The sequence below is a fragment of the Rhodococcus sp. 4CII genome (genome assembly GCF_014256275.1).
Classification (GTDB): Bacteria; Actinomycetota; Actinomycetes; order Mycobacteriales; family Mycobacteriaceae; genus Rhodococcus_F; species Rhodococcus_F wratislaviensis_A.
In genome coordinates this window covers 227,724-343,066 of sequence record NZ_JACCFE010000002.1, presented here as the reverse complement: position 1 = coordinate 343,066, position 115,343 = coordinate 227,724, and the positions used below count along the sequence as shown (strand labels likewise).

General features: G+C 69.5%; 95 protein-coding genes (2 of these 95 cut by a window edge). 59 read left to right on the top strand and 36 right to left on the bottom strand.

Annotated features, from left to right (window positions below; translation table 11 throughout):
* The 10 genes from carB to H0B43_RS02375 all read left to right on the top strand — a co-directional run.
* Positions 1 to 1,752 carry the 3' portion of a carbamoyl-phosphate synthase large subunit gene (gene carB / locus H0B43_RS02420; RefSeq protein WP_185729453.1) on the top strand. It extends 1,575 nt beyond the left edge of the window, so only the last 1,752 of its 3,327 coding nucleotides appear in the window; its start codon lies off the left edge, out of view; the stop codon is at positions 1,750 to 1,752.
* 35 nt (positions 1,753 to 1,787) lie between these two features.
* Positions 1,788 to 2,597, top strand: a complete 810-nt coding sequence (gene pyrF / locus H0B43_RS02415; protein ID WP_397517524.1) for an orotidine-5'-phosphate decarboxylase — start codon at positions 1,788 to 1,790, stop codon at positions 2,595 to 2,597.
* A gap of 126 nt (positions 2,598 to 2,723) precedes the next feature.
* On the top strand, positions 2,724 to 3,044 hold the full coding sequence (mihF, locus tag H0B43_RS02410) for an integration host factor, actinobacterial type (RefSeq protein ID WP_005262298.1): 321 nt from the start codon (positions 2,724 to 2,726) through the stop codon (positions 3,042 to 3,044).
* Between the two features lie 65 nt (positions 3,045 to 3,109).
* Entirely contained in the window at positions 3,110 to 3,676 is a 567-nt protein-coding gene (gmk, locus tag H0B43_RS02405; protein ID WP_312033959.1) for a guanylate kinase, read from the top strand.
* Between the two features lie 41 nt (positions 3,677 to 3,717).
* The gene (rpoZ, locus tag H0B43_RS02400) at positions 3,718 to 4,023 is read left to right on the top strand and encodes a DNA-directed RNA polymerase subunit omega (RefSeq protein WP_005241734.1); all 306 of its coding nucleotides are present in this window, start codon (positions 3,718 to 3,720) and stop codon (positions 4,021 to 4,023) included.
* A gap of 50 nt (positions 4,024 to 4,073) precedes the next feature.
* Positions 4,074 to 5,342, top strand: coding sequence for a bifunctional phosphopantothenoylcysteine decarboxylase/phosphopantothenate--cysteine ligase CoaBC (coaBC, locus tag H0B43_RS02395; RefSeq protein WP_185729456.1), 1,269 nt, complete (start codon positions 4,074 to 4,076; stop codon positions 5,340 to 5,342).
* A 133-nt stretch (positions 5,343 to 5,475) separates the two neighbouring features.
* On the top strand, positions 5,476 to 6,690 hold the full coding sequence (metK, locus tag H0B43_RS02390) for a methionine adenosyltransferase (protein ID WP_185729457.1): 1,215 nt from the start codon (positions 5,476 to 5,478) through the stop codon (positions 6,688 to 6,690).
* Between the two features lie 46 nt (positions 6,691 to 6,736).
* A complete protein-coding gene (locus tag H0B43_RS02385) occupies positions 6,737 to 8,755 on the top strand; it encodes a primosomal protein N' (RefSeq protein ID WP_185729458.1) in 2,019 nt (672 codons plus the stop codon).
* An 87-nt stretch (positions 8,756 to 8,842) separates the two neighbouring features.
* Positions 8,843 to 9,499 carry a PadR family transcriptional regulator gene (locus tag H0B43_RS02380; RefSeq protein WP_185730138.1) on the top strand — a complete coding sequence of 219 codons (657 nt, stop codon included), beginning with the start codon at positions 8,843 to 8,845 and terminating at the stop codon, positions 9,497 to 9,499.
* A 97-nt stretch (positions 9,500 to 9,596) separates the two neighbouring features.
* Positions 9,597 to 10,574 carry a triacylglycerol lipase gene (locus H0B43_RS02375; protein WP_185729459.1) on the top strand — a complete coding sequence of 326 codons (978 nt, stop codon included), beginning with the start codon at positions 9,597 to 9,599 and terminating at the stop codon, positions 10,572 to 10,574.
* A gap of 60 nt (positions 10,575 to 10,634) precedes the next feature.
* Here the strand turns inward: H0B43_RS02375 and H0B43_RS02370 are convergent, their stop codons facing one another.
* Positions 10,635 to 10,841 carry a hypothetical protein gene (locus tag H0B43_RS02370; RefSeq protein ID WP_073370512.1) on the bottom strand — a complete coding sequence of 69 codons (207 nt, stop codon included), beginning with the start codon at positions 10,839 to 10,841 and terminating at the stop codon, positions 10,635 to 10,637.
* A gap of 249 nt (positions 10,842 to 11,090) precedes the next feature.
* Between H0B43_RS02370 and fmt the strand changes: the two genes are divergently transcribed.
* The 3 genes from fmt to H0B43_RS02355 all read left to right on the top strand — a co-directional run bounded on the left by fmt (position 11,091) and on the right by H0B43_RS02355 (position 14,408).
* Entirely contained in the window at positions 11,091 to 12,014 is a 924-nt protein-coding gene (gene fmt, locus H0B43_RS02365; protein WP_185729460.1) for a methionyl-tRNA formyltransferase, read from the top strand.
* Complete coding sequence (locus H0B43_RS02360) at positions 12,011 to 13,438, top strand: transcription antitermination factor NusB (RefSeq protein ID WP_185729461.1); 1,428 nt, start codon at positions 12,011 to 12,013, stop codon at positions 13,436 to 13,438. Before fmt ends, H0B43_RS02360 begins: the two co-directional genes overlap by 4 nt.
* A 112-nt stretch (positions 13,439 to 13,550) precedes the next feature.
* A complete protein-coding gene (locus H0B43_RS02355) occupies positions 13,551 to 14,408 on the top strand; it encodes a mycofactocin-coupled SDR family oxidoreductase (RefSeq protein ID WP_185729462.1) in 858 nt (285 codons plus the stop codon).
* Positions 14,409 to 14,468: 60 nt separating this feature from the next.
* On the opposite strand, the gene H0B43_RS02350 is transcribed toward H0B43_RS02355, so the two are convergent.
* Entirely contained in the window at positions 14,469 to 14,807 is a 339-nt protein-coding gene (locus H0B43_RS02350) for an MmcQ/YjbR family DNA-binding protein (RefSeq protein ID WP_185729463.1), read from the bottom strand.
* A 58-nt stretch (positions 14,808 to 14,865) separates the two neighbouring features.
* Here H0B43_RS02350 and rpe point away from each other — a divergent pair, with 58 nt between their 5' ends.
* The 15 genes from rpe (at position 14,866) to ppc (ending at position 31,076) form a co-directional block, all read left to right on the top strand.
* On the top strand, positions 14,866 to 15,549 hold the full coding sequence (rpe, locus tag H0B43_RS02345) for a ribulose-phosphate 3-epimerase (protein ID WP_185729464.1): 684 nt from the start codon (positions 14,866 to 14,868) through the stop codon (positions 15,547 to 15,549).
* A 25-nt stretch (positions 15,550 to 15,574) separates the two neighbouring features.
* The gene (gene ribD / locus H0B43_RS02340) at positions 15,575 to 16,627 is read left to right on the top strand and encodes a bifunctional diaminohydroxyphosphoribosylaminopyrimidine deaminase/5-amino-6-(5-phosphoribosylamino)uracil reductase RibD (RefSeq protein WP_185730139.1); all 1,053 of its coding nucleotides are present in this window, start codon (positions 15,575 to 15,577) and stop codon (positions 16,625 to 16,627) included.
* Between the two features lie 11 nt (positions 16,628 to 16,638).
* Positions 16,639 to 17,247, top strand: a complete 609-nt coding sequence (locus tag H0B43_RS02335; protein ID WP_185729465.1) for a riboflavin synthase — start codon at positions 16,639 to 16,641, stop codon at positions 17,245 to 17,247.
* A gap of 80 nt (positions 17,248 to 17,327) precedes the next feature.
* Entirely contained in the window at positions 17,328 to 18,581 is a 1,254-nt protein-coding gene (locus tag H0B43_RS02330; protein WP_009480441.1) for a bifunctional 3,4-dihydroxy-2-butanone-4-phosphate synthase/GTP cyclohydrolase II, read from the top strand.
* Complete coding sequence (gene ribH, locus H0B43_RS02325; protein WP_185729466.1) at positions 18,578 to 19,069, top strand: 6,7-dimethyl-8-ribityllumazine synthase; 492 nt, start codon at positions 18,578 to 18,580, stop codon at positions 19,067 to 19,069. The genes H0B43_RS02330 and ribH overlap by 4 nt, the downstream gene beginning before the upstream one ends.
* 13 nt (positions 19,070 to 19,082) lie before the next feature.
* On the top strand, positions 19,083 to 19,535 hold the full coding sequence (locus H0B43_RS02320; RefSeq protein WP_185729467.1) for a PH domain-containing protein: 453 nt from the start codon (positions 19,083 to 19,085) through the stop codon (positions 19,533 to 19,535).
* A 67-nt stretch (positions 19,536 to 19,602) separates the two neighbouring features.
* Positions 19,603 to 21,741, top strand: coding sequence for an excinuclease ABC subunit UvrC (gene uvrC, locus H0B43_RS02315; protein WP_185729468.1), 2,139 nt, complete (start codon positions 19,603 to 19,605; stop codon positions 21,739 to 21,741).
* 44 nt (positions 21,742 to 21,785) lie between these two features.
* A complete protein-coding gene (gene rapZ / locus H0B43_RS02310) occupies positions 21,786 to 22,652 on the top strand; it encodes an RNase adapter RapZ (protein ID WP_073371137.1) in 867 nt (288 codons plus the stop codon).
* Positions 22,649 to 23,674, top strand: a complete 1,026-nt coding sequence (gene yvcK, locus H0B43_RS02305; protein ID WP_185729469.1) for a uridine diphosphate-N-acetylglucosamine-binding protein YvcK — start codon at positions 22,649 to 22,651, stop codon at positions 23,672 to 23,674. The genes rapZ and yvcK overlap by 4 nt, the downstream gene beginning before the upstream one ends.
* Complete coding sequence (gene whiA, locus H0B43_RS02300) at positions 23,665 to 24,648, top strand: DNA-binding protein WhiA (protein ID WP_005262275.1); 984 nt, start codon at positions 23,665 to 23,667, stop codon at positions 24,646 to 24,648. Before yvcK ends, whiA begins: the two co-directional genes overlap by 10 nt.
* 228 nt (positions 24,649 to 24,876) lie before the next feature.
* Positions 24,877 to 25,896, top strand: coding sequence for a type I glyceraldehyde-3-phosphate dehydrogenase (gap, locus tag H0B43_RS02295; RefSeq protein WP_185729470.1), 1,020 nt, complete (start codon positions 24,877 to 24,879; stop codon positions 25,894 to 25,896).
* A gap of 17 nt (positions 25,897 to 25,913) precedes the next feature.
* Positions 25,914 to 27,125, top strand: coding sequence for a phosphoglycerate kinase (locus tag H0B43_RS02290; protein ID WP_185729471.1), 1,212 nt, complete (start codon positions 25,914 to 25,916; stop codon positions 27,123 to 27,125).
* Positions 27,126 to 27,128: 3 nt separating this feature from the next.
* Complete coding sequence (gene tpiA, locus H0B43_RS02285) at positions 27,129 to 27,914, top strand: triose-phosphate isomerase (RefSeq protein ID WP_185729472.1); 786 nt, start codon at positions 27,129 to 27,131, stop codon at positions 27,912 to 27,914.
* Positions 27,915 to 28,039: 125 nt separating this feature from the next.
* Complete coding sequence (secG, locus tag H0B43_RS02280; RefSeq protein WP_185729473.1) at positions 28,040 to 28,273, top strand: preprotein translocase subunit SecG; 234 nt, start codon at positions 28,040 to 28,042, stop codon at positions 28,271 to 28,273.
* 46 nt (positions 28,274 to 28,319) lie between these two features.
* A complete protein-coding gene (gene ppc / locus H0B43_RS02275) occupies positions 28,320 to 31,076 on the top strand; it encodes a phosphoenolpyruvate carboxylase (RefSeq protein ID WP_185729474.1) in 2,757 nt (918 codons plus the stop codon).
* Positions 31,077 to 31,377: 301 nt separating this feature from the next.
* Here the strand turns inward: ppc and pgl are convergent, their stop codons facing one another.
* Genes pgl through tkt form a run of 5 tightly spaced genes read right to left on the bottom strand, consistent with a single transcriptional unit; the run spans position 31,378 to position 37,819 of the window.
* Positions 31,378 to 32,127, bottom strand: coding sequence for a 6-phosphogluconolactonase (gene pgl / locus H0B43_RS02270; protein WP_185729475.1), 750 nt, complete (start codon positions 32,125 to 32,127; stop codon positions 31,378 to 31,380).
* Entirely contained in the window at positions 32,120 to 33,031 is a 912-nt protein-coding gene (gene opcA, locus H0B43_RS02265) for a glucose-6-phosphate dehydrogenase assembly protein OpcA (protein ID WP_185729476.1), read from the bottom strand. Before opcA ends, pgl begins: the two co-directional genes overlap by 8 nt.
* Complete coding sequence (gene zwf, locus H0B43_RS02260) at positions 33,032 to 34,576, bottom strand: glucose-6-phosphate dehydrogenase (protein WP_185729477.1); 1,545 nt, start codon at positions 34,574 to 34,576, stop codon at positions 33,032 to 33,034.
* A 3-nt stretch (positions 34,577 to 34,579) separates the two neighbouring features.
* Positions 34,580 to 35,704 carry a transaldolase gene (gene tal / locus H0B43_RS02255; RefSeq protein ID WP_185729478.1) on the bottom strand — a complete coding sequence of 375 codons (1,125 nt, stop codon included), beginning with the start codon at positions 35,702 to 35,704 and terminating at the stop codon, positions 34,580 to 34,582.
* A 6-nt stretch (positions 35,705 to 35,710) separates the two neighbouring features.
* Positions 35,711 to 37,819, bottom strand: coding sequence for a transketolase (gene tkt / locus H0B43_RS02250; RefSeq protein WP_185729479.1), 2,109 nt, complete (start codon positions 37,817 to 37,819; stop codon positions 35,711 to 35,713).
* Between the two features lie 216 nt (positions 37,820 to 38,035).
* On the opposite strand from tkt, the gene H0B43_RS02245 reads away from it, so the two are divergent.
* Positions 38,036 to 39,019 carry a heme o synthase gene (locus H0B43_RS02245; protein ID WP_185729480.1) on the top strand — a complete coding sequence of 328 codons (984 nt, stop codon included), beginning with the start codon at positions 38,036 to 38,038 and terminating at the stop codon, positions 39,017 to 39,019.
* Between the two features lie 10 nt (positions 39,020 to 39,029).
* On the opposite strand, the gene H0B43_RS02240 is transcribed toward H0B43_RS02245, so the two are convergent.
* Positions 39,030 to 39,995 carry a quinone oxidoreductase gene (locus H0B43_RS02240; protein WP_185729481.1) on the bottom strand — a complete coding sequence of 322 codons (966 nt, stop codon included), beginning with the start codon at positions 39,993 to 39,995 and terminating at the stop codon, positions 39,030 to 39,032.
* Between the two features lie 80 nt (positions 39,996 to 40,075).
* Between H0B43_RS02240 and H0B43_RS02235 the strand changes: the two genes are divergently transcribed.
* Positions 40,076 to 40,441, top strand: a complete 366-nt coding sequence (locus tag H0B43_RS02235) for a hypothetical protein (RefSeq protein ID WP_185729482.1) — start codon at positions 40,076 to 40,078, stop codon at positions 40,439 to 40,441.
* Here the strand turns inward: H0B43_RS02235 and H0B43_RS02230 are convergent.
* The 5 genes from H0B43_RS02230 to mptB form a co-directional block, all read right to left on the bottom strand.
* A complete protein-coding gene (locus tag H0B43_RS02230) occupies positions 40,438 to 41,400 on the bottom strand; it encodes a heme A synthase (protein ID WP_185729483.1) in 963 nt (320 codons plus the stop codon). The genes H0B43_RS02235 and H0B43_RS02230 overlap by 4 nt on opposite strands.
* Positions 41,401 to 41,469: 69 nt before the next feature.
* On the bottom strand, positions 41,470 to 42,906 hold the full coding sequence (locus H0B43_RS02225) for a hypothetical protein (RefSeq protein WP_185729484.1): 1,437 nt from the start codon (positions 42,904 to 42,906) through the stop codon (positions 41,470 to 41,472).
* Complete coding sequence (locus H0B43_RS02220) at positions 42,903 to 43,703, bottom strand: ABC transporter permease (RefSeq protein WP_185729485.1); 801 nt, start codon at positions 43,701 to 43,703, stop codon at positions 42,903 to 42,905. The genes H0B43_RS02225 and H0B43_RS02220 overlap by 4 nt, the downstream gene beginning before the upstream one ends.
* Positions 43,700 to 44,644 (bottom strand): ABC transporter ATP-binding protein, encoded by a 945-nt coding sequence (locus H0B43_RS02215; protein ID WP_185729486.1) that lies wholly within the window; start codon positions 44,642 to 44,644, stop codon positions 43,700 to 43,702. Before H0B43_RS02215 ends, H0B43_RS02220 begins: the two co-directional genes overlap by 4 nt.
* 6 nt (positions 44,645 to 44,650) lie before the next feature.
* The gene (gene mptB, locus H0B43_RS02210) at positions 44,651 to 46,435 is read right to left on the bottom strand and encodes a polyprenol phosphomannose-dependent alpha 1,6 mannosyltransferase MptB (protein WP_185729487.1); all 1,785 of its coding nucleotides are present in this window, start codon (positions 46,433 to 46,435) and stop codon (positions 44,651 to 44,653) included.
* A gap of 132 nt (positions 46,436 to 46,567) precedes the next feature.
* Between mptB and H0B43_RS02205 the strand changes: the two genes are divergently transcribed.
* From H0B43_RS02205 to H0B43_RS02175, 7 genes are all read left to right on the top strand, one after another.
* Positions 46,568 to 47,317, top strand: coding sequence for a metalloregulator ArsR/SmtB family transcription factor (locus H0B43_RS02205; protein ID WP_185729488.1), 750 nt, complete (start codon positions 46,568 to 46,570; stop codon positions 47,315 to 47,317).
* 92 nt (positions 47,318 to 47,409) lie between these two features.
* Positions 47,410 to 48,870 (top strand): Fe-S cluster assembly protein SufB, encoded by a 1,461-nt coding sequence (sufB, locus tag H0B43_RS02200; protein WP_185729489.1) that lies wholly within the window; start codon positions 47,410 to 47,412, stop codon positions 48,868 to 48,870.
* Positions 48,870 to 50,099, top strand: coding sequence for a Fe-S cluster assembly protein SufD (gene sufD / locus H0B43_RS02195; protein WP_185729490.1), 1,230 nt, complete (start codon positions 48,870 to 48,872; stop codon positions 50,097 to 50,099). Before sufB ends, sufD begins: the two co-directional genes overlap by 1 nt.
* 45 nt (positions 50,100 to 50,144) lie before the next feature.
* Positions 50,145 to 50,954, top strand: coding sequence for a Fe-S cluster assembly ATPase SufC (sufC, locus tag H0B43_RS02190; protein ID WP_185729491.1), 810 nt, complete (start codon positions 50,145 to 50,147; stop codon positions 50,952 to 50,954).
* Between the two features lie 6 nt (positions 50,955 to 50,960).
* A complete protein-coding gene (locus H0B43_RS02185; protein ID WP_185729492.1) occupies positions 50,961 to 52,220 on the top strand; it encodes a cysteine desulfurase in 1,260 nt (419 codons plus the stop codon).
* The gene (gene sufU, locus H0B43_RS02180) at positions 52,217 to 52,732 is read left to right on the top strand and encodes a Fe-S cluster assembly sulfur transfer protein SufU (RefSeq protein WP_072942076.1); all 516 of its coding nucleotides are present in this window, start codon (positions 52,217 to 52,219) and stop codon (positions 52,730 to 52,732) included. Before H0B43_RS02185 ends, sufU begins: the two co-directional genes overlap by 4 nt.
* Positions 52,729 to 53,145: a metal-sulfur cluster assembly factor gene (locus tag H0B43_RS02175; RefSeq protein WP_185729493.1), complete on the top strand. Its 417-nt coding sequence runs from the start codon at positions 52,729 to 52,731 to the stop codon at positions 53,143 to 53,145. Before sufU ends, H0B43_RS02175 begins: the two co-directional genes overlap by 4 nt.
* 462 nt (positions 53,146 to 53,607) lie before the next feature.
* Here the strand turns inward: H0B43_RS02175 and H0B43_RS02170 are convergent, their stop codons facing one another.
* Positions 53,608 to 53,868, bottom strand: coding sequence for a hypothetical protein (locus tag H0B43_RS02170; RefSeq protein ID WP_185729494.1), 261 nt, complete (start codon positions 53,866 to 53,868; stop codon positions 53,608 to 53,610).
* Positions 53,869 to 53,905: 37 nt separating this feature from the next.
* Positions 53,906 to 54,829: a LysR family transcriptional regulator gene (locus H0B43_RS02165; RefSeq protein ID WP_185729495.1), complete on the bottom strand. Its 924-nt coding sequence runs from the start codon at positions 54,827 to 54,829 to the stop codon at positions 53,906 to 53,908.
* A gap of 186 nt (positions 54,830 to 55,015) precedes the next feature.
* On the opposite strand from H0B43_RS02165, the gene H0B43_RS02160 reads away from it, so the two are divergent.
* The gene (locus H0B43_RS02160; RefSeq protein ID WP_185729496.1) at positions 55,016 to 56,347 is read left to right on the top strand and encodes a glutamate dehydrogenase; all 1,332 of its coding nucleotides are present in this window, start codon (positions 55,016 to 55,018) and stop codon (positions 56,345 to 56,347) included.
* A gap of 66 nt (positions 56,348 to 56,413) precedes the next feature.
* A complete protein-coding gene (locus H0B43_RS02155; protein WP_185729497.1) occupies positions 56,414 to 57,784 on the top strand; it encodes an MFS transporter in 1,371 nt (456 codons plus the stop codon).
* Positions 57,785 to 57,854: 70 nt separating this feature from the next.
* Here H0B43_RS02155 and H0B43_RS02150 read toward each other — a convergent pair whose 3' ends face one another.
* Both H0B43_RS02150 and H0B43_RS02145 read right to left on the bottom strand, forming a co-directional pair.
* A complete protein-coding gene (locus H0B43_RS02150; RefSeq protein WP_185729498.1) occupies positions 57,855 to 58,751 on the bottom strand; it encodes a Ku protein in 897 nt (298 codons plus the stop codon).
* 31 nt (positions 58,752 to 58,782) lie between these two features.
* Entirely contained in the window at positions 58,783 to 59,931 is a 1,149-nt protein-coding gene (locus H0B43_RS02145) for a lycopene cyclase family protein (protein ID WP_185729499.1), read from the bottom strand.
* Between the two features lie 604 nt (positions 59,932 to 60,535).
* Between H0B43_RS02145 and H0B43_RS02140 the strand changes: the two genes are divergently transcribed.
* Complete coding sequence (locus H0B43_RS02140) at positions 60,536 to 62,167, top strand: ABC-F family ATP-binding cassette domain-containing protein (RefSeq protein WP_185729500.1); 1,632 nt, start codon at positions 60,536 to 60,538, stop codon at positions 62,165 to 62,167.
* A 126-nt stretch (positions 62,168 to 62,293) separates the two neighbouring features.
* Positions 62,294 to 62,509, top strand: coding sequence for a helix-turn-helix domain-containing protein (locus tag H0B43_RS02135; protein WP_185729501.1), 216 nt, complete (start codon positions 62,294 to 62,296; stop codon positions 62,507 to 62,509).
* 25 nt (positions 62,510 to 62,534) lie between these two features.
* Here the strand turns inward: H0B43_RS02135 and H0B43_RS02130 are convergent, their stop codons facing one another.
* Entirely contained in the window at positions 62,535 to 63,101 is a 567-nt protein-coding gene (locus H0B43_RS02130; protein ID WP_185729502.1) for a TetR/AcrR family transcriptional regulator, read from the bottom strand.
* 175 nt (positions 63,102 to 63,276) lie between these two features.
* Positions 63,277 to 66,078: an aconitate hydratase AcnA gene (acnA, locus tag H0B43_RS02125; protein ID WP_185729503.1), complete on the bottom strand. Its 2,802-nt coding sequence runs from the start codon at positions 66,076 to 66,078 to the stop codon at positions 63,277 to 63,279.
* A gap of 306 nt (positions 66,079 to 66,384) precedes the next feature.
* Here acnA and H0B43_RS02120 point away from each other — a divergent pair, with 306 nt between their 5' ends.
* From H0B43_RS02120 to H0B43_RS02085, 8 genes are all read left to right on the top strand, one after another.
* Entirely contained in the window at positions 66,385 to 66,993 is a 609-nt protein-coding gene (locus H0B43_RS02120; protein WP_185729504.1) for a DUF6676 family protein, read from the top strand.
* A 359-nt stretch (positions 66,994 to 67,352) separates the two neighbouring features.
* Complete coding sequence (locus H0B43_RS02115) at positions 67,353 to 68,861, top strand: NlpC/P60 family protein (RefSeq protein ID WP_397517495.1); 1,509 nt, start codon at positions 67,353 to 67,355, stop codon at positions 68,859 to 68,861.
* A gap of 129 nt (positions 68,862 to 68,990) precedes the next feature.
* Entirely contained in the window at positions 68,991 to 70,271 is a 1,281-nt protein-coding gene (locus tag H0B43_RS02110; RefSeq protein WP_397517496.1) for an AAA family ATPase, read from the top strand.
* Positions 70,268 to 71,242 carry a DUF58 domain-containing protein gene (locus H0B43_RS02105; RefSeq protein WP_185729505.1) on the top strand — a complete coding sequence of 325 codons (975 nt, stop codon included), beginning with the start codon at positions 70,268 to 70,270 and terminating at the stop codon, positions 71,240 to 71,242. Before H0B43_RS02110 ends, H0B43_RS02105 begins: the two co-directional genes overlap by 4 nt.
* Positions 71,239 to 72,219, top strand: a complete 981-nt coding sequence (locus H0B43_RS02100) for a VWA domain-containing protein (RefSeq protein ID WP_185729506.1) — start codon at positions 71,239 to 71,241, stop codon at positions 72,217 to 72,219. The genes H0B43_RS02105 and H0B43_RS02100 overlap by 4 nt, the downstream gene beginning before the upstream one ends.
* A 63-nt stretch (positions 72,220 to 72,282) precedes the next feature.
* Complete coding sequence (fabG1, locus tag H0B43_RS02095; RefSeq protein ID WP_185729507.1) at positions 72,283 to 73,032, top strand: 3-oxoacyl-ACP reductase FabG1; 750 nt, start codon at positions 72,283 to 72,285, stop codon at positions 73,030 to 73,032.
* Between the two features lie 46 nt (positions 73,033 to 73,078).
* Positions 73,079 to 73,876: an NADH-dependent enoyl-ACP reductase InhA gene (gene inhA, locus H0B43_RS02090; protein ID WP_005241845.1), complete on the top strand. Its 798-nt coding sequence runs from the start codon at positions 73,079 to 73,081 to the stop codon at positions 73,874 to 73,876.
* Positions 73,877 to 73,951: 75 nt separating this feature from the next.
* A complete protein-coding gene (locus H0B43_RS02085) occupies positions 73,952 to 75,061 on the top strand; it encodes a ferrochelatase (RefSeq protein ID WP_185729508.1) in 1,110 nt (369 codons plus the stop codon).
* On the opposite strand, the gene H0B43_RS02080 is transcribed toward H0B43_RS02085, so the two are convergent.
* The gene (locus H0B43_RS02080; protein ID WP_185729509.1) at positions 75,027 to 75,836 is read right to left on the bottom strand and encodes a hypothetical protein; all 810 of its coding nucleotides are present in this window, start codon (positions 75,834 to 75,836) and stop codon (positions 75,027 to 75,029) included. The two genes, H0B43_RS02085 and H0B43_RS02080, sit on opposite strands and share 35 nt — an antisense overlap.
* A gap of 67 nt (positions 75,837 to 75,903) precedes the next feature.
* Here H0B43_RS02080 and H0B43_RS02075 point away from each other — a divergent pair, with 67 nt between their 5' ends.
* From H0B43_RS02075 to H0B43_RS02060, 4 genes are all read left to right on the top strand, one after another.
* The gene (locus H0B43_RS02075; RefSeq protein WP_185729510.1) at positions 75,904 to 76,743 is read left to right on the top strand and encodes a DUF3097 domain-containing protein; all 840 of its coding nucleotides are present in this window, start codon (positions 75,904 to 75,906) and stop codon (positions 76,741 to 76,743) included.
* A gap of 8 nt (positions 76,744 to 76,751) precedes the next feature.
* The gene (locus H0B43_RS02070) at positions 76,752 to 77,183 is read left to right on the top strand and encodes an NfeD family protein (protein WP_185729511.1); all 432 of its coding nucleotides are present in this window, start codon (positions 76,752 to 76,754) and stop codon (positions 77,181 to 77,183) included.
* Positions 77,184 to 78,383, top strand: coding sequence for an SPFH domain-containing protein (locus tag H0B43_RS02065; RefSeq protein ID WP_185729512.1), 1,200 nt, complete (start codon positions 77,184 to 77,186; stop codon positions 78,381 to 78,383).
* Positions 78,384 to 78,521: 138 nt separating this feature from the next.
* Positions 78,522 to 89,135 (top strand): type I polyketide synthase, encoded by a 10,614-nt coding sequence (locus H0B43_RS02060; RefSeq protein WP_185729513.1) that lies wholly within the window; start codon positions 78,522 to 78,524, stop codon positions 89,133 to 89,135.
* A 16-nt stretch (positions 89,136 to 89,151) separates the two neighbouring features.
* On the opposite strand, the gene H0B43_RS02055 is transcribed toward H0B43_RS02060, so the two are convergent.
* Genes H0B43_RS02055 through H0B43_RS02040 form a run of 4 tightly spaced genes read right to left on the bottom strand, consistent with a single transcriptional unit; the run spans position 89,152 to position 91,899 of the window.
* Positions 89,152 to 89,679, bottom strand: a complete 528-nt coding sequence (locus H0B43_RS02055) for a hypothetical protein (RefSeq protein WP_185729514.1) — start codon at positions 89,677 to 89,679, stop codon at positions 89,152 to 89,154.
* Positions 89,676 to 90,257, bottom strand: coding sequence for a hypothetical protein (locus H0B43_RS02050; RefSeq protein WP_185729515.1), 582 nt, complete (start codon positions 90,255 to 90,257; stop codon positions 89,676 to 89,678). Before H0B43_RS02050 ends, H0B43_RS02055 begins: the two co-directional genes overlap by 4 nt.
* Positions 90,258 to 90,316: 59 nt before the next feature.
* The gene (locus H0B43_RS02045; RefSeq protein ID WP_312033969.1) at positions 90,317 to 91,027 is read right to left on the bottom strand and encodes a TVP38/TMEM64 family protein; all 711 of its coding nucleotides are present in this window, start codon (positions 91,025 to 91,027) and stop codon (positions 90,317 to 90,319) included.
* A 50-nt stretch (positions 91,028 to 91,077) separates the two neighbouring features.
* Positions 91,078 to 91,899: a PaaI family thioesterase gene (locus H0B43_RS02040; RefSeq protein WP_185729516.1), complete on the bottom strand. Its 822-nt coding sequence runs from the start codon at positions 91,897 to 91,899 to the stop codon at positions 91,078 to 91,080.
* Positions 91,900 to 92,016: 117 nt separating this feature from the next.
* Between H0B43_RS02040 and H0B43_RS02035 the strand changes: the two genes are divergently transcribed.
* The 3 genes from H0B43_RS02035 to meaB are packed head-to-tail and all read left to right on the top strand — an operon-like array spanning position 92,017 to position 97,200.
* Positions 92,017 to 93,933 (top strand): methylmalonyl-CoA mutase family protein, encoded by a 1,917-nt coding sequence (locus H0B43_RS02035; protein ID WP_185729517.1) that lies wholly within the window; start codon positions 92,017 to 92,019, stop codon positions 93,931 to 93,933.
* Positions 93,930 to 96,194 carry a methylmalonyl-CoA mutase gene (gene scpA / locus H0B43_RS02030; protein WP_185729518.1) on the top strand — a complete coding sequence of 755 codons (2,265 nt, stop codon included), beginning with the start codon at positions 93,930 to 93,932 and terminating at the stop codon, positions 96,192 to 96,194. Before H0B43_RS02035 ends, scpA begins: the two co-directional genes overlap by 4 nt.
* A gap of 1 nt (position 96,195) precedes the next feature.
* A complete protein-coding gene (meaB, locus tag H0B43_RS02025; RefSeq protein WP_185729519.1) occupies positions 96,196 to 97,200 on the top strand; it encodes a methylmalonyl Co-A mutase-associated GTPase MeaB in 1,005 nt (334 codons plus the stop codon).
* Here the strand turns inward: meaB and H0B43_RS02020 are convergent.
* Positions 97,189 to 98,220 (bottom strand): nucleoside hydrolase, encoded by a 1,032-nt coding sequence (locus tag H0B43_RS02020; RefSeq protein ID WP_185729520.1) that lies wholly within the window; start codon positions 98,218 to 98,220, stop codon positions 97,189 to 97,191. The two genes, meaB and H0B43_RS02020, sit on opposite strands and share 12 nt — an antisense overlap.
* Before the next feature lie 155 nt (positions 98,221 to 98,375).
* Here H0B43_RS02020 and H0B43_RS02015 point away from each other — a divergent pair, with 155 nt between their 5' ends.
* Entirely contained in the window at positions 98,376 to 99,005 is a 630-nt protein-coding gene (locus tag H0B43_RS02015) for a maleylpyruvate isomerase family mycothiol-dependent enzyme (protein ID WP_185729521.1), read from the top strand.
* Here H0B43_RS02015 and H0B43_RS02010 read toward each other — a convergent pair.
* Genes H0B43_RS02010 through H0B43_RS01995 form a run of 4 tightly spaced genes read right to left on the bottom strand, consistent with a single transcriptional unit; the run spans position 98,989 to position 103,606 of the window.
* Positions 98,989 to 100,293 (bottom strand): CoA transferase, encoded by a 1,305-nt coding sequence (locus H0B43_RS02010; protein WP_185729522.1) that lies wholly within the window; start codon positions 100,291 to 100,293, stop codon positions 98,989 to 98,991. The two genes, H0B43_RS02015 and H0B43_RS02010, sit on opposite strands and share 17 nt — an antisense overlap.
* Positions 100,290 to 101,150, bottom strand: coding sequence for a 3-methyladenine DNA glycosylase (locus H0B43_RS02005; protein ID WP_185729523.1), 861 nt, complete (start codon positions 101,148 to 101,150; stop codon positions 100,290 to 100,292). Before H0B43_RS02005 ends, H0B43_RS02010 begins: the two co-directional genes overlap by 4 nt.
* Before the next feature lie 4 nt (positions 101,151 to 101,154).
* Positions 101,155 to 102,243 (bottom strand): hemolysin family protein, encoded by a 1,089-nt coding sequence (locus H0B43_RS02000; RefSeq protein ID WP_185729524.1) that lies wholly within the window; start codon positions 102,241 to 102,243, stop codon positions 101,155 to 101,157.
* Positions 102,236 to 103,606 (bottom strand): hemolysin family protein, encoded by a 1,371-nt coding sequence (locus tag H0B43_RS01995; RefSeq protein ID WP_185729525.1) that lies wholly within the window; start codon positions 103,604 to 103,606, stop codon positions 102,236 to 102,238. The genes H0B43_RS02000 and H0B43_RS01995 overlap by 8 nt, the downstream gene beginning before the upstream one ends.
* On the opposite strand from H0B43_RS01995, the gene H0B43_RS01990 reads away from it, so the two are divergent.
* Positions 103,599 to 103,856, top strand: a complete 258-nt coding sequence (locus H0B43_RS01990) for a hypothetical protein (protein WP_252189872.1) — start codon at positions 103,599 to 103,601, stop codon at positions 103,854 to 103,856. The genes H0B43_RS01995 and H0B43_RS01990 overlap by 8 nt on opposite strands.
* Before the next feature lie 60 nt (positions 103,857 to 103,916).
* Here the strand turns inward: H0B43_RS01990 and H0B43_RS01985 are convergent, their stop codons facing one another.
* The 7 genes from H0B43_RS01985 to H0B43_RS01955 form a co-directional block, all read right to left on the bottom strand.
* Complete coding sequence (locus H0B43_RS01985) at positions 103,917 to 105,353, bottom strand: GuaB1 family IMP dehydrogenase-related protein (protein ID WP_185729527.1); 1,437 nt, start codon at positions 105,351 to 105,353, stop codon at positions 103,917 to 103,919.
* Between the two features lie 3 nt (positions 105,354 to 105,356).
* Positions 105,357 to 106,235 (bottom strand): DMT family transporter, encoded by an 879-nt coding sequence (locus H0B43_RS01980; RefSeq protein ID WP_185729528.1) that lies wholly within the window; start codon positions 106,233 to 106,235, stop codon positions 105,357 to 105,359.
* Between the two features lie 5 nt (positions 106,236 to 106,240).
* Positions 106,241 to 107,638: a DEAD/DEAH box helicase gene (locus H0B43_RS01975; RefSeq protein WP_185729529.1), complete on the bottom strand. Its 1,398-nt coding sequence runs from the start codon at positions 107,636 to 107,638 to the stop codon at positions 106,241 to 106,243.
* 95 nt (positions 107,639 to 107,733) lie between these two features.
* Positions 107,734 to 109,185: an NADP-dependent phosphogluconate dehydrogenase gene (gene gndA / locus H0B43_RS01970; protein ID WP_185729530.1), complete on the bottom strand. Its 1,452-nt coding sequence runs from the start codon at positions 109,183 to 109,185 to the stop codon at positions 107,734 to 107,736.
* 131 nt (positions 109,186 to 109,316) lie between these two features.
* Entirely contained in the window at positions 109,317 to 111,197 is a 1,881-nt protein-coding gene (locus H0B43_RS01965; protein ID WP_185729531.1) for a DEAD/DEAH box helicase, read from the bottom strand.
* 226 nt (positions 111,198 to 111,423) lie between these two features.
* Positions 111,424 to 112,377 (bottom strand): M56 family metallopeptidase, encoded by a 954-nt coding sequence (locus H0B43_RS01960; RefSeq protein WP_185729532.1) that lies wholly within the window; start codon positions 112,375 to 112,377, stop codon positions 111,424 to 111,426.
* Positions 112,378 to 112,403: 26 nt separating this feature from the next.
* Positions 112,404 to 112,817: a BlaI/MecI/CopY family transcriptional regulator gene (locus H0B43_RS01955; protein ID WP_073366722.1), complete on the bottom strand. Its 414-nt coding sequence runs from the start codon at positions 112,815 to 112,817 to the stop codon at positions 112,404 to 112,406.
* Between the two features lie 175 nt (positions 112,818 to 112,992).
* Here H0B43_RS01955 and H0B43_RS01950 point away from each other — a divergent pair, with 175 nt between their 5' ends.
* Positions 112,993 to 115,343, top strand: partial view of a bifunctional lysylphosphatidylglycerol flippase/synthetase MprF gene (locus H0B43_RS01950; protein WP_185729533.1) — the 5' portion only. Its footprint extends 226 nt past the window's final position; the window shows 2,351 of its 2,577 coding nt (coding positions 1–2,351); its start codon is at positions 112,993 to 112,995; its stop codon lies off the right edge, out of view.

Sequence of the window (115,343 nt, the reverse complement as noted above, 5' to 3'; positions counted from 1 at the left end):
CACCCCGTGTACAAGACTGTCGACACGTGCGCCGCCGAGTTCGAGGCGAAGACCCCGTACCACTACTCGACGTACGAGCTCGACCCCGAGGCCGAGACCGAGGTGTCCCCGCAGACGGAGCGCCCGAAGGTCCTGATCCTCGGTTCCGGACCGAACCGCATCGGCCAGGGCATCGAGTTCGACTACTCGTGCGTCCACGCCGCGATGACGCTGTCGGAGGCCGGTTACGAGACCGTGATGGTCAACTGCAACCCGGAGACGGTCTCCACCGACTACGACACCGCCGACCGCCTGTACTTCGAGCCGCTCACGTTCGAGGACGTGCTCGAGGTGTATCGCGCGGAATCGATCTCCGGCACCGTGGCCGGGGTCATCGTGCAGCTCGGCGGTCAGACCCCGCTGGGTCTGGCGAAGCGGCTGAAGGCCGCCGGGGTGCCGATTGTGGGCACCAGCCCCGAAGCGATCGACCTCGCGGAGGATCGCGGCGAATTCGGCAAGGTGCTGGTCGAGGCCGGGCTGCCCGCTCCCAAGTTCGGCACCGCCACGACGTTCGCCGGGGCCCGCGACATCGCCGCCGGCATCGGGTACCCGGTGCTGGTGCGGCCGTCGTACGTTCTCGGTGGTCGTGGCATGGAGATCGTGTACGACGAGGCGTCCCTCGAGAGCTACATCTCCCGCGCCACCGAGATCTCCGACGACCGGCCGGTCCTGGTCGACCGGTTCCTGGAGGATGCCATCGAGATCGACGTCGACGCGCTCTGCGACGGCACCGAGGTGTACCTCGGCGGCGTGATGGAACACATCGAGGAGGCCGGTATCCACTCGGGCGACTCGGCGTGCGCGCTCCCGCCGATCACGCTCGGCCGCGCCGACCTCGAGAACGTCCGACGCTCCACCGAGGCCCTGGCCAAGGGCATCGGGGTGAGGGGCCTGCTCAACGTCCAGTACGCCCTCAAGGACGACATCCTGTACGTCCTCGAGGCCAACCCTCGCGCCAGCCGCACCGTGCCGTTCGTGTCGAAGGCGACGGCGGTGCAGCTCGCGAAGGCGTGCGCCCGCGTCATGCTCGGCGAGTCCATCGCCGACCTGCGTGCGAGCGGGGTGCTCCCGGCCACCGGCGACGGCGGCTGGACCCCGGCGGAAGCCCCCGTCGCCGTCAAGGAGGCCGTGCTGCCGTTCAACCGGTTCCGCCGCGCCGACGGCACCGGAGTCGACACCCTGCTGAGCCCGGAGATGAAGTCGACCGGCGAGGTCATGGGCATCGACGCCGACTTCGGTACCGCGTTCGCGAAGAGCCAGACGGCGGCGTACGGCTCACTGCCCACGTCGGGTTCGGTGTTCGTCTCGGTCGCCAACAAGGACAAGCGGTCGCTGATCTTCCCGGTCAAGCGGCTCGCCGACCTGGGTTTCCGGATCCTGGCCACCGAGGGCACCGCGGCCGTGCTGCGTCGCAACGGCATCACCTGCGAGGAGGTGCACAAGCACTCCGGCGAGAAGCTGGAGGAGGGCGAGCGCACCATCGTCGAGATGATCCGCGACGGCGAGGTCGACATGGTGATCAACACGCCGTACGGCAATTCCGGCCCGCGCGTCGACGGCTACGAGATCCGCAGTGCCGCCGTTGCCACGAACATCCCGTGCGTCACGACCGTGCAGGGTGCCTCCGCCGCCGTCCAGGGCATCGAGGCCGCGATCCGCGGCGACATCGGTGTCCAGTCGCTCCAGGCGCTGCACGCGAGGCTGCGGTCGTGAGCGGACACCACCACCACCATCACCACCACTCCTGGGTGCACCGGCTGACCTCGGCGGTCGAGCACCGGGGGCGGTTGTGCGTCGGGATCGACCCGCACCCCGGGTTGCTCGAGGCGTGGGGACTGCCGGCCTCGGCCGAGGGGCTCGAGACCTTCGCGGAGATCTGCGTGGAGGCCTTCGTCGGTGAGGTGGCCGTCGTGAAGCCCCAGGTGGCGTTCTTCGAGGCGTTCGGCTCCGCCGGGTACGCAGTGCTCGAACGCACCATCTCGGTCCTCAGAGAGGCAGGGACGCTCGTCGTCGCCGACGCCAAGCGCGGGGACATCGGGTCGACGATGGCGGCGTACGCGCAGTCCTGGCTGGGCGAGGACGCGCCCCTGTCGTCCGACGCCCTGACGGTGTCGCCGTATCTGGGGTTCGGCGCTCTCGACCCGGCCCTGTCGCTGGCGGCGGAGCGGGGCCGGGGGCTCTTCGTGCTCGCCCGCACGTCCAACCCGGAGGGCGGCGACCTGCAGGCGTCCCGGACCTCCGGGGGAGTCTCGGTGGCCCAATCCGTGGTGGATGCGGCGGCCCGGCACAACGACGCGCACCCCGGTCTGGTGGGGCTGGTGGTGGGTGCGACACGCGGACACGGCCTGGATTTGTCGAAATTTTCCGGACCGATTCTCGCGCCCGGTCTCGGCGCCCAGGGCGCCACTCCCCGTGATCTCGCCGACATTTTTCCCGATTCGCGAAACCTGTTGTTACCGAACAGTTCTCGTGGTGTTCTCAAGGCGGGACCGTCTGTGACGGCCCTGCGTGAGGCGGCCGTGAAGGTGCGCGACGAGATCGAGTCCGCGCTCTCATAGCCCACCCGAATCCGGCTCTGACCTCTGGGGGTGGGTTCGCAATCGGCGCCGGGCGTGAGTACGGTCGCTATCGCTGCTGGTTATCCAGTGGTTTGGACTATTTGCCAACGACGAGACGGAGGAACCGTGGCCCTTCCCCAGTTGACTGATGAGCAGCGCGCTGCTGCTTTGGAGAAGGCAGCTGCTGCCCGCAAGGCCAGGGCTGAGCTCAAGGAGCGCCTGAAGCGTGGTGGCACCGACCTCAAGCAGGTTCTCAAGGACGCCGAGGACGACGAGATCCTGGGCAAGATGAAGGTGTCGGCACTGCTCGAGGCGCTGCCCAAGGTGGGCAAGGTGAAGGCGCAGGAGATCATGACCGAGCTGGAGATCGCTCCGACCCGTCGCCTCCGTGGCCTCGGCGATCGGCAGCGGAAGGCCCTGCTCGCCAGGTTCGACTTCGAGGCCTGAGCACGACAGTGGTAGCTGACGCACAAGTGTCAGAGCGCAAGACCGTAGTGCGGAGGGGTCGGCTGGTGGTACTGGCCGGCCCCTCGGCCGTCGGTAAGTCCAGCGTGGTGCGACTCCTGCGTGAACGGATGCCGGAGCTCGTCTTCAGCGTGTCCGCGACGACGCGCGACCCACGCCCGGGCGAGGTGGACGGCAAGGACTACCGGTTCACCTCTCGCGACGAGTTCCAGCGGATGATCGACTCCGGTGAACTGCTCGAGTGGGCCGAGATCCACGGCGGACTCCAGCTGTCGGGGACCCCGGCCGCCCCGGTCCGCGCGGCGATCGAGCAGGGCAGGCCGGTGCTGGTCGAGGTCGATCTCGCCGGTGCGCGGGCCGTGCGCGCCGCGATGCCGGAGGCGCTTCTCGTCTTCATGGCGCCCCCGAGCTGGGATGTGCTGGTCGAGAGATTGACCGGCCGGGGCACCGAATCCGCCGACGTCGTCGAGCGGCGTCTCGCCACCGCGCGGGTCGAGCTGGAGGCGCAGGACGAGTTCGACGTGGTCGTCGTGAACGAGGATGTCAGCCGAACGTGCGACGAGTTGGTATCCTTGTTGGTTGGACGACCGGAACAGTCCGAGTCGACCCACTAGTTCTCACATCCACTAGCCAGAACTATTTCAGGAGATACCGAGTGAGCAGCACCCCCGCAGTAGCGTCCGCCACACCCAGCCACGGCGCCCTGCCGGCTTACGACACCCCGCTCGGCATCACCAATCCTCCGATCGACGAGCTCCTCGCACGCACGTCGTCGAAGTATGCGCTGGTGATCTACGCGGCCAAGCGTGCGCGTCAGATCAACGATTACTACAACCAGCTCGGTGACGGCATCCTCGAGTACGTCGGCCCCCTCGTGGAGCCGGGACTGCAGGAGAAGCCGCTGTCGATCGCGCTGCGCGAGATCCATTCCGACCTCCTCGAGCACACCGAAGGCGAGTGAGCGGAGGATCTGCGGTGCCGGAGCAGGCAGCGGGCCCGGGGTCCGGACACATGACGGATTCACCGGAATCGACGCTCTCGCGGGCGGCGCGCAAGCGGATCGTCGTCGGAGTCGGCGGCGGCATCGCCGCGTACAAGAGCTGTGCCGTCATCCGTGCCTTCACGGAGGCCGGGCATCACGTGCGCGTCATCCCGACCGAATCCGCGCTCGAGTTCGTCGGCAAGGCGACGTTCGAGGCGCTGTCGGGCAACCCCGTGCACACGGGTGTGTTCACCGACGTTCCGCAGGTCCCGCACGTCCGACTCGGACAGGAAGCGGATCTCGTGGTCATCGCGCCCGCCACCGCCGACCTCATGGCGCGGGCCGTGGCGGGACGCGCGGACGACCTCCTCACCGCGACGCTGCTCACCGCGCGATGTCCCGTGGTGTTCGCGCCCGCGATGCACACGGAGATGTGGGAGCACCCGGCCACCGTCGCCAACGTCGCCACGCTGCGGGCACGCGGGGTGACCGTGATCGAACCCGCCTCCGGGCGCCTCACCGGCAAGGACACCGGCGCGGGCCGGCTGCCCGAACCCGACGAGATCGTCGGACTGGCGTCGCTGCTGCTGGAGCGTCCCGACGCGCTGCCCCGCGACCTGGAGGGCCGGCGGGTCCTCGTGTCCGCGGGCGGCACCCGGGAGCCACTCGACCCGGTACGGTTCCTCGGTAACCGCAGTTCGGGCAAGCAGGGGTACGCGATCGCCCGGCTCGCCGTGCAGCGCGGGGCCGAGGTCACTCTCGTCTCCGGGTACACCGCCGGTCTCGCCGATCCCGCGGCGGTCGACATGGTGCACGTCCGCACGGCGGAAGACATGCGGGTGGCGGTCGCCAAGCACGCGCCCGGATTCGACGCCGTGATCATGGCGGCGGCAGTAGCCGACTTCCGGCCGTCGACGACGGTGGCCAGCAAGATCAAGAAGGGTGCGGGTGAGCCCGACTCGATCGCACTCACCAAGAACGAGGACATTCTCGCCGGCCTGGTCCAGTCGCGACGAGACGGGCAGATCCCGTCGTCGACCGTGATCGTCGGGTTCGCGGCCGAGACCGGAGACGCCGACGGCGACGTCCTCACCTATGCGCGGGCCAAGCTCGCGCGTAAGGGCTGCGACCTTCTCGTCGTCAACGCGGTCGGGGAGGGCAAGGCGTTCGAGGTCGACCACAACGACGGCTGGCTGCTCGGGGCCGACGGTTCCGAGTCCGCGCTCGAGCACGGATCGAAGGCGTTGATGGCGAGTCGGGTGCTCGACGCCGTCGACCAGCTGTTCCGGACACTCTGACGAAACGTTCGGGAGGGTTTCGGTGATTCTAAGGGTGTCACTCCCGCCGGGGTGGCGCTAGGGTCGTTCGCGGTGTGACGCAGCTAAGCTGTTTTCAAGTGCTGTTCAGGGACAACTGTCGAGAGGGAATTCTGTGAGCCAGTCCGGTAGTCGGCTATTCACCAGTGAGTCTGTGACCGAGGGGCACCCGGACAAGATTTGTGATGCGATCAGCGACTCCATCCTCGACGCGCTCCTCACCGACGACCCGCGTGCCCGCGTCGCCGTCGAAACGTTGGTGACCACCGGACAGGTCCACGTCGCCGGCGAGGTGACGACCACCGCATACGCAGACATTCCCAAGATCGTGCGCGACACCGTGCTCGAGATCGGCTACGACTCCTCGGCCAAGGGCTTCGACGGCAACTCCTGCGGCGTGAACGTCGCGATCGGGGCCCAGTCCCCGGAGATCGCCCAGGGCGTCGACCACTCGCACGAGGTCCGCACCGGTGAACTGAGCGACGACGAGATCGACCGTCAGGGCGCCGGCGACCAGGGACTGATGTTCGGATTCGCCACCGTCGACACGCCCGAACTGATGCCCCTGCCGATCGCGCTGGCGCACCGCCTGTCGCGTCGACTCACCGAGGTCCGCAAGTCGGGTGTCCTGCCGTACCTGCGTCCCGACGGCAAGACCCAGGTCACCATCGAGTACGACGGCGACAAAGCGGTCCGCCTCGACACCGTGGTCATCTCGACCCAGCACGCCGCCGACATCGACCTCGACAACCTGCTCACCCCGGACCTGCGGGAAAAGGTTCTCGGTTCGGTGCTCGCCGAGATCGACATGCCCGAACTCGACGTGTCGGACATCCGGCTGCTCGTCAACCCGACCGGCAAGTTCGTGCTCGGCGGCCCGATGGGTGACGCCGGTCTGACGGGCCGCAAGATCATCGTCGACACGTACGGCGGCATGGCCCGCCACGGCGGCGGCGCATTCTCCGGCAAGGACCCCTCGAAGGTCGACCGGTCGGCGGCCTACGCCATGCGCTGGGTGGCCAAGAACGCGGTCGCGGCCGGCCTCGCGGACCGGATCGAGGTCCAGGTGGCGTACGCGATCGGCAAGGCGGCGCCCGTCGGCCTGTTCGTCGAGACGTTCGGTACCGAGAAGACGGATCCGGCCCGCATCCAGCAGGCCATCACCGAAACGTTCGACCTGCGGCCCGGCGCCATCATCCGCGACCTCGACCTGCTGCGCCCGATCTACGCGCAGACCGCGGCCTACGGACACTTCGGTCGCACCGACATCGACCTCCCCTGGGAGAGCATCGACCGGGCGGAGAAGCTGCGGGCAGCCGCAGGCCTCTGATCGGTCGTCTCGGCGCGGCGGGCGCCGCCCCGGTAGGCGGCGGCGCGTGAGCGCGGAAAAGGTTGCGGCAGAAATAGATCCGGTCGCCCGGGTGCTGCCGCTCCTTCCGCTCGCCCACCTCGACCGCGAATTCGACTACCTCGTTCCGAAGGAACTCGACGAACAGGCGCAGCCCGGGGTCCGCGTCCGCATCCGATTCGCGGGGCGCCTCGTCGACGGGTTCGTCGTCTCCCGCAACGCGACGAGCGACCACCAGGGCCGCTTCGGCTGGCTGGAACGGGTGATCTCGCCCGAGCGAGTGCTCACCGAGGAGATGACCCGGGTGGTCGACCTCGTCGCGGGCCGGTATGCCGGAACCCGCGCCGACGTGCTGCGGCTGGCGATCCCGCCGCGGCACGCGCGGGCGGAGTCCGAGGCCGCGTCCGAACCCCCTGAGATATCGGGCACGGCGGTTCCGACCGACGCGTGGGCCCGGTACGTGCACGGCGAGGCGTTCCTCACCGCACTTCGCGCGGGGCGCGCCCCGCGCGCGGTCTGGCAGGCGCTTCCCGGTGAGGACTGGCCTGCGCGTCTCGCGGAACTGTCGGGACTCGTCGCCGCCACCGGGGCAAGCACCGTCGTCGTCGTCCCCGATCAGCGTGATCTCGACCGCGTGGTCGCGGCGGTGGAGGCTGTGCTGGGCAAGGATGCCGTCGTCGGTCTCGCCGCCGGGCTCGGTCCCGCTCTGCGTTACCGGCGCTGGCTGGCCGCGCTGCGGGGGACGGCCAGGGTGGTGGTGGGCACCCGGAGTTCGGTGTTCGCGCCGACTCCTCGGACCGGGCTGATCGTGGTCTGGGACGACGGCGACGACAACCATTCCGAGCCCCGCGCTCCCTATCCGCACGCCCGCGAGGTGGCGCTGCTGCGCGCGTACGCCGGCGGGTGCGCGGTGGTGCTGGCCGGACACGCCCGCACCGCCGAGGCGCAGGCCCTGGTCGACTCGGGCTGGGCGCACGACGTCGTGGCCTCCCGGGATGCGGTGCGGGCGGCCGCACCGAAGATCACCGCACTCGCGGACAGTGATCACGCCCTGGCCCGTGACCCGGGCGCGCGTGCCGCCCGGTTGCCCGCCATCGCCTTCGCGGCAGCCCGGGAGGCGCTGGGCGCCGGCCGGGGCGTGCTGGTCCAGGTTCCCCGGCGCGGGTACGTCCCCAGTCTCGCGTGCGGCAAGTGCCGGGCGCCGGCGCGATGCCGTCGCTGCAACGGACCTCTCGCGCTGCCGTCGGCGGCCGGCCCGGACGGGGCGGGAACACCGGCGTGCCGGTGGTGTGGCGTCGCCGACGCCGCGCACCGCTGCCACGCGTGCGGCGCGCGGGCGCTGCGGGCCGTCGTGGTCGGTGCCGGACGCACCGCCGAGGAACTCGGCCGCGCGTTCCCGGGCGTCGCGGTCAGGATGTCGGGCGGGACGGATGTCGTCGACGAGGTGAAGCAGGGGCCCACCCTGGTCGTGTCGACGGTCGGGGCCGAACCGGTGATGCCGGGCGGCTACGGCGCCGCATTGCTGCTCGACGGCTGGGCGCTGCTCGGCCGGCCCGATCTGCGCGCGGCCGAGGAGACGTTGCGGCGGTGGATGACGGCGTCGTCGCTGGTGCGCCCGTTCGCCGACGGAGGCCAGGTGGTCGTGGTGGCGGATTCGGGCATTCCGACGGTGCAGGCGCTGGTGCGCTGGGATCCGGTCGGGCACGCGCGCGCGCAGTACGAGGAGCGGGCGGAGGTCGGATTTCCGCCCGCCATCCATCTCGCGGCGATCGACGGCAGCGCGAAGGCGATCGCCGACCTCCTGGACCTCGCCCAATTACCGGCGAATGCGGAATTGCTCGGACCGGTCGAATTGCCCGCCGGGGAGCGACTGCCGTTCTCCGGTGACGCACCGGAGCCGGCAGAGGTGGAGCGCATGCTGATCCGGGTGCCCCGTGGCGAGGGGAAACCGCTCGCCAAGGCGCTGGGGGAGGCGCAGTCGGTGCGGAGTGCCCGTAAGGACTCGCAGCCCGCGAGGGTTCAGATCGACCCGATGCGCATCGGGTAGTAGACCACCGTCACAGATATTGGGTCTTGCCCGACTCCCATTGACGATATATCGTTGATGCATCAGCGATATAGAAGGAGGCTGATGATGGAAGACTTCCATTTCGAACACAGGGGTTCCCGACGGGAACGATTCGGACGCGAACGGATGGCACGGCCCGAGGGGCCGCACCGTCACGGACACCGCCGAGGCGGCTTCGGCCCCGAGGGTGGTCCCAGCTTCGGGCCCGGAATGCACTTCGGCCGCGGACGCGGGCGGGGTGGGCGGGGACGGCGCGGCGATGTCCGCTCCGCGATCCTGCTGCTGCTCACCGAGCAGCCGATGCACGGCTACGAGCTGATCCAGCAGATCGTCGGACGCAGCGACGGGGTGTGGAAGCCCAGTCCCGGATCGATCTATCCCGCGCTGTCGCAGCTCGAGGACGAGGGCCTGGTGCTCATCGAAAAGGTGGCGGGCCGCAAGACCGCGCGCCTCACGGATGAGGGCGCGGCCTTCGTCGAAGCGAACAAGACCGAACTCGGCACCCCGTGGGACGACGTGCGGGAGAGCGTCGGCAGGCCTGCCGAGGACCTGCGGGGACTGATCGGGCTGCTGATGGGTGCCGCGGGACAGGTTGCCGCGGTCGGCGACGACGACCAGGTCCGGCGCGCCGGCGAAATTCTCACCGAAGCGCGGCGCGCGTTGTATCGCCTTCTCGCGGAAGACGATCAGAGCGACGCGGGCAAGGATGAGGCCGACTCGTAAGGTGCCCCACCCCGCCGCGGACCCGCCGTCTCGACGCGACATCGCGTGCACCTTCTGGGAGGGTTCACAGAACATCACAGCGAAGTCGGGAGAGATCATGAGGTTTCGGGATACCGGTGCGGTCGTCGCGGGTGTCGTCCTGCTGATGTCCGGCGCAGTGTCCACCGCCCGTGCGGACGACGCCTCACCGCCCGAACCCGTCGTGCCCGCCGCGGCCGGGCTTCCCCAGAGCGATCGTAGTGCCGCCGCCGCGTACGCGCACGACCACCCGGACAGCGCACCCGCGGGATCGAACGACTTCTCGTGCACGCCCTCGCCCGACCGTCCCGACCCGGTGGTTCTGGCGCACGGCACGGACGCCAGCGCCTACGCGGACTGGGCTGCCCTGTCGCCGATGCTCGCCGCGGACGGCTACTGCGTCTTCGCGCTCAACTACGGCGGAGCGCCGGCTGCCGATTCGTTCGGCACCGAGGACATCGTCGCGAGCGCCGAGGAGTTCGGCGGGTTCGTCGACCGGGTGCGCGAGGCGACCGGTGCCGCCGAGGTCGACATCGTCGGATATTCGCAGGGCGCGAACGTCAGCAGGTACTACGTCAACAAACTCGGCGGCGCCCCGTTCGTCGACCGCTGGGTCGGGCTGGCATCGCCCAGCTATGGCGGAGTGATGTACGGACTTGTCCCGATCGTGCAGGCAATTCCCGGAGGACCGGAGTTCGCCCGAGCGGTGACGTCGGTCGCCGTGAGCCAGCAGATGCAGAACTCGCCGTTCATGAACGCCCTCAACGCGGGCGGCGACACCGTCCCGGGCGTCTCCTACACGACGATCGGTTCGCGGTACGACGAAATGATCCAGCCGTACACGAACATGGCGCTCCGCGGCGCCGGGGCGGAGAACATCCTCATCCAGGATCGCTGCCCGCAGGACGGCACCGGACACTTCCGGGCTCCGTACGATCCGTTCGCGCTCGATCTGGTCCGGTCGGCGCTCGATCCTGCCGCGACCCCGCACGCCCGGTGCGAATTCGTTCCGGTCGGCGCGGGCATCCCGGAGGTCGTCGTCGACAGTAACCGGTAGGACCGCACAGCCGGAGCGGGGAGTCGTGCACTGCACGGCTCCCCGCTCCCCGGGTGGCTGCTACTCCGCCAGTTTCGCGACGGCCTGCGCCCACAGGAAGTACTTGTTGGTGCCGAGGTCCTTCACCGTCTTGATGTTGAACGCGGCTGCCAGATGTTCGGCGTCGGAATCGCTCACGCCCTGCAGTGCGGCGACGGGGGCACTGGCCAGTTCTTCGATGGGCTTCGTCTCGTAGGCCTTGTCGAACTTGCTCTCAATTCCTGCCATCGTTACCTCCAGAGGTTCGAAAACGGGACACCGGCCCGACCGTTCGCGCCGGCCTCAGGACAGTCAATACCCGTCCGCCGCCACTGTGTGCGGTTCTGCCGAATCGTCACACCGACTGTTCGCCGAGTGTTATGGCCGCAGTCCGACTCCCTAGACTGGTCGGCACATCGTCCATCGAAGGGGAGCATTCTTCGTGAGTATCGTTTCGGCCCGCGCAGCGGTCCACCGTCCGTCGTGTGGGTCGCCGACGTGCGCATAGTCTTCGCCGGAACCCCCGAACCCGCCGTTCCCTCCCTCGAACGCCTGATCCGCTCCCCGCGGCACGACGTCGTGGCCGTGATCACCCGCCCCGACGCGGTCGCGGGTCGCGGACGCAAGGTGGTTCGCTCGCCGATCGGTGCCCTCGCCGACTCGCACGGCATCGAGGTGCTCACTCCGCAGCGGCCCTCGGAACCGGAATTCCTGGCGCGGCTCACCGACCTGGCGCCCGACTGCGCGCCCGTCGTCGCCTACGGGGCGCTGCTGCCGCAGAAGGTTCTCGACATCCCGGTGCACGGCTGGGTGAACCTGCACTTCTCGCTGCTGCCTGCCTGGCGCGGCGCCGCGCCCGTGCAGGCCGCGATCGGCGCGGGTGAGGACATGACCGGCGCGAGCGCGTTCCGGCTGGAGTCGGGGATGGACACCGGGCCGGTCTACGGCGTGGTCACCGAGCGCATTCGAGACACCGATACCGCCGGTGACCTGCTCGGACGGCTGGCGGACAGCGGTGCCGTGCTCCTGGAGTCGGTTCTCGACGGGATCGAGGACGGCGCGATCGCCGCGATCCCGCAATCGGCCGAGGGGGTCTCGCACGCCCCCAAGGTGACGGTCGAGGCGGCCCGGATCCGGTGGGACAGAACGGCTGCGGTGGTCGACCGGCACGTCCGGTCGGTGACCCCCGCGCCCGGCGCCTGGACCACGATCGGGGATCTGCGCGTCAAGGTCGGCCCGGTCACCCCGACGGACGAACGGCTGGAGCCGGGCGAGATCTCGGTGACCAAGTCCGGATTCCTGATCGGCACGTCCACGACGGCGGTGCGTCTCGACCGCATCCAGCCGCAGGGCAAGAAACAGATGGCCGCCCTCGACTGGGCGCGAGGCGCACGACTCGACGCGGAGGTACGGGCACAGTGAGCGAATCCAGAAGGCCCGCCCGTCGCGGCCAGTCCGGCTCGGGGAGCCGGAACAACCGGCCCCGCCAGGCCCGCCGCCCCGACGCGTCCCAGTCGGGGCTCGACCAGCCGCGGCTCGCCGCGCGGGACGTGCTGCGCGCCGTGCGGGAACGCGACGCCTACGCCAACCTCGTGCTGCCCGGACTTCTGCGCGAGCGCCGCCTGGACGGCCGCGATGCCGCACTCGCCACCGAACTGGCATACGGCGCCGCCCGTGCGAGGGGGCTCCTCGACGCCGTGATCGCCGACTGCGCGGGCAGGCCGATCGAGGAGATCGACGGACCGCTCCTCGACGTCCTCCAGCTGGGCGCCTACCAGCTTCTGCGCACCCGCGTCGCCCCACACGCCGCCGTCGCGACGTCCGTCGACCTCGTGCGCGCGGAGGCCGGTCCGGGGAAGGCCGGCTTCGTCAACGCCGTGCTGCGCCGGGTGTCCGAGCGGTCCGAGGCGGAATGGGTGGAGCGGCTGGCCCCGGCCGATCCGGTGGGGCGGCTGGCGTTCGAGCACGCCCACCCCACGTGGATCGCCCAGGTGTTCGCCGACGCGCTCGGCGCCGATGCCGGTGAGCTCGAGGACGTGCTCGTCGCCGACGACGCCCGTCCGGCGGTGCATCTCGTCGCCCGCCCCGGAGAGATCTCCTCGGAGGAACTCGCGCTGGCCACCGGCGGCGAGGTCGGGCGGTACTCGCCGTACGCGGTCTATCTGGACGGCGGCGATCCCGGCCTGCTCGACGCCGTCCGGGAAGGACTCGCCGGGGTGCAGGACGAGGGCAGTCAGCTCGTCGCCCGCGCGCTGTCGCTGGCGCCGCTGGACGGACCGGACGCGGGCCGCTGGCTCGACCTGTGCGCGGGACCGGGTGGCAAGGCCGCACTGCTCGGCGCTCTCGCCGGAATCGAGGGCGGACGCCTCGACGCCGTGGAGCCGGTGGCGCACCGCGCCGACCTGATCCGCAAGACGACGAAGGAACTTCCGGTGGACGTGCACGTCGCCGACGGGCGCGATTCGGGGCTGGCGGGCGGGTACGACCGCATCCTCGTCGACGCCCCGTGCACCGGGCTGGGTGCGCTGCGCCGGCGGCCGGAGGCGCGGTGGCGCCGGCAGCCGTCGGACGTGGCGGGTCTGGCGAAACTGCAACGGGAACTCCTCGCGTCGGCCGCTCAGCTCGTGCGCCCGGGCGGTGTGATCCTGTACTCGACGTGTTCTCCGCACCTCTCGGAGACGGTGGCGGTGGTCGCGGACGCGGTGCGCCGCCACGGCCTCACCGCGCTCGACACCCGTGAGCTCGTCCCCGGCGTCCCGGATCTGGGGGAGGGGCCGGGGGTCCAGCTCTGGCCGCACCGGCACGGCACCGACGCGATGTTCATGGCCGCGCTGCGTAAGCCGTAGCGCGGTCGGGCCCCCGCCGAGGTTCGGTAGAACCTGTTTCACTTTGCGGTAAAACGTGTTCTAATTCTCCACGCGAAGGGACGTACGTCACGAAGCGAGCGGAGGACTACAGATGAATCGGGTAGCGGGGAAGGTCGTTCTCGTCACGGGAGCGGCGCGGGGTCAGGGTCGTAGTCACGCAGTGCATCTCGCCGACGAAGGCGCCGACATCATCGCCTTCGACCTGTGCGAGGACATCGCGTCCAACGAGTACCCGCTGGCGACCGAGGCCGACCTCGAGGAGACCGGCCGGCTCGTCGAGAAGGCGGGACGCCGGGTCGTCACCGCCAAGGTGGACGTTCGCGACCGCGCCGCGCTGACGCGCGCACTCGACGCCGCGGTCGCGACGCTGGGGCGGCTGGACGTCGTGGTCGCCAACGCGGGGATCGCGCCCCTCGGCAACGACGTGCCGGTCGAGGGATTCGTCGACGCGTTCGACGTCGACTTCGTCGGCGTGGTCAACACGATCCACTCGGCCCTCCCGCACCTGGATGCCGGCGCGTCGATCATCGCGACCGGATCGGTGGCCGGGTTGGTCCCGCAGACCGGGCTGAACGGTCAGCAAGCGCTGCAGGGGCCGGGCGGCGACGGGTACGGGCTGGCCAAGAAGATGCTGTGGACCTACACGAATTCGCTCGCGCTCACCCTCGGCCCGAAATCCATCCGCGTCAACGCGATCCATCCCACCAACTGCAATACCGACATGCTGCAGAGCCCGCCGATGTTCCGCACGTTCCGCCCCGACCTGGAGAACCCGACCGCGGAGGACGCGAAGGTCACGTTCCCGTTCATGCAGGCGATGCCCACCCCGTGGGTCGAGCCGGAGGACATCTCGCATGCCGTGGTGTTCCTGTCGTCCGACGAGTCCCGGTTCGTCACCGGTCAGCAACTCCGGGTCGATGCGGGAGCGGGCCTCAAGCTCGGCGTCTGACGCCGATCCGATGAGGGTCCGGGCCGGTGTGCGGGCGCCGCCCGGGCCCTCGCCTTCTCGTCAGGTCTGGTCGAACCGCTTGCGCAGCTTCGCCGGTGCCGTGATCCGCCACGCATCCTGCAGCAGTTCGGTCAGCTGCGTGACGTCGACGTTCTCGAGGTCGACGAGGATCGAACCGTGCCCGTCGTAGTGCGGTGTGGTGTAGAACGGTGCGCCCTGGGCCAGCAGGGCCGCCTTCTCGTCGAGGTCGCACATCACCACCAGGCCCCCGTCCGACTCGGCCCGCAACCGGGCCAGCAGCCTGCCCGCCACCTTCAGCGCCGGAGTGTGATACGACGTGCTCTCCTGCACCTCCGGCAGGGACGCACCGATCGTCACGACATCCGTCCAGGTCGGCATGCGCCCAGTATGGACCGCGCGAGCGGGCCCGCACCCGCATACGACTAAACTCCGGCGCGTGGCAACCCCGATGATCGCACCGTCCATTCTCTCTGCCGATTTCGCGCGTCTCGCCGAGGAAGCGGCCGCCGTCGCCGGCGCCGACTGGCTGCACGTCGACGTGATGGACGCACATTTCGTGCCCAACCTGACGCTCGGCCTTCCCGTCGTGAAGAGCCTGCTCGCGGCGACGGACATCCCGCTCGACTGCCATCTCATGATCGACGATCCCGGCCGCTGGGCGCCGCCGTACGCGGAGGCGGGCGCCCACAACGTCACGTTCCACGCGGAGGCCACCGACGACCCCCGGGCCGTGGCCCGGGACATCCGCGCCGCCGGGGCGAAGGCCGGTCTCAGTGTCAAGCCCGGCACCCCGATCGAGCCGTACCTGGAGATCTTGAAGGACTTCGACACCCTCCTGGTGATGAGCGTGGAGCCCGGTTTCGGTGGGCAGTCGTTCATCCCTGAGGTCCTGTCGAAGGCGAAGGCCGTGCGCCGGCTCGTCGACTCCGGTGAGCTGACGCTGGTGGTGGAGATCGACGGCGGCATCAACACCGACACCGTCGAGGCCGCCGCCGAGGCCGGGGTCGACTGCTTCGTCGCCGGTTCCGCGGTCTACGGCACCGGCGACCCCGCGGAGGCCGTGCGCGCCCTGCGCGCCAGCGCCGCCAAGGCGTCGCCGCACCTGACCCTGTCGCGGTAGCACCGGCCCCACCGTGAACTCCCACGTGCGACACGAGAATTCGGCCGCGGACCTCGACGCCGCGATGCAGATCGCCATCGGCGCCGCGGAATCGGCGCGCGGGTTCACCAGCCCGAATCCGGCGGTCGGCGCCGTGGTCCTCGATGTCGCCGGACGTATCGCCGGCGTCGGGATGACGCAGCCGCCCGGCGGTCCCCACGCCGAGATAGTCGCGCTGCGGGAGGCGGGTGACGCCGCCCGCGGCGGCACCGCCGTCGTCACGCTGGAACCGTGCAACCACCACGGCCGGACCGGGCCCTGCTCGCAGGCGCTCCTCGATGCGGGCGTGGTCGCGGTGCACTACGCGGTGGGCGATCCCAACCCGGAGGCCGCGGGCGGCGCGGAAACCCTCGTCTCGGCGGGTGTCGAGGTGTCGTCGGGTCTGCGGGCGCAGGACGTCGAACGCGGCCCGCTGCGGGCGTGGCTGCACCGGCAGCGCACCGGACGTCCGCACGTGACCTGGAAGTATGCGGCCACGCTCGACGGCCGCAGCTCGGCCGCGGACGGCACCAGCCAGTGGATCACCGGTCCCGAGGCCCGCGAGCGCGTCCACGCCGAGCGGGCGAAACTGGACGCGATCGTCGTCGGCACGGGAACGGTGCTGGCCGACGACCCCCGGCTCACGGCCCGGATGCCCGACGGTTCGCTCGCCGCGCATCAGCCGGTCCGCGTCGTCGTCGGGCTCGGTGACATCCCGCCGGACGCCCGGGTCCTCGACGACTCGGCGCCCACCCTGCTGCTGCGTACCCACGACGTGGACGAGGTCCTCGCCGCACTCGCCGAGTACACGGACGTGCTGCTCGAGGGCGGACCCCGGCTGGCGGGCGCGTTCCTCGCCGCGGGCCGGGTCGACCGCATCCAGGCGTATCTCGCCCCGCTGGTGCTCGGAGCGGGCGCCGCCGCGGTCTCGGACGCCGGAGTGCAGTCGATCGAGGGCGCGCTGCGGTTCCGTCACGAGTCGGTCGAAACAATCGGCCCCGATCTGTTGTTGAGTCTGGTTCCAGCAGTGTCCGAAAACCCTGACAGCCACCGAACGTAGGAGAAGCCACAGTGTTCACCGGGATCGTCGAAGAATTGGGTGAGGTCGTCGCCAAGGAAGAACTGGCCGACGCCGCACGGTTCACCGTGCGCGGTCCGGTGGTGACTTCCGATGCGTCGCACGGTGATTCGATCGCGGTGAACGGTGTCTGCCTGACCGTCGTGGAGGTGCTCGCCGACGGCTCCTTCACGGCCGACGTGATGCAGGAGACGCTGAACCGGTCGAGCCTGCAGAAGATCGACGTGGGCAGCCGCGTCAACCTGGAGCGGGCCGCCGCCCTGAACAGCCGCCTCGGCGGCCACCTCGTCCAAGGCCACGTCGACGGCACCGGGCACATCATCAGCCGCAGCCCGTCCGAGAACTGGGAGGTCGTGCGCATCGCGCTGCCCGACGCCATCTCCCGGTACGTCGTCGAGAAGGGATCGATCACCGTCGACGGTGTGTCGCTGACCGTGTCGGCGCTGGGCGGGGAACGTGGCGAGGAATTCTTCGAGATCTCACTCATCCCGACCACCCTGCAACTGACCACGCTCGGGGCGGCGACCGTCGGCACACCGGTCAATCTCGAGGTCGACGTGATCGCGAAGTATGTGGAGCGGCTGCAAGCGGCCGGCCGCTGAGTCGTACTGTTGAGGAGCATCCCACGGATGCATCCGTTGTATTCGAAGATGCGTCAGTCAAGACTTTGGAGACCGAGCACGTGACCAGGTTCGACAGTATCGAGCGCGCCGTTGCGGATATCGCCGCAGGCAAGGCTGTCGTCGTCGTCGACGACGAAGACCGCGAGAACGAGGGTGACCTCATCTTCGCCGCGGAGAAGGCCACCCCGGAGTTGGTGGCCTTCATGGTTCGATACACGTCCGGCTATCTCTGTGTGCCGCTCGACGGGGCCGACTGCGACCGCCTCGGCCTGCCCCCGATGTACGCCACCAATCAGGACAAGCACGGCACCGCGTACACCGTGACCGTCGACGCCCGTGAGGGCATCGGCACCGGGATCTCCGCATCCGACCGCGCCGCGACCATGCGGTTGCTGGCCGATCCGTCCAGCGGCGCCCAGGACTTCACCCGCCCCGGTCACGTGGTGCCGTTGCGCGCGAAGGAGGGCGGCGTGCTGCGCCGCCCCGGCCACACCGAGGCCGCGGTGGACCTGGCCCGGATGGCCGATCTGCGGCCGGCCGGCGTGATCTGCGAGATCGTCAGCCAGAAGGACGAGGGCCACATGGCCCAGACCGACGAGCTGCGGGTCTTCGCCGACGACCACAACCTCGCGCTGATCTCGATCGCCGACCTCATCGCGTGGCGCCGCAAGCACGAGAAGCACGTGGAGCGGGTCGCGTCCGCGCGCATCCCCACCCGGCACGGCGAGTTCACGGCGGTCGGGTACCGGAGCATCTACGACGACGTGGAACACGTGGCGCTGGTGCGCGGTGATCTGCCGGGACCGGACGGCGACGGCAGCGACGTGCTGGTGCGGGTGCACTCCGAATGCCTGACCGGCGACGTCTTCGGTTCGCTGCGCTGCGACTGCGGTCCGCAGCTCGACGCGGCCCTGGACATGGTCGCGCAGGAGGGCCGCGGGGTGGTCCTCTACATGCGCGGGCACGAGGGCCGCGGCATCGGGCTGATGCACAAGCTGCAGGCCTACCAGTTGCAGGACGCGGGTTCGGATACCGTCGACGCCAACCTCGAACTCGGTCTGCCCGCCGACGCCCGCGACTACGGCATCGGCGCGCAGATCCTGGTGGATCTGGGCATCTCGTCGATGCGTCTGCTCACCAACAATCCGGCCAAGCGGGTCGGCCTGGACGGCTACGGGCTGCAGATCACCGAGCGGGTGTCGATGCCGCTGCGCGCGAACGCCGAGAACCTGACTTACCTGCGCACGAAGCGGGACCGTATGGGCCACGACCTGATCGGGCTCGACGACTTCGAAGCGGGAGAGATGCTGTGAGCGGTGAGGGACTGCCCGACCTGCAGCTCGGTGAGGCGGGCGACCTCAGGCTCGCCATCGTCGCCGGCAGCTGGCACCCGAAGATCTCCGAGGCGCTGATCGCCGGCGCGCAGCGGGTTGCGGACGAGGCGGACGTGAAGAACGTCACGCTGGTCCGGGTCGCCGGTGCCATCGAGCTTCCGGTGGTGGCGCAGGCGCTGGCCCGCACCCACGACGCCGTCGTCGCGCTCGGTGTCGTGATCCGCGGCGGGACGCCGCACTTCGAGTACGTCTGCGACGCCGTCACGGCCGGTCTGACGCGGGTGTCGCTCGACGAGAGCACCCCGGTCGGGAACGGCGTGCTCACCACGGACACCGAGCAGCAGGCGATCGACCGCAGCGGCCTGCCCGGCTCCGCCGAGGACAAGGGCGGTCAGGCGTGCGCGGCCGCGCTCGACACCGCTGTCACACTGGCGCGACTGCGCCGCGCCGAGGAGTCCTTCGCATGATCCGGATCCGCCCATGACCACCCCCGAATCCGAGTGGACGCTCGTCGCGACACCCCGCAAGTCGCGTCGCTACGCGATCGGGGTGGCCATCTTCCTCGTCGTCGTGCACGTGACGTTTGCCATCCTGCTGCGCGGTGATTCGACGGGCGTGTACTTCCGTCTCGCCGACCAGCTGGCGTTCGCCGGCATCGGGTGCCTCCTCGCGGCGGCCGTGCTGCTGCTGACCCGGCCGCGGCTGCGCGTCGGGCCTCGCGGCATCGCCGTGCGCAACGTGCTCGGGGAACGCATCGTCGACTGGGACCTCTACGAGGGGTTGTCCTTCCCGGACGGTGCCGCGTGGGCGCGGATCGAGCTGCCCGACGACGAGTACCTGGCCGCGATGGCCATCCAGTCGAACGATCGCGAGTACGCCGTCGCGGCGGTCGAGCGGTTCCGTGCACTCGCGTCGGAGTACGCGCGGTCCTGACCGGGGCCCGGCCCGGCGCGGTGTGACGGATGCGGGGTTGGTCGGTGGCGCCGACTAACGTGGAGGGGTGCCCGATCCTTCGACATATCGCCCCGCGACCGGAACCATTCCGGTCGACCCGGGGGTGTACAAGTTCCGCGATCCGCACGGCCGGGTCATCTACGTCGGGAAGGCGAAGAGCCTCCGTTCACGGCTGAATTCCTATTTCGCCGACGTCTCGACGCTGCACCCCCGTACCCGCCAGATGGTGACCACGGCCGGCAGCGTCGAGTGGACCGTGGTCAGCACCGAGGTCGAGGCGCTCCAGCTCGAGTACAACTGGATCAAGGAATTCGATCCGCGCTTCAACGTCCGCTACCGCGACGACAAGACGTACCCGGTTCTCGCCGTCACCCTGAACGAGGAATATCCCCGGCTGTTCGTCTACCGCGGACCCCGGCGCAAGGGGGTCCGCTACTTCGGCCCCTACTCGCACGCATGGGCCATCCGCGAGACCCTCGACCTGCTGCTGCGGGTGTTCCCGGCCCGCACCTGCTCGGCCGGGGTGTTCAAGCGGCACAACCAGATCGGCCGTCCCTGCCTGCTCGGCTACATCGACAAGTGTTCCGCGCCGTGCGTCGGACGGGTGTCGGCGGCGGAGCACCGCCAGATCGTCGAGGACTTCTGCGACTTCCTGTCCGGACGCACCGACAGGCTCGTCCGGGAACTTGAGGCCCGCATGCAGAAGGCGTCCGAGGAACTGGACTTCGAACTGGCGGCGCGCCTGCGCGACGACGTGGGAGCCCTGCGGCGGGCGCTCGAGAAGCAGGCCGTCGTCCTCGGCGACGGCACCGACGCCGACCTCGTCGCGTTCGCGACCGACGAACTGGAGGCCGCGGTCCAGGTGTTCCACGTCCGCGGTGGCCGCGTGCGCGGACAGCGCGGCTGGGTGGTCGAGAAGGCCGGCGACGTCATCGACTGGGCCACCGTCGATTCCGAGGCCGGATCGGACCTTCCGCTGCTCGTCGAGCAATTCCTCACCCAGTTCTACGGTGAGCAGGCGGCGCTGTCGGGTGCGACGGACCAGGAGGCCGGCACCAGCGGTGTGCCGCGGGAGGTGCTGGTGCCCGTGCTGCCGCCGGACCCCGAGCAGGTGCAGGAATGGCTCAGCGGCCTCCGCGGATCCGCGGTCCGCCTGCGGGTGCCGAAGCGCGGCGACAAGAAGGCCCTCGCCGAGACCGTGCAGCGCAACGCGATGGAGGCGCTGCAACAGCACAAGCTGCGCCGCGCCGGCGACTTCACGTCGCGGTCGGCGGCCCTGCAGGGCATTCAGGAGGCCCTCGATCTGGATTCGGCGCCGCTGCGGATCGAGTGCGTCGACATCAGCCACGTGCAGGGCACCGATGTGGTGGCCTCGCTCGTCGTCTTCGAGGACGGTCTGCCCCGCAAGTCCGACTACCGGCACTACGCGATCAAGGAGGCCGCCGGTGACGGCCGGTCCGACGACGTCGCCAGCATCGCCGAGGTCACCCGGCGGCGGTTCCTCCGGCACAACCGCGACGTCGGGGTGCTGCGCGCGGAGGCCGCCGGAGCGGACGCCGAGCCGGGGCCGGGCGGCGACGGCGGAGACCTCGCCCCGGAGGCTGCGATCGATCCGCAGACCGGCCGGCCGCGACGGTTCGCGTACCCGCCGAACCTGTTCGTCGTCGACGGCGGTGCCCCGCAGGTCGCGGCGGCCTCGGCGGTCCTCGACGAACTGGGCATCACCGACGTCGCCGTGATCGGGCTGGCCAAACGGCTCGAGGAGGTGTGGGTGCCGGGGGAGGAGGACCCGGTGATCCTCCCGCGCACCAGCGAGTCGCTGTACCTGCTGCAGCGGGTGCGTGACGAGGCCCACCGCTTCGCGATCACGTTCCACCGCAGCAAACGCTCCCGCCGGATGACGGCGTCCGCGCTCGATTCGGTGCGCGGACTCGGCGATACCCGGCGCAAGGCCCTGGTGACGCATTTCGGGTCCGTCGCGAAACTCAAACAGGCTTCCGTCGAGGAGATCACCGCGGTGCCGGGCATCGGAACGGCCACGGCGAAGGCGGTACTCACCGCCCTCGGCGCGGAGGAACCGTCTGCGGGGGTCGCGGCGGTGGGGGATGATGAACCCGATCGGAACGGACCGGCCGAGCACGACCCGGCAGCACAGAGCGCTTCACAACGGACAGGTGTCGAGTGACCGAGCAGCACGCGCAGAGCGACCGTCCATCCACGGTTCGGCCGATGGACTTCCTTCTCGTCACCGGGCTCTCCGGGGCGGGTCTGCAGACGGCCGCGAAGGTTCTCGAGGACCTCGGGTGGTACGTCGCGGACAACCTGCCCCCGGAACTGATCTCCCGGATGGTCGATCTGAGCCTCGAATCCGACTCCCGGCTCGAGCGGCTCGCCGTCGTCATCGACGTGCGCAGCCGGTTGTTCACCGGCGACCTCGGCTGGGTCCTCACCGAACTGGAGAGCAAACCCGTGCACACGCGGGTGCTGTACCTCGACGCCTCCGACGAGGTCCTGGTCCGGCGGTTCGAACAGGTCCGCCGCAGTCATCCGCTGTCCGGGGGCGGGGCCGAGGGCACCCTGTCCGAGGGCATTGCCGCGGAGCGTGATCAGCTCGCGAAGGTGAAGGCCGCCGCCGACCTGGTGATCGACACGTCCTCCCTCGCCGCACACCAGTTGCGGCAGAAGATCGAGGACGCGTTCGGCGACGCGGAAAACCGCACGATGCAGGTAACAGTCCAGTCGTTCGGTTTCAAGTACGGTCTTCCGATGGACGCCGATCTCGTCTGCGACGTCCGCTTCCTGCCCAACCCGCACTGGATCCCCGAATTGCGTCCGCACACCGGGCAGAGCGCGGACGTGCGGGACTACGTGTTGTCGCAGGACGGTGCCGAGGACTACCTCACCACCTATCACCACCTGCTGGATCTGACGATCGCGGGATATCGTCGGGAGGGGAAGCGCTACATGACCATCGCGGTGGGTTGCACAGGCGGAAAGCATCGGAGTGTCGCGATGTCGGAGGCGTTGGCACGCCGCCTCGGAAAGGATTCCGGGCTGAACGTGCGTGTCGTCCATCGTGATCTGGGGCGCGAATGAGGCCGGTGCACGTGCCTCCTGCGATCGTCGCGCTCGGTGGGGGCCACGGGCTGTTTGCGACGCTCAGCGCCGCACGCCGGCTCAGCCGGGACGTCACGGCCGTCGTCACCGTCGCGGACGACGGCGGATCCTCGGGACGGCTGCGCGCAGAACTCGGTGTCATCCCGCCGGGCGATCTGCGGATGGCGCTCGCGGCGCTCGCCGCCGACGACCCCGAGGTGCAGGACTGGACCGACACCATCCAGCACCGCTTCGGCGGAATCGGCGCCCTCGCCGGACATTCGGTGGGCAACCTCATCCTGGCCGGCCTGACCGAGGTGCTCGGCGATCCGGTTGCCGCCCTGGACGAACTCGCGCGCCTGCTGCGGATCGACGGCCGGGTGCTGCCGATGTCACCGATCGCCCTCGACATCGAGGCGGACGTGCAGGGTCTCGAAGCGGACCCGCGCGTGAGCCGCTGCATCCGCGGGCAGGTCGCGGTCGCGACCACACCGGGCAAGGTGCGCCGGGTGCGGCTGCTGCCGGCCAACCCGCCCGCGTGCCCGGACGCGGTCCGGGCGATCGAGGCCGCCGACATGGTCGTCCTCGGGCCCGGATCGTGGTTCTCGAGCGTCATTCCGCACGTCCTCGTGCCGGAACTGCTCGACACGCTGATCGCCACCGAGGCGCGGAAGGTGCTGGTGCTCAACCTGGCTCCGGAACCGGGCGAGACCGCGGGATTCTCCACCGAGCGTCATCTGCACGTACTGTCCCAACACGCACCCGAACTGGCCGTCGACTTCGTCGTGGTCGACTCGGGTTCGGTGCCGCCGGGTCGCGAGCGTGAACACCTCGCCCGCGCCGCCGGACAGTTCCAGGCACGCGTCGTCTACGCCGACGTGTCGGAGCACGGCACCCACACGCATCATGCAGGCAAGCTTGCGTCCGTTCTCGAACAGCTCTGGAGCGACCCCGATCCGGGGCCTCGGGGGAGCGAAGTGGCCGCGACACCAGAGGAAAGGGAGAGCGCTTCGTGGCAATGACAGCAGAGGTCAAAGACGAACTCAGTCGTCTCGTCGTCACTCACGTGAGTTGCCGGAAGGCCGAGGTCTCGTCGCTGCTGCGGTTCGCAGGGGGATTGCACATCGTCGGTGGCCGGGTAGTGGTCGAGGCGGAGGTGGATCTGGGGTCCACGGCCCGGCGGCTGCGGCGCGAGATCTTCGATCTGTTCACCTACAGCGCCGACGTCCACGTCCTGAGCGCGGGCGGTCTGCGCAAATCGTCCCGGTACATCGTCCGGGTCGCGAAGGAAGGCGAGGCCCTCGCCCGCCAGACCGGTTTGCTCGACCTGCGGGGACGACCCGTGCGCGGGCTCCCCGCCCAGGTGGTCGGGGGCAGCGTCGCCGACGCGGAAGCGGCGTGGCGGGGCGCGTTCCTGGCCCACGGTTCGCTCACCGAGCCGGGACGGTCGTCCGCGCTCGAAGTCAGCTGCCCGGGTCCGGAGGCGGCGCTCGCACTGGTCGGGGCCGCTCGCAGGCTCGGAATCTCCGCGAAGGCCCGCGAGGTCCGCGGCACCGACCGGGTGGTGATCCGCGACGGCGAGGCCATCGGCGCGCTCCTCACCCGGATGGGCGCGCAGGACACCCGCCTCGTGTGGGAGGAACGCCGGATGCGCCGGGAGGTCCGGGCCACCGCGAACCGGCTCGCCAACTTCGACGACGCCAACCTGCGCCGCTCCGCCCGCGCGGCCGTTGCGGCCGCCGCACGAGTCGAGCGGGCGCTCGACATCCTGGGCGACGAGGTTCCCGACCACCTGGCGGCGGCGGGTCATCTCCGCGTGGAGCACCGGCAGGCGTCGCTCGAGGAACTCGGCCAGCTCGCCGACCCGCCGATGACGAAGGACGCGGTCGCCGGCCGCATCCGGCGGCTGCTGTCGATGGCGGACCGCAAGGCGAAGGAGACCGGGATCCCCGACACCGAGTCGGCGGTCACCGCAGACCTTCTCGACGACGCTTGAGCGGACGACCGGGACGCTCGTCGCGTCAGATCGAACGAGCGTCCCCTTCGTTCGACGTCGAAGCAGCCGGTACGGGGTGCCCGGAGGTGACTGCGCGCGCACGTGGCCCGCGCACTAGGCTAAGAGTCGCATCGACCGATGAAACCTCGCGCCGACCACCCGTCGGTGGTGTCGAAGCGGCGCGAGAGCAGAGCTGCACAACCAGAATCATGCGCAAAGGAGCAGATTGTGACTGTCCGGGTAGGCGTAAACGGTTTCGGCCGTATCGGACGTAACTTCTTCAGGGCGGTGGACGCGCAGAAGGCGCTCGGAACCACCGACATCGAGATTGTGGCGGTCAACGACCTCACGGACAACGCTACGCTGGCGCATCTCCTGAAGTACGACTCCATCCTGGGTCGTCTCCCGCACGACGTCTCGCTCGAGGGCGAAGACACCATCGTCGTCGGAAGCCAGAAGATCAAGGCTCTCGCGATCAAGGAAGGCCCCGCGGCGCTTCCGTGGGGTGACCTGGGCGTCGACGTCGTCGTCGAATCCACCGGCATCTTCACCGACGCGGCCAAGGCGAAGGGCCACCTCGACGCCGGCGCCAAGAAGGTCATCATCTCCGCGCCCGCCAAGGGCGAGGACATCACCATCGTGATGGGCGTCAACGACGACAAGTACGACGGCAGCCAGAACATCATCTCCAACGCCTCGTGCACCACCAACTGCCTCGGCCCCATCGCCAAGGTGCTCGACGACGAGTTCGGCATCGTCAAGGGCCTGATGACCACGGTCCACGCCTACACGCAGGACCAGAACCTGCAGGACGGCCCGCACAGCGACCTGCGTCGCGCCCGCGCCGCCGCGCTGAACGTGGTCCCCACCGGCACCGGTGCCGCCAAGGCCATCGGTCTGGTCCTCCCGCAGCTGCTCGGCAAGCTGGACGGCTACGCGCTGCGCGTCCCGATCCCCACGGGCTCGGTCACCGACCTCACCGCGAACCTGAAGAAGTCCGCCAGCGTCGAAGACATCAACGCCGCGATGAAGGCTGCCGCCGAGGGACCGCTCAAGGGAATCCTGAAGTACACGGACGCTCCGATCGTGTCGTCCGACATCGTCACCGACCCGCACAGCTCGATCTTCGACTCCGGCCTCACCAAGGTCATCGACGATCAGGCCAAGATCGTGTCCTGGTACGACAACGAGTGGGGTTACTCCAACCGTCTGGCCGACCTCATCGGTCTCGTCGCCAAGTCTCTCTGAGCGAAGGTCCGGTAACAGTGGCAGTTCAGACTCTCGACGATCTGCTGAACGCTGGGGTGGAGGGGCGTGCCGTGCTGGTGCGCTCCGACCTCAACGTTCCGCTCGACGGTGACCGGATCACCGATCCCGGGCGCATCATCGCTTCCGCACCGACGCTGAAGGCGTTGGCGGAGGCGGGCGCCAAGGTCATCGTCACCGCCCATCTGGGTCGCCCCAAGGGCGAGCCCGACCCACAGTATTCCCTCGCGCCGGTGGCGGTGAAGCTCGCCGAGGTGCTGGGACGCAACGTCCAGCTCGCCGGCGACGTCGTCGGGCAGGATGCGCTGGCACGTTCGGAGGGGCTCACCGACGGAGACGTTCTCCTGCTGGAGAACATCCGCTTCGACCCGCGGGAGACCAGCAAGGACGAGGCCGAGCGGATGAAGCTCGCGAAGGCCCTCGTCGAACTCGTCGGCGACGACGGTGCATTCGTGTCCGACGGATTCGGTGTCGTGCACCGCGCGCAGGCGTCGGTGTACGAGGTGGCGAAGCTGCTGCCGCACTACGCCGGCAAACTCGTCGAGGCCGAGATCAAGGTGCTCGGCAAGCTCACCGAGGAGTCCGAGCGGCCGTACGCGGTCGTGCTGGGCGGCTCCAAGGTGTCGGACAAGCTCGCGGTGATCGAGGCGCTGGCACCGAAGGTCGACACCCTCGTCATCGGTGGCGGCATGTACTACACGTTCCTCGCGGCGCAGGGCGTCTCGGTCGGCAACTCGCTGTGCGAGGAGTCGATGATCGACACGTGCAAGGCGCTGCTCGAGCAGTACGCCGACGTCATCCACATCCCGCAGGACGTGGTCATCGCCGATTCGTTCTCGGCCGACGCCGAGTCCAAGATCGTGTCGGTGCTCGAGATCCCGGACGGCTGGATGGGTCTCGACATCGGACCGCAATCGGTTCGCCGGTTCGCGGCGATCCTGACCAGCGCGAAGACGGTGTTCTGGAACGGGCCGATGGGCGTGTTCGAGTTCGAGAAGTTCGCCGCGGGCACCAAGGGTGTCGCCGAGGCGATCATCGAGGCCACCTCGAAGGGCGCGTACAGCGTCGTCGGTGGCGGTGACTCCGCCGCGGCGGTACGCCAGCTCGGACTGCCCGAGGACGGGTTCTCGCACATCTCCACCGGAGGCGGCGCCTCCCTCGAGTACCTCGAGGGCAAGGAACTCCCCGGCATCGCAGTTCTGGAGGGCTGACGCATGGCACGGAAGCCGCTGATCGCCGGCAACTGGAAGATGAATCTGAACCACCTCGAGGCCATCGCGCTGGTGCAGAAGATCGCCTTCTCGCTCCCGGCGAAGTACTTCGACAAGGTCGACGTGACGGTGATCCCGCCGTTCACCGACATCCGCAGCGTGCAGACCCTCGTCGAGGGCGACAAGCTCCTGCTCACCTACGGTGCGCAGGACGTGTCGGCCCATGATTCGGGCGCGTTCACCGGCGAGATCAGCGGCTCCATGCTGGCCAAGCTGGGCTGCACGTTCGTCGTCGTCGGGCACTCGGAGCGCCGGACCCTGCACTGCGAGGACAACGACACCGTGCTGGCCAAGGCGAAGGCCGCGCTGAAGAACGGCCTCACCCCGATCGTGTGCATCGGTGAGGGACTCGACGTCCGCGAGGCCGGCGAGCACGTCTCCTACAACGTCGAGCAGCTGCGGGGTTCGCTCGCCGGGCTGTCCGCCGAGGACATCGCCAAGGTCGTCATCGCGTACGAGCCGGTGTGGGCCATCGGGACCGGTCGCGTGGCCAGTGCCGCGGACGCGCAGGAAGTCTGCGCGGCGATCCGGGCCACGCTCGGTGAGCTCGCCTCCCCGGCGGTCGCGTCCGGTGTCCGCGTGCTCTACGGCGGCAGCGTCAACGCGAAGAACGTCGGCGAGATCGTCGGTCAGACGGACGTGGACGGTGCCCTCGTGGGCGGCGCCTCGCTGAAGGCCGACGAGTTCGCGACGTTGTCGGCGATCGCCGCGGGCGGACCTCTGCCGTAAGGCGCCTTCGGCGCTCGTGCGCCTTTCTGGTTGCTCCCGCTACCGGAAAGGCGCACGGGCGCACAGCGCCTGTAGGGTGTACGAGGCCGTAGTTGTTCCTACTGGATGGGTGGACGTAGACCGACATGGAACTGTTCCTGGATATCTTGCTGGTGGTCACCAGCTTGCTGCTGATTCTGCTGGTGCTGCTGCACCGCGGTAAGGGCGGCGGTCTGTCCAGCCTGTTCGGCGGCGGCGTCCAGTCGAGCCTGTCCGGTTCCACCGTCGTCGAGAAGAACCTCGACCGGCTCACCGTCTTCACCGGTCTGGTGTGGTTGATCGCGATCATCGGCATCGGCCTAGAGATCAAGTTCGGCTGATCTACTTCATCATGCAGAGCGGCCGTCGCCGGTCGATACTGGATGAATGATCGAAACCCCACGTGAGGCCACTGAACCACTCCGCGAAGACATTCGGCTCCTGGGCGGCATCCTCGGTCAGATAGTGCGGGAACAGGCCGGCGACGACGTCTTCGACCTCGTCGAGAAGGCTCGCGTCGAATCGTTCCGGGTCCGGCGGTCCGAGATCGACCGTGCCGAGCTGGCGGACATGTTCACCCAGGTCTCCACCGGCGACACCATTCCCGTCATCCGGGCCTTCAGCCACTTCGCGCTCCTCGCCAACCTCGCCGAGGACATCCACCGCGAACGCCGGCGCGCCGTCCACGTCGCGGCCGGTGAACCCGCGCCCGACAGCACCCTGACCGCCACGTACGCCAAACTCGACGCCGCGCACCTGGACAGCGCCGTCGTCGCGGACGCGCTGCGCGGGGCGCTCGTGTCGCCCGTCATCACGGCCCACCCCACCGAGACCCGCCGTCGCACGGTGTTCGAGACCCAGACCCGGATCACCGAACTGATGCGCTACCGCGAGCGCACCGCGCTGACCGAGTCCGAGACCGCCGATGTCGACGTCCGGTTGCGGCGCCAGATCCTCACCCTGTGGCAGACTGCGCTGATCCGGCTGTCGCGGTTGCGGATCCAGGACGAGATCGAAGTGGGCCTGCGGTACTACGACGCGGCACTGTTCGAGGTCGTCCCGAAAATCAACGCCGAACTGCGCAACGCACTGCGGTCGCGATGGCCGGACGCGGATCTGGGCCGGGAGCCGATCCTGCGTCCCGGGTCGTGGATCGGCGGAGACCGCGACGGCAACCCCTACGTCACCGACGAGGTGGTCCGGACGGCCACCACCCGCGCCGCGGCCACCGCCCTCGAACATCACCTCGAGGGACTCGAGACCCTCGAACGCGAACTGTCCATGTCGGCACGCCTCGTCGCCGTCACGCCCGCCCTGGACCTCCTGGCTGCGGCGTCCCAGGACGATTCACCGTCTCGCGCCGACGAACCGTACCGGCGTGCGGTGCGGGGGATCCGGGGACGTCTCACGGCCACCGCGCAGCGCATCCTGGGTGGCACACCGGACCACGGTCTCGACCTGGGGCTCGCCCCGTACGACACCCCGCGTCAGATGCTCGACGAACTCGACGTCGTCGACGACTCCTTGCGCCGGGGTGGCGACGGCACGATCGCCGACGACGGGCTCGCGAGCCTGCGGGACTCGGTCGAGGTGTTCGGATTCCACCTCTCCGGGCTCGACATGCGGCAGAACTCGGACGTGCACGAGACCGTCGTCGCCGAGTTGCTGGCATGGGCGGGGGTGCACGACGACTACTCGTCGCTGTCCGAGGACGAGCGGGTGGAACTGCTGTCGGCGGAGCTCACCACCCGGCGTCCGCTGACCACCGCGAATGCGGAGTTCAGTGAGCTGACGGCGAAGGAACTCGCCATTCTGCAGGCGGGCGCGACCGCCGTGCAGACCCTCGGCGCGGGCGCCGTGCCGAACTACATCATCAGCATGTGCACCTCCGTCAGCGACATGCTCGAGGCCGCCGTCCTGCTCAAGGAGGTCGGACTGCTCGACCCCGGCGCGGGGGAGGCGCCGTCCTGCCCGGTGGGCATCGTGCCGCTGTTCGAGACGATCGAGGACCTGCAGCAGGGCGCCGCGACCCTCGAAGCCACGCTGGAGGTCCCGATCTACCGGGCGCTGGTGGCGGCGCGGGGTGACTCCCAGGAAGTGATGCTCGGGTACTCCGATTCGAACAAGGACGGCGGATACCTCGCGGCGAACTGGGCGCTCTACCGCGCGGAGCTGGATCTGGTGGACGCCGCACGCAAGACGGGAATCCGGTTGCGGCTGTTCCACGGTCGCGGCGGCACCGTCGGTCGCGGCGGCGGCCCCAGCTACGAGGCCATCCTGGCGCAGCCGCCCGGCGCGGTCGCCGGATCGCTGCGGATCACCGAACAGGGCGAGGTGATCGCCGCCAAGTACGCGGAACCCCGTCTCGCGCAACGTAATCTGGAAACACTGCTCGCCGCGACACTCGAAGCCACCCTGCTCGACGTCGAGGGTCTCGGAGACGACGCCGAACCGGCCTACCGCATCCTCGACGAACTCGCGGCGCTGGCCCGCCGCGCCTACGGGGAATTGGTGCACGAGACACCGGGATTCGTGCAGTACTTCGAAATGTCGACGCCGGTCGCGGAGATCGGGGCCCTCAATATCGGCAGCCGCCCCGCCTCCCGCAAGCAGACCACCGCCATCTCCGATCTCCGGGCGATCCCGTGGGTGCTGTCCTGGAGCCAGTCCCGGGTCATGCTGCCCGGGTGGTACGGCACGGGTTCGGCGTTCGAGGAGTGGACGCACGGCGACCCGGACAAGGTGGCCACGCTGTCCCGCCTCTACGAGAAGTGGCCGTTCTTCCGGACCGTGTTGTCGAACCTGGCGATGGTGATGTCGAAGTCCGACATGGGTCTCGCGGCACGTTACGCGGAGCTGGTGCCCGACGAGGAGCTGCGGCAGCGGGTGTTCGGCAAGATCACCGAGGAGCACGAGCGGACGATCCGGATGTACAAGGCCGTCACCGGGAACGACACGCTGTTCGCCGACAATCCCGGTCTGGAGCGGTCGGTGCACAACCGGTTCCCCTACCTCGAGCCGCTCAACCACCTGCAGGTGGAGCTGCTGCGCCGGTACCGGGCGGGCGACGACGGCGACCAGACGCGCCGCGGCATCCAGCTCACGATGAATGGGCTCGCCACCGCGCTGCGCAACAGCGGGTAGCGGCGTTCCCGCGCCCGCGAGATTTCTTGCGGGGCACGGGAACCGATCCGTCCCTCGCTGCGTCAAAACGGGAAAGAGCATAAGTTTCCGAGACGAAGTGGGGGCGATCGATGAGGCGCTGTGCGGGCAACCCGGTTCACTGGCGTGGGAGAGTGGGAACACGGGGGACGAGCATGTCGAGCCGCCGCCGGGCCGGTCGGATCGTCACCGAATGCCGGGTCACCCGGACACCGGTCGAGCGGGACCCCCGATCGTCCGCCGGGTTACCGGCGGACGACGAGGACCCCGTCGGTTGAGCGTGTCAGTTCGAGTTCGGCAGGCGGGACGCCGCCGAGGTGTCCAGCAGCCACCGGGTGGTCGAGAGGCCGCGGGCCCCGGATGCCGGGATCTCGACCGGGGGAGCGCCCGCGACCGCGGCGGCCACGGCCTCGGCCTTCGCCTCGCCGGACACCACGAGCCACACCTCGTCGGCGTGCCGGACCGCGGGCAGGGTCAGCGTGATGCGTACCGGCGGCGGCTTCGGGGAGTCCGTCACCGCGACGACGAACCGGTGCTCCTCGCGGACCGCGTCGGTGTCGGGGAACAGCGAGTTGACGTGTCCCTCGCCGCCCATGCCGAGCAGGTGGACGTCGAACACCGGAACCTGCTTCCCGTCGGCGTGCGCCCCGAGCACCTGCGCATACGCGACGGCAGCCGCCTCCGGATCGTTCTCGTAGATCCCGTCCGCGACCGGCATGGTGTGCACCCGCGCGGGGTCGACGTCCACGTGGTCGAGCAGCGCGGCCCGCGCCTGCACGTCGTTGCGTTCCGGATCGCCGGCCGGGAGGAAGCGTTCGTCCCCCCAGAAGATGTCGATCGCGCGCCAGTCGATGGCACCCGGATTCTCCCGGACCTTTTCGAGCAGCCCGATGCCGGTTCCGCCACCGGTGAGGACCACCGACGCCGAACCGCGTTCCTTCTGAGCGGCGACCACGGTGTGGACGAACCGCTCCGCGGCCTTCGTCACCAGCGTCTCGGTGTCGGGGTGGACTTCTACGTAGATGTCACTCATACGTCACCTTCGTCAGCCCGGCGAGCGCGGCCTCGTAGGCCTCGTCGGGGTCGAGTCTGCGTAGTTCTTCGGCCAGGCAGTCCCGGGTCTCCCGCCTGCCCAGGGCCACCAGCGCCTCGGGTTTACCGGTCCGGGACAGTGTCGCGGTCGTGCCGGTCTGCGGACGGCTGATGGTCAGGGAGCCTCCGTCGGCGAAGTTCAGTGTCACGAACAACTTCCCGGCCCGCCGGGTGACGGGCGCATCGAGGCGCCCGGCGAGCCACCCGGCGATCATGTCGACGGCGGGTTCGTCCACGAGCCCGGACACGACCGCCGATTCGATGCGCGAGTGCGGCGGCTGATCGACCGCCGACGTAATGAGCCCCCGCCAGTAGGTGATGCGGCTCCACGCCAGATCCGTGTCACCGGACGTGTAGGACGCGAGGCGGCTCTTGATCTCGGCGGCGGGATCCTCGCGGTCCGTGGCGTCGGTGATGCGCCGGATCGCGAGCTTGCCGACGGGGTCCTTCGCGGGGACGGCGGGCGCGGTCTCCGGCCACCACACGACGACGGGAGTGTCGGGGAGGAGGAACGGCACCACCACGCTGCTCTCGTGGTCGGCGAGTTCGCCGAAGAGCCGGAGCACCACGACCTCCGACGCACCGGCGTCACCGCCGACCCTGATCTGGGCGTCCAGCCGGGGTTCCGCATCGCGGGAACCGCGGGCGACGACGATGACCCGGCAGGGATGCTCCCGGCTCGCTTCGTTGGCGGCATCGATGATGTCCTCGGAATTCTCACTGTCCCGAGTGCACACCACGAGGGTGAGTACTCGTCCGAGCGTCACCGCCCCGCCGGTCTTCCGGAGTTCGACCAGCTTCTTGTTGACCTGGCCGGTGGTGGTCGAGGGGATGTCGATGATCATCTACGGCCTTCTCCATTCGCGACCGGTGCGCTGCATCATTTCGTCCGCGGACGGCGGACCCCACGTGCCGGCCTCGTACGGTTCCGGCTTGCCGTCCGCTGCCCAGGCGTCGAGCACCGGATCGAGGATCTCCCACGACAATTCGACCTCGGCGTTGACGGGAAACAGGGAGGGCTCACCCAGAAGCATGTCGAGGATGAGACGTTCGTACGCCTCGGGGGACGACTCCGTGAACGCCTGACCGTAGCTGAAGTCCATGTTGACATCGCGGACTTCCATGCTCGATCCCGGGACCTTGGACCCGAATCGCATGGTCACACCCTCGTCCGGCTGTACCCGGATGACGAGGGCGTTCTGGCCCAATTCCTCGGTCATCGTCTGATCGAACGGCAGGTGCGGTGCGCGCTTGAAGATCACGGCGATCTCGGTGACCCGACGGCCGAGTCGCTTCCCGGTGCGGAGGTAGAACGGCACACCCGCCCAGCGGCGGGTATCGACCTCGAGGGTGATGGCCGCGAAGGTCTCCGTGGTGGAGTCCTTCGAGAAGCCCTCCTCCTCCAGCAGGCCGACCACGCGGGTCCCGCCCTGCCAGCCGCCCGCGTACTGTCCGCGCGCGGTGGTCTCGTCGAGCGGCTGCGCGAGCTTGGTGGCGGAGAGCACCTTGATCTTCTCCGCCTGCAATTCGGACGGTTCGAAGCTGATCGGCTCCTCCATCGCGGTGAATGCGAGGAGTTGCAGCAGATGGTTCTGGATGACGTCGCGCGCCGCACCGATGCCGTCGTAGTAGCCGGCCCGACCACCGAGACCGATGTCCTCGGCCATGGTGATCTGGACGTGATCCACGTAGTGGGCGTTCCAGATCGGGTCGAACAGCTGGTTGGCGAAGCGCAACGCCAGGATGTTCTGGACCGTTTCCTTGCCGAGGTAGTGGTCGATCCGGAAGACAGTGTCCTCGGGAAAGACCTCGTTCACGACCGCGTTGAGCTCACGTGCGCTCGCGAGGTCGTGGCCGAAGGGCTTCTCGATGACCACCCGGCGCCACTGGTGATCGTTCGACTGCGCGAGGCCCGCCTCGGACAGCTGCTTCAGGACCACCGGGAACGCGTCCGGCGGAATCGCGAGGTAGAACCCGTGATTGCCGCCGGTCCCGCGTTCGCGTTCGAGCGTCTCGAGCGTCGAGGCGAGTTGCTGGAAGGCCGCGGGATCGTCGAAGCTGCCCTGGACGAAACGCAGTCCCTCCGACAGACGTTCCCAGACGTCCTCCCGGAACGGCGTCCGGGAGTGGTCGCGCACCGCATCGTGGACGATCTTGCCGAAGTCCTCGTCGGACCAGTCCCTGCGCGCGAACCCGACGAGAGCGAACCCGGGCGGCAGAAGACCACGATTGGCGAGATCGTAGATGGCGGGCATCAACTTGCGCCGGGCCAGATCGCCGGTGACACCGAAGATCACCAGGGCACACGGCCCGGCGATGCGCGGCAGGCGCTTGTCCCTACTGTCGCGGAGTGGATTGACCCAATCGTCCGACGCTGCGGGCTCGCTCACGTATCAGCTCTTCTGACCTGCTGCGCGGAGCTGCTCCGCGGTGGCCTCCAGGAGCTCGTTCCAGGACACCTCGAACTTGTCGACGCCCTCCTCCTCGAGGACCACGAACACGTCGGGCAGGTCGATGCCGACGGTGGTGAGCTGGTCGAACACCTCCTGCGACGCAACCGCGGTGCCGGACACCGTGTCGCCGTGGATGTCGCCGTGATCAGCGACGGCGTCGAGGGTCTTCTCCGGCATCGTGTTCACCGTGTTGGGTGCGACCAGTTCGGTGACGTACAGGGTGTCGGGGTAGTCGGGGTTCTTGACTCCCGTCGACGCCCACAGTGCGCGCTGCGGGCGCGCACCGTCCTGCAGCAGACCCTGGAACCGCGGCTGTACCTCGAAGATCTGCTGGTAGGCGGCGTACGCGAGGCGGGCGTTGGCGAGGCCCGCCTTGCCGCGCAGCGCGAGAGCGTCCGGGGTGCCGATCCTGTCGAGTCGCTTGTCGATCTCGGTGTCGACGCGGGAGACGAAGAACGACGCCACCGAGTGAATGCGGGACAGGTCGTGACCGGCGGACTTGGCGGCCTCGAGGCCGTCCAGGTACGCCCCCATGACCAGTTCGTAGCGCTCGACGGAGAAGATCAGCGTGACGTTGACGCTGATGCCCTCGCCGAGCACCTTGGCGATGGCCGGGATGCCGGCCTCGGTGGCCGGGATCTTGATGAACAGGTTGGGGCGGTCGACGATCTTCCACAGCTCGACGGCCTGCGCGACGGTCTTGTCGGTGTCGTGCGCGAGGCGCGGATCGACCTCGATGGACACCCGGCCGTCGACGCCGTGGCTCGCCTCGAACTGCGGTGCCAGCACGTCGCAGGCGGCGCGCACGTCGTCGGTGGTCACGGTGCGGATGGTGGCCTCGACGTCGGCGCCGCGCTCGGCGAGCTCACGGACCTGCGCGTCGTAGACGTGGCCCTTGCTGAGCGCCGCCTGGAAGATCGACGGGTTGGTGGTGACACCGACGACGGACTTGGTGGCCACCAGCTCGGCGAGGTTGCCGGACTCGATGCGGTCCCGGGAAAGGTCGTCGAGCCACACCGAGACGCCGGCCTCGGAGAGCTTCTGCAGGTTGGGGTTCTGAGTCATGGCGTTCTATCCCTTCACGCGTGCGAGCGAGCGCTGTGCGGCTGCGGTGACGGCTTCGGCGGTGAAGCCGAACTCGCGGAACAGGGTCTTGTAGTCGGCGGAGGCGCCGAAGTGCTCGATGGAGATGATCTCGCCGGCGTCGCCGACGAAGCGGTACCAGGGCATGGAGACGCCGGCCTCGACGGCGACCCGGGCCTTGACCGTCGGGGGGAGGACGCCGTCGCGGTACGCCTGATCCTGGGCGTCGAACCACTCGACGCAGGGCATGGACACCACGCGGGTGGGGACGCCGTCCGCCTCGAGGGCCTCGCGGGCGGCGACGGCGAGCTGCAGCTCGGAGCCGGTTCCGATGAGCACGACCTCCGGCGCCCCGTTCGAAGCGTCGGCGAGGACGTAGCCGCCGCGGGACACACCCTCGTAGCTGGTGCCCTCGAGAACCGGGAGGTCCTGACGGGTCAGGGCGAGACCCGCGGGGGCCCGGGTGGCCTCGTCGGAGCCCTTCTCCAGGACGGCGCGCCAGGCGTGGGCGGTCTCGTTGGCGTCACCGGGTCGCACGACGTACAGGCCGGGGATGGCGCGCAGGGCGGCGAGGTGCTCGATCGGCTGGTGGGTGGGCCCGTCCTCACCGAGTCCGATGGAATCGTGCGTCCACACGTAGGTGACCGCCGTCTTCATGATCGCGGCCAACCGGACGGCGGGGCGCATGTAGTCGCTGAAGACGAGGAAGGTGCCGCCGTAGGGGCGGGTCGGTCCGTGCAGGGCGATGCCGTTGAGGATGGAGCCCATGGCGTGTTCGCGGACACCGAAGTGCAGGGTGCGCCCGTAGGGCTCGGCGTTCCACATTCTGGTGGAAATGGATGTGGGGCCGAACGAGTCGGCGCCCTTGATGGTGGTGTTGTTGCTCTCGGCGAGGTCGGCGGAGCCGCCCCACAGTTCGGGGAGAACCGGTCCGACGGCGTTGAGGACGGCGGCGGACGCCTTCCTGGTGGCGAGTCCCTTCGCGTCGGGCTCCCAGGTCGGCAGGACGTCGGCCCAGCCGGCGGGCAGGTCGCGTCCGATCAGGCGGTCGAGGAGCTTCTTGCCCTCGGGGGCGCGCTGCGTCCACTCGTCGTACTGGGCCTGCCATTCCTTGTGCGCCTGCGCGCCGCGCTCGACGACCTTGCGGGTGTGCGCGATGACGTCGTCGGCGACCTCGAACGTCTTGTCCGGATCGAAGCCGAGCGCCGTCTTCACCGCGGCGACCTCGTCGGCACCGAGGGCGGCGCCGTGCGCGGCTCCGGTGTTCATCTTGTTCGGTGCCGGGTAGCCGATGATCGTGCGGAGCAGGATCATCGACGGCTTGTCGGTGACCTCGCGGGCCTTGTTCAGGGCCTCCTCGATGGCGACGACGTTCTCGCCGCCCTCGACGACCTGCACGTGCCAGCCGTAGGCCTCGTAGCGGGCGGCGGTGTCCTCGGACAGCGCGATGGTGGTGTCGTCCTCGATGGAGATCTTGTTGTCGTCGTAGATCAGTGTCAGGTTGCCGAGCTGCTGGACGCCGGCGATGGAGGAGGCCTCGGAGGTGACGCCCTCCTCGATGTCGCCGTCGGAGGCGATGACGTAGATGTGGTGATCGAACGGGCTGTCGCCGAGCGCGGGCTCGGGGTCGAAGAGGCCACGCTCACGGCGAGCGGCCATGGCCATGCCGACGGCGGAGGCCAGTCCCTGTCCGAGGGGACCGGTGGTGATCTCGACGCCGCGGGTGTGGCCGTGCTCGGGGTGGCCGGGGGTCTTCGAACCCCACGTGCGCAGCGACTCGAGGTCCTCGAGTTCGAGGCCGTAGCCGGCGAGGTAGAGCTGGATGTACAGGGTGAGGCTGGAGTGTCCGCAGGACAGCACGAAGCGGTCGCGTCCGATCCAGTCGGCGTCGGTGGGGTCGTGGCGCATGACCCGCTGGAACAGGGTGTAGGCGAGAGGGGCGAGGCTCATCGCCGTGCCGGGGTGGCCGTTGCCCACCTTCTGCACCGCGTCGGCGGCGAGCACCCGGATGGTGTCGACGGCCTTGGTGTCCAGTTCGGTCCAGTCGGCGGGGTGAACCGGTTGCGTGAGGACGTGGATGTCGTCTGTGATCGACACGGGCAGAAGTCTCCTGACATGGGTGAACGTGGAGCCTGAGGATGCGTGGGCCTCTTGTGCGACTCCAGCCTAGTGTGCGGTCGTATCCGGGTCGATTCGGTTCGCGCATTACGGCGGTCTACCATCGTTTGTAGTAGACGGCCGGTCGTCACGAAGAACTTCCGAAGCAGGCACCGGCATTCGGATCAGGAATTACGTGTGGTGCGAGGAGAGAACGTGCGGACAGGGCATCAGCCGAGCGGACACGGCTTCGGCAGCCCCAGCCCCGCCCCCCGCGCGACCGACACCAAAACGGTGCTGGGTCGCGTCACGGGCAAGGTCCTGGCCTACATCGCATTGACCAAGCCGCGGGTTATCGAACTGCTCCTGGTCGCGACGATCCCCGCGATGCTGCTGGCGGACCGCGGCAACGTCGACATCCTGCTGATCCTCAGCACGCTGTTCGGCGGCTGGATGGGCGCGGCGAGCGCGAACTCCCTCAACTGTGTCGTCGACGCCGACATCGACAAGGTCATGAAACGCACCGCGCGCCGCCCACTGGCCCGCGACGCGGTGCCCACCTCCCACGCGTTCGTGTTCGGCATGACGCTCGGCATCGCGTCGTTCCTCTGGCTGTGGTGGCGGGCCAACCTGCTGGCCGGGGTCCTGGTCGTCCTCACCATCGCGTTCTACGTCCTGATCTACACGATGGTGCTCAAACGCCGGACCTGGCAGAACGTCGTCTGGGGCGGCGCCGCGGGCTGCATGCCCGTGATGGTCGGCTGGTCGGCGGTGACCGGTTCGCTGAGCTGGCAGCCCATCGTGCTGTTCCTGGTCATCTTCTTCTGGACGCCGCCGCACACGTGGGCCCTGGCGATGCGCTACAAGGAGGACTACAAGGCGGCGGGGGTTCCGATGCTGCCGGTGATCGCCACCGAGGAGCACGTGACCAAGCAGATCCTGCTGTACAGCTGGGCGATGGTGATCACATCGCTCGCGCTCGTTCCGGCCGCCGGAGTGGTGTACGCCGCGGTGACGCTCGTCGCCGGCGCCTGGTTCCTGCTCATGGCCCATCAGCTGTACCGAAGCGTGCGCGGCGGAGCGGCCGTGAAGCCGCTCCGCCTGTTCCTGCAGTCCAACAACTACCTGGCCATCGTGTTCGTCGGCCTCGCCGTCGACTCCGTCCTCGGCTTGCAGACCGTCGGCAGCCTTCTGAGCTGACGTTCCTGCCTCAGGGCACCAGAACGATCGATCCCGTCGTCGCGCGTGCCTCCAGGTCGCGGTGCGCGTCCGCGGCGCGATCCAAGGGGTACTCCGCTCCCACCCGGACCGTCAGGGAGCCGTCGGCCAGGGCGGAGAAGACGTCTCCCGCACGCCACGTCAGTTCCTCACGGGTGCGGATGTGGTGAGCGAGTGTGGGTCGGGTGAGGAACAGCGAGCCCGCCGGATTCAGCCGCTGCGGATCGAACGGCGGTACCGGGCCGCTCGCCGCGCCGAACAGCGCCACCGTTCCACGGATCCGCACGGACGCGAGACTGGCCTCGAATGTGGACGCACCGACGCCGTCGTAGGCGGCGGCGACGCCTTCTCCGTCCGTCAGTTCGCGGACCCGGGCAGCGATGTCGTCGTCGTACCGCAGCACCTCCCGAGCGCCCGCGTCGCGCGACAGCTGTTCCTTGGCGTCGGAGGACACGGTGCTGATCACCTGCGCGCCGAGCGCGGTCGCCATCTGCGTGAGCAGTAGCCCGACTCCGCCCGCTCCGGCGTGCACCAGCACGGTGTCGCCGGGCTGGATCGGGTATGTCGAGTGGGCCAGGTAGTGGGCGGTCATGCCCTGCAGCAGCGCGGACGCGGCCTGCGGAGCGGGCACGGCATCGGGGACGGCGATCGCGGCCGATGCCGGAACGGCCACCTTCTCGGCGTAGCTGCCGGGCGCCGAGCACCAGGCGACCCGGTCGCCGGCGGCGATACCGGTGACCTCGCTGCCGACGGCCTCCACCACCCCGGACCCCTCGTCTCCGGGAACGTAGGGCAGTGGCCGGGGATACAGCCCGCTCCGGAAGTACGTGTCGATGAAGTTGATGCCGATCGCGTCGGTGCGAACGAGAAGGTCCGTCGCCCCGATCTCGGGTTCGGGAACCTCCACCGGTTCGAGGACGTCGGGACCACCGAGACGAAAAACCTGTATGGCGCGCATGGTTTCAGTTCTACACGGCGAGGGTCGCGCTACCGAGCCTGCCGGACACGACGTGTCTACCGCCCAGTATTCTCGGGGCCATGAGTACCGACACCCACGCGGAACAGGCGCCCTCCAGCCCGGCACCCTCGCTGCCGTCGCACACCGTCGACGCGATCAAGAAGTTCGTGGCCGAGCACGGCGGTTCGGCCAGTGCCGTCCTCCAGCCGATCGGACTCGCGGGCGTCCGGATCACGCTCGTCGGGGCCGACGGCATCCTCGGCGACCAGGTCGTCGACGATCTGGCCACCGCGAACGCCGTCGTGGCGTCGTTCGACGACGTCACGGTCTCGGAGTGGGACCGCGCGCTCACCAGCATCGTCACGCCCCGGCAGGGTCACTTCCAGAAGATGGCCGGCTGGGTCGCGCGGCAGACGCGTTTCCCGAAGGCCCGCAACGAGCGCTAGACGCTCGCGGTGTCGGGCTGCGTCACGTACTCGCGAGTGCGTCCCGCAGCCCACACCGCCGCGGTGGCCGCGGTGCACAACCCCGCACCCGCCACATGGAAGGCCACGAGGACCGCGGGCACGTCCGTGAAGAACTGGACCAGCCCGATCAGCGCCTGCGCCACCACCAGCGCCAGCAGGACCTGGATGCGCACCTTCACGGCGCGGGCGGCGCCGACGGCGTACAGGCCGAAGCACAGGCCGACCAACAGGGCCAGGTAGCCGACGAGCAGTTGCGCGTGCAGATGCACGAGCGTGACGATTTCGACCTGGAGCCGGGGAACCACGCGGTCGAGACTCTTGTCTCCCGCGTGCGGCCCGGCGCCCGTCACCAGGGTTCCGGCCGTCAGCACCCCGGCCAGGGCGACAGCCGACAGGGCTGTGAGCCAGCGCAGCGGCGCGGGGATCACGTCGACTGCGGGGGCGTCGTCGGGTTCGCAGATCTTCGCGTACATGACGGTCGCCAGCCACACCATCGCCATCGACGCGAGCAGATGCACCGCGACCGTCCACCACAGCAGCCCGGTGAGCACGGTGATGCCGCCGATGACGGCCTGCACGACGGTACCGAGGGGCATCATCCAGGCGTAGACGAGAACTTCCTTCCGCCGGCGCGCGCGGGTGACCGCGAGGACGATGAGGGCCGCGGCCACGACGACGACGAAGGTGAGCATCCGGTTGCCGAATTCGACCGCCTGATGGACGACGGCGACTTCGCCGTGCCCGACCGGGACGAAGCTGCCGGGGAAGCATTGCGGCCAGGTGGGGCAGCCGAGACCGGATGCCGTCACCCGAACGACGGCTCCGGTGACGGCGATGCCGCCCTGCGTGAGGATCACCGCGAACGCGATGACACGCTGCACGGTCAGCGACGGAAGGGGGAGACGGTCTACCAGGCTCAGAAACCCGCGATACAGCACGACGTCGATGGTAGAGGTCCGTCAACTACAGCGTGTCGTTGGGCCGGTGGCGCCGCGCGCGACTCCGTGCTACTCGCCGCGAATGCGCAGGATACCGGTCACCGTGCCCTGCCAGAAGTCACCGGTATCGGTGACGAGCCCGGACATCTGGAGGGTGTCGTTGACCGCGGTGCCGGGGAGTGGGCTGGTGTGTACGACGGAGCCGTCCGCCGGATCGATCACCGCGAACGAGAAGCCGTCCAGCGGTGTCGTGACTTCGAACCCCGAACGGGTCACGGTGTACAGGAGACCGTCGCCGGTCGAGAGGTGCGGTACCGCCGCGCTGCGGACGTCGTTGCTCCACACCCGGTGGCAGCCGATCGGGTCGATGTCGACACGGGTCATGCCGCCCGTGAACGGGGCGTTCGTCGGAACCGCCGGACCTGCGCCGTCCGGAACGGCGGGGTACGGGTAGCCGTACGTCCCGGCCACATACACCGAGTTGCCGATTCCGATCGGCGAGTTCTCGCTGCCGCCCGGGCTGCCGAGCACCGGGAGGGAGCAGATCTCGGCACCCGAATCGGCGCGGAACACCCGAAGATTCACCTGCGGGTCGGCGTTGTCGACGATCGCGACGAAGTCGCTGCCCGTCGACGGTCCGAAGTAGGTGGGCGTGGAACCGGTGCCGTGGCTGAGTTGCCCCGGCTTCCGGTCGGGACCGCGGTCGTAGTCACGCCGCCAGTCGACGCGGATCTCGTCGTCGCGAAGGGTGAACTGATACAGGGCGTGGGTCGTGGCGACGGCGGTGCCGGATGGTGAGGTGGAGATGCTGTTGTGGATCTCCTCGCCGGCTGCGAGGGGCAGTGCGTGCGCGACTCCTGCCCGGTCCACGGCTCCGACGACGCCGCCGCCGGTGGCGAACCAGACATTGCCCTGCCAGTCGGGGGTCAGTCCCGTCACGTGGTCGCCGGCTGGCACGCTGCCGGACAGGTCGACGTGCGAGTCGACGGTGATCCGCCAGCGCCCGTCGGGGTCCTGCGAGTGTCCGAGGCGCAGCAGCTGACGGTTGCCGTCCACCACGACCAGCCGGTTGTCGTTGTCGAGGAACGCGTACACGCCGCCCAGGAGGCTGCCTTTCGCGAGTGCGAACGTGGTGAGCGAGTGCCCGAACGGGGCCGCCGGCGCCATGGGATCGATCAGGTGCACGGTGGGAACCTGACCCGCCACGGACGTGCACAGTGCCACGACGAGCCGGTCGGATCCCTGCAGCAGCGTCGGGCACGCCGACACCAACGGATACGCGGACAGGGTCGACGGACCGGTGCCGGGGCCGGGCAACGGGGTCACGTCGGTGGACCCGGCATCGCCGTGCATCGTCGACGTGCCCGCGGGTCCGAGGTACGGATTCGGGGACGCCGGCGATCCCCACTGCGGGGCGGCGCCCGCGGGCAGCGATCCGCCACCGAGCACGGCCAGCAGGACGATGAGAACGGTCCCGGCGACGCGGGCGCTGGTGCGGCGGATCACGTAAATCGGAACATCTTCGCTGCCAGGACCCCGGCCACCGCACCCCACACGACGAGGACGACGACGCTGAGCAGGTCCACCGACCCCGACAGCGCCGCGTCCAGCGCATGCGCGAGCGCGCCGGACGGGATCAGCCGCGCACCGGTGTGCAGGAGCCACGGCAGATCGCCGGTGGCGAAAACCACACTGCCCACACCGACCATCACGAACCACAGAATGTTGGCGAGGGCGAGGACGATCTCGGCGCGGAGGGTGCCACCGAGCAGCAGCCCCATCGCCGCGAACGTGACGGTGCCCAGCGCGATGATCACGGCGCCGAGAACGAGTCCCCACGCACTCGGCCGCCAGCCGAGCGCCAGTCCGATCGAACCCAGGAGAACCGATTGCAGTGCGACGACGATCACGACGGCGGCACTCTTCCCGGCGATGATTCCCCACGTCGGGAGGGGAGTGGCGCCGAGTCGTTTGAGTGCGCCGTACCTGCGGTCGAAACCGACGGCGATCGCCTGGCCGGTGAACGCTGTGGACATCACCGCCACCATCATCACGGCGGGGACCACCTTGTCGACCCGCGACGTGCCGAGGTCACCGATCGGGAGCAGACACAGACCGACCAGCAGGGTGATCGGGATGAACATGGTCAGCAGCAGCTGTTCCCCGTTGCGCAGGAGCAGTTTCAGTTCGAGCGCGGTCTGCGCCCGCAACATCACCGACGCACCGCTCGGGCGGGGATCGGGTGCGAACGTGCCCGGGGCGAAACGATTCTCCGTCAGACGGTCACTGGTGCTCATCGTCATCCCCTCAGTTCCCGGCCGGTGAGTTCGAGGAAGACGTCCTCGAGGCTGCGCTGGTCGACGCGGATATCGCTGATCAGGGCGTCCAGATCGGCGCACCACGACGCGACCGAGGCCACCACTTTCGGGTCGATCGGACCCTCGACGAGGTAGGTGCCGGGCCCGGACTCGGCCACCCGGAAGCCGTCGGGAAGTGTTCTCGCGAGGGGTTCGGTGTCGAGACCGGCGGGCGCGGTGAGCCGCAGCTGGCCTTCGGCGCCTCGGCTGGTGACCTCGGCGGGTGTGCCCGACGCGACGATCGAGCCGTGGTCGATGATGACGAGCCGGTCCGCGAGTTCCTCGGCCTCGTCCATCAGGTGCGTCGTGAGCAGGACGCTGACACCGTCGCGGCGCAGCGCGTCGACCAGTTCCCACACCAGCAACCGGGCCTGGGCGTCGAGCCCGGCGGTGGGCTCGTCGAGGAAAACCAGTTCCGGGCGGCCGACGAGCGCGCACGCCAGGGACAGGCGCTGCTGCTGACCACCGGACAGCCGGCGGTACGGGGTGCGACGGGACTCCTCGAGGCCGAGGCTGCGCAGCAACCAGTCGGGGTCGAGGGGATCGGCGGAGTACGCCGCGACGAGGTCGAGCATCTCGCCGGCGCGCGAACCCGGGTAGGCGCCGCCGCCCTGGAGCATCACGCCGATCCGGGCGCGGACGGCCCCGGCATCCTCGACGGGGTCGAGTCCGAGGACGCGGACGGTGCCGCTGTCCGGGCGGACGAATCCCTCACACATCTCGACGGTGGTGGTCTTGCCCGCACCGTTGGGCCCGAGCAACGCCACGACCTGTGCCGGCTCGACGGTGAGGTCGAGTCCGTCGACGGCCCGAACACCGTCGAAGGTTTTCACCACACCTTCCAGGCGTACAGCAGGTTGCGCCGATCCGGGCGTTCGCGAGGTCACGGGGAATCAGCGTAAGCCTTGGCCGGGTGTGACCCGGCCGGTGCCCCGGCTTTCGGTACCGGCGTCGCCCGGCGTCGCATCCCGGGCCTCCGGTGGGGTCGCCGGCTGTCCCGAACCGACCCGCCACGGGAGCCGGTTCCGGGTGATCACGATGAGCGTTCCGGCGGTGAAGATGGTGGCGATGGCCGCCTGCACGATGACGAACGGCTGGTACTCGCCTCCGTTCGGCATCAGGATGACGCTCACGATCGACGAGAAGACGATGGCGGGGACACGGAAGGCGGGCGCGGTCGCCCACGCCGCGAGCGGGAGGACGGCCCACAGCAGATACCAGGGCTGCACGACGGGAAAGAGCAGGACGACCGCGCCGAGGGACAGTCCGAGCGCGCCGACCGCGTGGATGCGTCCGACCAGAGTCGCGACGAGCATCCGCAGTGTGATGAACGCCGCAGCGACTGCCGCGATCGGCCGGGTCAGGCTCAGCACCGCCGTCGTGTGGTCGCCGAGCCCGAGCAGGACACCGGCCAGCCCGGTGCCCAGGCCGAGGAGAGTGGGGATCGACATCCAGCTGCGGACGGCGTTCGCGGTGCCGAGGGTGTGGACCCACCCGATGCCGAGGCCGCTGGACGTGCTGATGACGAGGGTGACGGCCAGGGCCACTCCGCCGAGGAGACCGGCGGCGGACAGGACCGCCCTCGGTGTCGCGCCCCAGCGCCGGGCCAGCGCCATTCCGACGAACCCCAGCGCGAGCAGTGACGGGATCTTGATCGTCGACGAGAGCGCGATGAGTGCCGCCCCCGACAGCAGCAGCAGGAGGGACTGTCCACGGATCGGGTCGGCGCGTTCGATCGCCCGCAGGGCCAGTTCCATGCCGGCCAGCATGAGACCGAGCATGAGGGCCTCGTTGTGGATGCCGGCGACCAGGTGGAACAGCAGCAGGGGATTGGCCGCGCCCAGCCAGAGTGCGCTGACCTCGGCGACGCCGCAGCGCCGCGCCAGGCGGGGGAGCGCCCACACGATCATGGCCACACCGGCGAGGGCGAGCAACCGGTGCAGGAAGATCCCGGCGACGATGTTCTCGCCGGTCAGCCAGCTGATTCCGCGTCCCATCCAGAGGAACAGCGGGCCGTACGGGGCGGGGGTGTCCCGCCAGATGGTCGGCACGGTCCGGGTCAGGACGTGGTCGACTCCGAGGGCGCCCGCGGGGCCGATGGCGTAGGGGTCGAGACCGCGGGCCGCGATCTCACTCTGGGCGAGGTACGAGTAGACGTCCTTGCTGAACATCGGCGGGGCGACGGACAGCGGGATGATCCACAGCAGCAGCGTGCGGTCGAGCTGCGACCGGTTGAGGCGGCGCACCGCCCCCGAATGCAGGCTTCCGATCGCGAACCGTCCGAGGAGGAGCCACGCGAGGACGATCATCACGGTGCCGGTCATGGTCAGGGTCAGGGCGACGCTCGGGATCCGGGCGGGGAGGCCGATCACGCGGAGCCCCTGGACCGGGTTCTGGAGCACGGGCTGGGCGCCGGCGCCCAGCGCACCCACCGCCATGAGGACGGCCCCGGTCGCACCGAATCGGCGGATCCCGCGCAGTTGGGCTGTCTCCTGCGGGTTCAGTCCGGCGGTCTCCGCCTCCTCGCCGTGCAGCGCCGCCGCCACCGAGGTCCGCGGCGACCGTCCGTCGACGCCCAGAGCCCGGCGGACGAGTTCGGCCGGATGTCGGAGAGCGGCGCGAGCCGTGAAGTTCGGCTCCGCGCGGGTCGGCTCCGGGTTCTCGGGGGTCTGCGGCACACAGGCAGCGTAGCGGTGCGGCGGACACGGCCGGTTCCGCCAGTATTCCCGGGCGCGGCCGGAACAAAATCACAGGTGTAAGACAGGGCACCCTTAGTAGACCTTCGATCGGAATTCCGTCACACTGGTGTTGTGAAAACGGATACGGCACCACGTGCAGGCAAGGAAAGCGCAGCTCACGCGCCTTCCTCCGCGGCGCCCGTCGGAACCGCGTCACCCGTTGCCGTCGGACACGAAGGACACACGCGCGCCGCCGTCGTGAAACTCCTCCTCGAAGAGGGACCCATCACGGCATCGGAAATCGGCACCCGGCTCGGTCTGAGCGCCGCCGGTGTCCGGCGACACCTCGACGCACTGCTCGAGTCCGGTGAGGCGCGCGAGGCGTCCTCCGTCGCCGTGCGTCACCGCGGACGGGGACGGCCCGCGAAGCACTTCCAGATCACCGCCAAGGGCCGCGGCAGGCTCGGTCACGCCTACGACGACCTCGCGGGCGCCGCCATGCGTCAACTCCGTGAGGTCGGGGGAGATGCCGCGATCACCGAATTCGCCCGTCGGCGGGTCCAGGCGATCGTCGGAAATGTGACACCCGCCGCCGATCAGAGCGCCGAGGGTCTCGAATCCACCGCGGACGCCATCGCCGACGCCTTCACCAACGCCGGGTTCGCCGCGTCGACGCGGCCCGTCGGCAACGGCGTACAGATCTGCCAGCACCACTGCCCGGTCTCGCACGTGGCAGAGGAGTTCCCGGAACTGTGCGAAGCCGAGAAGGCAGCGTTCGCCCAGTTGCTCGGCACTCACGTCCAACGGCTCGCGACCATCGCGAACGGTGACTGCGCATGCACAACCCACGTTCCACTCGTTCCGCCGTCCGGTCCCCAATAGCACCACTTTCGATAGATCTCTAGTCAGCAACCTGTTTTCCACCGGCGACCAGCCCTCGCCGGTCTCGTAACAAGACTCCGGAAGGAGCTCGCATGACCGTCACATCAGACCAGGTGACACCCACTGCGTCGGCTAACGCCGAGCCGCTCACGCAGGAAGAAACCATCGCGTCACTCGGGCATTACGGGTACGGCTGGTCCGATTCCGACGAGGCCGGTGCCAGTGCACAGCGCGGTCTGTCCGAAGACGTCGTGCGCGACATCTCGGCGAAGAAGAGCGAACCGGACTGGATGCTCGACATCCGGCTGCGCGCGCTGAAGACGTTCGACAAGAAGCCGATGCCGAACTGGGGTTCCAACCTCGAAGGCATCGACTTCGACAACATCAAGTACTTCGTGCGCTCGAGCGAGAAGCAGGCCGAGAGCTGGGAAGACCTGCCCGAGGACATCAAGAACACGTACGACAAGCTGGGCATCCCCGAGGCCGAGAAGCAGCGCCTCGTCGCCGGTGTCGCCGCTCAGTACGAGTCCGAGGTGGTCTACCACTCGATCCGCGAGGACCTCGAGTCGCAGGGCGTCATCTTCCTCGACACCGACACCGGACTGAAGCAGCACCCCGAGCTGTTCCAGGAGTACTTCGGCACCGTCATCCCCGCCGGCGACAACAAGTTCTCCGCACTGAACACCGCCGTGTGGTCGGGTGGTTCCTTCATCTACGTCCCGCCGGGCGTGCACGTCGACATCCCGCTGCAGGCCTACTTCCGGATCAACACGGAGAACATGGGCCAGTTCGAGCGGACCCTGATCATCGTCGACGAGGGCGCCTCGGTGCACTACGTCGAGGGCTGCACGGCGCCGATCTACAAGTCGGACTCCCTGCACTCCGCGGTGGTCGAGATCATCGTGAAGAAGGGCGGCCACTGCCGCTACACGACCATCCAGAACTGGTCGAACAACGTCTACAACCTGGTCACCAAGCGCACCAAGGTCGAGGCCGGCGGATCCATGGAGTGGATCGACGGCAACATCGGTTCCAAGGTCACCATGAAATACCCGGCCGTCTGGATGATGGGCGAGCACGCCCGCGGCGAGGTGCTCTCCGTGGCGTTCGCCGGCGAGGGTCAGCACCAGGACACCGGTGCCAAGATGCTGCATCTCGCGCCGCACACGTCGTCGACGATCATCAGCAAGTCGGTGGCCCGTGGCGGCGGTCGCGCGTCCTACCGCGGACTGGTGCAGGTCAACAAGGGAGCCCACGGTTCCAAGTCGACCGTCAAGTGTGACGCCCTGCTGGTCGATCAGATCAGCCGCTCCGACACGTACCCCTACGTGGACATCCGCGAGGACGACGTGACCATGGGACACGAGGCGACCGTGTCGAAGGTGAGCGACGACCAGCTGTTCTACCTGATGAGCCGCGGGCTCACCGAGGACGAGGCCATGGCCACGGTCGTGCGCGGCTTCGTCGAGCCGATCGCCAAGGAACTCCCGATGGAGTACGCCCTCGAATTGAACCGCCTGATCGAACTGCAGATGGAAGGGGCGGTGGGTTAGTGACCACGCCAGAAACTGGTGTCCAGAATCTCGGAGTGACGGGGGCCGTCGCGGGCGAGAATCCGCGGGTGGCGCGGACCGCCACCGGTTCGCCGATCGTCAACAAGGGTGAGGTCTTCACGTCGTTCGACGTCAAGGCCTTCGAGATCCCCGGGGGCCGGGACGAGGTCTGGCGGTTCACGCCGCTGCGCCGTCTCCGCGGCCTGCACGACGGAACCGCGGTCGCGAACGGTGCGGTCACCGTGGACGTCGCCGGCCCGGACACCGTCCAGGTCGAGACCGTCGGACGCGACGACGACCGCCTCGGCAAGGCCGGTGTTCCCGCCGACCGCGTCGCCGCCCAGGCCTACTCGGGATTCGAGACGGCCACCGTCGTCACCGTCGGCCGTGAGGTCGAGGTCGCCGAGACGATCAACATCACCGTCACGGGACCGGGCGAGGGCAAGGTGGCCTTCGGGCACCTGCAGATCCGCCTGGGGGAGTTCGCGAAGGCGACCGTCGTTCTCGACCAGCGCGGCAGCGGCACGTTCGCGGAGAACGTGGAGTTCGTCCTCGGCGACAGCGCCCACCTCACCGTGGTCGCCGTCCAGGACTGGGCCGACGACACCGTGCACGTCGCGTCCCACCACGCGCGGCTGGGCCGCGACGCGGTCCTGCGGCACAACGCGGTCAGCCTCGGCGGCGACCTCGTCCGTCTGTCGGCGACCGTCAAGTACGACGGCCCCGGTGGCGATGCGGAACTGCTCGGCCTGTACTTCGCCGACGCGGGTCAGCATTTCGAGCAGCGACTGCTGGTGGATCACTCGCAGCCGCACTGCAAGTCCAACGTGGTCTACAAGGGCGCCCTGCAGGGTGATCCGGAGTCCGGCAAACCCGACGCCCACACCGTATGGATCGGCGACGTGCTGATCCGCGCGGCCGCCGAGGGTACCGACACGTTCGAGCTGAACCGCAACCTCGTCCTCACGGATGGCGCACGCGCGGATTCGGTTCCGAACCTGGAGATCGAGACCGGTGAGATCGTGGGTGCCGGCCACGCCAGCGCCACGGGTCGATTCGACGACGAGCAATTGTTCTACCTGCGCGCCCGCGGAATCCCCGAGGATGCGGCGCGGCGACTCGTCGTGCGCGGGTTCTTCCACGAGATCATCAACAAGATCGCCGTCGCCGAGATCCGCGAGCGTCTCGAGGCTGCCGTCGAGGCCGAACTCGCCGCAGTCGGCGTCTGACGCGCGCCGCCGGACCCCTACTTCCCATTTCTTCGAAGGATCACAATGTCTACCCCTGACGCTTCCACCCCCGAAACCTCGGTCCTGGAAATCAAGGACCTGCACGTCGACGTCGCGAACACCGACGAGAACGCTGAACCGATCAACATCCTCAAGGGTGTGAACCTGACGGTCCGTTCCGGCGAGACGCACGCGATCATGGGACCCAACGGGTCCGGCAAGTCGACGCTGTCCTACGCCATCGCCGGACACCCCAAGTACCAGATCACCTCGGGCTCCATCACCCTCAACGGTGAGGACGTTCTCGAGATGACCGTCGACGAGCGCGCCCGCGCGGGACTGTTCCTCGCGATGCAGTACCCCGTCGAGGTCCCCGGCGTCTCCATGTCCAACTTCCTGCGCACCGCGGCCACCGCCGTCCGTGGCGAGGCCCCCAAGCTCCGCCACTGGGTGAAGGAAGTCAAGGAAGCGCTGACCGAGCTGGACATCGACCCGTCGTTCGGTGAGCGCAGCGTCAACGAGGGATTCTCCGGCGGTGAGAAGAAGCGCCACGAGATCCTGCAGCTCGGTCTCCTCAAGCCGAAGATTGCGATCCTCGACGAGACCGACTCCGGCCTGGACGTCGACGCCCTGCGCGTCGTCTCCGAGGGCGTGAACCGTTACAAGGACCGCGAGCACGGCGGAATCCTGCTGATCACGCACTACACGCGGATTCTGCGCTACATCAAGCCGGAATTCGTCCATGTGTTCGTGGGCGGTCGCGTCGTCGAGTCGGGCGGGCCGGAACTGGCCGACGAACTCGAGGCGAACGGCTACGAGCGCTTCACCCAGGCTGCAGCAACGCAAGGAGCATAAACGCAGATGACCACCTCGGTGCGCGTATTCGACGTCACCCGGATCCGGGAGGACTTCCCGATCCTGGCCCGTACGGTCCGCGACGGAAAACCGCTGGTGTACCTCGATTCAGGTGCGACTTCGCAGCGCCCGAACCAGGTACTCGACGCCGAGAGGGAGTTTCTCACCACCTGTAATGCGGCCGTGCACCGAGGCGCTCACCAGCTCGCCGAAGAGGCCACGGACGCGTACGAGAACGCGCGTGCGGCGATCGCCACCTTCGTCGGTGCCGACAGCGACGAACTCGTGTTCACGAAGAACGCGACGGAATCGCTGAACCTCGTGACCCACGTTCTCGGTGACGAACGCTTCGATCGACACCTCGGACCCGGCGACGAGATCGTCATCACCGAGCTCGAGCATCACGCCAATCTCGTTCCGTGGCAAGAGCTCGCGCGCAGTACCGGTGCGACGCTGCGCTGGTACGGCGTCACCGACGACGGACGGATCGACCTGGATTCGCTCGAGCTGACCGACGCCGTGAAGGTCGTCGCGTTCACGCACCAGTCGAACGTGACGGGAGCGGTGGCGCCCGTCGACGAGCTGGTGCGGCGCGCCCGTGCGGTCGGGGCGCTCGTCGTGCTCGACGCGTGCCAGTCCGTCCCGCACATGGCCGTCGACTTCCACGGCCTCGGCGTGGACTATGCGGCGTTCTCGGGCCACAAGATGCTCGGTCCGTCCGGCGTGGGTGTCCTGTACGGCCGCCGGGAGCTGCTGAACGCCATGCCGCCGTTCATCACCGGTGGGTCGATGATCGAGACCGTCACGATGGAGCGCACCACGTACGCACCGCCCCCGCAGCGGTTCGAGGCCGGCGTCCCGATGACGTCGCAGGTGATCGGTCTCGGCGCTGCGGTGCGGTATCTCGACGAGATCGGGATGGATGCCGTTGCGGCGCACGAACACACCCTGGTCGAGGCCGCCTTGGCCGCGCTCGGGGCCATCGACGGCGTGCGCATCATCGGTCCGGCGACTGCCGAGAACCGTGGCGGGGCCGTGTCGTTCGTCGTCGACGGAATTCACGCCCACGATCTCGGTCAGATACTCGACGACGAGGGCGTCGCCATTCGCGTGGGTCATCACTGCGCGTGGCCGCTGCACCGCCGATTCGGGGTCGCGGCGACCGCGAGGGCGTCGTTCGCGCTGTACAACACGCTCGACGAGGTCGACGCTCTCGCGGCCGCGATTCGGCGTGCACAGGAGTTCTTCGGGGAGGTGCCTGCATGAGAATGGAACAGATGTACCAGGAAGTGATCCTGGATCATTACAAGCATCCCCACGGCCGCGGACTGCGCGAACCGTTCGGCGCCGAGGTTCATCACGTCAACCCCACGTGCGGTGACGAAGTGACGCTTCGGGTGCAGCTCGCCGACGACGGCACGGTGGTGGATGTGTCGTACGACGGTCAGGGCTGTTCCATCAGCCAGGCGTCCACCTCGGTGCTCACCGACCAGGTGGTGGGCATGCCCGTCGAGCAGGCGCTGCAGACCGTTGCCGCGTTCAACGAAATGGTCAGCAGCCGCGGTACCGTCGAAGGAGACGAGGACGTCCTCGGGGACGGCATCGCCTTCGTCGGCGTCTCGAAGTACCCGGCCCGCGTCAAATGCGCGCTGCTGGGATGGATGGCATTCAAGGACGCGGTTGTTCAGATAGTGGACGACCGCGTCGTGGACGAACAGGATTCGGCCGTTCCGACAGCAGACGGCGAACCAGCTCGAATCGGAGGACAGGCATCATGAGCGAGACGCAGACGCCGGAGGCGGACGCCACCGCCGTACCGGAGCAGGCGACGGCCGACCAGGGCGAGACCGCCCCTGCCGCGTCGGGCGCGGTGCCCGACCCGGAACGCCTCGAGGTGCTCGAGGAGGCCATGCGCGACGTCGTCGACCCGGAACTGGGCATCAACGTCGTCGACCTCGGCCTCGTGTACGGCATCACCGAGGAAGAGGACGTCGTCACCCTCGACATGACCCTTACGTCCGCGGCCTGCCCGCTGACCGATGTCATCGAGGACCAGTCCCGCGGCGCGCTCGTGCGCAGCGGTCTGTGCAGCGAACTGAAGATCAACTGGGTGTGGCTCCCGCCGTGGGGTCCGGACAAGATCACCGAGGACGGTCGCGAACAGTTGCGCGCCCTCGGTTTCACGGTCTGACGATCCACCACTCCTGAGGACGACGGGCTCGGCGAGAATCATCTCGCCGAGCCCTTCCTTCGGTGCCGATATCGGGCCGTGAGTCATTGCGTGGCATCCGGTGTACGCGCCGGCCCACCCGGCCCTGATCGCATGCGCTGGCCGCTCATTCTGTGGGGCACGGGTCGCAGTGCCGCATAATTGACGGTGCGAGGTGAGACCGTTGCGGCAGACACTCTGGTTGACGACGACGATATTCGTCGGGTCCGTCGTCGTCCTCCTCGCAGTACACACCGGCGGCGGTGCGTCGAGCGAAGCGGAACCGGAAGCGGCGCAGATGCTCGATCCTGCAGGGCCGGTCCTCACTCTCACTCCGTCGCGCGGGCAGCCGGGCGACCGCATCGAGTACAACGCGACGAATCTACCGACCTGCGGCGGACCGTGGGCGGTGGAATTCGGCGATCGAGTCCTGGGCGAAACCCGTCAGGTCGGCAGTGTCGCCGACTTCCGCGCGATGGTGCCGAATCGCGGCAGTCGCGGTTTCCAGGTGGCCGGGCTGCGTTGCCTGCCGACCCCGTCGATGGTGGTGCAGACGACGTTCGAGGTACTCCCCGTGAGACCCTCGTCGGTGCCGACCACCACCTGGACGCTGCCACCAGCACCCGAGCTGCCGACGCGGACGAGACCCACACCGTCGACAACTACGACGCTCGCAGTTCCTCGCTGATCTGTGATCGTGTTCATTCGTCGGAACCTGCTGCTGAACGTGTGTCCTCTTCGGCTACGGGTACGGTGTCCGCGCGGCGAGCCCCTGTGCGGCCGCCGCGGCACGCACGGCGTCGATCACCAGTTGCAGCGGCGGCCGGTGCGCTTCTGTCCCTCGATGGGCGATCGAGATCGTCCGCATGAGCGGTTCGGTCAGAGGGACGACATCCATTCCTGGCGGGCGCAGCGTCAGTCCGAGATCGGAGACCAGGGTGACTCCCAGGCCTGCGGAAACCATCGCGAGCGCCGTCGCCTGCTCGCCGACCTCATGGTTGATCCTGGGTTCGAATCCGCAACGCTGACAGGCCAGGCGCACCGCGCGGCCGAAATGCGAATTGGGTCCCGCAAGGATCCAGGGATGCTCGGCGAGGTCCGCCAGCGTCATGGTTCTGGCGGAAACCGTCCCCGGAGGCAGCGCTGCGTGCAGTCGCTCCACTGCGATCACCACTCTGGTCAACTCCGGGTCCCACTGCATCGGGTAGTCGGAATAGTCGATCACGAACGAGAAGTCCAGCGAGCCGTCCCGTACTGCGACTGCGGTGTCCTCAGGCGCGAATTCCCTCGTTCGCACTTCGATGCCGGGATGTTCGGCGGCCAGCAACGTCAGCGCACTCGGCAGCAGGCTCGCCGCGACGGATGCCCACACGCCCACGGTCAATCGGGCCGTGACCCCGTCCTGCGTTTGTTCGAGGGCACACGTCGCGCGGTCCACCGATCGCATGATCTCCTCGGCATGCTCGGCGAGGAGAAGCCCGATCTCGGTGAGTTGTACCCGCCGACCGCGCCGCTCGAACAGTTTTGCGCCGACTTCGCGTTCGAGCTGGGTGAGCTGCTGGGATACCGCGGATGTGGTGTAGTGCAAGGCCAGCGCGGCGGCCGTGACGGTGCCTCGGCGGTGTAACTCCCGAAGCATCCGCAACCGGCGCAGCGACAGCTCCATGCCGCCAGCCTATGCATCCATTCCGAACCGTCCAACCGGACCACGCGTTGCGTTGTGTAGAAAGCGTGAACGCAATCATTCAAGATTCTTAACTGGACGCCTGGTCACCAGCGCGCGCACTCTGACGTCATCGGCTGATCGGTTCTGGAGACGATGATTTTCTGAGGATGATTGGGGTAACTCGAGGTGACCACGACGACGGAACGCGGGTTCGGGCGCACCACCGAGCACCGAGAGTATGACCACCGTGAGAACACGGCGATGCAGCGTCGGTTCGATGTGGCGACCGTGCGCGGCGGTGAGCCCCTGTTACGAGTGACGTGGTCTGATCCGGTCACCGGAGCTCATGGGTACCTCGTCGTGCACACGCTGGTGTCCGACCTGGCAACCGGGGGGACCCGGATGCGGGCAGGCTGCACGATGTCGGAGGTCGAGGATCTCGCCAGGGGGATGGCTGCCAAGACCGCGGTTTTCGACCTGCCTGTCGGCGGCGCGAAGGGCGGCATCGACTTCGACCGGAAGGATCCCCGCGCCGTCGGTGTTCTGGAGCGGTTCTGTCAGGCGATGCGCCCGTGGCTGGCCGCGCACTGGGTGACCGCGGAGGACCTGGGGGTGCCCCAGCATCTGCTCGATGACGTCTTCGCGCGTCTCGGCCTCCAGCAGTCCTACCATGCGGCGATCAGCCGGTCGACGGATCCGCAGACGACTCTGCGCCGGGTACGGTCCGCGTTGAATGCCCCGGTGCCCAGCGGTTTTCTGCTGGGCGATGTGATCGGCGGTTACGGAGTCGCGCAGGCCTGCATCGGCACGGTGAAGGCATGTGGCTGGGCTCCGGCCGACACGACGGTGGCAATCCAGGGCATCGGCACCATGGGGGGCGGCGCCGCCTGGTATCTGTACGAGGCCGGTGTACGCGTGATTGCTGTCGCCGACGCCCTCGGCACGCTGTACTCTCCCGATGGCTTGGACGTTCCCGCGCTGCTCGACCTGCGGGACGGCTACGGCGAGATCGACCGCTCCCGCGTCCCCTCGCATGTTCAGGAGTTGCCGAGTGCGGCTGTGATCGCAACGGAGGCAGACATCCTCATCCCAGCCGCGATCTCATATGCGATCACGACGGAAAACGTCGACCAGGTCAGCGCGAAAGTCGTGATCGAAGCTGCGAATGCCGCGACGACACCGGGGGCCGAGACGGCGCTCACCGGCCGGGGTATTCCGGTGGTCCCAGACTTCGTTGCCAATGCCGGAGCAGTCGCCTGGGCCTGGTGGGTACTGCTCGGTCAGGTCGGCACCGACCCGGAGGACTCGTTCCTGCGGTTGCGTACTGACATGCTGGCCAAGGTCGGGGTCCTGATCGGGCGATGGATCCTCGACGGCGTGGCGCCGCGGCAGACGGCATGGGACCTCGTCGCGGCCAACCGCAGCGCGCCGGCTCCGGCCGATCCTCGGGCAGTGCCGGCGCCTAATTCTGGTGATCGTTCTTCGGCTGGTCCATGGGATCGGTTGTCTGCGTCATGATCTCGCGGTTTCCTCCAGTGCGCTGACTCGCCCAGGTCCGGGAGGTCGATCCGTTATCGTCTATGGATGAGCGATGACGCGACGCCGTCCGGTCCAACCCACGCTCCGACGAGCACGCGGCGGGCGGTGCTCAACACGATGAAGGGGTCGGCAGGAAACCTCGTCGAGTGGTACGACGTGTACATCTACACGGTCTTCGCCACGTATTTCGAGGCGCAGTTCTTCGACGAGAACGAGGCCAACTCCACGCTGTACATCTATGCGATCTTCGCGGTCACGTTCGTCATGCGTCCGATTGGGTCGTGGTTCTTCGGCCGGTTTGCCGACCGTCGTGGCCGCAAGGCCGCCCTCATGCTCAGCATCACCATCATGTCGTCGTGCTCCTTCGTGGTGGCGGTCATGCCGACACGCGACGTCATCGGGTATTGGGCGGCGGTGATTTTGGTCCTCGCTCGGCTTGTGCAGGGATTCGCCACAGGTGGGGAGTATGGGACCTCGGCGACCTACATGTCCGAAGCGGCGACCGCGAATCGGCGTGGCTTCCTGTCGTCGTTCCAGTACGTGACCCTCGTGGGCGGTCACGTACTCGCGCAATTCACGCTCCTGGTCGCGCTCAGCGTTCTCGATGTCGAGGCGTTGCACGACTGGGGATGGCGGATCGGCTTCTTCATAGGCGGTCTCGCCGCCCTGGTCGTGTTGTGGATTCGGCGTTCGATGGACGAGTCGCTCAGCGAGTCGCATCTGAAGGCCATCCGTGCGGGTGAGGACCGGACGGCGGGTTCCTTGACGGCGTTGTTCACCGAACACTGGCGGCCGCTGCTGCTGGTGTTCCTCATCACCGCGGGTGGCACGGTCGCGTTCTACACCTACAGTGTCAACGCGCCGGCGATTGTGAAGTCCACCTTCGGGGACGACCGGGCGCTGACGGCAACGTGGATCAACCTGCTGTCGCTGATCTTGTTGTTGCTGCTGCAGCCGGTGGGCGGCCTCGTCAGCGACCGGGTCGGGCGAAAGCCGCTGCTGATCTTCTTCGGTGTGGGTGGTGTCTTCTATACCTATGTCCTGCTCACCTTCCTTCCGCGGACCACCTCGCCGCTATCGGCGTTCGCGCTGGTCGCGGTCGGCTACGTCATCCTCACCGGGTACACCTCGATCAACGCGATCGTGAAGGCGGAGCTGTTCCCCGCCGACGTCCGCGCCTTGGGTGTGGGACTGGGCTATGCGCTCGCGAACTCCGTCTTCGGCGGGACGGCGCCGGTGCTTTTCCAGGCGGCCAAGTCGGCCGGTCACGTCGGCTGGTTCATCTTCTATGTGACGGTCGTGATCGTGGTCAGCTTGCTGGTCTATATTTTCGGGCTGAAGAACAAGGCGGTCACGGTACTCGATCGCGAGCAGGGCAGCGCCTGGGGCGTGCCCGTATCTCCGGGTCGCCGCTGAGCTGGATAAGCGGAGTGCACGCGAGGCTGGATGCGTTCCGGCCGGCGTTGGTCAACATCGATTACCTCGGTCAGGCGCGCTTGCGTTCCGACGTGGATGACTTCGCTGTGGCCTTTTTCGCCGCGGTCTTGGCCGGGGCCTTCTTCGCCGGTTTCTTCTTGGCGGGTGCGGCCTTCTTTCCGGCGGCATCGACGCTGCGCTGAAGTGCGGCAACGAGATCGACCACCTCGGCGTCCTCGCCGGGCTTCTCGACCTCGGCGACGGGGATGACCTTCTTACCGCCCGACTCGATCATCTCGTCGAGCAGTTCGCGCAACTGCACCTGGTAGTCGTCGGTGAACTCGGTGGGATCGAAGTCGTCGGCCATGCTGTCGACGAGTGTCTCGGCCATTGCCAGTTCCTTCGACTTCGGCTTGTCGACGTCGTCGAGGGAGGGAAATTCGGCGGCGCGGACCTCGTCGGGCCACAGCAGTGTCTGAATCACCAGCACGCCGTCCCGCGAACGCATGGCCGCCAACCGGGTGCGCTGACGGAGCGTGAAGTGGACGAGCGCCGTGCGATCGCTGTTCTCGAGGGCAGTCGCGAGCAGGACATACGCCTTGGGCGAATTGGAATCGGGCTCGAGGAAGTAACTCTTCTCGAACAGAATTGGATCGATCTGTTCTGTCGGCACGAACTGCAGAACGGGTATCTCGTGTTTCTCGGCGGCAGGCAGCTTCCCGAAATCCTCGTCCGTCAACACCACCCGGACGCCGTCGTCGGACTCGTACGCCTTGTCGATATCGGCATATTGAACGACGTTGCCGCATTCGGTGCACACGCGGTTGTATTTGATCCGCCCGCCGTCCTTGGCGTGGACCTGGTGAAACTTGATGTCGTGATCCTCGGTGGCGGAATAGACCTTGACCGGCACGTTCACGAGTCCGAACGCTATCGAGCCCTTCCATATCGACCGCATGCGTTCCATGATGGTCTCCTTTTCGTGTTCGCGCGACAGTTCATAGAACTTCCCGTCGCAGGGTCGAACGGAGAATGACGCCGCGGATCTCGCCCGACGAGGCGAGAAACATCTTGCGCATGGCGGCCAGAGTTGCGCGCGGATTCGAGCGCTCCGACAGATACGCCGCCTGGAGTTGCGGTGGCAGATCGAAGAAATACTCGAAGAATTCGGGAACGTGTTGCGCATCCAAATTCAGGAGGACACGGAGACCGAGCGACCGCAGGGATGCCACGCTGCGAGCCCGCCACGACCACAGCCTGCCGTTCGATCCGTCTCGAAGATCTCGGACCAGCAGGTCTGCGCAGAGAAGCGATGCAGCGACGCTGTAGCCGGTGCCGGGGTGCATGAGCCCGGCACGGGCGCCGAACCGCACCAGGTCCGAGTTGTGTGCACGACCGGCCTCGGGCGGCGGCTCGACGGCGAATCTGACTCTCTCGACGTCCGAGTGGGACGGGACGGCGACACCCCGTTGCCGAAGCCGGTCGTGGAGTCGGACCGCGAGTTCCGACATCGGTAGTGGTGGGCGACCGACGAGACACGTCTCTTCGAGCAGGAACCGATCCTGCGTGAGTGGGACGCCGTACAGGAATGACGGCGTGTCCGAGGGGGATGTGCCGTTGTCGCGGCGCCAGTCCATGAAGACGGCAGCATCGCCGTCCAGCGCGTGTGCCGCGGTGTCCGGGTCCACGACGACTCCGTATGCCGTCTGCTGGGCGAGGTCGGGGCTGTCGCGGGTACCTCGCGCATCGACGACGGCGTGCGCCTTCACTGTCGAGCCGTCTCCGAGCCGGACGGAAGTGGGCGAGAGGTCGACGGCTCGACCTGCGAGAACAGTTCCGGAATCACGAGTCAGTATTGATTGCAGCTGTGATGTATTCAAAACGCAATAGGTGCGTTCGAGGGTGTGACGACGAGTCGTCCAGGCTGTCGGGTGGTAAGTCCTCGTGGCGACGGCGGCGGGCGGGAGCCACTCGGGGAGTTCGTCTTCCCACGCGGCGTACGTCGCAGACCAGGCTCTGTGGGGGAGCGGATCCACCGACACGACCGCCATGCCGGCCGCAGTCGCGCGGTGCGCGAGTGCCCGGCCGGCGGGGCCGAGACCGACGATCGCAACATCCCAGATCGCGGGGCGGGGGGAGGCTCTCACGTCGCCAGACTGTCACGATGGCCGAGAGTTCGGCCGGAATAATTCAGTTCCTACGTCAGGCACGGACGGAATCTAGGAAATTCCAGAATACTCGTCCGGTCGGCCGGGCGCCCCGGGGTAGTGGGGACGCCGTCATTGCGCGTTGCGGACCGTGTGAACGCGGCGCGCCGATCCCAGGCCGGGGGAAGTGTCGGCAGAGGGGCAATCGCCAAGCAGCGGGGGAGCGCGAGGGTGATCGAGACGCGGTCGGTGGGGACGGGGAGTCCGCAGCCGGCGGCAAAGTCGCGCCGGGCCGCTATCCGTTCTGGTATTCGAGTCGGACCGGGACGGAACTTGGTAATTAACAGAATTTTTTCTGAAGGCGCGAACACTGCATGCCAACGGCCGTCACCATCTCCGTCAATCTCGCCAACATCTGACCCACCATCCGTCAAACAAAGAAGGTGATGCGCAGGCTTCCGCCGGGCCGATGTGGCGGCGAACGTTAGCGGGATCACCGGCAGGCGTGTTCGGAGGGGGCTGCGGTCGGGTAAAATTGCTGGTTCGTGTGTTCTGTGCGCGATTCTTCTCATTCAGTGCGAGCGTTATTTTCCTAGGAGTCTTGTTGATCACCGCTACCGACCTGGAAGTTCGAGCTGGAGTGCGGACGTTGCTGTCTGCTCCCGGGCCGGCTTTGCGGGTGCAGCCCGGCGACCGCATCGGTCTGGTCGGCCGCAACGGTGCCGGCAAGACGACGACGCTCCGCATCCTTGCGGGGGAGGGTGAGCCGTACGCGGGCGAGGTCATGCGCACCGGCGATCTCGGTTACCTTCCGCAGGACCCGAAGGAGGGTGACCTCGACGTCTTGGCGAAGGATCGGGTGCTCTCCGCACGCGGGCTCGATTCGCTGCTGCGGGACATGGAGAAGCAGCAGATCCTGATGTCGGAGGTTGTCGACGACGCCGAACGCGACAAGGCCGTGCGCAAGTACGGGAACCTCGAGGACCGTTTTTCCGCGCTCGGTGGGTACGAGGCCGAGAGCGAAGCGGCACGCATCTGCAACAGTCTCGGTCTGGCCGACCGCATTCTCGGCCAGCAGTTGCACACGCTGTCGGGTGGTCAGCGTCGCCGTGTGGAACTGGCGCGCATCCTGTTCGCCGCCTCGGACGGTAGCGGGGGGCGCTCCGATACGACTCTCCTGCTCGACGAGCCCACCAACCACCTCGACGCCGACTCGATCACGTGGCTGCGGGGTTTCCTGCAGAACCACGAGGGCGGGTTGATCGTGATCAGCCACGACGTCGACCTGCTGAACGACGTGGTCAACCGGGTGTGGTTCCTCGACGCCGTACGGGGGGAGGCCGACGTGTACAACATGACCTGGAAGAAGTACCTGGACGCCCGGGCGACGGACGAGCAGCGTCGTCGCCGCGAGCGCGCCAACGCGGAGAAGAAGGCCGGGGCGCTGCGAGCTCAGGCTGCCAAACTCGGCGCGAAGGCCACCAAGGCGGTGGCGGCCCAGAACATGGCGAAGCGCGCCGATAAGTTGATGTCTGACCTCGACGCGGAACGGGTGTCCGACAAGGTGGCCCGCATCCGGTTCCCCGAGCCGGCCGCGTGCGGCAAGACCCCGCTGATGGCGGAGAACCTGACGAAGGTCTACGGCTCGCTCGAGATCTTCACCGGTGTGGACCTTGCGATCGACCGGGGTTCGCGTGTGGTCGTACTCGGCCTCAACGGCGCGGGCAAGACGACGCTGCTCCGCATCCTCGGGGGAGTGGAGACACCGGACGCCGGCGGACTGGTCCCCGGGCACGGCCTCAAGATCGGGTACTTCGCGCAGGAGCACGACACCCTCGACGACAACGCGTCGGTGTGGGAGAACATTCGCCATGCGGCACCGGACACGGGGGAGCAGGAGCTGCGTTCGCTGCTCGGTGCGTTCATGTTCACCGGTCCACAGCTCGAACAGCCCGCGGGCACCCTGTCCGGCGGTGAGAAGACCCGCCTCGCGCTCGCGGGCCTCGTGTCGTCCGCTGCCAACGTCCTGCTCCTCGACGAGCCGACGAACAACCTGGACCCTGTGTCCCGCGAACAGGTGCTCGATGCCCTCCGCAGCTACACCGGCGCCGTCGTGCTCGTGACACACGACCCGGGTGCGGCCGAGGCGCTCGATCCGGAGCGGGTCATCCTCCTGCCCGACGGCACGGAGGATCACTGGTCGCAGGACTACCTGGAACTCATCCAGCTCGCCTGAGCCTCCGCGTCGATATCGCCGTCGCTGCGCTCTACGTAGATATCGCCGTCGCTGCGCTCTACGTAGATATCGCCGTCGCTGCGCTCTACCGTGGAAACCACCGTCGCTCGCCGACTGGAGGAGTTCATGGCAGACATCGGGGTCTTCGCCAAGAGTGCTCGGATCACGGGACCGTCGCGCGCCGATCTGCAGGCGGAGCTGAAGGAGCGTTACCAGGCAGGGGCGAGTATTCGTTCCCTCGCCAGGGAAATGGGGAGATCGTACGGATTCGTCCGCAACATCCTCGCGGAGTCCGAGGTAGAGCTCCGCGGACGAGGCGGAGCTCACCGTCGGAAGTCCTGACGACCGCCGGCGGGCGAGTGCGGCGTCAGTCGCGGCGGCGGACGGATTCCTCGACGAGATCGAGCACAGCCGAGAGGTTCTCGCCGGCGTGCCCCGAGGCGATGCGCGCGACCAGACCGTCGAGCACGAGATCCAGGTAGCCGATGAGAACGTCGGTCGGTACGTCGTCACGGAGGCGTCCCGCCGACTTCTGGCGCGCAAGGCGCGCCATGGTCGCCTCGGTGAGTTCCGCCGACCGTTGCGACCAGCTTCTGCGGAAATCGGGATCGGTCCGTAGCCGCCGGGCGATCTCGAGCCGGGTGCCCAGCCAGTCGAACTGCTCGGGCTGGGCCAGCATGTCCCGCATCACCTGAACGAGTCCCTCGTGGGCGACGACGTCGGCCATCCTCGTTGCGTCCTCGTGGGCGAGGGCGAGGAACAAGCCGTCCTTGTCCTTGAAGTGGTGGAAGATCGCACCGCGCGACAGCCCGGTCACTTCTTCGAGCCGGCGGACGGTGGCACCGTCGTAACCGTATGCGGCAAAGCAGCGGCGGGCGCCGTCGAGGATCTGACTGCGCCGTGCCGCGAGATGGTCTTCACTGACCTTGGGCAAAGTGCCTCCTTCGTCGGCCTGTGCGTGTGTTCGGCCCTTTCGCGAGAAAGGTCACCTCATGCACTGAGCGCGCACGACCAGTCATTCGGGACGGTGAGAGCCGCTCGAAGTGGTCGTGCGCGCTCAGTGCCTGTTCAGGCCGAAAACACGCACAGGCGCGGAGCGCCTAGAGCGCCTAGCCCTTGATCATGTTGCGGAGCACGTACTGCAGGATGCCGCCGTTGCGGTAGTAATCCGCTTCACCGGGGGTATCGATGCGGACGACTGCGTCGAACACGACCTTCTCGCCGTTCTCGCGCGTTGCCGTGACCTTCATGGTCTTCGGGGTGACGCCCTCGTTGAGCTTCTCGATGCCTTCGATGTCGAAGGTCTCGGTGCCGTCGAGCTTCAGCGACGCAGCCGATTCGCCCGCCGGGAACTGCAGCGGAACGACGCCCATGCCGATGAGGTTGGAGCGGTGGATGCGCTCGAACGACTCGGTGATGACGGCCTTGACGCCGAGGAGGCTGGTGCCCTTGGCAGCCCAGTCACGCGACGATCCGGAGCCGTACTCCTTGCCGCCCAGGACGACCAGCGGGATGCCGGCTGCCTGGTAGTTCTGCGACGCGTCGTAGATGAAGGCCTGCGGTCCGCCGTCCTGGGTGAAGTCGCGGGTGTAGCCACCGGAGACGTCGTCGAGCAGCTGGTTGCGCAGACGGATGTTCGCGAACGTGCCGCGGATCATCACCTCGTGGTTGCCACGACGCGAACCGAGGGAGTTGTAGTCCTTGCGCTCGACGCCATGGGAATCGAGGTACTGCGCGGCGGGGGTGCCGACCTTGATCGGACCTGCCGGGCTGATGTGGTCGGTGGTGACCGAGTCGCCGAGCAGGGCGAGGACGCGAGCGCCCTTGATGTCCTTGACCGGAGCCGGATCCTTCGGCATGCCGTCGAAGTACGGAGCCTTGCGGACGTAGGTCGAGTTGTCGTCCCACTCGAAGGTGTCACCCTCAGGGGTGGAAAGGTTCTGCCAGCGGCTGTCGCCCGCGAAGATCGTTGCGTAGGACTTGCGGAACATGTCCTGGCTGATCGCAGTCTTGATGGTCTCTTCGATCTCCTGCGTGGACGGCCAGATGTCCTTCAGGTACACAGGGTTGCCGTCGGTGTCGTCACCGAGCGAGTCGGTTTCGAAGTCGAAGTCCATGGTTCCCGCAAGGCCGTAGGCGATGACGAGCGGCGGAGACGCCAGGTAGTTCATCTTGACGTCGGGGGAGATACGCCCCTCGAAGTTGCGGTTGCCCGAGAGCACCGCGGTGACCGACAGGTCGTTGTCGTTGATGGCCTTGGAGACGGCCTCGGGCAGCGGGCCCGTGTTGCCGATGCACGTGGTGCATCCGTAGCCGCCGAGGTAGTAGCCGAGCTTCTCGAGGTACGGCCAGAGGCCCGCCTTCTCGTAGTAGTCGGTGACAACCTGCGAACCGGGTGCCATGTTGGTCTTGACCCACGGCTTGGTGGCCAGACCCTTCTCGACGGCATTGCGTGCAAGCAGCGCAGCGCCGAGCATGACCGACGGGTTGGACGTGTTGGTGCAGGAAGTGATGCCGGCAACGACGACGGCGCCGTGATCGAGGACGAACTCGCCTGCGTCGGACTTGACGACCACCGGCTTGCTCGGGCGGCCTTCTGCGCCGTTGGCGGCGGAGAGGACGTCGACTGCTCCGTCGTCGGCAAACGAGAGCACTGCGGGGTCGGACGCCGGGAACGATTCTTCGACGGCCTCGTCGAGCTTGGTGTGCTCGGTCGGATAGTTCTCTTCCACGTAGTTGTGGATGTCCTTGCGGAACGCGGTCTTCGACTCCGACAACAGGATTCGGTCCTGCGGGCGCTTCGGGCCTGCGATCGAGGGAACGACGGTTCCCAGATCGAGCTCGATGTACTCGGAGAAGACGGGCTCCTTGTCCGGATCGTGCCACAGGCCCTGTTCCTTGGCGTAGGCCTCGACGAGAGCGAGCTGCTCGTCGCTGCGGCCGGTCAGGCGCAGGTAGTCGATCGTCTCGCTGTCGATCGGGAAGATCGCCGCGGTGGAACCGAATTCGGGGCTCATGTTGCCCAGCGTTGCGCGGTTCGCGAGCGGAACCTCGGCCACACCCTTGCCGTAGAACTCGACGAACTTACCGACGACGCCGTGCTTACGGAGCATCTCGGTGGCGGTGAGCACGACGTCGGTCGCGGTGACACCGGGCTTGATCTCACCGGTCAGCTTGAAGCCGACGACCCGGGGGATGAGCATGGAGACCGGCTGGCCGAGCATGGCTGCCTCGGCTTCGATGCCGCCGACGCCCCAGCCCAGCACGCCGAGGCCGTTGACCATCGTGGTGTGCGAGTCGGTGCCGACGCAGGTGTCGGGGTATGCCTGGCCGTTACGTGCCATGACGGTCGGAGCCAGGTATTCGATGTTGACCTGGTGAACGATGCCCATACCCGGGGGGACGACCTTGAAATCGTCGAATGCGCCCTGGCCCCAGCGCAGGAACTGGTAACGCTCGCCGTTGCGCTCGTATTCGAGGTCGACGTTGCGTTCGAGTGCATCGGCCTGGCCGAAGATGTCGAGAATGACCGAGTGGTCGATGACCATGTCGGCGGGGGAGAGGGGGTTGACCTTGTTGGGGTCGCCGCCGAGGGTGGTGACAGCCTCACGCATGGTGGCGAGGTCGACGACGCAGGGGACGCCGGTGAAGTCCTGCATGATCACGCGAGCCGGCGTGAACTGGATTTCGATGCTCGGCTGAGCCGAGGGATCCCAGCCTGCAATTGCGCGGATGTGATCCGCGGTGATGTTGGCACCGTCTTCGGTGCGGAGAAGGTTCTCGGCGAGAACCTTCAAGGAGTACGGCAATTTCTCGGTGCCGGGGACGGCCGAGAGGCGGAAGATCTCGTAGGACTTCTCACCGACCTCGAGGGTTCCCTTTGCTCCGAATGAATCATTACTGGTGCTCACGTCAGCTCCACTCGTCTATGAGGGTCGCCACCGACGGGGCTGTGTCGACGGCTGCAGGCACTGCGGGCACGGCTGATCCGTGTGCGCTGTCGTGCTAGCGATGACGGAATCGGCTCATGCCGCGGTACCTCCGACAGTCTAACAGTACGCTTGTCCTGTGAGAATTCGGGGTGGGATCGAAGGGGAATACGGCGCCGATCCTGCGCGACCGCGCGGGACGAGGTGTGCGGACGGCACGGTACTTCGGGGACTCCTCACGTAGTGTTCACGCGAGGCTTACGTTCCTACAGCAAACCCGGATGAGAGATGCCTGCCCCTATCGCCACCGTAGTTCCCGCCAGTGCCACGCTCCCCGTTCACGCGGCGCATCCCGTGCAGACGGACATCCCGGAGGACATCGACGTCTCGGACGTGATCACGGATGTGTCCGACGACGGGGTGTCCGCGCCGTCCGGCGAGGTGGGTGACCTCGTCGCCGTCGTGAACCGCGCGGCCGAGCACGGCCTCGAGTTGAGCATCGTGGTGCTGGCCGAGGATCCCGGGCGCGACTCGCAACTGCGCGACCTCGCGACCGAGGTCGGGGCCGAGGAGGGTGGCACCGTGCTCGTGCTCAGCCCCAGCTGGGTCGGTACGTACAGCGATTCGATCAGCCGGGTACTCCTCGAGTCGGGTCAAGACCGCACCTACACCGGCGACGCCGTGGTGTCCGCGAATCACTTCGTCGACGAGGTCGTCGAGCCGGGTCCGCCCTGGGCGCTGTTCACGGCGGTCATCGTAGCGATCGTCGTGATCGCGTCGGCTGCGACCTTCTTCGCGAAGTCGCGCCGGGCCGCCGGATCCCGCGACGGCGGTCGGGAAAAACTCTACGATGCCCCGTCGTCGTCGCCGACGACGTACGAGCGACAGAAGCCCTGACGCCCCCGATTATCCGTAAATAACTCGGCGGTCATTTTCACCTTTTCGGGTGGGAGTGGCCGCTGCCTGCGTCGATGCGCGAATACGGCGCCGACAATTCGCGGTTCGGTATTTCCGCTGGTCAAATTACTCATGTGTTATTTGTGACTAAAGTTTCCATAGAGTCCGGAAGTGTCGTACGGTGCATTTGGCGCTCTTGGGGAAGAAGTGTCGCAGGCTGGTGATTGACGTCCAGAGTGACGGCGGTGCTGTGTTCGACGGTGCCGCCGATGCGCACGGGAAGGTGTGGCTGCCGAATTTTCTCCCCACGACGAGCACGGCGCGGTTGCGTGATCGGTGCAGAACCGAGGGAGAGAGTTGTGAAGCGACAAGCACGAGCTGGAGTGGGGCACCGTAGCTTCTCCCGCAGGCGCATTCGCACGGCGCGCCTCCTCATCGGACTGGCCATCGTCGGAGCCCTGGTCGGCAGCACACCCGGTCTGGCCGCGGCCGTGCCCCCACCGCCGCCGAATCCGTCCGACTCCGACATCGCGCAGGCCCAGACGCAGGTCAGCGCGGGTCTCGGTCAGGTCAGCGAGCTGATCAACCAGGTGGCCTCCGCGGACCAGCAACTCGCGCAACTCGACAACGAGGTCGCCATCAAGCGTGAGGACGTGAACCGGGCCCTGGTCGACCTGCAGAACGCCCGCAGCGCCGCCGACCTGGCCGCCGGCGTCGTCGGGGCCTCGCAGCAGGCGCTGCGCGATGCCGGTGCGCAGATCGAACTCGCGCAGAAGGACTTCGACAAGTACGCCCGGTCGAGCTACACCCAGGGCACCAACGTCTCCGCGATCTCGACGTATCTGGGCGCGCAGGGACCGGGCGACGTCCTCGACCGCGCGCAGGTTCTGAAACTCCTCGCCACAAGCCAGAACGCGGTGCTCGAGGGCCTGCAGCGGGCCCGGACCGCGCAGGCGAACAAGGACTCGTCGGCGCGGGAGGCCAAGCAGCAGGCGGACGCCGCCGCCGACCAGGCCGAGTCGAAGAAGTCGCTGGCCGAGCAGGCGATCGCGATCGCGCGCTCGGCATTGCAGGACCAAGCCGTGAAGAAGGCGCAGATCGAGAGCAACCGCGCGGCCGCCCAGGCTCAGCTCGACGCCGCTCGCGGGAACGTCGAGGGGCTGCAGGGGCAGCGTGAGGCATACGCGACGTGGGACGAGCAGCGCCGGGCCGAGGAGGCGCAGAAGGCCGCCATCGCCGCCGCTGCCCGGGAGGCGGCGACTCAGGCCGCGGCCCGGGTCGCCGCCAACGAGGCGGCACGGCAGCGCGCCGCCGAACTCGCCGCTGGGCAGCGCGCGCACACCACCATCGACGAGGATTCCGATTCCGAGTCCGACGGTGAGTCGACGACACCGAAGTCCACGCCGAAGTCGAAACCGTCTACCGGCGGCGAAGACCTCACCGGCAGCGAGGCGATCGAAACCGTCATCGACCGTGGCCTGTCCCAGATCGGCGTCGAGTACGCGTGGGGTGGCGGCGACGAGAACGGGCCCACGAAGGGCATCCGCGACGGCGGTGTGGCCGACAGCTACGGCGACTTCAACAAGATCGGCTTCGACTGCTCCGGCCTGATGATCTACGCATTCGCCGGGATCGGCATCTCCCTGCCGCACTACACCGGTTACCAGTACACCGCCGGCGAGCAGGTTCCGTCGGAGGAGATGCAGCGCGGCGACATGATCTTCTGGGGCCCGAACGCCAGCCAGCACGTCGCGCTGTACCTCGGCGACGACCAGATGCTCGAGGCCCCCGAGTCGGGGGACGTCGTGAAGATCTCCCCGGTGCGGTGGGACGGCATGACCCCCTACGCTGTGCGTATGGTGTCGTGATCCATGATGTCGATGAAGTAGTCCGCAGTGCGGATCGTGCTTGGTTGCGGCGGGGGTTGCTCGCACCTGGAATAGTTGAGCAAGTACGTGAACGGGCGGAACGATCTAGGTGAAAGCGGTGGATTCTTGGTGACCTCACGTGATGATGCGGTATCGGAGGGTGCAGCCCGGACGGAGTCGCCCGCGCAGGCCGCTCCCGAAGGTGTGAAGAACGGGGGTGCGGCCAACGGATCGGGTCCCCAGAACGCCACCGCGCCGAAGGCACCCTCACAGACTGCAGGCCCGCACGGCGCGACGACGCAGTCGGTCGCGCCCGGTTCCAGCGCGACGCAGTCGGTCGCGCCGAGTCTCGCCGCCGACGTTCAGACGCTGGAACGCGCGATCTACGAGGTCAAACGGGTGATCGTCGGTCAGGACCGGCTCGTTGAGCGGATCCTGGTCGGTTTGCTCGCGAAGGGGCATGTGCTGCTCGAGGGCGTGCCGGGCGTCGCGAAGACCCTGGCCGTCGAGACGTTCGCGAAGGTGGTCGGCGGGTCGTTCTCGCGAGTCCAGTTCACCCCCGACCTGGTGCCGACCGACCTGATCGGTACCCGCATCTACCGGCAGGGCCGGGAGGAGTTCGACACCGAGCTCGGTCCCGTCGTCGCGAACTTCGTGCTCGCCGACGAGATCAATCGCGCGCCTGCGAAGGTGCAGTCGGCCCTCCTCGAGGTGATGGCCGAACGGCACGTCTCCATCGGCGGCAAGCGGTACCACATGCCCGACCCGTTCCTGGTGATGGCGACGCAGAACCCGATCGAGAACGAGGGTGTGTACCCACTGCCCGAAGCGCAGCGCGACCGCTTCCTGTTCAAGATCCTCGTCGACTACCCGACGGTGGAGGAGGAGCGGGAGATCGTCTACCGGATGGGTGTCGCCGCACCGGAACCCCACCAGGTGCTCGATCCCGAGGAACTCGTCCGACTGCAGAAGGTTGCGAGCGGTGTCTTCGTGCACCACGCCCTCGTCGACTACGTGGTCCGGGTCATCGCGGCCACCCGCACACCCGCCGAGTTCGGGCTGCCCGACGTCGACGGCTGGATCGCGTACGGCGCGTCGCCGCGTGCGACCCTGGGCATCATCTCCTCCGCGCGGGCGCTGGCGTTGCTGCGCGGGCGTGACTACGTCGTACCGCAGGACGTCCTCGAGGTGATTCCGGACGTGCTGCGTCACCGCCTCGTGCTGTCGTACGACGCGCTGGCCGACGAGGTGTCCCCGGACGACGTCATCTCCCGTGTGCTGCAGACGGTGGGCCTGCCGCAGATCGCTGCCCAGCCGACGACGGTGCCGGCGGCCCCCGCCGGTCACAACGGACCGTCCGCGCCGTCCGCGTCGGTGCCCGGACCGACGGCGATGAGCCAGCCACGGTGAGTGCGCGTACCGCCGGTGCACCGAGTGCCGGCCCGCCGCCGTCGTTTCGTTCCGGCGAGCTCCGTGATCCGAAACTGTCCGCCGCGCTGCGGACCCTGGAATTGACCGTTCGCCGTCGGCTCGACGGCGTCCTGCACGGCGACCATCTGGGTCTGATCCCGGGTCCGGGCTCGGAGCCGGGGGATGCGCGCGAGTACCAGCCGGGCGACGACGTGCGTCAGATGGACTGGTCGGTGACGGCCCGGACGACGCACCCGCACGTCCGGCAGTCGGTGGCCGACCGGGAACTCGAGACGTGGCTCGTCGTCGACCTGTCGTCGAGTCTCGACTTCGGCACCGCCGGCTGCGAGAAGCGGGATCTGGTGGTGGCGGCGGCCGCCGCTGTCACGCATCTGACCAGCGGCGGCGGGAACCGGATCGGCGCGATCGTGTCGACCGGCGCCCAGACCACCCGGATCCCCGCCGGCGGCGGCCGGATCCATGCCCAGGCGATGCTGCGTCGGATCGCGACCACCCCGCACGCCCCGGACGGGGTGCGGGGCGACCTGCAGGAGGCGGTGGAGTCGCTGCGGCGACCCCAGCGTCGCCGCGGGCTGGCCGTCGTCATCAGTGACTTCCTCGGCCCGATCGACTGGGAGCGGTCGCTGCGGGCGATTTCCGGACGGCACGACGTGCTCGGTGTCGAGGTGCTCGACCCGCGAGATCTGGAACTACCCGACATAGGGGATGTTGTGCTGCACGATCCGGAGTCCGGACGGACCCGAGAGTTCACGACCACACCGCAGCTGCGCGCCGATTTCGCGCGAGCCGCGGACGAGCACCGGCTGCAGGTGGAGCAGTCTCTGCGACGCTGCGGCGCACCGCTGCTCAGCCTGCGGACCGACCGCGACTGGATCTCGGACGTGGTCCGGTTCGTGTCCGCCCGCAAGCACAGTTACGGGACCGCGGCGAACCAGAGGTCCCGCCGGTGAGTCTTTCCCAGTTCACCTCACCGTGGTGGTTGCTCTTCCTCCTGGTCGTCGTGGCATTGGTCGCGGGATACGTGTGGGTGCAGCGTCAGCGGCACAAGCACACGCTCCGGTTCACCAACTTCGCCCTGCTCGAGAAGGTCGCGCCGTCGCGACCGGGGCGTGCCCGGCACATCCCGGCGTTGCTGATGGTGCTGGCGCTGGTGTTCTTCAGCGTGGCGCTGGCGGGTCCGACGGAGGACAAGCGGGTTCCGCGGAACCGGGCCACCGTCATCCTGGTCATCGATGTGTCGCTGTCGATGAAGGCGACGGACGTGGAACCGTCCCGGCTCGCCGCCGCGCAGGACGCGGCGAAGTCGTTCGCCGACGGGCTCACCCCCGGCATCAACCTCGGTCTCGTCGCGTTCGCCGGCACGGCGTCGGTGCTGGTCTCGCCGACCACCAACCGGGAGGCCACGAAGGTCGCGATCGACAACCTGCAGCTGAGTGAGCGGACCGCGACCGGTGAGGCGATCTTCACGTCGCTGCAGTCGATCGACACGCTGGCGGCGGTGCTCGGCGGCAGTGATCAGGCGCCGCCCGCCCGCATCGTGCTGCTGTCGGACGGTAAGCAGACCGTGCCCGAGAACCCGGACGATCCGCGCGGCGGCTTCACCGCGGCCCGGCAGGCCAAGGACAAGGACGTGCCGATCTCGACCATCTCGTTCGGGACGAGCTACGGCAAGGTCGAGATCGAGGACGAACGCATCCCCGTGCCCGTCGACGACCCCTCGCTGCGGGAGATCGCGAATCTTTCCGGGGGCAGCTTCTTCACAGCCTCGAGCCTGGAGGAACTCCGCGACGTCTACGACACCCTCGAGGAACAGATCGGCTTCGAGACCACCCGCGGCGACGCCAGCCGTCCCTGGCTCGTGCTGGGTGTCCTGTCCGCCACCGCCGGGCTGATCCTCGCGCTGGTCCTGCGTCAACGGCTGCCGTGATCTGCGTTCCACCACGGCCCCGCACTACCACTCCTGCACACCTGAACAGATAGGTTTGTCCCCATGTCTAACCCAGAAACCACCGATGCGTCGGTGAGGACGGTGTCCACTCCTCGCTCGGTGCTCGTCACCGGCGGTAACCGCGGGATCGGCCTCGCTGTCGCGCAGCGCCTCGCGGCGGACGGGCACAAGGTCGCGGTCACCCACCGCGGTTCGGGTGCGCCCGACGGCCTGTTCGGCGTCCAGTGCGACGTCACCGACACCGAGTCGATCGACCGCGCGTTCAAGGAGGTGGAGGCGCATCAGGGTCCCGTGGAGGTCCTCGTCGCCAACGCCGGCATCACCGACGACACGCTGATCATGCGCATGACGGAGGAACAGTTCACCTCCGTGGTCGACGCCAACCTCACCGGCGCGTTCCGCGTCGCGAAGCGGGCCACCCGGTCGATGCTGCGGTCGCGGTTCGGCCGATTCGTGTTCCTCGGCTCCGTCGTCGGGCTCGCCGGCGGTCCCGGCCAGGTGAACTACGCGGCGTCGAAGGCCGGTGTCGTCGGCATCGCGCGCTCGCTGACCCGCGAACTCGGTTCCCGGTCGATCACCGCCAACGTGGTGGCACCCGGATTCATCGACACCGACATGACCGCCGTCCTCGACGACAAGTACAAGGACATGATCACCGGTGCGGTGCCGCTGCAACGGCAGGGCAAGCCCGAGGAGGTTGCCGCCGTGGTGAGCTTCCTGGCCTCCGACGATTCGGCCTACGTCTCCGGCGCGGTGATCCCCGTCGACGGCGGCCTCGGCATGGGCCACTAGAACTCCCACTCACTTCCCGGACTTTTTCTTCACAGGAGGACACCCCATGGGCGGATTGCTCGAAGGTAAGACCATTCTCGTCACCGGCATCATCACGGACGCGTCCATCGCGTTCCACGTCGCCAAGGTCGCTCAGGAACAGGGCGCCAAGGTGATCATCACCGGCTTCGACCGGCTCCGGCTGATCGACCGCATCGCGCAGCGCCTTCCGCAGCCGGTGCCGCCGGCGCTCGAGCTGGACGTGCAGAACCCCGAGCACCTCGCGAGCCTCGCCGACCGTATCCGGGAGATCGCACCCGAGGGTGTCGACGGTGTCGTGCACTCCATCGCGTTCGCGCCGCGGTCCTGCCTGGGCAGCCCGTTCTTCGACGCACCGTGGTCCGACGTCGGCGTGGCCTTCGAGGTGTCCGCGTACTCGTACGCGTCCCTGTCGAAGGCGCTGCTGCCCGTGCTCAACGACAATGCGTCGATCGTCGGCATGGACTTCGACCCCGCCCGCGCGGTGCCGTTCTACAACTGGATGGGCGTCGCGAAGGCCACCCTCGAATCGGTGAACCGGTACGTGGCCAAGGAGGTCGGTGAGCGCGGGATCCGCTCCAACCTGGTCGCCGCCGGTCCGATCAAGACCCTCGCCGCCAAGGCCATCGCCGGGACCGCCACCGACGACGCCAAGCAGATGAACGAACTCAACACGGCGTGGGACGAGCGCGCACCCATCGGCTGGAACGTCGACGACCCGGAGCCGGTCGCGAAGACCGTGTGCACCGTGCTGTCCGACTGGCTGCCCGGGACCACCGCGTCGATCATCTACGTCGACGGCGGCGCCCACGCGATGGCCGGCTAGGGCACTGTCTGACCCGGGGCGCTGTCCGTCCCGGGGCACTACCCGGGGAGTGCGCCCCGAACGGCACCACGGAAGATGGGAATCATGATCGCTGTGAATTCGACGGACGGTTCCGATTCCCGGTTCGACGCCCTTCTCGTGTTGTCGTTCGGCGGGCCGGAGAAGCCCGAGGACGTGCGCCCGTTCCTGGAGAACGTCACCCGGGGCAGGGGGGTGCCGCCGGAACGGCTGGACGCGGTCGCCGAGCACTACCTGCACTTCGGGGGCGTGTCGCCGATCAACGCTCTCAACCGCGACATCATCGGCCGGGTCGAATCCGAATTGGCAAGCACCGGAATCGATCTGCCCGTCTACTTCGGTAACCGGAACTGGCATCCGATGGTCGAGGACACCGTCGCTCAGATGGCGGGGGACGGCGTGCGTTCGGCCCTCGTCTTCCCCACCTCGGCGTGGGGCGGGTATTCGGGGTGCCGGCAGTACCACGAGGACATCGCCCGGGCCCGGGCCGCCGTCGGGGACGGTGCACCGCACCTGCTGAAGTTGCGGCAGTACTACGACCACCCACTGCTGATCGGGGCGTTCGCCGACGCCATCCGCGCGGCCGTCGCCCAGCTCCCGGCCGCGGACAGGGACGACGCGCGCCTGGTGTTCACCGCGCATTCGGTGCCGGTCGCCGCCGACGTCAACGCGGGACCGCCCGCCGACGGTGGTCGTCTCTACAGTCGGCAGGTGGCCGAGGCGGCCCGCCTCGCCGCCCGAGCCGCCGGATTCGACGACTTCGACCTGGTGTGGCAGTCCCGGTCCGGGCCACCCCAGGTGCCGTGGCTCGAACCGGACATCTGCGATCATCTCGACGCTCTCGCCGGCCGCGGGGTGGGCGCCGTCGTCGCGTGCCCGATCGGTTTCGTGTCCGACCACCTCGAGGTGGTGTGGGATCTCGACACCGAGGCGCGGGAGAAGGCGGCCGAGCTGGGCATCCGCTTCGTGCGCGCCGGCACTCCCGGCACCGATCGACGGTTCGCCGAACTCGTTGTCGCACTCGTCGGCGAACAGGTGACCGGGCGGCCCGCGGAGCGGCTGGGTTCCGAGCCGCTGCTCGGGTCGACCGCGGACGGACAGTCGTGTGCGATCGACTGCTGCCGGGCCGTGGTCAGGCCGTCAGGCCGTCCCGCGCACTCGCGTTGACGGCGGCGGTGCGTGCCGAGCGCACCGCCGAACGCAGTGGCCGCAGCAGATCCTCCAGCGTCGCCGCGCCCGACGCGGACACGGTGCGGGCGGGAGCCATCTGCTCGGCGACGGTGAGGATGGCGGCAACCTGATCGGCCGAGTCCAGGATCCGCAGCGCGCGCGGTGCGATCGTCGCCGGATACCGGTGAAGGGCGGACTGCGCCAACGCATCCGCGATCAGTGCCCGCGGGTCGGCGCCGAACCCGGAGTCCAGCATGTGGAGGGCCTCGAGCGCCGCCGCCGCGTCCCGCACCGCCTGCCGCATCGTGAACTCGGCCTCACCCAGCCCGGTGTGGTGGGCATCGAGGGGGAGCCGCTCGATCGACGACACCGTCCACCGCAACACGTCGGGACCCTCGACGTGTGGAACGAGCCCCGTCCCCGGCCTGCCGGGCGGCCCCACGAGGACCCCCTCGCCTGCGCCGATCGCGGCGGACGCGAACTCGGTTCCGGCGGGCAGCCCCTGCACGTCCCCCGGCCCGGGGAGGACCAGCCGGATCTCGGTCTCCGGTTGCGACACGGACCGGCGGATGGTCTGGAGCAGCGCCGTCACCCCGGCGTCCTGCGGGTCGGGCCACGGCAGCCCGGTGCGCCCGGCCGTCACCTGATCCTCTGCGCACGCAAGATGCATCGGCGCCCACGCGTGGAGGGCGTCGATGACGTCGTCGGGTGCACTGTGCCCGGCGAGCCAGGAACTGGCCCACACGGTGAGAGTGGCGCTGGGTGAAGTCACGATAAACGAGCATATGTCGGCGTGGCGGCGTGTGCGTAACGGCGCCGCTGGCATAGCGTCAGCGCCCGTGAGCGGAGGCGACAGATACGGCGACATCTTTTCCGGCCACCCCCGGGCGCGCAAGCCGGTGACACCCACCGTCCCGGCCGAGCGGGATCTCGTGGTCGAGGACGCGGGCACCGGTTTCTGCGGCGCGGTGGTGGGGTTCGAGCGCACCTACGACGGCGACTTCGTGCGGCTCGAGGACGGCGCAAGGCGCACCCGGTTGTTCGCGATGCGGGAGGCGGCGTTCCTGATCGACGGGAAACCGGTCACCCTGGTACGTCCCGCGGTCAAGCCCGCCGGTCCGGCGGCCACCCGGTCGGCGTCGGGGTCGACGAAGGTGGAGGGGCTGCGCGCCCGGACCGCACTGGCGAGCCGGATCTGGGTGGAGGGCGTGCACGACGCCGCCCTCGTCGAACGGGTGTGGGGGCACGACCTGCGGGTCGAGGGGGTCGTCGTCGAACACCTCGAGGGTCTCGACAACCTCGGGGAGCGGCTCGCGGAGTTCCGCCCCGGGCCCGGACGGCGCGTCGGTGTGCTCGTCGACCATCTCGTCACCGGTTCCAAGGAGACGCAGCTGACGCAGGGCCTCGGCCCGAATGTGCTCGTCACCGGGCACCCGTTCATCGACGTGTGGGAGGCGGTCCGCCCGTCGGCGGTGGGGATCGCGGCGTGGCCGAAGATTCCGCGCGGCGAGGACTGGAAGACCGGGGTGTGCCGCGAATTGGGGTGGGGGACACCCCAGGACGGGTGGCGTCGGGTCTATTCGGCGGTGAACACGTTCCGCGATCTCGAGGCGCCGCTGATCGGAGCGGTCGAACAGCTGGTCGACTTCGTCACCGTCGGTTCCGGAGATTCTGGTTAGATGGTGTTGTGGCTGCATTGATTTGGCTGGTGGCGGGGGTGCTGCTCGCCGCCGCGGAGGCACTGACGGGGGACTTCTTCCTCCTCATGCTCGCCGGCGGCGCACTGGCCACCGCCGGGGTCACCGCGGTCACCGACTTCCCGGTGTGGGTCGACGCGGTGTTCTTCGGCGTGCTGTCCCTGACCCTCGTCCTGGGTGTGCGCCCGGTGTTGTTGCGTAAGTTCGCGACACCGCCGCCGACCCCGACGGGCATCGCGGCGCTCACCGGCAAGCAGGCCCTGGTGCTCGAGGAAGTCGCGGAGCACGCGGGACAGATCAAGCTCGGCGGCGACGTCTGGACGGCCCGCCCGCTCGACAGCACCGAGGTGTATCCACCGGGAACGACCGTGACGGTAATGCAAATTGACGGCGCGACCGCCGTCGTATGGAGGGGACCGTAGATGGCAGCACTCATCGTGTTGATCGTGCTCGTGTTGTTCGTTGCCCTGGTGGTGGCCAAATCCGTGGCCCTGGTGCCGCAGGCCGAGGCCGCGGTGATCGAACGGCTCGGCCGGTACTCGCGGACCGTGTCGGGCCAGCTGACGTTCCTCATCCCGTTCGCGGATCGGATCCGCGCGAAGGTGGATCTGCGGGAACGGGTGGTGTCGTTCCCTCCGCAGCCGGTGATCACCCAGGACAACCTGACCCTGAACATCGACACGGTCGTGTACTTCCAGGTCACCAACCCGCAGGCTGCGGTGTACGAGATCAGCAACTACATCGTCGGCGTCGAGCAGTTGACCACCACCACGCTGCGCAACGTCGTCGGCGGCATGACGCTGGAGGAGACGCTCACGTCGCGTGACTCCATCAACGGTCAGCTGCGCGGCGTACTGGACGAGGCCACCGGCCGGTGGGGTCTGCGCGTCGCCCGCGTCGAACTCAAGAGCATCGATCCGCCGCCGTCGATTCAGGAGTCGATGGAGAAGCAGATGAAGGCGGACCGCGAGAAGCGGGCCACCATCCTCACCGCCGAGGGCCACCGGGAGTCGGCGATCAAGACGGCGGAGGGCGACAAGCAGAGCCGCATCCTCGCCGCCGAGGGCGCCAAGCAGGCGTCGATCCTCACCGCGGAAGGCGAGCGGCAGTCCCGGATCCTGCGGGCGCAGGGCGACCGGGCCGCTAAGTACCTGCAGGCGCAGGGCCAGGCGAAGGCCATCGAAAAGGTGTTCGCCGCAATCAAATCCGGCAAGCCGACCCCCGAACTCCTCGCCTACCAGTATCTGCAGACGCTGCCGCAGATGGCGCAGGGCGACGCCAACAAGGTGTGGCTGGTGCCCAGCGATTTCGGTGACGCCCTCAAGGGCTTCGCGAAGACCCTCGGTGCGCAGGGGCAGGACGGCGTGTTCCGGTACGAGCCGTCGACGACGGAGGAGGACCTGCCGAAGCCCGAGGACGACTCGGAAGAGGTCGCCGACTGGTTCGAGACCAAGTCCGACCCGGCCATCGCGCAGGCGGTGCGGGCGGCGGAGGTCGAGGCCCGCCAGCCCGTCGACGGTCCGGGCCCGCTGACGAAGCCCGGTGCCGCCGACGAGCACGCCCCGCTGTATCCGGGTGGGGCGCCGGGGCAGCTTCCGCCGCAGGTTCCACCGCGGGGGTGACGGCGGAACACCGAGGCAGGGCGGTAGGTCGCGCCCGTCGACGGTGATCGGCAGACCGCTGCATCCGGGTGGTGAGGGCGGATACAATCGAGGTTCCCGCGACGGCACGGGGGGCTCTCGGATTGGAGCTGATCTCGGATGGCCGATCAGGCGAAGCTCCTCGATTATCTGAAGCGGGTCACCGCCGAGCTCTATCAGGCGCGGGAGAAACTCCGCGAGGTCGAGGGGGTGAGCCGCGAACCGATCGCCGTCATCGGGATGGGCTGCCGGTACCCCGGCGGGGTGCGGTCGCCGCAGGACCTGTGGCGGCTGGTCGAATCGGGGTCCGACACGGTTGCCGGGTTCCCCGACGACCGCGGCTGGGGCCTGGCGGAACTCTACGACCCCAAGGCCGAGCAGGCCGGGAAGACGTACACCGTCCAGGGCAGTTTCCTCGACGACCCGGCGGGATTCGACCCGGAGGTCTTCGGCATCTCGCCGCGCGAGGCGCTGGCGATGGACCCGCAGCAGCGGCTGCTGCTCGAGACGAGCTGGGAGACCTTCGAACACGCCGGCATCGACCCGCGGTCGGTGCACGGCAGCCAGGTCGGGGTGTTCACCGGGCTGTCCGGCATCGACTACGCGGCGCGGGCCGGCGGGACGCCGCCCGAGGACCTCGAGGGGTACTTCATCACCGGCAACGCCATGAGCGTCGCCTCCGGCCGGGTGGCGTACAGCTTCGGGCTCTGCGGCCCCGCGATCACGGTCGACACCGCGTGCTCGTCGTCGCTGGTGTCCATCCACCTCGCGATGCAGGCGCTGCGCAGCGGCGAGTGCGCGCTGGCGCTGGCGGGCGGGGCGACGGTCATGGCGACCCCCGCGGTGTTCGTCGAGTTCAGTCGCCAGCGCGGACTGGCCCGGGACGGGCGGTGCAAGGCGTTTTCCGCCGCCGCGGACGGTACGGCGTGGGGCGAGGGCGCCGGGATGGTCGCATTGGAACGGTTGTCCGACGCCGAACGGAACGGGCGCCGGATCCTCGCCGTCATCCGCGGCAGTGCGGTCAACCAGGACGGCGCCAGCAACGGGCTGACCGCGCCGAACAAGCAGGCCCAGGAGCGGGTGATCCGGCAGGCGCTGGCCGGCGCCGGGCTCGGCCCGGCCGACGTCGACGCGGTCGAGGCGCACGGAACCGGCACCACCCTGGGCGATCCGATCGAGGCGTCCGCCCTGCTGGCCGGGTACGGCCGTGACCGCCCCGCCGACCGGCCGCTGTGGCTCGGCTCGGTGAAATCGAATCTGGGGCACACCCAGGCCGCCGCCGGCGTCGCCGGGGTGATCAAGATGATCATGGCGATGCGGTCCGGCGTCCTGCCGAAGACACTGCACGTCGACCGCCCGACCCCGCACGTCGACTGGTCGGCCGGGTCGGTGTCCCTGCTCACCGAGAACCGGGACTGGCCGGTGGGGGATCGGCCGCGCCGGGCGGCGGTCTCGTCGTTCGGTATCAGCGGCACCAACGCGCACGTCGTGCTGGAACAGGGACCCGACGCTCCGCCGGTGCCGGGTGAATTTGATTCTCCCGCAGGTGAAGTCGTGGCCTGGTGCGTGTCGGGTCACACCGAGCGCGCACTGCGCACCCAGGCCGCGAGGCTCCGCGACCACGTCGCCGACCACCCCGACCTGTCGCCGTCCGACGTGGCCGGGGCGCTGCTGCGGACCCGCGCGGCCTTCGACCACCGCGGTGCCGTCGTCGGCGCGGACCTACCGGGGTTGCTGGCCGGCCTCGACGCACTGAGCCGGGGTGCGCCCGGCCCCGACGTCGTCGCCGGTGTGGCCCTGGAAGCCGGGGACCGTCCGGTGTTCGTCTTCCCCGGCCAGGGGGCGCAGTGGGTGGGCATGGCCACCGAACTTCTCGCATCGTCGCCGGTGTTCACCGACAGTGTGCTCGAGTGCGCCGACGCCCTGGCCCCGTACACACAGTTCTCGCTGCTCGACGTGCTCCGCGACCGCGATCCCGCCTCGCTGGACCGGGTCGACGTGGTGCAACCGGCACTGTTCGCCGTGATGGTCGGTCTCGCAGACCTGTGGCGCGCCCACGGCGTCGAACCGGCGGCGGCGGTTGGACATTCGCAGGGTGAGATCGCCGCCGCGTACGTCGCCGGCGCGCTGAGCCTGCCCGACGCGGCGCTCGTCGTCGCGGCGCGCAGCAAGGTGATCGCGGCGTCGGCCCGGCGCGGCGGCGGGATGGCGTCGGTGGCGCTGCCCGCGGACGCGGTGCGCGACCGGATTCAGCCGTGGGCGGGCGCCGTCGAGGTGGCGGTGATGAACGGGCCGTCCGCGACGGTGGTGTCCGGCCCCGTCGACGCTCTCGACATGCTGGTGGCGCAATGGCTGCAGGAGGGCGTCCAGGCCCGGCGGATCGCCGTGGAATACGCCTCTCACTGCGCGGACGTGTCGGTCCTGCGGGAGCCGATTCTCGACGCCCTGTCCTCGATCACGCCGCGGCGGTCGCGGATTCCGTTCTACTCGGCGGTGACCGGGGGCGCGCTGGACGGCACCGCGCTCGACGCGGACTACTGGTACCGGAATCTGCGCCGCCCCGTCCGCTTCGAGCAGGCGACGCGCGCGCTCGCCGCGGACGGGTACCGGCTGTTCGTCGAATCGTGTAGCCATCCGGTGCTGACCGTGCCGTTGCAGGAGACCCTCGACGCGGCGGGCGTCGCCGGCCGCGCCATCGGCACCCTGCGCCGCGACCGGGCGGGACTGCGGCAGTTCACGGCAGCGCTCGCCGAGGCGCAGGTGCACGGCGTGCACATCGACTGGGACCGGGTGCGGTGGGCGCGGCGCGACGATCGGCAGCAGTGGGTGGATCTGCCCACGTACGCGTTCCAGCACCGCCGCTACTGGCTGGACGGTCCCGCCCCGCAGGGCGATGTCGCGTCGGCGGGCATGGAGACGGGCGGACACCCGATGCTCGCCGCGGCGGTCGAACTCGGCGACGGCCGGGGTGCGGTGTTCACGGGTGTGCTGTCGCCGCAACGTCTTCCGTGGCTGAGGGATCACGCGGTCGGTGGCACGGTGATCCTGCCCGGCACGGCGTTCGTGGAGCTCGCGTTGCACGGCGGGAATCGTGTCGGGTGCGGCCGGATCGAGGAACTGGCCATCGAGACGCCAATGGTGATTCCCGCCGAGGGCGATGTCGCCGTCCAGGTGAGCGTGCTCGCCGACGGTGACGCCGGCCGGTCCACGGTGGCGGTGCACTCGCGGCCGGCCGAGGCGCCGAGCGAAGCACCGTGGACTCGGCACGCCACGGGCACGCTCACCGCGGCCGCGGACACCGGCAACTCTCCCGGACCGCAGTGGCCGCCGGCCGACGCCACCCCGATCGAGGTCCGGGGTCTGTACGGGCTGCTGGACGACGCCGGCTACGGGTACGGTCCCGCGTTCCGGGGGCTGCGGGCCGCGTGGCGCCGCGGCGACGAACTGTACGGCGAGGTGCGCCTGGGCGGCGAGGACCCGGCGGCCGCGGTCACGGGATACGGGATCCATCCGGCGGTCCTCGACGCGGCGCTGCACACGATCGCGCTCGGTACCGCCGAGACCGGCGCCCGCGACATCCGGCTGCCGTTCGCCTGGTCGAATGTGCAACTGCACGCCGTCGGCGCCACCGCGCTGCGCGTGCACATCACGACGACCGGGCCCGAGCGGTACCGGGTCGCCGCGTACGACGGGGCCGGCAATCCGGTGCTCACGGCGGAGTCGTTGGCGTTGCGGTCGCTCGGCGACACCGGGTCGCTCGCGGGTACCCGCGCGGTCGGCGACGACCTCTACCGGGTGGAGTGGATGCCCATCGGGTCCTCCACCACGGCGACCGCGGACCTGATGCCGCTGGCCGAGGCGCTCGCCGGCGGCGACCCCACCGGACGCGTCCTGTGGTGGTCGGGGGAACCGGGCGACCAACCGGACGTGCCGAGCCGGGCGCACGCCGCCGCGGAGGCGACGCTGCAAGCTGTCCGCTCCTGGCTCCGCGACGACCGTCTCGCCGACACCCGGCTGCTGGTGACGACGCGGCTCGCCATGACGATCCGCGACGACGAACCGGTCGACGAACCGTCCGCGGCACCGGTGTGGGGGTTCATCGGTGCGGTGCAGAACGAGCATCCCGATCGCATCACCCTGGTCGATCTGGACGGAGAGGCCGGTGACCTCGGCAGTCCGGCGTTGCTGGCCGCGGCGTTGGCGTGCAACGAACCTCAGCTGGCGATCAGGGAGGGCGCCCTGCTCGCGCCGATGCTCGCCCGGGTACCGGCCGCCGACACCGCACCCGACGCCGGCGCGGCGCCGTTCGGCCCGGCGGGCACCGTCCTGATCACCGGCGGCACCGGGACCATCGGCCGGCTCATCGCCCGCCACCTGGTGTCGCGGTACGGGGTGCGCCGGCTGGTGTTGACCGGCCGGCACCCGGGCGCACCGGAGAGTCTCGCCGACCTGCGCACCGAGCTCGCCGACGCGGGGGCAGAGGTCGACGTGACCGCCTGCGACGTGGCCGACGCCGAGGCGGTGGCCGCTCTGCTCGCCGGCATTCCCGACCTGTCCGGGGTGATCCACGCCGCCGGAGTGCTCGACGACGCCACCGCCGCCACCCTCGGCGAGGACCAGCTGCACGCGGTGCTGCGCCCCAAGGTGGACGGTGCCTGGAATCTGCACGAACTGACCCGCGACCGTGACCTGTCGGCGTTCGTGCTGTTCTCGTCCGCGGCGGGGGTGCTCGGCGGCGCCGGCCAGGCGAACTACGCGGCGGCGAACGTGTTCCTCGACGCGCTCGCTCAGCACCGTCGCGTGCGGGGGCTGCCGGCGATCTCGATGGCCTGGGGGTTGTGGGACCGGCCCAGCGGGATGACGTCCCACCTCGACGCCGCCAACCTGGACCGCTTGCGCCGCACCGGCATCGACACCATCAGCCCCGACGCGGGACTCGCCCTGTTCGACGCCGCACTGGCGGCGGACCGTCCGCTGGTCGTGCCGGTCCGCCTGTCGATGCCCGCGTCGCGTTCGGACGGTGAGTCGCTGTCGCCGATCCTGCGCCGCGTCCTCGGTATCCGGCGTCGCCGCGCCGCGGCCGCCGAGACGCCGACCGGCCTGGCCGACGAGTTGCGGGCGCTGGATCCCGGTGAGCGGCACAGCCGGGTGCTGGACATCGTCACCACGCACGTGGCCGCGGTGCTCGGCCACGACGGCAAGGACGCGATCGACCCCGAACGCGCGTTCAAGCAACTCGGGTTCGATTCGCTGACCGCCGTGCAGCTGCGCAATCAGCTGGCCACCGCCACCGGCGTCAGGCTGGCGGCGACGGTGATCTTCGACTATCCCACCGCGGACGCGCTCACCCAGGAGCTGGTGGCGCGGCTGCTCGGGACCGGCGCGGCGCCGCAGGCCCCCGAGGCGGCCGGTGCCCGGCGAGACGACGAGCCGATCGCGATCGTCGGGATGGCGTGCCGCTACCCGGGCCGGGTGTACTGTCCGGACGACCTGTGGCGGCTGGTCCGCGACGGCCGCAACGCGGTGGGGGCGTACCCGGACAATCGGGGCTGGAACCTCGACGAGGTGTACGACCCCGACCCGGACCGGAGCGGCACGACGTACATGAGCGAGGGCGGATTCCTCTACGACGCCGACGAATTCGACGCCGGATTCTTCGGCATCAGTCCGCGCGAGGCGGTCGCGATGGACCCGCAGCACCGCCTGCTGCTGGAGAGTGCGTGGGAAGCGTTGGAACAGGCGGGGATCCGGCCCGACGGCCCGAATCTCACCGACACCGGCGTGTATGTGGGGTTGATGGGCGGCGACTACGGATTCCACCTGATGGGTCAGCGGAACGTGGACGCCGAGGGCTATCTGATGACCGGGACCAGTAACAGCGTGGCGTCCGGCCGGATCGCGTACTCGCTGGGCTTCACCGGTCCCGCCGTCACCGTCGACACGGCCTGCTCGTCGTCGTTGGTGGCCATGCATCTCGCGGCGCGGGCGCTGCGCGACGGGGAGTGCACGCTTGCGCTGGCGGGCGGGGCGACGGTGATGGCCACACCCGGTGTGCTGATCGAGTTCAGCCGCCAGCGCGGGCTCGCCGCGGACGGCCGCTGCAAACCGTTCTCCGACCGCGCCGACGGCACCGGGCTCAGTGAGGGTGCGGGAATGGTGGTGCTGGAACGGCTCGGCGACGCCCGCCGCAACGGCCACCGGGTGCTGGCGATCATCCGCGGGTCGGCGATCAACCAGGACGGTGCGTCCAACGGCATCACCGCCCCGAACGGGCCGTCCCAGGAGCGGGTGATCCGCCAGGCCCTGGCCAACGCGGGCCTCGGGCCCGTCGACATCGACGTGGTGGAGGCGCACGGCACCGGCACGACACTGGGCGACCCGATCGAGGCGCAGGCGCTGCTCGCCGCCTACGGTCAGGAACGGGACGGACGGCCGCTGTGGTTGGGTTCGGTGAAGTCGAACATCGGCCATTCGCAGGCGGCGGCGGGGGTGGCCGGGGTGATCAAGATGGTGATGGCGATGCGGCACGGGGTGCTGCCGCCGAGCCTGCACGGTGACGCCCCGACCCGGCACGTCGACTGGACCGCGGGCGAGGTCTCCCTCCTCGCGGAACCGGTGGCGTGGCCGGAGACCGGCCGGCCGCGTCGCGCCGGGGTGTCGTCGTTCGGGATCAGCGGCACGAACGCGCACATGATCCTGGAGCAGCCACCCGACGTCGCGGTCCCCGCGGTCACACCGCCGTCGGTGACCCCACTGGTCTGGGTGCTCGCCGGCAAGACCGCGGACGCGCTGCGTGCGCAGGCCGTCCGCCTCGCCGGGTTCCTCGACGAGAACGCCGCGGACCCTCCGGACCCGGCGGATCTCGCGTATTCGCTGGCCACCACCCGCTCCGGGTTCCCGCACCGCGCCGCGGTGGTCGGTGACACCGTGGCCGACCTCCGCGACGGCCTGGCCCGCATCGCCGAGGGCAGCGCGGGCGGCAACGTCGTCACCGGAACCAGCATCCGCGGCAAGACCGCCTTCATGTTCACCGGTCAGGGTGCGCAGCGGATCGGGATGGGCCGCCGTCTCGCCGAGGCCTATCCGGTGTTCGCCCACGCCCTCGACGAGGTGTGTTCCGCGCTCGACGAGCATGTGGAAACACCGGTGCGGCAAGTGATCTGGGACGACACCGAGGGTGGTGGCGACAAACTCGACAGCACCGAATACACCCAGCCGGCGCTGTTCGCCGTCGAGGTCGCGCTCTGCCGGTTGCTGCGGGACTGGGGCATCGCCCCCGACTACCTGATCGGTCATTCGATCGGGGAGATCACCGCCGCCCACGTCGCGGGGGTGTTCAGCCTGCCCGACGCCGCCGCCCTGGTCGGGGACCGGGGTCGGTTGATGCAGTCGACGAAACCGGGACGGATGATCGCGGTGCGGGCGGGCGCCGCGGACGTACTGGCCCGGATCGACGGGCGGGTCGACCTCGCGGCGGTCAACGGCGCCGAGTCGGTGGTCCTCGCGGGCAGCGAACGCGATGTGCTCGCGGTCGCCTCCGAATTGTCCGCCGCCGGCCTCACGACCACCACCGTGCGGGTCAAGCGGGCGTTTCATTCCGCCCTGATGGAACCCGTCCTCGACCAGTTCGGCACCGTCGTGTCGAGACTCACCGCGCAGCCGCCGCGGATACCGGTCGTCTCCAACGTCACCGGGAGCGTCGCCACCGCCGAGGAACTCGTGTCCCCGGACTACTGGACCCGGCACCTCCGGCAACCGGTGCGCTTCCACGACGGGGTGCGCGCCCTCGACGAACTCGGCGTCACCCGCTGCGTCGAAATCGGTCCCGGCGCGGCCCTGGCCGCGTTGGCCGCCGAGATCGTGCCGAACACCATCGCCACGTTGCCCGGACGCGGGGACGAGGTGCGCGACCTCGCCGAGGCCGTCGCCGCCGCCTACGTGCAGGGCGTCCCGATCGACTGGGACCGGGTGCTGCCCGGCCGGCGCCGCATCGCGCTGCCCACCTACGCGTTCCAGCGGCGCTCCTACTGGCCGACGACGGCGACACGGCACACCGGCGATCCGGCCGAGCTGGGGCTGAGCCCGGCCGATCATCCGCTGCTCGGCGCCGCGATGACCCTCGACGACGACGCAGTGATGCTCACCGGACAGCTGTCGCTGCACCGGGATCCGTGGCTGCTGCGACCCGTGGCCCCGGACGACGAACCGTCGTCCGGCACCCCGCAGCAGGTGTCGCCGGCGGTACTGGTCGAACTCATCCTGCACGCTGCCCATCACGTCGGTCTCGACCACGTCGACGCACTCACCCTGCATCGGCCGCTGACCTTCCCGTCGTCCGGGCACGCGCTGATCCGGGTGCTGGTGTCGTCGGACGGTCCGGGCGGCGGCCGGACCGTCACCGTCTCGTCGAACGCGGGGGAGACGGACGGCGCGGACACCTGGATGCGGAACGCGTCGGCGACTGTTGACGACGTCGTCGGCCCGGCCGCCGCGTCACCGTCACCGGTGCCGGTACCGGTCGACGCCGAGGCCGAGGTGCGCCTCGACGAGGGCACCGACACGAGCGGATTCGGCATCCACCCGGCGTTGCTGCAGGCGGCGCTCGAACCGATCCTCGGGTGGGACGGCTGGCCGGCCGCGTGGTCGGGAATCCGGCTGCACACCGTGGGTGCGGACGCGGCCGTGGTCCGGTTCACCGCCGGCGACGACGGCCGCTACCGGCTCGTGGTCGTCGATCCCGCCGGGGCACCGGTGCTGACCGTCGACGCGGTGCGGGTCGAGTCGAGTCCGCCCGACGCGGACGGCGACGAGCGGCGGGCGGCGCCGCCCCTGCACCGGACGGTCTGGATCCGGGTCGAGGCGGCCTCGCCCGGGCCGATCCCCGGGCCGATCGTCGTCCTCGGCGACGAGGACACCGGTCTCGGCTCCGCATTTGCGTGCCACCCCGACCTGGCGGCGCTGCGTGCGGCGCGGGAATCCGAGGACGAGGACGACCGGCGTCCGTGGACGGTGCTGGTCGACTGCGTCGCCGCCGGTGAGCAGGGACCGGCCGCGACGCACGCACTGTGCGCGCGGATTCTGCGACTGTTGCAGGAGTGGCTGGACGACGACACCGTCGCCGACAGCACGCTGGTGGTCGTGACCCGGAACGCGATGGTCGCCGGCGACGGCCGCGGCGACCATGCCGACCTCGCGGCCGCCGCCGTGGGGGGTCTGGTCGGATCCGCGCAGAACGAGAATCCGGGCCGGATCGTACTGATCGATCTCGACGACGCGTCCGACGTCGAGGCCATCGTCGCGTCGGCGGTGGCGAGCGGGGAACCGCAGGTGGCGGTCCGGAACGGGGACCTGCTGGCGCCCCGGTTGCGGCGGATGCGCGCCGGCGGTGAGTCGGTGCCGGTCGAGGCGGTGCCGCTCGATCCGCACGGCACCGTTCTCGTCACCGGCGGCACGGGCACGGTGGGCTCGCTGGTGGCTCGCCGCCTGGTCACCGAATACGGCGCCCGGCACGTGCTGCTGACCAGCCGGCGTGGACCGGATGCCGAGGGAGCGGACGGTCTGCGCCGCGAATTGAGCGATCTGGGCGCCGAGGTGACCATCGCGGCCTGCGACACCGCCGACGAGTCGGCCGTGGCCGCGCTGCTGGCGGCGATACCGCCGGAGCACCCGTTGACGGCGGTGATCCACGCGGCCGGCGTGATCGACGACGCCACCCTGGTCTCACTCACCCCCGAACGGTTCGACGCCGTGCTGCGTCCCAAGGTCGACGCGGCCTGGCACTTGCACCGGCTGACCGCGCGCAGCGATCTGCGGGCCTTCGTCCTGTTCTCGTCGCTCGCCGGCCTCCTCGGGGCGCCCGGTCAGGCGAACTACGCGGCCGCGAACAGGTTCCTCGACGCCCTCGCGCATCACCGCCACGCCGTCGGCCTTCCCGCGCTGTCGATCGCGTGGGGCATGTGGGCACCGCCGAGCGCCATGACCGACAACCTCGGTGCCGTCGACCTCGCCCGGACGCGGCGCAGCGGAATGGTGCCGATGTCCGCCGACGACGGCCTGGCTCTCTTCGATTGCGCGCTGGCCGCCGGCGCCCCCACCGTGGTCGCCGCGCGGTTCGACCACACCGGTCTCGCCGGTCCATATGTTCCGGCGCCGCTGCGCGGCCTGATCCGGGAAACGCGCCCCCGCGCCGCGGGAGCGGACTCGGCCGCGACCGGACCGACCGGGACCGGGTCGTCGGGCTGGGCTCAGCGCCTCGCCGACCGGTCGATTCCGGAACAGCGGCACCTGATGCTCGACCTGGTACGGGCTGGTGCCGCCGCGGTCCTCGGCCACGACGCGTCGGACGCGGTCGACGCCGACCAGGCGTTCAAGGAACTGGGGTTCGATTCGCTGGCGGCGGTGGCGCTCCGTAACCAGCTCGGCGCCGCCACCGGGCTGCGGTTGCCGCCGACCATGGTGTTCGATCACCCGAGCCCGCGGGCCGTCGCCGAGTTCCTGCGGGCCGAACTCGTCCCGGATCCGGTGTCGGTGGCGTTCGCCGACGTCGACCGGCTGCGGGCGATCGTCGGCGAGCTCGGCGACGACAGCGCGGCCCGGTCGGCGATCGCACAGCGACTGGAGACCCTGCTGGCCGAGGTGGGTGCCGGCGACGGTGCGGCCCGCGGCGACGCGGTCGACAAGATTCACGCCGCCACGAGTGAGGAGATCCTGGACCTGATCGACCGCGGTCTGTGAACCGGCCGCACGCCGGTCACGTGAGGAGCGCGCGCCCGACTCCGCACACCGCGATAGCCCACAGCACGCTGGTGAACGTGCCGATGATGAACTGTTCCGACGCGTGGGGTTCGCGCAGTTCGGGGTAGCGGGCCAGTCCCTTGACGGCGAGGACGACGGCGATGCCCTCCGGCCAGCCCGCCAGGATCGCGGCGGCGACGGCGGCACGCTCGAGGAGTCCGATGATCCGTCCGCCGCGCAGCGGTCCCGCGTCGGGCCGGGGGTCGGAGCCGGCGTCGGGCTGGCGGCGCGCGATCCGGAACGCGGCCAGCACGAGGGGCGCCCCGCCGGTGGTGGCGGCCGCGACGCACAGGACGAGGGTGGCGGCGAGGGCGAATCCGGTGACCGGGGTGGTGGCCGCGGCGGCGACGGCCGCGGCGGCCAGGGCGAGCACGATCACGATCGGCGCCGCCCACTGCGCCGCCCAGCGCGGGCTGCGGGGTGCGGCGAGGGTCAGGGGCGCGACCGCGGCGACGCCGAGGGCGATCAGCGCGAGTGCTGTCATGAATCCGCCTTGCGTAGGAGTCGTTCGGCCAGCCGCCGTCCCGCGGTCTCGACGTGCCAGCCCGCGGTGGAGAGTCGTTGGGAGACGGCCTGCTTGCTGATGCCCAGCGCCCGCGCCGCGTCGGTCTGGGTGGAGCCGTGGCGCATCTGCTCGACCGCTGCGCGGCCCTCCTCGGTGCGGCGGGCGACGAGGACGGCGACGAGGGCCAGCGCCGTGTCGGCGTCGGCGGCGCTGTCGGGGTCCGGTCCCTCCACGGCCACCCGGCCGGGGGCGCTCTTGGCGCGGCCGACGGCGGTCCGTGCCGATTCGAAGGCGGGTCCGCGGCCGGCCCGTGTCTCGGCGGGGAGCGGGTCCTCGACGGGTCCGACGCCGATGCCGACGCTCCAGTGTTCGCGTGCGACGAGGTCGAGTGCGAGGTCGACGACGGCGGCGGGATCGTCGGTGACGGCCTGGATCTCGTCGCCGGCCGTGCGCTGGAACGGGCGGACGAGGGCACGGTCGCCGAGTTCGGCGAGGAGGGGGGCGACCCGGTCGACGTCGCGCCGGCTGCCGCGTTGGTCGACGGTCAAGACGAACATGAGTCAAGGTTAGAAACTGGATATGCCAATGTCAATATTCAGAGCTTGACTCTGCGGTTTCAAGGTTGTGGTATTGACTCGTCCTCGACGGGACGGTCGGCGGACGAATCCGCAACCGAGCCGGCCGACCCGTCCAGGGGCCGGCGGGAGTCCACGACCAGCCCCGCGATACCCACGACGATGCACACCGCGGACAGTCCGAGCAGCGCCGGATTCGTCTCCCCGGTGAAGGCGTCGCCGAGGACGACGATGCCGACGGTCCCCGGCAGGATGCCCACCACCGTGGCCAGCACGTACGGGACCAGCCGGATCGAGGAGACACCGGCGCAGTAGTTCACCACGGAGAACGGCACGAACGCGATCAGCCGCAGGGAGCCCACGGCGATCCAGCCGCGGCGGGCGATCCGCTCGTCCACCCGGCGGATCGTCGGGTTGGAGATCCGCTGCCACACCACGTCCCGGCCGACCGCGCGGACCAGGGAGAGGGCGAGGACGGCGCTCACCGTGGACGCCAGCACCGCGATCGCGATGCCCAGCCCCGCACCGAACAGCAGACCGGCACTCAGCGTGAACACCGTGCGGGGGAACGGGAACACCGTCACGAGCGCGTGCACGGCGAAGAAGACGAGTGGAAACGCAGGCCCGACCGACTGCGCCCATTCCCGGACCTGCAGCACGGACGGATGGGGTGCGAGCACCGCGACGACGACCAGCGCGACCGCCAGTACTGCGACGCCGATCACCCTGCGGTCCCCGAGGCGTCTCTTCACAGGGCACCAGGCTACCCGGCTGACCGGCCCGGGGTGCCGTGAGCGGCGCGTCAGGACAGGCGGCGGCGACCCGTCACCGTCGCCTCGATGCAGATCCGCCCGCCCGACGTCCCGGCCACCCGGGTCACCGACACCGCCCGGCCCGCCCGGACCACGTCGGCGGTGAACGTCGTGGCGCGGTCGAGGGGGACCGGCCGGAAGTAATTGATCCGCATCGACGCCGTGTCCATGTCGGCACCGACTCGGTGCAGGGCGGCGTTCGCGGCGAGGTCGATCGCACATCCCTGGACGCCGCCGTGCACGAAACCGAGCTTGTTCGCGATCAGCGGGTTCGGCGGCACCACCACCGGCCCGCCGGGTCCGTCGTCGATCCGCCCCCCGATCCAGTCGAGCGGCGCGACCCCCGGTTCCGGGAAGTCGGGGAGGGCCGCCGTGTTCGCGACCGGCGGCGGCAGGTCCACGTAGTTGCCCCACAGGGTGCCGGTGGCGATCAAAGTGCCCGCCGAGTCGCGGACCCGGGCGGTGGACGTGCCGCCGTCGGCGGTGACCGCGAGCAGCCGGCTCTCCGCCCACAGCGTCGGGCCCTGCCACCGCCGGGGTGTGACGACGTCCATCGACAATTCGGCGGTGACCAGCCCGTCGCGGGTGCCGCGCCGCTCCCACACCGTGAATCCGAGGAGATCGTCGAGCAGCACGGCGAGGACGCCGCCATATGCGGTTTCGCCGGTATTCGCGGCGAGCGCGCCGATGTCCATGCTCATACGATTGAGGGGTTCGCCGCGGTCGTCGACGCCCCGGGTCGGCGCGCCGAGCCCGAACAGCCGCTGCGTGGCAGTGCGATCGGTGACCGCCGGTTCGTGCGCAATGCTCATGACCTGAGGTTATTCATCGTGTGGTGATCCTCACGATAGGGGGCGCCGAACTGCGGCTAGCATCACAGTCACACAATGTATTGATCGATCGCTCATCAGGGAGAGGAAGCCGACACCGTGTCATTAGCTTCAGAAGCCGAGGAAGCTGCGCGGGCGTACGCCGACTGGCAGCATTCCGTGGCCGGAGTCCTCGCGAAGTCGCGTCGGATCGACGCCGCGGAACTCGGTCCGGAACCCCAGAAGCTCCTCGAGACCGTCACCTACGACGGTGTCACCGTCGCGCCGCTGTACAGCCCGCGCGACGAGCGTCCGGAGCAGCCGCTGCCCGGCACCTTCCCCTACGTGCGCGGCGCGGACGCCACCCGGGACGTGAACGCCGGCTGGCTGGTCAGCGCCCGCTTCGGTGAGGGCGCGGAGGCGGCGGACGTCAACCGCTCCGTCCTCGACTCCCTGGAGAACGGCGTCAGCGCACTGTGGCTCACCGTCGGCGGCCCCCACCTTCCGGTCCGGTCGCTCGAGACGGCCCTCGACGGTGTGCTCCTCGACCTGGCACCGCTCACCCTCGACGCCGGAACGGACGCACCGCTCGCGGCGCGGGCCCTGTTCGCCCTGCTCGATGCGCGTGCCGCCGCGGGGGACGGCGTCACCGACCGCACCGCGGTCCGCGTCGACCTCGGGACCGCTCCGCTCACCAGCGCATTCTCCGGTGCCCCCGACGTGGAACTCGGCGACGCGGTGTCCCTCGCCACCGAGTCCGCCGGCAGGTCGGAGAGCGTGCGGGCGATCACCGTGGACGGCACCGCGTTCCACAACGCCGGCGCCTCCGACGCCGAGGAACTCGGCGCGTCGATCGCAGCGGGCCTCGAGTACCTGCGGGCCCTCACCGAGAGCGGCCTGACCATCGGGCAGGCCCTCGGGCAGCTCGGCTTCCGGTTCTCGGCCACCGACGACCAGTTCCAGACCATCGCCAAGTTCCGGGCCGCGCGGCTGGTGTGGGCGCGGATCGCCCAGGTGTGCGGCGCCTCCGACTTCGGCGGCGCCCCCCAGCACGCCGTCACGTCGGCCGCGATGATGGCGCAACGCGATCCGTGGGTGAACATGCTCCGCACGACCCTCGCCGCGTTCGGTGCCGGCGTCGGCGGCGCGGACGCGGTCACGGTGCTGCCGTTCGACGCGGCACTGCCCGCCGGGGCGCTGGGTGTGTCGAAGACCATCGCCGCGCGGATCGCCCGCAACACCCAGCTGCTGCTGCTCGAGGAGTCGCACCTGGGCCGGGTGCTCGACCCGGCGTCCGGCTCGTGGTACGTCGAGGACCTCACCCAGCAGGTCGCGGCGAAGGCGTGGGAGTTGTTCCAGCAGATCGAGGCGGCCGGCGGCTACCGCGCCGCACTCGACGCGGGCGTCGTCGGGGACCGGATCGCGTCCACCCGCGCCCAGCGTGATTCGGACATCGCACACCGCAAGACCACCGTCACCGGGGTCAACGAGTTCCCGAACCTCGGCGAGGCGCCGCTGCCCGCGGGCTCCGCCGAGACCGGCAGCGTCGCCCGGTACGCCGCGGCGTTCGAGGCGCTGCGGGACCGCTCCGACGCCTACCTGGCGGCGCACGGTGCGCGACCCGCCGTCGTCCTGGCCCCGCTCGGCCCCGTCGCCGAACACAACGTGCGCAGCACGTTCGCCGTGAACCTGCTGGCGTCGGGCGGCATCGAGGCCCGCAACCCCGGCCCCCTCGCCGTCGGTGACGGCAGCATCGCCGCCGCCGCGCAGGACTCCGGCGCCGGTATCGCCGTGATCTGCGGTACCGACAAGCGGTACACCGCCGAAGCCACCGCCGCGGTGCAGGAATTGCGCGCCGCCGGGATCGGCACCGTGCTGCTCGCCGGCCCGGAGAAAGTCGTCGCCGACGCGGACGGCCCCGCCCGGCCCGACGGATTCGTCACCGCCCGTATCGACGCAGTCTCGGTCCTGTCCGGACTGCTCGACACCATCGAGAGCTCGAGTGACTCCTCGGGCGACACAGGGAGCAAGAAGTGACTACTCGCGAGGTCAAGCACGCGATCGGCAGCTTCGCCGAAGTGCCACTGGAGGATTCGCAGTTTCCCCGGCCGGCCGCCCCGACACCGGAGCAGACGGACGAGCTGATCACGTCCGCCGCGGCGGCCAACCACTACAGCCCGGAACAGGTGGTGTGGTCCACCCCCGAGGGCATCGACGTCAAACCGGTCTACACCAAGGCCGACCGCGACGCCGCCGAGGCCGAGGGCTACCCGGTCGGGAGTTTCCCCGGCGCCGCACCGTTCGTGCGCGGCCCGTACCCCACCATGTACGTGAACCAGCCGTGGACGATCCGCCAGTACGCCGGCTTCTCCACCGCCGCCGAATCCAACGCCTTCTACCGCCGCAACCTCGCGGCCGGGCAGAAGGGTCTGTCGGTGGCGTTCGACCTGGCGACGCACCGCGGCTACGACTCCGACCATCCCCGGGTGCAGGGCGACGTCGGCATGGCCGGGGTGGCGATCGACTCGATCCTGGACATGCGGCAGCTGTTCGACCACATCCCCCTCGACAGCGTCAGCGTCTCGATGACGATGAACGGTGCGGTGCTGCCGATCCTCGCGCTGTACGTCGTGGCCGCCGAGGAGCAGGGTGTCGCCCCGGAGCAGCTGGCCGGAACCATTCAGAACGACATTCTGAAGGAGTTCATGGTCCGCAACACCTACATCTACCCGCCGAAGCCGTCGATGCGGATCATCTCCGACATCTTCGCGTACACCAGCGCGAAGATGCCGAAGTTCAACTCGATCTCCATCTCCGGCTACCACATCCAGGAGGCCGGGGCCACCGCCGACCTGGAGCTGGCGTACACCCTCGCGGACGGGGTGGAGTACATCCGCGCCGGCCTCGACGCGGGCATGGAGATCGACAAGTTCGCGCCCCGGTTGTCGTTCTTCTGGGCGATCGGCATGAACTTCTTCATGGAGGTCGCGAAGCTGCGGGCCGGTCGCCTGCTGTGGAGTGAGCTGGTCGCGAAGTTCGAACCGAAGTCCGCGAAGTCGTTGTCGCTGCGCACCCACTCGCAGACGTCGGGCTGGTCGCTGACCGCGCAGGACGTGTACAACAACGTGGCCCGCACCTGCGTGGAGGCGATGGCGGCGACGCAGGGGCACACCCAGTCGCTGCACACCAACGCGCTCGACGAGGCCCTCGCGCTGCCGACGGACTTCTCCGCCCGCATCGCCCGCAACACCCAGCTGCTGCTGCAGCAGGAGTCGGGGACCGTCCGTCCCATCGACCCCTGGGGCGGGTCGCACTACGTGGAGTGGCTCACTCACCAGCTGGCGAATCGGGCCCGCGCGCACATCGCCGAGGTCGAAGAGGCCGGCGGCATGGCGCAGGCGATCAGCGAGGGCATCCCGAAGCTGCGCATCGAGGAGGCCGCGGCCCGCACGCAGGCCCGCATCGACTCCGGCCGGCAGCCGCTGATCGGTGTCAACAAGTACGTTCCGGACGAGGCCGACGAGATCGAGGTCCTCAAGGTCGAGAACTCGCGGGTCCGCAAGGAGCAGCTCGAGAAACTGGACCGGCTGCGCGCCGACCGGGACGCGAGTGCCGTCGAGGCGGCGCTCGCCGAACTGAGCCGTGCCGCGGCCGCCACCGAGGGCGGCATGGAGAACAACCTGCTGGCGCTCGCGATCGATGCGGCCCGCGCGAAGGCCACCGTCGGCGAGATCTCCGAGGCCCTGGAGAAGGTGTACGGGCGTCACCAGGCCGAGATCCGGACCATCAGCGGGGTGTACCGGGACGAGGCCGGAAAGGTCGACAACATTAACAAGGCAACGGAACTCGTCGAGAAGTTCGCGGAAGAGGAGGGCCGCCGGCCCCGTGTCCTCATCGCGAAGATGGGGCAGGACGGCCACGACCGCGGCCAGAAGGTGATCGCCACGGCCTTCGCGGACATCGGATTCGACGTGGACGTCGGACCGCTGTTCCAGACCCCGGAAGAGGTCGCCAACCAGGCGGCCGACAACGACGTCCACGTGGTCGGTGTGTCGTCGTTGGCCGCGGGCCACCTCACGTTGGTGCCCGCGCTCCGGGAAGCCCTCGCGGCGGTGGGACGCCCCGACATCATGATCGTGGTCGGTGGCGTCATCCCGCCCGGCGACTTCGCCGAACTGTACGAGGCCGGTGCCGCCGCGATCTTCCCGCCCGGGACGGTCATCGCGGACGCCGCCAGCGGACTGCTCGAGAAACTGGCCGCGCAGCTCGGCCACGACCTGACGGGCACCCCGGAATAACATGGGACGGCCTCCAGTCGACATCGATGCCCTCGCCCAGGCCGTGCGCGCCAATCAACGCGCCGGCCTGGCGAAGGCCATCACCCTCGTCGAGTCCACCCGCACCGACCACCGGGAGGCAGCGCAGCGGTTGCTGCTCGAACTGCTGCCGGAGTCGGGGAAGGCGCACCGGGTCGGGATCACCGGGGTGCCCGGCGTCGGGAAGTCGACGTTCATCGACGCGCTCGGGATGCACCTGATCGGGCAGGGCCACCGGGTGGCGGTCCTGGCCGTCGACCCGTCGTCGACGCGCACCGGCGGATCCATCCTGGGCGACAAGACGCGGATGGCGCGGCTGACCGTCGAGAAGAACGCCTACATCCGGCCGTCACCCACGTCGGGCACCCTCGGCGGGGTCGCGAAGGCGACCCGCGAGACGATCGTGCTGCTCGAGGCCGCCGGTTTCGACGTCATCCTCGTCGAGACGGTGGGCGTCGGCCAGTCCGAGGTGACGGTCGCGAACATGGTGGACTGCTTCTGCTTCCTCACCCTGGCCCGCACCGGCGACCAGTTGCAGGGCATCAAGAAGGGCGTCCTCGAACTCGCCGACCTGGTGGCCGTGAACAAGGCGGACGGAAAGCACGAACGGGAGGCGAAGGGCGCAGCCCGGGAACTCGCGGGTGCGCTGCGGCTGATCTACCCGCACGACGCCGTCTGGACGCCGCCGGTGATCACGATGAGCGGTCTCGAGGGCGTCGGGCTGGAAGACTTCTGGGACACCGTCTGCCGGCACCGGGACGTGCTGACCGCGGCCGGGCAGTTCGAGGAGAACCGGCGCCGTCAGCAGGTGGACTGGACGTGGACGATGGTCCACGACCAGCTGCTGCGCCGGCTCGCGTCCAACACCCGGGTCAAGGCGATCCGCGGCGACGTCGAGCAGCAGGTGCGTGACGGGTCACTGACGGCGGCGCTGGCCGCCGCCGAGATCCTCGACGCGTTCGACGGCACGGACGCCTCAGCCGACTGACTTCGCGAAGCGCCCGACCCGGTCGACGAGATCGTCGAAGAACGCGGCCGGGTCGGTGCTCACCGCGATGTCGACGTTCGGTTCCCGGTTCCAGTGCCCCACCCAGTCGGCGACCGTGGTGCCGCGGGTGAGGCGGCCGTGCAATTCGACGTCGACGGTGGCCGGGCGGGTCCGGGCGATCGCCGGGTTCAACGCCACGGCCGCCGCGAACGGGTCGTGCATGTGCGCCAGGAAACCCTGCCCGTGGGTGCGGTGGAAATCCATGTAGAAGCGGACGGCGTCGGACAGGTGCCGGATCACCGGGTTGCTCGCCGTCGAGCGGACCTCCGGCTCGTCGTCGGGGGAGATGATCTCGTCGGGGCTGCTGCCCGCCGCCTCCGCCAGCCGCCGCACGTGATCCGGTGTCATCTCGATCGTCTCGGTGACGTCCAGACCGCACAGGATGGGACGCCGGCCCGCCGGTAGCCCGGAGAACGCGTCGAACACCTCCTTGGCCGCCTCCGGGTCCACCGACACGTTCCACTCGGTGGTGGGCGTGGTGTTGCCGGGGTGGTTGAACGCCCCACCCATCACGACCAGGCGCCGCAGCAGCCGCGGCAGTGCGGGTTCCTCGCGGATGGCGAGGGCCAGATTCGTCAGCGGACCGGTCACCAGACCGGTGAGCTCGCCCGGGTGGGCCCGGACCAGGTCCACCCACAGGGCGGTGGCGTCCCGCTCCGACAGCGACCGCCCGGCCGGCGGGAGGACGGCGTACCCGATGCCCTGCGGTCCGTGGGTGTCCTCGGTGGTGCGCAGCGGGCACGCCAGCGGGACCCGGGCGCCGAGCGTCACCTCGATGTCGGGGGCGCCGCAGAGGGCGAGCCAGTTCAGGTTGTTGGCCGCGACCTGTTCGACCGGCACGTTGCCGGCGGTGCTGGCGATGCCCGCGATCTCGGCGTCCGGGCTGGCCAGCAGGTACAGCAACGCCAGGGAGTCGTCGATGCCGGTGTCGACGTCGACGATCAGCTTCCGCCGGCTCATGCGGTCACCACCGACGGGCGGTGGACGGGGAAGGTGACCGTCAGCGTGTAGTGGTGTGTCGTCACGCGACCATTCTTCACGGCCGCGCGGTGAGTTTCGCGGGCGGGCGCGGTCTGTTCACGTAGAGCACGACACGGCGAGCGGAGGAGACGGACATGGCTGGGGACACGGCACCGGACTGGGTGGCGGCGCAGCGACGCGATGTGGCGTCGATGCTGGCGGGACTGACGCCGGAGCAATGGGATGCGCCGTCGCTGTGCGCGGGATGGCGCACCCGGGAGGTGATCGCGCACATCACCATGCCGTACCGCCTGTCGGCGCCGCGGTTCGTGCTGGGAATGGTGAAGGCGCGCGGCAAGTTCAACCGGATGGCGGACGGGCAGGCCCGCGCGGACGCGCGGACCCTGACCGGCGAGCAACTGCTGCGCACCGTCGAGGAGAACGTGGCGCACCCGTGGAAGCCGCCGGGCGGCGGCTTCGAGGGGGCACTTTCCCACGACGTGATCCACGGTCTCGACGTCTCGGTGGCGCTGGGCCTGGACCGCCGGGTCCCGGACGACCGCCTCGACCGGGTCCTCGACGGGATCCGCCCGAAGCAGGTGAAGTACTTCGGCACCGACCTGACGGGGGTGCGGTTGACGGCGGACGATCGCAGCTGGACCTACGGTGACGGCGCACCGCTGCACGGATCCGCGCAGGACCTGCTGCTCGTGCTGTGCGGGCGCCGGTTGCCGCCGGGGCATCTGACCGGGGATCCGAGCCCGCGGTTCACGGCACCGGTGTGAGACCGGTCCACGCCGGGGGATCGGCGCCCCAGGGCCGGGCCGGGAACGGGTAGTCGTCGAATTCGGTGAGGGCGGGCCGGGCGGTTGCCAGGTCGCCGTGCGTGACGAGGCAGCGGGGCCCGGGCACCGCGGGCGGCGGCGGATTCTCGGTGCGGCCGTCCGCCCGGAGCAGCCACGCCCCGGTCCGGGCGAGGGACACGTCGACGGACCGGCCGCGGCCGTCCCGGTGACCGGCGGCGAGCGCGTCGAGGATGCCGGCGGCGAGCAGGTACCCGGTCGCGTGATCGAGCGCCTGCGCGGGGAGCGCGCCGGGGGTGTCGCCGCCCTCGATGCGCGCGATCCCCGACGCCGCCTGCACGATGCTGTCGAACCCGCGGCGGGCCGCCCAGGGGCCGGAGCCACCCCAGGCGCACACCCGTCCCCGCACCAGATGCGGTGGGGCGTGGTCGAGCAGCCCGTCCACCGCCCCCGGACGGTATCCGGTGACCACCACGTCGGCCTCGGCGAGCAGGCTCTCCCACACCGGCCTGCCGTCCGCGGACCGCGCGTCGAGCAACGCGGAGCGTTTGCCCTGCCCGGTGTCCCGGTGCTGCACGACGATCTCCGGGAGGGCCGGCGGATCGATCCGCAGCACCTCGGCGCCGAGCAGTGCCAGGGTGCGGGTGGCGACGGGGCCGGCGATCACCCGGGTGAGGTCGAGGACCCGCACCCCCGCCAGCGGACCCGAGCCGGGAATCATGCGGGAGCGGTGCCTGGCTTCGGGGCGAGTTCCAGCGGCGTGCACGGCGGTGGACACGAGGTCGCCGGACGCGGCGGCGGCACCCTGCGTGCTCGCCGTCCACTCGTCCGCGGTCCGCACGCGCACGGCCACCGCCTGCGCCGCGGCGGCGCGGTCCTCGACGTCGGCGGCGGTCAGGCCGCCGATCCGGGTAGTCACCGCGTCCCGGCCGGCGTCGTCCGGCAGCCCGAGCGCCGCCAGTAGCCGCCTGCGATGGTGCGGGTAGTTGGCGTGGGTGCGCACCCAGCCGTCCGCCGCCGCGAAGAACCCGGACAGTTCCGCGAAACCCGACACCGGGGCACCCGATACCCGCAGCAGCCGGTCGGAGGCGAAGGACGCGGCGATCCGCTCCGGGTCGAGCCGCCACGTGCGGGGTGCGCGCCCGTGCGCGGCGTCGAGCCGGTCGACGGCGCCGGTGAGGGCCGCGACCGAACCGGCCGCCAACGCGAACACGGGCAACCGGGCCGCCAGGTAGGCCCCGACGTCGTGGTCGGGCACCGGGAGTGTCATGGCCCCACGGTGGCGAGCAACCGGTGGCACCGGTCGCGCAATGCGGCACGCAGCGGGGCGGCGCGGGTCGCGAGCGCCGACTGCTGCCGGACGTACTCGGCGCGGCCGTGCGGGGTCTCGATCGGGATCGGGGTGTACCCGAAGTCGGTGAGGTCGTACGGGCTGGCCCGCATGTCGAGTTCGCGTGCGGCGAGCGCCAGTTCGAAGCAGTCGACGGTCAGGTCCGAGTCGATCATCGGCGCCAGCTTGTAGCAGTACTTGTACAGATCCATGGACGCATGCAGGCATCCGGGCTGCTCCCGCCCGACCTGGTCGTCCCGGGTCAGCTGGATACTGTTCCGCGGTTCGGCGGCGGGGGTGAAGAACCGGTACGCGTCGTAGTGGGTGCAGCGCAGTTGCGCCGCCTCCACGACTGAGTCGGTGCCGCCCGGCCCGAGCCGCAGCGGGACGCTGCCGTGCCGGACCTCCCCGGCCCGGTACACCATCGCCCACTCGTGCAGCCCGAAACAGGACAGGTGGGCGGGACGTTCCGCGGTCGCCGCCATCAGCCGCGCGGTGAAGGCGACCGTGTCCGCGCGGCGCCGCACGAACGCCGGGTCTACGGTGACACCGCCGTCGGTGCGGTGATAACCCCGGAGGTCGGCGTACTCCGCCCCGTCGGCGAGGACGGTTCCCCACCCGGCGTGCCAGCGCAGCAACTGGTTCGGCCGGTAGCTGTAGTAGGTGAAGAGGAAGTCGATCACCGGGTGGGTCTCGCCGCGTTCCCGGCGCTCCAGGTGCGGTCCGATCAGGGCCGAGACCCGCGCCCGGTGCCGGTCGCGGCGCGCGGCCCACTCCGACGCGTCCAGAACGTCCATCCGCTCAGCTCGTCCGCTGTCCCGGGTTCACGCCGTTGACCCGGTGGGTGCCGTCGCGCACGGTGCCCACGTACTCCTCGACGAGGTCCTCGAGCGCGACGATGCCCACGATCCGCCCGGACGGGTCGGCCGCCGCCCCCAGGTGGGAGCTGGCGCGCCGCAGGATCGCCAGCGCCTCCGCGAGCGGGGTGGTCGTCGACATGCTCGGGAGGGGGCGGATATCCGAGCGGGGGATCACCGTGTCGGGTCCGGCCTCCTCGTCGAGGATGTCGTCGAGCACGTCCTTGAGATGCAGGTACCCGACCAGGGAGCCGTCCTCGGCGCGCACCGGGTAGCGGGAGTAGCCGGTCTCGACGACGGCCTCCTCGATGGCCCCGAGCCGTGTTCCCCCGCCCGTCAGCGGGATGGTCCGGGCCTCGGCGAGGGGGATCATCACCTGGCTCACCAGGCGGTCGGTGGTCTCCAGCGCCTGGGTGAGCCGCCGGTGCTCCTCCGCGTCGATCAGTCCCTCGGACCGGGATTCGCCGATCATCTCGGACAATTCCACCGCCGACACGGTGACGTCGAGTTCGTCCTTGGGCTCGACCCGCAGCAACCGGAGCGTCAGGTTGGCGCACAGGTTGTAGAACGAGATCAGCGGGCGGGCCAGCTTGATGAACACGAGGTGCAACGGCACCAGCAGCATCGCCGACCGCTCCGGGCCCGCGAGTGCGATGTTCTTCGGCACCATTTCCCCGAGCAGGATGTGCAGCACCACCACCAGGGCCAGCGAGATCGTGAACGCCACCGGATGCAGCAGCCCGGCGGGCAACCCGACCGCGTGGAGCGGCACCTCCAGGAGATGCGCGATCGCCGGTTCGGCGACCTTACCGAGCAGGATCGAGCAGATCGTGATGCCGAGCTGCGCGGCCGCCAGCATCAGGGACAGGTTCTCGCCCGCCGTGATCACCGTGCGGGCGCGTTTCTTGCCCTGCGCCTCCAACGCCTCGAGCCGGTCGCGGCGCGCCGAGATCAGCGCGAACTCGGCGCCGACGAAGAAGGCGTTGCCCGCGAGCAGCACGAAGGTGAGCAGCACACCGAAGAGGTCACTCATCGTCGTCCTCCCCGTCGTCTTCGGTGTCGCCGCTCTCCTCGGGTTCCGGGGTGAGCAGCACCCGGTCGATGCGCCGGCCGTCCATGTGGGTCACGGTCGCGACCCACCGGCCGCCGGAGTGGTGCCCCTCGGGCACCGGAAGTTCGACGGTGTCGCCCTCGTCGGGTATCCGGCCCAGCTCGGTGAGCACGAGCCCGCCCAGCGTTTCGTACTCGCCCTCGGGGGCCGTGTACCCGGTGGTGTCGGATACCTCGTCGACGCGGAGCAGCCCGGAGCAGGACCAGCCGTCGCCGATCCGCTGGACGTCGATCTCCGGTTCGTCGTGTTCGTCGCGGACGTCGCCGACGATCTCCTCGATCAGATCTTCCATCGTCACCATGCCGGCGGTGCCGCCGTATTCGTCGACGACGAGCGCCACCTGCATGCCGTCGGATCGGATGCGCTCCATCAGGGCGTCACCGTCGAGGCTGGACGGCACCACCGGAACCTTCTGGGCGAGGGAGCTCAGGCGCGTGGTCCGCCGCCGGCCGGCGGGCACCGCGAACGCGTGCTTGATGTGGACGACACCGACGGCGTCGTCGAGGTCGCCGTCGACGACCGGGAAGCGGGAGAACCCGGTGCGGGCGGCGGTGTTGATCAGGTCGGCCACCGTGTCGGTGGTGGCCAGGGTCTCGATCTTCACACGCGGGGTCATCAGTTCCTCGGCGGTGCGTTCGCCGAAGCGCAGCGAGCGGTTGACGAGCAGGGCCGTTGCCTTGTCGATGGCGCCGCGCTGCGCCGACGTCCGCACCAGGGAACCGAGCTCCTGCGGGGACCGCGCCGAGCGCAGCTCCTCGGCCGGTTCGATGCCGAGGCGCCGCACCAGCCAGTTCGCGGTTCCGTTGAGCCCCTTGATGGCCCACTTGAAGATCAGCGAGAACCCGGCCTGCACGCCGGCGGTCGCGCGTGCCGTGGGCAGGGGGTGGGCGATGGCGAGGTTCTTCGGGACGAGCTCACCGAACACCATCGAGAACGACGTCGCGAGGAGCAGCGCGATCACCAACGACGTTGCCGCGGCGGCAGATTCGCTGAATCCGATCGCGTCGAGGATTGGGGTGATGAAGCGGGCGAGCACCGGTTCGGACAGATAACCGGTGATCAGCGTGGTGATGGTGATGCCGAGCTGCGCCCCGGACAGCTGGAACGACAGCGTGCGGTGGGCGTGCTGCACCTGCCGGGCCCGGCGGTCGCCGTCCCGGGCGTGGGCGTCGACGGTGCTGCGTTCGAGGGCGGTGAGGGAGAACTCGGCCGCCACGAACAGTGCGGTACCCGCGGTCAGGGCGAGAAAGCCGAGCAGGGCGAGAATGCTGAGCGCGATGTCCATCGGTCATCGCCGCCGAGCGGAGAAACGGGGGTCGCCGGGTTTGTCACCCGGCTCGCTAGAGGAGCCCTCCGAACCGGCGGAATCGGAGTCCGATTCCACGGAGCGCGAGGGGACGACACTCCCGGAGACGTCGGCGGGTGGGGCGCTTGCTGCGTGTGTGGGTGCCGCGGGCACCGGAGTCCTCTCGTTCGGCCTCGACGGCCCGGACGGGTCCGGCGCCGAGAAACTGGTGGGGTTGAGCGACCCATGATACCGGTGGATGTCCGGTTCCGTGGAACAGGACACCTACCGGCGCATCAGGATGCGGACGTCACCAACCGGCCGGCAGCGGGCGGCCCTCGGCGAACCCGGCGGCGGACTGCACACCCAGCACGGCCCGCTCGTGCAGTTCCTCCACAGTCCGCGCCCCCGCGTACGTGCAGGTGCTGCGCACCCCCGAGCAGATGTGGTCGATCAGGTCCTCGACGCCGGGACGTTCCGGGTCCAGGCGCATCCGGGAACTCGAAATGCCCTCCTCGAACAGGCCTTTCCGGGCCCGGTCGAACGCGGTGTCCGTGGCGGTGCGGGCGGCGACGGCCCGTTTGGAGGCCATCCCGAAGCTCTCCTTGTACGCGTTGCCCGCCTGGTCCACCCGCAGGTCGCCGGGGGACTCGTAGGTGCCCGCGAACCATGATCCGATCATCACGTTCGACGCGCCCGCGGCGAGGGCGAGCGCCACGTCGCGGGGGTGCCGGACGCCGCCGTCGGCCCACACGTGCGCGCCCATCGCCCGCGCCTGCGTGGCGCACTCCTCGACGGCGGAGAACTGCGGCCTGCCGACACCCGTCATCATGCGGGTGGTGCACATCGCGCCCGGCCCGACACCGACCTTCACGATGTCGGCGCCCGCGTCGATCAGATCCCGGGTACCGGCCGCGGACACGACGTTGCCCGCGACCAGCGGGACGCCGAGGTCGGCCTTCTTCAGCGCGCCGAGGACGTCGATCATCTTCTGCTGGTGGCCGTGAGCGGTGTCGACGACGAGCAGGTCGGCGCCCGCATCCACCAGGGCGCGGGCCTTCGCGGCGACGTCGCCGTTGACGCCGACGGCCGCGGCGATCCGCAACCGGCCGTCGCCGTCGACGGCGGGCCGGTAGATGCCGGCGCGGATGGCGCCCGTGCGGGTGAGGACACCGGCGAGGGTGCCGTCCGGTTCGACGATGACGGCGAGGGAGTCGTGGGTGCCCTCGAGGAGTTCGAACACCTCCCGCGGCGACGCGGACACGGGGGCGGTGACGAAGTCGGTCAACGCGACCGACCGCAGCCGGGCGAACCGGTCGACGTCCGTGCAGGAGGCCTCGGTGACGACGCCGACGGGACGGTCGTTCTCGACGACGACCACGGCCCCGTGCGCCCGCTTCGGCAGCAGCGCCAGGGCGTCGGACACGGCGGCGTCGGGGCCGAGCGTGACCGGAGTGTCGGCCACCAGGTGCCTGCTCTTCACGAACGACACGGTCTCCGCGACGGCGGGCGCCGGCAGGTCCTGCGGGAGAACCACCAGGCCGCCGCGGCGGGCGACGGTCTCCGCCATGCGGCGTCCCGACACGGCCGTCATGTTGGCGACGACGATCGGAATGGTGGTGCCGGCCCCGTCCGCGGTGGACAGGTCGACGTCGAACCGCGACGTGACCTCGGTGCGGTTCGGCACCAGGAACACGTCGTCGTACGTCAGGTCATAGGGAGGGCGATGCCCGTCGAGGAACTGCACACGTCAGGACGATACCGGGGAAGTTGCGGCGGTGTCGGATGTCCGCTGCGCCTGCGACCGGGACAGTCCGATGGTCGAGATCAGCATCACCGCCACCGCGCAGCCGACCACGACGAGGCCGGGTCCTTCCACCCGCAGGCGCTCGTCGAGGACGGTCATGCCGAGGAACACGGCGGCGAGGGGTTCGGCGATGGTCAGCGCGGGCAGTGACGTCGACAGCGGTCCCACCTGGAAGGCGCGCTGCTGCAGGTACACGCCGACCAGACCGGCGGCGACGAGCGCCCACGCCTGCCAGCTGCTCAGTACCGCCCCCAGCCCGCGCGGCACGAGTTCGACGACGTATTTGGTGAACGCCACGGCCACCCCGTAGAGGATGCCGCCCGCCCCACCGAGCAGCAGCGCCCGCCACCCGGGGTCGATCTTCGACATCCCGGTGGAGGCGGCCACTGCCACCACCGCGAGCAGGATGCCGAGCGGCACCAGCCATTCCCGGAACGGGGCGTCGATGTTCCCCTCGGTGGGGTCGCCGACCACCAGGAAGATCGCGAGCGCGACAGCCAGGGCGACGGCGAGCGCCCACGTGGCGCGGGTGAGCCGGTAGCCGGAGAATTTCGCCGACAACGGCAGCGCGAACAGCAGGGCAGTCACCAGCAGCGGCTGGACCACCAGCACCGATCCCAGCGCCAACGCGACCGCTTGCATCACGTAGCCGCCGCCGTCGCCGACGAAACCGGCCCACCAGCGTGGACTGCGCAGCAGGGTGGTCATCAACCCGGCGTCCTCGGGGACCGCGGACGCCGCGCTCTGCTGCGCCACCGACGCGCACGCGAACAGCAGCGCCGCAATCAGCGCGCACACCATCGATGCGAACGGCAGGGACATGCCTCTCAGTGTGCCCCTCGGTTGCGGTGTCCGTGCGGAGTTGACGCAGGTCCGGGTCTGCGGCCGCGGCGGGCACCCGCCCGGGACGCCTCGCTGTCGCCGGGCCTGCCGCGGCGGGCTTGCCGCCCACCGGGGTCGTGCGCCTGCCGGCCCTTCCTCGGGGTGTCCTGCGCGGGGGCCCTCGTGTCGGGCGCGGGCACCGCCTTCCCGCTGGGGCGGCGGGCGCCGGTGATCTCGGCCAGCACCCGGTCGCCGGGCCGCACCGGGGTGCCGTCGACGTCGATCCCGGCCTTGCGGGTCAGCTTCTCGACCTCGGCGCGCTCCTCCTCGGTGACGAGGGTGACCACCACGCCGGACTCGCCGGCGCGCGCGGTCCGCCCCGCACGGTGCAGGTAGTCCTTGGCCTCGGTGGGCGGATCGACGTGCACGACGAGCGTGATGCCGTCGACGTGGATGCCGCGGGCCGCCACGTCGGTGGCCACCAGGACCGGGGTGGTGCCGTCGGCGAAGGATTCGAGGGTGCGGGTGCGGTTGTTCTGCGCCTTCCCGCCGTGCAGGGCGCCGGCCGCGACGCCGGCGGCGTGCAGTTCCTTCGCCACCCGGTCCACACCGTGTTTGGTGCGCACGAACATCAACGTCCGACCGGAGCGTGAACCGATATGTGCCACAACCGAATACTTGTCCTCCCTGTCGACGTACAGGAGGTGGTGCCGCATCGTCGGCACCGCCGCCGCGGCCGGCGCCGTCGCGTGCGTCACCGGGTCGCGCAGGTACCGCCGGACGAGGGCGTCGACGTCGCCGTCGAGGGTCGCCGAGAACAGCAGCCGCTGACCGTCCGCCGGGGTCCGGTCCAGGATCGTGGTGACCTGCGGCAGGAACCCGAGGTCGGCCATGTGGTCGGCCTCGTCGAGGGTCAGCACCGTCACGTCGTCCAGCGACACCGATCCCTGCGTCAGGTGGTCGGCGAGGCGTCCCGGCGTCGCGATCAGCAGGTCGACGCCCCGGGACAGGACCTCGACCTGGCGTTTGACGGGCACACCGCCGACGACGTTCGCCACCCGCAGTCCCACCGACAGCGCCGGTTCGTCCAGCGCCCGCTCGATCTGCAGGGCCAGTTCGCGGGTAGGGACCAGGACGATGCCGCGCGGATAGCCGCGCCTGCTGGCGGCGCCCTTGAGTCGCACGAGCATCGGCAGCCCGAACGCGAGGGTCTTGCCGGATCCGGTCGGGGCCCGGCCCAGCACGTCCCTGCCCGCGAGGACGTCGGGGATGGTGGCCGCCTGGATCGGGAACGGCGCCGCGATGCCGCCGCGGTCGAGGGCGTGGATCATCACCGCGGGGAGACCGAGCGTGAGGAACGACTCACCCACCGGTGCGGGCGGGGGAAGTTCGTGGTCGGGCATATCGGAAGGCTACCGCCTGCGACGAGGGTCTTCCGACGCCGCGGCCGTGACGCACCCGCGGTGCGTCACGGCCGGGAACAGGATGCCGAGGCGGCTCAGACCTGCACTTCGCTGCGGTCACCGCTCCAGAGGGTGTGGAATTTGCCCTCCGCGTCGACCCGCTCGTAGGTGTGGGCGCCGAAGAAGTCTCGCTGTCCCTGGGTCAGGGCCGCCGGCAGCCGCTCGGCGCGCAGGGCGTCGTAGTAGGACAGCGACGACGCGAACGCCGGCACCGGGATACCCAGCAGCGTGGCGGTGGACACCACGCGGCGCCAGCTGTCGATGGCCGTCTCGATGGCGTCCCGGAAGTACGGCGCCAGGATGAGGCTCGGCAGCGCCGGGTTCTCGTCGTAGGCGTCCTTGATGCGGTTGAGGAACCGCGCGCGGATGATGCAGCCGCCGCGCCAGATGGTCGCGAGGTCGGCGGGGTGCAGGTCCCAGTCGTATTCGGCGCTACCGGCCGCGATCTGGTCGAATCCCTGCGCGTACGCGACGACCTTCGACGCATACAGCGCCTGCCGGATGTCCTCGGTGAACTGTGCGGCGTCGGTGGGCTTGTCCGCGAGAACGCCGGAGGCGAGACCGACGGCCGCCTTGCGCTGCGCGCGCGAGCCGGACAGGGCGCGGGCGAACACCGCCTCGGCGATGCCGGTGACCGGGACGCCGAGGTCGAGCGCGGACTTGACGGTCCAGCGGCCGGTGCCCTTCTGCTCGGCGGCGTCGACGATCACGTCGACGAGGGCCTTGCCGGTCTTCGCGTCCTTCTGCTTCAGGACCTCGGCGGTGATTTCCACGAGGTAGCTCTCGAGGTCGCCGGCGTTCCATTCGGTGAACACGTCGGCGATCTGGTCGGCGTCGTAGCCGAGCGCGTCGCGGAACAGGTTGTACGCCTCGCCGATGAGCTGCATGTCGGCGTACTCGATGCCGTTGTGGACCATCTTCACGAAGTGCCCGGAGCCGTCGGGGCCGATGTGCGTGCAGCAGGGGGTGCCGTCGACCTGTGCGGCGATCGATTCGAGCAGCGGTCCGAGGGCCGCGTACGACTCCTTCGGTCCGCCCGGCATGATCGACGGGCCGTTCAGCGCGCCCTCCTCGCCACCGGAGATGCCGGCGCCGACGAAGTGCAGGCCGCGTTCCCGGAGGGACGCCTCGCGTCGGATCGTGTCCGTGTACAGGGCGTTGCCGCCGTCGATGATGATGTCACCGGGCTCCATCGCCGAGGCGAGTTCCTCGATGACGGCGTCGGTGGGGTCACCGGCCTTGACCATGATCAGCACGCGGCGCGGCTTCTGAAGCGCCGCCACGAACTCCTCGATCGTCTCCGTCCGGACGAAATCGCCCTCGCTGCCGTGCTCTGCGATGAGAGCGTCGGTCTTCGCGATGCTGCGGTTGTGCAGTGCGACGGTGTGACCGTGCCGGGCGAAGTTGCGGGCGATGTTCGAGCCCATGACGGCCAGTCCCGTGACGCCGATCTGGGCGCGGGCACCCTCAGTGTTGTCGATAGTCATGGATACAGCATTCCCTCTCGCTCGGCGGTAGTGAAATCGGCGGCTACGAACACCTCGACGACCAAGCCAAACACACGAAGGCCGGCCCTCGCATGTGCGAGGGCCGGCCTTCTGTGTCGGTCAGGGGTGGATCAGCTGCGGCGCTCCCGCTGCGGTCCGTCGAAGCCGTCGTACGAACGACGTTCCGTGCGGCTGCGGAACCCGCCACCGGTCGATGCGGGACGACGCTCGTCGCGGCGGTCGTCGCGACGGAACCCGCCTGCGCCGCCGCGGTTGTCGCCGAAGTCGCGGCGCGGAGCACCGCGGTCGAAGCTGCGCTCGCCGGACCCGCGGTGGCTGTCGCCGCGGTCACCGAAGTCGCGGCGCGGGGCGCCGGTGCCGCCTCCGTACTCGCGGCGGGGACCGCTGTCCCCGAAGTCGCGGCGCGGAGCCCGGTCACCGAACGAGCGGTTGTCGCGGTCACCGCGGTATCCGCCGCCACGGTTGTCACCGTCGCGCTGGGGTCGTTCGCCCCGGTATCCGCCGGACCGGGTGTCCGACTGGTCGCGGCGCGGGCCGCGACCCTCGAAGCCGCGCCCACCGGACGGACGATCGCCGTAACTGCGCTCGCCGCGGTCGCCGCGATCGTTCCGGTTGCCGCGGTACCCGCCGCCGTCGCGACCGGCGTATCCGCCCTCGCGGCGGGGTCCGCGGTCACCGAACTTGCGGTCGCCGCCGCGCTCACTGCGGAAGTAGGTGTCGCGCACCGGTTCTCCGCTGGGCGCCTTGGCGCCGGTGATGCTGGCCAGCTTCTCCGAACCGGGGGTGACGGGCACGGCGGTGGCGTCGACGCCCGCCATCCCGGTCAGCCGGCGGAACGTGCGCTTCTGGTTGGGAAGCACGATCGCGACGACGGTGCCCTTCTCGCCTGCGCGCGCCGTCCGGCCCGCACGGTGCAGGTAGTCCTTGTGGTCGGCCGGCGGGTCGACGTGTACGACCAGGTCGATGCCGTCGACGTGGATGCCGCGGGCGGCGACGTCGGTGGCGACGAGCACCGGGGTGCGGCCGTTCTTGAACCGTTCGAGGACGCGGGTGCGCTGGTTCTGCGCCTTGCCGCCGTGCAGCGCCTCGGCGGCGATCCCGACCGCACGGAGCCGGTCGGTGATTCCCTCGCAGCCGAGCTTGGTGCGGGCGAACATGATCGTGCGGCCGCCCTCGCGGGCACCGATTTCGGCGAGGACGTTGTCCTTCTGACCGCGGTCGACGAGCAGCACGTAGTGCTCCATCGTGTCGACGCTGGCGCGACCGTCCTCGGTGGAGTGCTGCACGTGGTCGGGCAGGAACTGGCGGACCAGCGACTGAACCTCACGGTCCAGGGTGGCCGAGAACAGCAGGCGCTGGCCGTCGGCGGGGGTCTCGCCGAGGATGGAGCGGACCTCGGGCAGGAAGCCCATGTCGGCCATCTGATCGGCCTCGTCCAGCGCGGTGATCTCGATGGAGTCGAGGATGCAGGTGCCCTGGCGCAGGTGGTCGCCGAGGCGGCCGGGGGTGGCGACGAGGATGTCGACGCCGCGGCGCAGCTGGTCGACCTGCTTGGTGAAGGGGGTGCCGCCGACGGCGGGGCGCACGGTCACACCCATGGCGCCCGCATACGAATTGAGGGAGTCGACCACCTGGAACGCGAGTTCCCGGGTGGGCACGAGCACCAGCGCGCGGGGACGCTTGGGTGCCGGCCGGTCCTCGTGGCGGGCGAGGCGGGTGAGCATCGGCAGACCGAACGCGAGGGTCTTGCCGGATCCGGTCTGTGCGCGGCCGAGGACGTTGGTGCCGGCCAGCGCGTCCGGGACGGCGAGCGCCTGGATGGGGGAGGGGGTGGTGATGGAGTTACGGGCGAGGGCCTGCACCAGGGGTGCGGGCAGGCCGATCTCGGCGAACGTCACGGTGGCCGCGTCGGCTCCGGTGGCGGTCTGATCCGGGGTTTCGGTCTCGGCCTGCTCGAGTGGGGCAGACGTCGTCTGGACAGCGTTGGTCACGCAAATACCTCTCCGGGCATTAGGGCGCGTCGCGGAGCGGGGGCTGTCATGCAGCACGCACAAAGGGACGAGCCAGGGCACATGTCACCTGGTCAATCCATTCGCGGAAGTGCGGGGAATTGGGCTGTGTGCCGTTTCAGTGTTGATGGGCCGCAGTGGCGACCGTCGACCAGTGTACGCGACGGGGCGCCCGGTTATCGAACCCGGCGGGTTGTGAGGTGGGCGACTATACGGCGCGGAACAACCGGCTCAGTTCGGTGAGCCAGGGGACGGCGACGGCGATGGTGGGGACCACGAGGATGGCCGCGGACGCAGCGTAGGCGGCGAGAGCGACCGGGGCTCCCGCCTCCGAGGAGGCCAGCCGCTGCACCCGCAGCAGGGTGCTGGGACCGCCGGCGGCCATCGCCCCCTTCGGGGCGATCGACCCGGAACAGGCGACGAGGGCTCGGGCCAGCGCGGTCGGACCGGTGGCGCGGACGGCGGAATCGTCGGCCAGCATCTCCACCAGCAGCTGCACCGATCCCAGCGCGGATTTGCTGCGCACCACGGTGGGGAACGCGGCGTTGACGGCGGTGAATGCCTCGAGCACGAGGTCGTGGCGGGCCCGCAGGTGGGACCGCTCGTGGGTGAGGATCGCGGTGATCTCCGCGTCGTCGAGGTTGGTGAAGGTGCCCTGGCTCAGCACCACCCGCTGGCGCAGACCGGGCAGGCAGTAGGCGATGGGCTCGGTGACGTCGAGGACACGCAGGTCCGGGGTGCGGGCTAGGGGGGACGTCGAGTCGCAGCGGTCGAGGAGGTCGACCAGCATGCGGTGCCGGGCGCGTCGGCGGCGGGTGCGGACCCCGACCTGCACGATCGCGAACATCAGTTTGGCGCCGACCAGCAGGGTGAGCCCGAAGACGACCACGTAGAGCAGCCACAGGGGCAGGCCCAGGGCGTCGATCTCGGCCACCGGTGCGGTGGTGGGGCGTCCGTCCGGGCCGGGAACGAGGAGTTGGCTGGCGATCGCGAGACCGGAACTGAACGCGGAGAGGACCGCGGCCAGGGCGATGGCCTGCCACAGCACGAGTGCGGCTCGGGGGGCGCGATGCGGCCATCGGGCCCGGCTCAACAGCGCAGGAACCGGCCCTGCGAGAAGAAGTGCGAGTACTCCGAATACCAGCGCGGTGGTGGCGTCCATGTCCTACTCATCATGCATGACGAACGTCAGCCGGCGCGAACGGTTCCCGACTGGTTGTCTCCGGCGGATCGCTCCTTGGCTTCCAGTGCGGCGAGGGCCTCGCGCAGCGCGTCGGCCTCGTCGGCGCCGACCTGGCCCACGAAGTGCACCAGCGCGGCAGCACGACTACCGGACTTGTCGGCCTGCTGCAGGGCGTCCACCATGAGGCTCGCGACCAGTTCTTCGCGCTGGTGCACCGGCAGGTACCGGTGGGCGCGGTCGTCGCGTTGCTGGATGACGAGGTGCTTCTTCGCCAGCCGCTGGAGGACCGTCATGACGGTCGTGTACGCGAGTTCACGGCGCGCCGCCAGTGCCTCGTGTACCTGCCGCACCGTCTGCGGTTCCGATGTGGACCACAGGTGATCCATCACTGCGCGTTCGAGTTCGCCGAGTCCAGCCATAAACCGATTCTACGGATACGACGACGCGGATACGTACTACTGGTAGTAGTAAAACTGCGCCACGGCGTGTGGTATTGGCCATAGTTCGAACGGGTGGATTACGGTCGGGTGGGCAGCGGCCGACCCGCCGGGCAAGCTTTCGTTCTCGACATCGCGGAGAGTGGGTACCTGGGGGATGAAGACCGACGACAGTGCGGCAACAGGGCACGGTGCGGCGGCCACGGTCAGGGGACAGAGCGGGCGGGCACTGGAATGGGTGCGGGGAGCACCGGTCAGCTTCTCGCTGCTCCTCGTGATCTGGATCCTCGGGATCACCACGTCCAGCGTGATCGGCGGCCCTTCCCACGCGCTGTCCCAGCACGTGGCGATCGGTATCCGGGCGTTCCAGAACGGCTCGGTGTGGACGCTGCTGAGCGCCGGCCTGTGGGGCGACGACGTCCTCGCGTACCTGTCGACCACCGTCCTCGTCCTCGTGGCCGCGGCACCGCTGGAACGCCGCATGGGGTCGGCGCGGTTCACGCTGGCCGCGGTCGCCACCCAGGTGCTGGGCGGGTTGCTGGCACTGGCGGTGGCCGCGGTCGCGAAGGTCGTCGACGCGAACTGGGGCTTCCGGCTGCACGTGGGCATGGCGGTCGGCCCCAGCACCTGGATCGTCGGCGCCGCGATGGTGGCCAGCTCGAACATGGGCACCCTGTGGCGGCGGCGGATCCGCGTCGGTGTCTTCGCGTTCACGATCACCCTGGCCCTGTTCAGTGGATCGCTGCAGGACGTGGTCCGGCTCGCCGCGGCCGTCGTGGGTCTGGTGATCGGCCGGTGGATCGTCGGCCGGTCGGCGCGGGGTGAGCGGATCGCGGGCACCCAGCGGGAGGGCCGGGTGCTGGTCGCGATCGTCGTGGCGGCCAGCGCGATCGGGCCGATGATCGCCGCGCTGTCCGCGGAGGCCGTCGGCCCGCTCGCCGTGCTGCGTGACCTGTTCCGCGGCGTCCCGTACACCGCCGGCGAGGTGCGCGACCTGTGCGAGGTGTCGGCGACGGACCCCGAATGCCGTCGGGGACTGCTCGAACTGCGCCTGTCCGGGGTCGGCCCGACCCTGCTCAGTCTGATGCCGTCCCTGTTCCTCCTCACCCTCAGCGACGGCCTCCGACGGGGCCGTCGCTTCGCGTGGGTCGCGTCCGTGATCGCCCAGGTCGTCCTGCTGGTGTTGTCGCTGCTCAACTTCGCGGTCCGGTTCGTCGACTCGCTGAACGAGGCCTCCCTGTTCTACGGTCTGGCCGACCCGAACCTGTACCGGACGCTGGTCCCGTTCCTGACACCGCTGGCGATCCTGATCGTGCTGCTCGCCACCCGGCGGTTCTTCGACGTCGCGGCCCCGACCGGCACCTACCGGCGGCTGGCGGTCGTGCTGGTGTCGCTGCTCGCCGGTCTCGCCGTCTTCTACGTCCTCGGCGGACTGTGGGCGCGGAACGGGTTCGACCCCCGGCCCGGGTTCACGACGCTGCTCGCCGACTTCCCGGAGCGGCTGATCCCGCCCGTGTACCTGCAGTGGCTCGACCCCCGGCTGCTGCCGGTGAGCATTCCCGCGACGCTGCTGTACGAGTGGACCGGGGTGGTGTTCTGGGTCGCGCTGTGCGCGCTGGTCGCCGCCACGTTCCTCAGCCCGGCCATCGGATCGGACTCGGCGGCCGCCGAACGTGCACGGGCCCTGCTGAAGTCGGGGAGCGGAAGCCCGCTGTCGTGGATGACGACGTGGCGCGGCAACAACTACTGGTTCTCGGCCGACGGCACCGGATACGTCGCCTACCGCGTCCTCGCCGGTGTCGCCCTCACGACGGGCGACCCGGTGGGCCCGCCGGACCGGTTGCGCGACAACGTCGAGCACTTCGCCGAGTTCGCGTCCGCCAACGGGTGGATCCCGTGCTTCTATTCGGTGACCGGTGAGGTCCGCGACGTCACGGACGCCCTCGGCTGGAGCGGCATCCAGGTCGCCGAGGAGACGGTGCTGGATCTGGGCGGGATCGCGTTCACCGGTAAGCGGTTCCAGGATGTCCGCACCGCCCTGAACAAGGCGAAGAAGTCGGGGATCGCAGCGGAATGGGTCAGCTTCCCGAGCGCCCCGCGGGCGATCACCGACCAGATCACCGCGATCTCGGAGGAGTGGGTGGCCGACAAGGGCATGCCCGAGATGGGGTTCACGCTCGGTGGGCTCGACGAGGTCGACGATCCGGAGGTGCGCTGCCTGATCGCCGTCGACGAGGACCGCACCGTGCACGGGGTGACGTCCTGGCTGCCGGTGTATCAGGACGGTCGGGTGGTGGGCTGGACCCTGGACTTCATGCGCCGCCGGGCCGAGGGGTTCCGTCCGGCGATGGAGTTCCTCATCGCATCGGCGGCGCTGAAGCTGGAGGAGGAGGGGGCGCAGTTCCTGAGCCTGTCCGGTGCCCCCCTCGCCAAGGTCGAGCAGCCGGACGGCGACGCCGACGAGCGGGAGCGGTCGGAGTCGTCGAGCCTGTCGGCGGTGATGGACAG

Coding starts and splice junctions, on each gene's coding strand:
- sufU (WP_072942076.1), top strand. CDS start 52,217: ATGAGAATGGAACAGATGTACCAGGAAGTGATCCTGGATCATTACAAG.
- H0B43_RS02350 (WP_185729463.1), bottom strand. CDS start 14,807: ATGCCGACCTGGACGGATGTCGTGACGATCGGTGCGTCCCTGCCGGAG.
- H0B43_RS01960 (WP_185729532.1), bottom strand. CDS start 112,377: ATGGACGCCACCACCGCGCTGGTATTCGGAGTACTCGCACTTCTTCTC.
- H0B43_RS02040 (WP_185729516.1), bottom strand. CDS start 91,899: ATGAGCATTGCGCACGAACCGGCGGTCACCGATCGCACTGCCACGCAG.
- H0B43_RS01975 (WP_185729529.1), bottom strand. CDS start 107,638: ATGCCCGACCACGAACTTCCCCCGCCCGCACCGGTGGGTGAGTCGTTC.
- H0B43_RS02150 (WP_185729498.1), bottom strand. CDS start 58,751: ATGGAACGCATGCGGTCGATATGGAAGGGCTCGATAGCGTTCGGACTC.
- H0B43_RS01995 (WP_185729525.1), bottom strand. CDS start 103,606: ATGGACATCGCGCTCAGCATTCTCGCCCTGCTCGGCTTTCTCGCCCTG.
- H0B43_RS02055 (WP_185729514.1), bottom strand. CDS start 89,679: ATGACAGCACTCGCGCTGATCGCCCTCGGCGTCGCCGCGGTCGCGCCC.
- H0B43_RS02120 (WP_185729504.1), top strand. CDS start 66,385: ATGCCTGCCCCTATCGCCACCGTAGTTCCCGCCAGTGCCACGCTCCCC.
- rapZ (WP_073371137.1), top strand. CDS start 21,786: ATGGACTTCCTTCTCGTCACCGGGCTCTCCGGGGCGGGTCTGCAGACG.
- tal (WP_185729478.1), bottom strand. CDS start 35,704: ATGACTCAGAACCCCAACCTGCAGAAGCTCTCCGAGGCCGGCGTCTCG.
- H0B43_RS02050 (WP_185729515.1), bottom strand. CDS start 90,257: ATGTTCGTCTTGACCGTCGACCAACGCGGCAGCCGGCGCGACGTCGAC.
- H0B43_RS02135 (WP_185729501.1), top strand. CDS start 62,294: ATGGCAGACATCGGGGTCTTCGCCAAGAGTGCTCGGATCACGGGACCG.
- H0B43_RS02355 (WP_185729462.1), top strand. CDS start 13,551: ATGAATCGGGTAGCGGGGAAGGTCGTTCTCGTCACGGGAGCGGCGCGG.
- H0B43_RS02375 (WP_185729459.1), top strand. CDS start 9,597: ATGAGGTTTCGGGATACCGGTGCGGTCGTCGCGGGTGTCGTCCTGCTG.
- H0B43_RS02370 (WP_073370512.1), bottom strand. CDS start 10,841: ATGGCAGGAATTGAGAGCAAGTTCGACAAGGCCTACGAGACGAAGCCC.
- fabG1 (WP_185729507.1), top strand. CDS start 72,283: ATGTCTAACCCAGAAACCACCGATGCGTCGGTGAGGACGGTGTCCACT.
- sufB (WP_185729489.1), top strand. CDS start 47,410: ATGACCGTCACATCAGACCAGGTGACACCCACTGCGTCGGCTAACGCC.
- ppc (WP_185729474.1), top strand. CDS start 28,320: ATGATCGAAACCCCACGTGAGGCCACTGAACCACTCCGCGAAGACATT.
- gndA (WP_185729530.1), bottom strand. CDS start 109,185: ATGACTATCGACAACACTGAGGGTGCCCGCGCCCAGATCGGCGTCACG.
- H0B43_RS02000 (WP_185729524.1), bottom strand. CDS start 102,243: ATGAGTGACCTCTTCGGTGTGCTGCTCACCTTCGTGCTGCTCGCGGGC.
- H0B43_RS02015 (WP_185729521.1), top strand. CDS start 98,376: ATGGCTGGGGACACGGCACCGGACTGGGTGGCGGCGCAGCGACGCGAT.
- H0B43_RS02085 (WP_185729508.1), top strand. CDS start 73,952: ATGGGAATCATGATCGCTGTGAATTCGACGGACGGTTCCGATTCCCGG.
- H0B43_RS02020 (WP_185729520.1), bottom strand. CDS start 98,220: ATGAGCCGGCGGAAGCTGATCGTCGACGTCGACACCGGCATCGACGAC.
- H0B43_RS02060 (WP_185729513.1), top strand. CDS start 78,522: ATGGCCGATCAGGCGAAGCTCCTCGATTATCTGAAGCGGGTCACCGCC.
- H0B43_RS01955 (WP_073366722.1), bottom strand. CDS start 112,817: ATGGCTGGACTCGGCGAACTCGAACGCGCAGTGATGGATCACCTGTGG.
- H0B43_RS02320 (WP_185729467.1), top strand. CDS start 19,083: ATGACCACCCCCGAATCCGAGTGGACGCTCGTCGCGACACCCCGCAAG.
- H0B43_RS02185 (WP_185729492.1), top strand. CDS start 50,961: ATGACCACCTCGGTGCGCGTATTCGACGTCACCCGGATCCGGGAGGAC.
- opcA (WP_185729476.1), bottom strand. CDS start 33,031: ATGATCATCGACATCCCCTCGACCACCACCGGCCAGGTCAACAAGAAG.
- H0B43_RS02240 (WP_185729481.1), bottom strand. CDS start 39,995: ATGCGCGCCATACAGGTTTTTCGTCTCGGTGGTCCCGACGTCCTCGAA.
- H0B43_RS01980 (WP_185729528.1), bottom strand. CDS start 106,235: ATGTCCCTGCCGTTCGCATCGATGGTGTGCGCGCTGATTGCGGCGCTG.
- secG (WP_185729473.1), top strand. CDS start 28,040: ATGGAACTGTTCCTGGATATCTTGCTGGTGGTCACCAGCTTGCTGCTG.
- H0B43_RS02220 (WP_185729485.1), bottom strand. CDS start 43,703: ATGACGATGAGCACCAGTGACCGTCTGACGGAGAATCGTTTCGCCCCG.
- inhA (WP_005241845.1), top strand. CDS start 73,079: ATGGGCGGATTGCTCGAAGGTAAGACCATTCTCGTCACCGGCATCATC.
- H0B43_RS02065 (WP_185729512.1), top strand. CDS start 77,184: ATGGCAGCACTCATCGTGTTGATCGTGCTCGTGTTGTTCGTTGCCCTG.
- meaB (WP_185729519.1), top strand. CDS start 96,196: ATGGGACGGCCTCCAGTCGACATCGATGCCCTCGCCCAGGCCGTGCGC.
- H0B43_RS02380 (WP_185730138.1), top strand. CDS start 8,843: ATGGAAGACTTCCATTTCGAACACAGGGGTTCCCGACGGGAACGATTC.
- coaBC (WP_185729456.1), top strand. CDS start 4,074: ATGACGGATTCACCGGAATCGACGCTCTCGCGGGCGGCGCGCAAGCGG.
- pgl (WP_185729475.1), bottom strand. CDS start 32,127: ATGAGTGACATCTACGTAGAAGTCCACCCCGACACCGAGACGCTGGTG.
- H0B43_RS01990 (WP_252189872.1), top strand. CDS start 103,599: ATGTCCATCGGTCATCGCCGCCGAGCGGAGAAACGGGGGTCGCCGGGT.
- yvcK (WP_185729469.1), top strand. CDS start 22,649: ATGAGGCCGGTGCACGTGCCTCCTGCGATCGTCGCGCTCGGTGGGGGC.
- H0B43_RS02010 (WP_185729522.1), bottom strand. CDS start 100,293: ATGACACTCCCGGTGCCCGACCACGACGTCGGGGCCTACCTGGCGGCC.
- H0B43_RS02155 (WP_185729497.1), top strand. CDS start 56,414: ATGAGCGATGACGCGACGCCGTCCGGTCCAACCCACGCTCCGACGAGC.
- tpiA (WP_185729472.1), top strand. CDS start 27,129: ATGGCACGGAAGCCGCTGATCGCCGGCAACTGGAAGATGAATCTGAAC.
- H0B43_RS02170 (WP_185729494.1), bottom strand. CDS start 53,868: ATGAACACGATCACAGATCAGCGAGGAACTGCGAGCGTCGTAGTTGTC.
- H0B43_RS02165 (WP_185729495.1), bottom strand. CDS start 54,829: ATGGAGCTGTCGCTGCGCCGGTTGCGGATGCTTCGGGAGTTACACCGC.
- H0B43_RS02175 (WP_185729493.1), top strand. CDS start 52,729: ATGAGCGAGACGCAGACGCCGGAGGCGGACGCCACCGCCGTACCGGAG.
- sufC (WP_185729491.1), top strand. CDS start 50,145: ATGTCTACCCCTGACGCTTCCACCCCCGAAACCTCGGTCCTGGAAATC.
- H0B43_RS02005 (WP_185729523.1), bottom strand. CDS start 101,150: ATGGACGTTCTGGACGCGTCGGAGTGGGCCGCGCGCCGCGACCGGCAC.
- H0B43_RS02235 (WP_185729482.1), top strand. CDS start 40,076: ATGAGTACCGACACCCACGCGGAACAGGCGCCCTCCAGCCCGGCACCC.